81 protein-coding genes and 4 pseudogenes (2 of these 85 only partly in view) are annotated in these 115343 nt (G+C 41.3%); 55 read left to right on the top strand and 30 right to left on the bottom strand.

The genetic code is table 11. From position 1 onward, the window contains the following. From K6V26_RS18640 to K6V26_RS18590, 11 genes are all read left to right on the top strand, one after another. A protein-coding gene (locus tag K6V26_RS18640; RefSeq protein WP_224263535.1) for an MBG domain-containing protein crosses the window boundary here: on the top strand, positions 1-485 show its 3' end. Its footprint begins 7351 nt before the window's first position; only the last 485 of its 7836 coding nucleotides appear in the window; its start codon lies off the left edge, out of view; it ends in the stop codon at positions 483-485. 23 nt (positions 486-508) lie between these two features. Next, positions 509-4231, top strand: coding sequence for an MBG domain-containing protein (locus K6V26_RS18635; RefSeq protein WP_224263534.1), 3723 nt, complete (start codon positions 509-511; stop codon positions 4229-4231). Between the two features lie 133 nt (positions 4232-4364). Next, complete coding sequence (locus K6V26_RS18630) at positions 4365-4649, top strand: HU family DNA-binding protein (RefSeq protein ID WP_046145432.1); 285 nt, start codon at positions 4365-4367, stop codon at positions 4647-4649. 10 nt (positions 4650-4659) lie between these two features. Beyond that, on the top strand, positions 4660-5634 hold the full coding sequence (locus K6V26_RS18625) for a T9SS type A sorting domain-containing protein (RefSeq protein WP_046145431.1): 975 nt from the start codon (positions 4660-4662) through the stop codon (positions 5632-5634). Between the two features lie 186 nt (positions 5635-5820). Beyond that, positions 5821-6717 carry a diaminopimelate dehydrogenase gene (locus tag K6V26_RS18620; protein ID WP_048315177.1) on the top strand — a complete coding sequence of 299 codons (897 nt, stop codon included), beginning with the start codon at positions 5821-5823 and terminating at the stop codon, positions 6715-6717. Between the two features lie 10 nt (positions 6718-6727). Next, positions 6728-7576 (top strand): prolipoprotein diacylglyceryl transferase, encoded by an 849-nt coding sequence (gene lgt / locus K6V26_RS18615; RefSeq protein ID WP_010801874.1) that lies wholly within the window; start codon positions 6728-6730, stop codon positions 7574-7576. A gap of 10 nt (positions 7577-7586) precedes the next feature. Further along, entirely contained in the window at positions 7587-8783 is a 1197-nt protein-coding gene (locus K6V26_RS18610) for an FprA family A-type flavoprotein (RefSeq protein WP_010801875.1), read from the top strand. 145 nt (positions 8784-8928) lie between these two features. Further along, complete coding sequence (nagB, locus tag K6V26_RS18605) at positions 8929-9741, top strand: glucosamine-6-phosphate deaminase (RefSeq protein WP_048315180.1); 813 nt, start codon at positions 8929-8931, stop codon at positions 9739-9741. A gap of 179 nt (positions 9742-9920) precedes the next feature. Beyond that, positions 9921-11525: a PQQ-binding-like beta-propeller repeat protein gene (locus K6V26_RS18600; RefSeq protein ID WP_046145427.1), complete on the top strand. Its 1605-nt coding sequence runs from the start codon at positions 9921-9923 to the stop codon at positions 11523-11525. A gap of 138 nt (positions 11526-11663) precedes the next feature. Further along, positions 11664-12269, top strand: coding sequence for a porin family protein (locus tag K6V26_RS18595; RefSeq protein WP_048315182.1), 606 nt, complete (start codon positions 11664-11666; stop codon positions 12267-12269). Positions 12270-12364: 95 nt separating this feature from the next. Beyond that, positions 12365-13408, top strand: a complete 1044-nt coding sequence (locus K6V26_RS18590) for an alpha-L-fucosidase (protein ID WP_048315184.1) — start codon at positions 12365-12367, stop codon at positions 13406-13408. Positions 13409-13489: 81 nt separating this feature from the next. Here K6V26_RS18590 and K6V26_RS18585 read toward each other — a convergent pair whose 3' ends face one another. Then, a complete protein-coding gene (locus K6V26_RS18585) occupies positions 13490-13753 on the bottom strand; it encodes a tetratricopeptide repeat protein (protein ID WP_007655146.1) in 264 nt (87 codons plus the stop codon). Positions 13754-13910: 157 nt separating this feature from the next. Between K6V26_RS18585 and topA the strand changes: the two genes are divergently transcribed. Then, the gene (topA, locus tag K6V26_RS18580) at positions 13911-16259 is read left to right on the top strand and encodes a type I DNA topoisomerase (protein WP_048315186.1); all 2349 of its coding nucleotides are present in this window, start codon (positions 13911-13913) and stop codon (positions 16257-16259) included. Between the two features lie 82 nt (positions 16260-16341). Here topA and argS read toward each other — a convergent pair whose 3' ends face one another. Next, complete coding sequence (gene argS / locus K6V26_RS18575) at positions 16342-18135, bottom strand: arginine--tRNA ligase (RefSeq protein WP_046145426.1); 1794 nt, start codon at positions 18133-18135, stop codon at positions 16342-16344. Between the two features lie 519 nt (positions 18136-18654). Between argS and K6V26_RS18570 the strand changes: the two genes are divergently transcribed. From K6V26_RS18570 to K6V26_RS18550, 5 genes are read left to right on the top strand one after another with little or no spacing between them, the layout of a single operon-like run. Beyond that, a complete protein-coding gene (locus tag K6V26_RS18570; protein WP_224263533.1) occupies positions 18655-21627 on the top strand; it encodes a hypothetical protein in 2973 nt (990 codons plus the stop codon). A 5-nt stretch (positions 21628-21632) separates the two neighbouring features. Then, on the top strand, positions 21633-23489 hold the full coding sequence (locus K6V26_RS18565) for a BACON domain-containing protein (protein WP_224263532.1): 1857 nt from the start codon (positions 21633-21635) through the stop codon (positions 23487-23489). A gap of 11 nt (positions 23490-23500) precedes the next feature. Next, complete coding sequence (locus K6V26_RS18560) at positions 23501-24067, top strand: DUF3575 domain-containing protein (RefSeq protein WP_007655137.1); 567 nt, start codon at positions 23501-23503, stop codon at positions 24065-24067. Between the two features lie 7 nt (positions 24068-24074). Beyond that, a complete protein-coding gene (locus K6V26_RS18555) occupies positions 24075-25583 on the top strand; it encodes a DUF3868 domain-containing protein (protein ID WP_195584152.1) in 1509 nt (502 codons plus the stop codon). Positions 25584-25620: 37 nt separating this feature from the next. Next, positions 25621-27420 carry an Mfa1 family fimbria major subunit gene (locus K6V26_RS18550; RefSeq protein ID WP_195584154.1) on the top strand — a complete coding sequence of 600 codons (1800 nt, stop codon included), beginning with the start codon at positions 25621-25623 and terminating at the stop codon, positions 27418-27420. A gap of 189 nt (positions 27421-27609) precedes the next feature. Here K6V26_RS18550 and K6V26_RS18545 read toward each other — a convergent pair whose 3' ends face one another. Further along, the gene (locus K6V26_RS18545; protein WP_046145281.1) at positions 27610-28605 is read right to left on the bottom strand and encodes an IS110 family RNA-guided transposase; all 996 of its coding nucleotides are present in this window, start codon (positions 28603-28605) and stop codon (positions 27610-27612) included. A gap of 500 nt (positions 28606-29105) precedes the next feature. On the opposite strand from K6V26_RS18545, the gene K6V26_RS18540 reads away from it, so the two are divergent. Next, entirely contained in the window at positions 29106-30071 is a 966-nt protein-coding gene (locus K6V26_RS18540; RefSeq protein ID WP_195584156.1) for a FimB/Mfa2 family fimbrial subunit, read from the top strand. Between the two features lie 334 nt (positions 30072-30405). Here K6V26_RS18540 and K6V26_RS18535 read toward each other — a convergent pair whose 3' ends face one another. Together K6V26_RS18535 and K6V26_RS18530 are read right to left on the bottom strand one after the other, a co-directional pair. Beyond that, complete coding sequence (locus K6V26_RS18535; RefSeq protein ID WP_224263243.1) at positions 30406-32067, bottom strand: IS1182 family transposase; 1662 nt, start codon at positions 32065-32067, stop codon at positions 30406-30408. Between the two features lie 333 nt (positions 32068-32400). Continuing rightward, entirely contained in the window at positions 32401-32673 is a 273-nt protein-coding gene (locus K6V26_RS18530; RefSeq protein ID WP_007655130.1) for an HU family DNA-binding protein, read from the bottom strand. Positions 32674-32858: 185 nt separating this feature from the next. Here K6V26_RS18530 and K6V26_RS18525 point away from each other — a divergent pair, with 185 nt between their 5' ends. Genes K6V26_RS18525 through K6V26_RS18515 form a run of 3 tightly spaced genes read left to right on the top strand, consistent with a single transcriptional unit; the run spans position 32859 to position 35540 of the window. Continuing rightward, on the top strand, positions 32859-33569 hold the full coding sequence (locus K6V26_RS18525) for a rhomboid family intramembrane serine protease (protein ID WP_224263531.1): 711 nt from the start codon (positions 32859-32861) through the stop codon (positions 33567-33569). After that, complete coding sequence (locus K6V26_RS18520) at positions 33550-34428, top strand: rhomboid family intramembrane serine protease (RefSeq protein ID WP_044245943.1); 879 nt, start codon at positions 33550-33552, stop codon at positions 34426-34428. The genes K6V26_RS18525 and K6V26_RS18520 overlap by 20 nt, the downstream gene beginning before the upstream one ends. After that, on the top strand, positions 34425-35540 hold the full coding sequence (locus K6V26_RS18515) for an endonuclease/exonuclease/phosphatase family protein (RefSeq protein WP_317197497.1): 1116 nt from the start codon (positions 34425-34427) through the stop codon (positions 35538-35540). The genes K6V26_RS18520 and K6V26_RS18515 overlap by 4 nt, the downstream gene beginning before the upstream one ends. Before the next feature lie 58 nt (positions 35541-35598). Here K6V26_RS18515 and K6V26_RS18510 read toward each other — a convergent pair whose 3' ends face one another. Both K6V26_RS18510 and K6V26_RS18505 read right to left on the bottom strand, forming a co-directional pair. Next, positions 35599-36171, bottom strand: a complete 573-nt coding sequence (locus K6V26_RS18510) for a DUF4468 domain-containing protein (protein ID WP_010801889.1) — start codon at positions 36169-36171, stop codon at positions 35599-35601. Then, on the bottom strand, positions 36159-37196 hold the full coding sequence (locus tag K6V26_RS18505) for a DUF4468 domain-containing protein (protein ID WP_046145422.1): 1038 nt from the start codon (positions 37194-37196) through the stop codon (positions 36159-36161). The genes K6V26_RS18510 and K6V26_RS18505 overlap by 13 nt, the downstream gene beginning before the upstream one ends. Positions 37197-37365: 169 nt before the next feature. On the opposite strand from K6V26_RS18505, the gene secDF reads away from it, so the two are divergent. The 17 genes from secDF to lepB all read left to right on the top strand — a co-directional run bounded on the left by secDF (position 37366) and on the right by lepB (position 64742). Continuing rightward, the gene (gene secDF / locus K6V26_RS18500) at positions 37366-40389 is read left to right on the top strand and encodes a protein translocase subunit SecDF (RefSeq protein WP_122328155.1); all 3024 of its coding nucleotides are present in this window, start codon (positions 37366-37368) and stop codon (positions 40387-40389) included. A gap of 184 nt (positions 40390-40573) precedes the next feature. Beyond that, entirely contained in the window at positions 40574-42571 is a 1998-nt protein-coding gene (locus K6V26_RS18495; RefSeq protein WP_048315194.1) for a urocanate hydratase, read from the top strand. Positions 42572-42575: 4 nt separating this feature from the next. Beyond that, on the top strand, positions 42576-43481 hold the full coding sequence (gene ftcD / locus K6V26_RS18490) for a glutamate formimidoyltransferase (RefSeq protein ID WP_048315196.1): 906 nt from the start codon (positions 42576-42578) through the stop codon (positions 43479-43481). 3 nt (positions 43482-43484) lie between these two features. Then, the gene (gene hutI / locus K6V26_RS18485; RefSeq protein ID WP_007655114.1) at positions 43485-44735 is read left to right on the top strand and encodes an imidazolonepropionase; all 1251 of its coding nucleotides are present in this window, start codon (positions 43485-43487) and stop codon (positions 44733-44735) included. 42 nt (positions 44736-44777) lie between these two features. Next, a complete protein-coding gene (locus tag K6V26_RS18480) occupies positions 44778-45401 on the top strand; it encodes a cyclodeaminase/cyclohydrolase family protein (RefSeq protein ID WP_224263528.1) in 624 nt (207 codons plus the stop codon). Position 45402: 1 nt separating this feature from the next. Next, positions 45403-46893: a histidine ammonia-lyase gene (hutH, locus tag K6V26_RS18475; protein WP_010801892.1), complete on the top strand. Its 1491-nt coding sequence runs from the start codon at positions 45403-45405 to the stop codon at positions 46891-46893. 474 nt (positions 46894-47367) lie between these two features. Beyond that, the gene (locus K6V26_RS18470) at positions 47368-47922 is read left to right on the top strand and encodes an RNA polymerase sigma-70 factor (RefSeq protein ID WP_224263527.1); all 555 of its coding nucleotides are present in this window, start codon (positions 47368-47370) and stop codon (positions 47920-47922) included. 144 nt (positions 47923-48066) lie between these two features. Then, positions 48067-49197 (top strand): FecR family protein, encoded by a 1131-nt coding sequence (locus K6V26_RS18465; RefSeq protein WP_224263526.1) that lies wholly within the window; start codon positions 48067-48069, stop codon positions 49195-49197. A gap of 55 nt (positions 49198-49252) precedes the next feature. Next, positions 49253-52783: a SusC/RagA family TonB-linked outer membrane protein gene (locus tag K6V26_RS18460; RefSeq protein ID WP_135033551.1), complete on the top strand. Its 3531-nt coding sequence runs from the start codon at positions 49253-49255 to the stop codon at positions 52781-52783. A 17-nt stretch (positions 52784-52800) separates the two neighbouring features. Then, a complete protein-coding gene (locus K6V26_RS18455) occupies positions 52801-54684 on the top strand; it encodes a RagB/SusD family nutrient uptake outer membrane protein (protein WP_007655107.1) in 1884 nt (627 codons plus the stop codon). A gap of 137 nt (positions 54685-54821) precedes the next feature. After that, positions 54822-58427, top strand: coding sequence for a glycoside hydrolase family 38 N-terminal domain-containing protein (locus tag K6V26_RS18450; RefSeq protein WP_224263525.1), 3606 nt, complete (start codon positions 54822-54824; stop codon positions 58425-58427). Between the two features lie 733 nt (positions 58428-59160). After that, positions 59161-60450: a hypothetical protein gene (locus K6V26_RS18445; RefSeq protein WP_224263524.1), complete on the top strand. Its 1290-nt coding sequence runs from the start codon at positions 59161-59163 to the stop codon at positions 60448-60450. Between the two features lie 17 nt (positions 60451-60467). Further along, entirely contained in the window at positions 60468-60899 is a 432-nt protein-coding gene (locus K6V26_RS18440) for a hypothetical protein (RefSeq protein WP_224263523.1), read from the top strand. Positions 60900-60999: 100 nt separating this feature from the next. Next, positions 61000-62199, top strand: a complete 1200-nt coding sequence (locus K6V26_RS18435; protein WP_224263522.1) for a 6-bladed beta-propeller — start codon at positions 61000-61002, stop codon at positions 62197-62199. A 4-nt stretch (positions 62200-62203) separates the two neighbouring features. Then, the gene (locus tag K6V26_RS18430) at positions 62204-62809 is read left to right on the top strand and encodes a hypothetical protein (RefSeq protein ID WP_224263521.1); all 606 of its coding nucleotides are present in this window, start codon (positions 62204-62206) and stop codon (positions 62807-62809) included. 27 nt (positions 62810-62836) lie between these two features. Then, positions 62837-64039: a 6-bladed beta-propeller gene (locus tag K6V26_RS18425; protein ID WP_224263520.1), complete on the top strand. Its 1203-nt coding sequence runs from the start codon at positions 62837-62839 to the stop codon at positions 64037-64039. A gap of 4 nt (positions 64040-64043) precedes the next feature. Then, the gene (lepB, locus tag K6V26_RS18420) at positions 64044-64742 is read left to right on the top strand and encodes a signal peptidase I (RefSeq protein WP_224263519.1); all 699 of its coding nucleotides are present in this window, start codon (positions 64044-64046) and stop codon (positions 64740-64742) included. A 61-nt stretch (positions 64743-64803) separates the two neighbouring features. Here the strand turns inward: lepB and K6V26_RS18415 are convergent. Then, positions 64804-65175 (bottom strand): annotated as a pseudogene (locus K6V26_RS18415) (DUF302 domain-containing protein); the annotation flags it as partial. A 277-nt stretch (positions 65176-65452) separates the two neighbouring features. On the opposite strand from K6V26_RS18415, the gene K6V26_RS18410 reads away from it, so the two are divergent. Together K6V26_RS18410 and K6V26_RS18405 are read left to right on the top strand one after the other, a co-directional pair. Continuing rightward, the gene (locus K6V26_RS18410; RefSeq protein ID WP_007655089.1) at positions 65453-66004 is read left to right on the top strand and encodes an RNA polymerase sigma factor; all 552 of its coding nucleotides are present in this window, start codon (positions 65453-65455) and stop codon (positions 66002-66004) included. Then, positions 66001-67299: an outer membrane beta-barrel protein gene (locus K6V26_RS18405; protein WP_224263518.1), complete on the top strand. Its 1299-nt coding sequence runs from the start codon at positions 66001-66003 to the stop codon at positions 67297-67299. Before K6V26_RS18410 ends, K6V26_RS18405 begins: the two co-directional genes overlap by 4 nt. A gap of 106 nt (positions 67300-67405) precedes the next feature. Here K6V26_RS18405 and K6V26_RS18400 read toward each other — a convergent pair whose 3' ends face one another. From K6V26_RS18400 to K6V26_RS18335, 14 genes are all read right to left on the bottom strand, one after another. After that, on the bottom strand, positions 67406-68008 hold the full coding sequence (locus K6V26_RS18400; RefSeq protein WP_224263517.1) for an RNA polymerase sigma-70 factor: 603 nt from the start codon (positions 68006-68008) through the stop codon (positions 67406-67408). Positions 68009-68377: 369 nt separating this feature from the next. Then, positions 68378-69607, bottom strand: coding sequence for a 6-bladed beta-propeller (locus K6V26_RS18395; RefSeq protein WP_224263516.1), 1230 nt, complete (start codon positions 69605-69607; stop codon positions 68378-68380). A 75-nt stretch (positions 69608-69682) separates the two neighbouring features. Then, positions 69683-70009 carry a hypothetical protein gene (locus K6V26_RS18390; RefSeq protein ID WP_224263515.1) on the bottom strand — a complete coding sequence of 109 codons (327 nt, stop codon included), beginning with the start codon at positions 70007-70009 and terminating at the stop codon, positions 69683-69685. Between the two features lie 12 nt (positions 70010-70021). Then, complete coding sequence (locus K6V26_RS18385; RefSeq protein ID WP_224263514.1) at positions 70022-71326, bottom strand: hypothetical protein; 1305 nt, start codon at positions 71324-71326, stop codon at positions 70022-70024. 277 nt (positions 71327-71603) lie between these two features. Continuing rightward, positions 71604-72713: an Mrp/NBP35 family ATP-binding protein gene (locus K6V26_RS18380; RefSeq protein WP_224263513.1), complete on the bottom strand. Its 1110-nt coding sequence runs from the start codon at positions 72711-72713 to the stop codon at positions 71604-71606. A gap of 24 nt (positions 72714-72737) precedes the next feature. After that, positions 72738-73496 carry a tRNA (guanosine(46)-N7)-methyltransferase TrmB gene (gene trmB / locus K6V26_RS18375; protein ID WP_046145407.1) on the bottom strand — a complete coding sequence of 253 codons (759 nt, stop codon included), beginning with the start codon at positions 73494-73496 and terminating at the stop codon, positions 72738-72740. Between the two features lie 17 nt (positions 73497-73513). After that, complete coding sequence (locus K6V26_RS18370; protein ID WP_224263512.1) at positions 73514-75598, bottom strand: right-handed parallel beta-helix repeat-containing protein; 2085 nt, start codon at positions 75596-75598, stop codon at positions 73514-73516. A gap of 287 nt (positions 75599-75885) precedes the next feature. Continuing rightward, positions 75886-76194, bottom strand: a complete 309-nt coding sequence (locus tag K6V26_RS18365) for a hypothetical protein (RefSeq protein ID WP_007657317.1) — start codon at positions 76192-76194, stop codon at positions 75886-75888. Next, positions 76191-77144 carry an IS110 family RNA-guided transposase gene (locus tag K6V26_RS18360; RefSeq protein ID WP_010800681.1) on the bottom strand — a complete coding sequence of 318 codons (954 nt, stop codon included), beginning with the start codon at positions 77142-77144 and terminating at the stop codon, positions 76191-76193. The genes K6V26_RS18365 and K6V26_RS18360 overlap by 4 nt, the downstream gene beginning before the upstream one ends. A 159-nt stretch (positions 77145-77303) precedes the next feature. Continuing rightward, on the bottom strand, positions 77304-78017 hold the full coding sequence (locus K6V26_RS18355) for a LytR/AlgR family response regulator transcription factor (protein ID WP_224263511.1): 714 nt from the start codon (positions 78015-78017) through the stop codon (positions 77304-77306). After that, on the bottom strand, positions 78014-79081 hold the full coding sequence (locus K6V26_RS18350) for a sensor histidine kinase (RefSeq protein WP_224263510.1): 1068 nt from the start codon (positions 79079-79081) through the stop codon (positions 78014-78016). The genes K6V26_RS18355 and K6V26_RS18350 overlap by 4 nt, the downstream gene beginning before the upstream one ends. Beyond that, positions 79071-80153, bottom strand: a complete 1083-nt coding sequence (locus K6V26_RS18345; protein WP_224263509.1) for a sensor histidine kinase — start codon at positions 80151-80153, stop codon at positions 79071-79073. The genes K6V26_RS18350 and K6V26_RS18345 overlap by 11 nt, the downstream gene beginning before the upstream one ends. A gap of 64 nt (positions 80154-80217) precedes the next feature. Further along, positions 80218-82587, bottom strand: a complete 2370-nt coding sequence (locus tag K6V26_RS18340; RefSeq protein WP_224263508.1) for a TonB-dependent receptor — start codon at positions 82585-82587, stop codon at positions 80218-80220. Positions 82588-82617: 30 nt separating this feature from the next. Then, entirely contained in the window at positions 82618-82824 is a 207-nt protein-coding gene (locus K6V26_RS18335) for an HU family DNA-binding protein (RefSeq protein WP_046145401.1), read from the bottom strand. Between the two features lie 549 nt (positions 82825-83373). Here K6V26_RS18335 and K6V26_RS18330 point away from each other — a divergent pair. From K6V26_RS18330 to K6V26_RS18275, 12 genes and pseudogenes are all read left to right on the top strand, one after another. Then, complete coding sequence (locus K6V26_RS18330) at positions 83374-83535, top strand: hypothetical protein (protein WP_007655063.1); 162 nt, start codon at positions 83374-83376, stop codon at positions 83533-83535. Between the two features lie 69 nt (positions 83536-83604). Further along, positions 83605-84252, top strand: a complete 648-nt coding sequence (locus K6V26_RS18325) for a DUF4136 domain-containing protein (RefSeq protein ID WP_007655062.1) — start codon at positions 83605-83607, stop codon at positions 84250-84252. A gap of 15 nt (positions 84253-84267) precedes the next feature. Beyond that, complete coding sequence (locus tag K6V26_RS18320; protein WP_195439250.1) at positions 84268-84900, top strand: outer membrane beta-barrel protein; 633 nt, start codon at positions 84268-84270, stop codon at positions 84898-84900. A 15-nt stretch (positions 84901-84915) separates the two neighbouring features. After that, on the top strand, positions 84916-85953 hold the full coding sequence (locus tag K6V26_RS18315; protein WP_048315380.1) for a sensor histidine kinase: 1038 nt from the start codon (positions 84916-84918) through the stop codon (positions 85951-85953). After that, complete coding sequence (locus K6V26_RS18310; RefSeq protein ID WP_224263507.1) at positions 85946-86725, top strand: LytR/AlgR family response regulator transcription factor; 780 nt, start codon at positions 85946-85948, stop codon at positions 86723-86725. The genes K6V26_RS18315 and K6V26_RS18310 overlap by 8 nt, the downstream gene beginning before the upstream one ends. Positions 86726-86831: 106 nt before the next feature. Beyond that, positions 86832-87389, top strand: a complete 558-nt coding sequence (locus K6V26_RS18305; RefSeq protein ID WP_224263506.1) for an RNA polymerase sigma-70 factor — start codon at positions 86832-86834, stop codon at positions 87387-87389. Between the two features lie 69 nt (positions 87390-87458). Next, the gene (locus K6V26_RS18300) at positions 87459-88433 is read left to right on the top strand and encodes a FecR family protein (protein ID WP_224263505.1); all 975 of its coding nucleotides are present in this window, start codon (positions 87459-87461) and stop codon (positions 88431-88433) included. A 165-nt stretch (positions 88434-88598) separates the two neighbouring features. Next, positions 88599-91907 carry a TonB-dependent receptor gene (locus K6V26_RS18295; RefSeq protein ID WP_224263504.1) on the top strand — a complete coding sequence of 1103 codons (3309 nt, stop codon included), beginning with the start codon at positions 88599-88601 and terminating at the stop codon, positions 91905-91907. 12 nt (positions 91908-91919) lie between these two features. Next, a complete protein-coding gene (locus K6V26_RS18290; protein WP_224263503.1) occupies positions 91920-93545 on the top strand; it encodes a RagB/SusD family nutrient uptake outer membrane protein in 1626 nt (541 codons plus the stop codon). 122 nt (positions 93546-93667) lie between these two features. Beyond that, a complete protein-coding gene (locus K6V26_RS18285; RefSeq protein WP_224263502.1) occupies positions 93668-95353 on the top strand; it encodes a hypothetical protein in 1686 nt (561 codons plus the stop codon). Positions 95354-95473: 120 nt separating this feature from the next. Then, positions 95474-96337: pseudogene (locus tag K6V26_RS18280) on the top strand (alpha/beta hydrolase); the annotation flags it as partial. A 153-nt stretch (positions 96338-96490) separates the two neighbouring features. Further along, the gene (locus K6V26_RS18275; RefSeq protein WP_224263501.1) at positions 96491-99127 is read left to right on the top strand and encodes a glycoside hydrolase family 78 protein; all 2637 of its coding nucleotides are present in this window, start codon (positions 96491-96493) and stop codon (positions 99125-99127) included. 396 nt (positions 99128-99523) lie between these two features. Here the strand turns inward: K6V26_RS18275 and K6V26_RS18270 are convergent, their stop codons facing one another. The 3 genes and pseudogenes from K6V26_RS18270 to K6V26_RS28780 form a co-directional block, all read right to left on the bottom strand. Continuing rightward, complete coding sequence (locus K6V26_RS18270; RefSeq protein WP_046145281.1) at positions 99524-100519, bottom strand: IS110 family RNA-guided transposase; 996 nt, start codon at positions 100517-100519, stop codon at positions 99524-99526. A 271-nt stretch (positions 100520-100790) separates the two neighbouring features. After that, positions 100791-100979 carry a hypothetical protein gene (locus K6V26_RS18265; RefSeq protein WP_046145380.1) on the bottom strand — a complete coding sequence of 63 codons (189 nt, stop codon included), beginning with the start codon at positions 100977-100979 and terminating at the stop codon, positions 100791-100793. 50 nt (positions 100980-101029) lie between these two features. Then, positions 101030-101371 (bottom strand): annotated as a pseudogene (locus K6V26_RS28780) (IS1634 family transposase); the annotation flags it as partial. Positions 101372-101469: 98 nt separating this feature from the next. Here K6V26_RS28780 and K6V26_RS18255 point away from each other — a divergent pair. The 3 genes and pseudogenes from K6V26_RS18255 to K6V26_RS28745 form a co-directional block, all read left to right on the top strand. Beyond that, positions 101470-101678: pseudogene (locus K6V26_RS18255) on the top strand (DUF6808 domain-containing protein); the annotation flags it as partial. Positions 101679-101853: 175 nt separating this feature from the next. Next, positions 101854-102615 carry a hypothetical protein gene (locus tag K6V26_RS18250; RefSeq protein ID WP_046145381.1) on the top strand — a complete coding sequence of 254 codons (762 nt, stop codon included), beginning with the start codon at positions 101854-101856 and terminating at the stop codon, positions 102613-102615. 54 nt (positions 102616-102669) lie between these two features. Further along, positions 102670-102780 carry a RagB/SusD family nutrient uptake outer membrane protein gene (locus K6V26_RS28745; protein ID WP_224265855.1) on the top strand — a complete coding sequence of 37 codons (111 nt, stop codon included), beginning with the start codon at positions 102670-102672 and terminating at the stop codon, positions 102778-102780. 210 nt (positions 102781-102990) lie between these two features. Here the strand turns inward: K6V26_RS28745 and K6V26_RS18240 are convergent, their stop codons facing one another. From K6V26_RS18240 to lacZ4, 5 genes are all read right to left on the bottom strand, one after another. After that, positions 102991-104895, bottom strand: coding sequence for a RagB/SusD family nutrient uptake outer membrane protein (locus K6V26_RS18240; protein ID WP_046145382.1), 1905 nt, complete (start codon positions 104893-104895; stop codon positions 102991-102993). A gap of 16 nt (positions 104896-104911) precedes the next feature. Next, positions 104912-108343 carry a SusC/RagA family TonB-linked outer membrane protein gene (locus K6V26_RS18235; protein WP_224263500.1) on the bottom strand — a complete coding sequence of 1144 codons (3432 nt, stop codon included), beginning with the start codon at positions 108341-108343 and terminating at the stop codon, positions 104912-104914. 688 nt (positions 108344-109031) lie between these two features. Beyond that, entirely contained in the window at positions 109032-110825 is a 1794-nt protein-coding gene (locus K6V26_RS18230; RefSeq protein ID WP_224263499.1) for a RagB/SusD family nutrient uptake outer membrane protein, read from the bottom strand. Between the two features lie 15 nt (positions 110826-110840). Continuing rightward, positions 110841-114191, bottom strand: a complete 3351-nt coding sequence (locus tag K6V26_RS18225; RefSeq protein ID WP_046145384.1) for a SusC/RagA family TonB-linked outer membrane protein — start codon at positions 114189-114191, stop codon at positions 110841-110843. Between the two features lie 698 nt (positions 114192-114889). Continuing rightward, positions 114890-115343: the 3' end of a beta-glucuronidase LacZ4 gene (gene lacZ4 / locus K6V26_RS18220; protein WP_224263498.1), read on the bottom strand. The gene runs 1583 nt beyond the window's last position; 454 of the gene's 2037 nt are visible here — the last part of the coding sequence; the start codon falls outside the window, past its right edge; its stop codon occupies positions 114890-114892.

Below are 115343 nucleotides of genomic sequence, written 5' to 3'. Positions count from 1 at the left end.
AGGTGGAACAGCGTAACATTCCGTTGACGGCAGTGGCATCAAGTAAGTTACCGGTTTCTTATGTATCCGACAATGACGCGGTAGCTTATGTGAACCAGATAGGCGATAATTGGATCCTGACATTGGTATCTGACGGTTTGGTGAAAGTGAAAGCTATTCAGAACGGGAATACGAATTATTGGGGTGCAGAACCTGTGGAAGTAACATTTGCCATAGGAAATGCTTATGAAAGTGTGGATAATGAGACGATAGTCGTATCCGATCATATCGAAGTTTATCCGACCGTATTCACGACCAATGTAACGGTAACCGCTCCTTCTGCCATCAAACGTGTAGAATTGGTGTCTTATGCAGGTGTATTGTTGAAAGTCTTCAATAAACCTGAGTCTGTAATCAATTTGTCAAACTTCGGAAGTGGCTTCTATCTGCTGAACGTAACGTTGGAAGATGGCACTTTCAAGAGCGTGAAGTTGATTAAGAAGTAAGTAACCTGTAAAATAAATTTAGTATGATAAAGAATATTAAATCAATAATAACATCAGGAAAGCAGCTCATGCTGCTTTCCCTGATACTTGTTTCAGGAGGTAGTGTGGTACATGCACAAGAGGCAACTGGTGTTCCGGATACGGTGTATGTGAGCTTTACGAATTCAGGGGCATTGCCTTCGATGGTTTATGGAACGGCATTCGAGGATTACATGGCGGTAAGCACATTTAATGAAACATCTTTGAAGTACATGTGGGCACTGGCTGGGAATACCGGTAGTCATCAGTTGATGAAGAATTACCAAAATAAATTTAAGAGTGGCAAATCTTTTAAGGATATTATGAAATTTTCCGCCACTCCGACTGTTAAGGATGGAGTGAAATTACAATTGGTAGAAACTGCTCTGCAAGATGCTTTGGATTGTTATCTGTCGGTTACGGAGCTTTATGGATCTCCTGTTGTATATAAGTTAAGCAAAGAGGCTACGGCTACTTTGGAACGTACTATTCCGGTAACACGGGCTGAATTGACTATCACCCCGCGTGATACTGTTCGTTTCTACGGAGATCCCAATCCTGTTTATTCATTGGCAGACTTTACGATTGAAGGTTTAGCTGCCGGTGATGATGCTGCTACTATTTTCGCAGGTGAAAACGAGTTGGCTGTTACATTTGGAGGTGACGTGAATACTGCTGCCGGTCAGGAAGTTTATGTAACATTGGCAGCCGGTACTGTAGACAATTATTCTTGGGAACAAAAGCAGGCGAAGATGGCAATCAAGAAAGCTCTGCTGTCATTGGCATTGCCGGATAGCAGTCGTTTGTATGACGATAAGAATATCGCTAAAATCAAAGGTGAAGAACTGTTGGTTACCTCCGGGACATTGAAGAATGATCAAACATTAAGTGATTTGTTTTTCTCTGATGAATTGAATGTTATTCATACCGCAGTTTCTGCCGGACTAGGAAAAGTAAAGAGTGATGTCGGTACATACAGCTATCAATTGGCAACCCAAGCTGATACTGCCAAGGTTTATTGGCGTTTGGCTAACTATGACGTGCAAGCGATAGCCCCCGCCAACTATGTAGTCGAAAAGGATACGATTACCGTAACTGTATTCCCTTCTGATGCTCAGGTTGAAATAGAAGGAAAGAAAGTGAGCGTAATGCAAAAAGTTTATGGTGAGAAGAATCCTGATGGTTACTTTTGGTTGACAAAACGTAAAGAATCAGCTGGTTCTTCTTCTCCTTCTTACACATTCACCACGGCTGCACCTGTTGCAAAAGATTATATTTCTGCTGAAAATGAGGCTGACAAAGGTTTCACGGTTGCTCCGGTTGTATCCTATCTGGATTATGAAGGCAATGCTGTAACGGAAAAGACCGATGTGAACCTGAAACGTGAAAAACCGAATCAGATAGAGGACAGTCTGTATGTTGCCAAGGTCGGTAATGCAGATAAGATTTCTTCCAAAAACTATGCCTTTAAGGTCGTTGACGGCACATTGAAGATCAATCAGCGTCCGTTGGACTTCCAGAAAGTGGTAGTAGATCGCATTTACGGAGAAACAAAGCAAGACACAACCTGGACTTTTGAAGCAAACAATGCTGAAAAGCAACGTGGTTTGGCTAGTTTCGATGCTGCATATCAGATATCGACCAATAAGAAAGCTTTCGAGCTGATTGATGTAATGCCACAGTTGGTTATCAAAAAACAGGCTGCCGACAGTACATTGTGTGCTGGTAGTTATATCGATACGTTACAGATTAAGCTGGTGACTGTGGATAACACCGTTACTCCGAAGTTTAAAGCAATGGATCGTAATTACAGTCTTAAGTATTCGTTATTGACTGATAATGCTAAAACGAACGACAGTATTCGTCTGGAAGTGGCCAAGGCTGACTTGAAGATCAAACTGGGTACAATTCAACGTACGTTCGGTGCGGCAGTGCCTGACTTTAATGATGTGGAAATTCAGAAAGAGTTTATCACTTATACCGGTTTCAAACTGGATGAGTCAGCTAAGAACTTGGATTTGGTTGCGACCGTTGCTGAAGGCAATCGTATCAAGAATCTGGAAATAGCCGATCAGCCGAGCGTATTGCCGGTAGGCATTTACGAATTGACAGGCATCCGTGATATCAATAAGGAAAATACCAACTATGCGATCACAATTGAAGGAAAAGCTTTATATCAAGTAATTCCGGATAATTCTTTGGTCTTGGAATGGAACCCGTTGACCGTCGACCTGATTGTAGGCGATAAAATCAAGCTGGATGCAAAAGTGAAGAAGGATCAGAATATAATAGCTGAGGGTGCTCAGATAGATTTTGTATCATCCGATCCGGCAAAGATTCAAATTGAGAAAGTGGGTGATTATTGCTATCTGTTTGCCAAAGCATTAACAGATAATGACGGCGTAACGATTACTGCCAGCTATCATGGTCTTGCCGGTTATGACGAAGTAACGAAATCTGTGGTTTACAAGGTCATTCGTCTGAAAAATGAAGCTGATTACAATGTGGTATTGGGTGACATGAGCTTCGTTTATGACGGAACGGCCAAGGAAGCTGATGTAAAAATAACTGATCTGAAAGGTCTGAATGAATATCCTCATTATGTATTGTATAATGGTGATACCGATCTGCCGGTAAAAGCCGGTACATACAATGTGTCGATCTATCTGGAAGAAGGAAAGGGAGAAAGCAACTTGTTCATTCGTAAAGAAACAATGAAGATTAGTGCCGGCGAAGTGGTTGTAACACCGGTAGATGAAACAATCGCTTATGGTGAAGCAATTCCTGAATCGTTTGCTTATACGGTTAGCGGATTTATCGGAAACGACGGCTTCAAGGCAGGCAAAGAACCGAAGGTAAAAGTGGCTAGCGACATAACCGGCGCAGGAGAATATACCTTATATGTAGAAGGTGGTGATCCGGGTGAGAATTATACGCTTGTAACGAAAACTGGTTTACTAAAGGTTACTAAGTCCGGATTAACTATTAAGGCTGATACGATCCATACGGTTTATGGAGAAGAAATACCGCCGTTCACCCTGACAATAACCGGCCCGAATGGAGCGGTAGATCCTGAAACATTGAATGATATCTACACCGTGAAAGCAAAGGTAGATCCGGAGGATGCCGGCGAATACGATTTGATCGTCGATTGTGTCGGAGTAGGAGAAGGCGACTATTCTGTAACCTTGGTTCCGGGTAAACTTTATATAGCTAAGGCCGATGCCGGTCTGGCATGGGATATAGCCGGAACAACCCTTGCTGGTGGCGACAGTATTTTGTTGACTGCCGAAGCTGTTTCGCCTGCAACAATCGCTTACACAATGCAGCATGATACGGTAGCAGCCGTGAAGGTTGTAGAAGAAGGTGTTTGGATTACCGGTAAGCATCAAGGTGTAACAAAATTGTACATCTCGATACCGGAAGAGAAGAACTATCTGGCTGCTAACGATTCTGTAACATTCAACGTAACATCGACTGTCGCCAACGAAAGCATCGCTCTGCAAAGTGTAGGATTGTATCCGACATTTGTTGAAAACGAAACGTCTGTAACATCCGACAGTCCGGTGGCTATGATCCGTGTATTCGATGCTTCCGGCCGTTTGGTTAAGTCGATCGAAAAACCGGAATCGTTGATCAACCTGAGCGAATTGAGCAAAGGTTACCATCTGGTACAGATCGTACTTGAAAGCGGTGAAGCGAAAACAGTACGTATTATGAAAAAGTAAATAATCCGATTATTCTGTAATTAAGGAATATATTTAGAGGTTAATTAATGGAAGAGATGTTCTGTGGAGATAGCGATCTTTTGTAGAACATCTCTTTTGAAAAATAGAGTCTATAATAAAATATACGGAAAATATGGTAAAGAGAGAGTTTGTTAAAGAAATATCCGAACGTATGTCTATAACCCAGGTAGAGGCAAAACAATTTGTAAAAGTATTTCAAGATATTTTGACGGAAGAGTTACAACAGAATAGACCGTTGGAGTTACAGGGATTTGGAACATTTAGTTCTTGGAAACAAATCGGGCGTGCTGCCCGCAATCCGAAAACGGGTGTACCTTGTTGGATAGAGCCTCGTGTGAGTGCAAAATTCAGGCCTGGAAAATTTTTACTGGAAGCTTTGAATGAAGCGGATAAATAGAATTAAAATAATGAGAAAGAATCTACTTAAATTTATTTGCTTCCTTTTGATTGTCAATGACTATGTGTTTTGCGGTTCTCTTGGTGCCCAATCCATTCCCAATGGAGATTTTTCGGCAGAGTGGGTAACTGGTTATAACGGAGTCGGTAAACAGCCTGCCGGATGGAAAGCCTCGAATGTCAATCAGCTGGGAGTAAAAAAAGAGTTGGTAACTTGTAATCCGGATGGTTCCGTGTTATTGACCAATCGTTTTGTAGGTCTGTTGGGTATAGGTTCGAATGCACCGGCTTATATATCTTTGGGAACTCCGTGGGTCTATGCGAATGTATCGAATATATCTCAAAGTGACGGAGGTACGACCGGAGGCCTTGAATTCACGCACCGTCCGGATTCTCTCGTGGGCGTGTTCAAACGTAAAGTAGTAGCGGAGGAAACCGGTTGGATTATCTTTTATCTTTGGAAAGGGACAAGTGTGTCCTATGGTCCGGATAACAAAGAGTTGATAGATAATGACCGGGATATATTGGCTGAACATGGTTCTGTAACGCTGATCGGGAGGGCTGAATATGAAATAAAGGGTACTTTATCCGATTGGACGCGTATTTCCATACCGATTGATTATTTATCGGATGAAACACCTGAAAAGATGAATGTTATTCTTTCTGCAGCTGATTATCGTGGCGACCGAAAGAAGATAAAGGAGTATAATACTTTGTCGGTACAAAGTGTGGAACTGGTGTATAAAGATCCGGTATCGACAGAAAAGATTAATCTGTTATCCGATCGTTTTTCCGTTATCGACAAAATACTGTATCTTGATGGGAGTTATAGGAATCTAGCTGTCTATACAATGGATGGAAGGCTGGTTTGTAGTTCTGTCCGACCGGAAAAAACAACTACTTTCTCTTTTCTCTCCGCAGGGGTTTATCTGTTGAGAATTGAAGGGGAACAAGGAGTAGAAACGCAAAAGTTTCAGATTCGTTAAAAATGTAATCTGTTTTTTTCATATCATTATAAAAAGGTTGTAGCTCGGGTTTCGTGGATTGTATGTAAATACATCTATGAGATTCGAGCTTGATTTGTTTGTAATAAGGATTTCTTAATAGTGTACGGATGGATTTTCGCCATAAATAATTAACTTTGCGGTTGGTTGAAAAGTAAAAACTAAAGTATGAAGAAAATTAGAGCCGCCATCGTTGGTTATGGCAACATTGGAAAGTATGTGTTAGAGGCCCTGGAAGTCGCTCCTGATTTTGAAGTGGCAGGTGTTGTACGTCGTAATCCGAATGACGTACCGGACGAACTGAAAGCTTATACTGTGACTGACAGTATCACTAAGTTAGATAAAGTAGACGTTGCTGTTCTTGCAACTCCTACCCGTAGTGTAGAGACATACGCAAAAGAAATTCTTTCATTAGGCATCAATACGGTAGATAGCTTTGATATCCATGGAGGTATCGTAGACCTGCGCCGTTCGCTGGATGCTGTAGCCAAAGCACATAATACGGTTGCCGTTATTTCTGCCGGATGGGATCCGGGAAGCGACTCTGTTGTTCGCGCCCTGCTGGAAGCAATGGTGCCGAAAGGTATCACTTATACAAACTTCGGCCCGGGGATGAGTATGGGACATACGGTTGCCGTGAAAGCGATCGAAGGTGTCAAGGCTGCTTTGTCCATGACAATTCCGATGGGAACAGGCGTTCACCGCCGTATGGTTTATATCGAAGTAAAAGACGGTTACGATTTCAAGCAGGTAGCTGCCGCAATCAAGGCTGACGATTATTTCGCACACGACGAAACACACGTAATGCAGGTGGAATGTGTCGACAACCTGCTGGATATGGGACACGGTGTGAACCTGGTCCGCAAAGGTGTATCAGGCAAGACCCAGAACCAGTTAGTTGAATTCGACATGAAGATCAACAACCCGGCTCTTACTGCCCAGATCCTGGTAGCCGTTGCCCGTGCAAGCTTCAAACAGCAGCCGGGTGCTTACACTATGATCGAATTGCCGGTGATCGATATGATCTGCGGCGATAGAGAAGACTTGATTAAACGACTTGTTTAATACATAAATTATGCTCGATTTTATTACCTGGACGGCTGACCCCGCCATCTTTTCCATAGGTTCACGCGAAATTCGCTGGTACGGACTTGCTTTTGCTATCGGTTTCTGGATTGGTTATTCCATTGTAAGCCGTATGTGGAAAAATGAAAAACTTCCTCCTGCATGGATCGATTCCCTGCTGATTTATACCATGGTGGGTACTGTGGTCGGCGCCCGTCTGGGACATTGCCTCTTTTATGATCCCGGATATTACCTGGCTAATCCAATAGAGATTTTCAAGGTCTGGGAAGGCGGACTGGCGAGCCATGGCGGTACGCTGGGTATCGTCATCGCGATCTATTTTTATTCCAGGCGTATCACGCATAAAAGCATGCTTTGGACATTCGATAAACTGGTTGTTCCGACCGGACTGGTGGCAGCTATGATCCGTTTGGGAAACCTGATGAACCATGAGATATACGGTCATCCGACCGATCTTCCGTGGGGTTTCCGTTTCATCGAGAACCTGCATGCCTGGAAAATGGGGGCAGAGCCTGTCTTTACCGTTCCCAGCCATCCGACACAGCTGTACGAGGCATTATGCTACCTGGTTACATTCGGTATATGCATGTGGCTTTACTTTATCAAAAAGGAGTGGAAGCGGGAAGGTCTTATTTTCGGGGTCTTTATGATTTGTATATTCGGCTCGCGTATCTTTATCGAATTCCTGAAAAATAATCAGGAAGCGTTTGAAGATAACATGGTCCTGAATATGGGCCAGTGGCTCAGTATTCCGTTCGTGCTGGCAGGTTGCTGGTTTGTCTGGAGGGCGCTCACAAGGAAGCCGAATAACTATGAAGAGCTAAAAATAAAAAAGTAAAAAGTATAAAATGTACAAATTAAAAGAAATAGCAGATAAGGTATATTATGTAGGAGTAAACGACCGTCAGAAGGCCCTCTTCGAAAATATGTGGCCGCTTCCGTACGGCGTTTCTTATAATTCGTATTTGATCGTAGACGAAAAGACTGTATTGATCGATACAGTAGACGTTTGCTATTCTGATATCTTTTTGAAAAAAATAGCGGATGCGCTGGACGGACGTACGCTCGATTATCTGGTCGTGAACCATATGGAACCCGACCATGCCGGTAGTATCCGCCTGTTGCGCCAGCAATATCCTGATGTGCAGATTATCGGTAACAAGCAGACATTCGGTATGCTGGACGGCTATCATAATATAACGACCGGGCTTTACGAAGTGAAAGAAGGCGATACGCTGAATATCGGCCGCCACCAGCTTTCTTTCTACATGGCTCCGATGGTGCACTGGCCGGAAGTAATGGTGACTTACGATTCAACGGATAAGTTGCTGTTCTCTGCCGATGCTTTCGGAACGTACGGAACGTTGGACGGTGGGGTGATCGATGAGGAGATGAATGTGGATCATTACTGGGAAGAGATGATCCGTTATTATTCCAATATCGTCGGCAAATACGGTAATCCGGTACAGCGTGCTTTGCAGAAACTGTCGGCCCTGGAGATCAACACGATCTGTTCGACACATGGTCCGGTATGGCGCAAATATGCTCACAAGGCAATTGAAATATATGACCGTCTGAGCCGTTATGAAGGGGAGGATGGTGTTGTCGTTATTTATGGCAGCATGTATGGAAATACGGAGCAGATGGCGGAAGCGATCGCTTCCTCTTTGTCGGCAAACGGTGTAAAGAACATTGTGTTGCATAATGTCAGCAAGAGTCCGGCTTCGTATATCCTGAAAGATGTATTCAAATACAAAGGCGTCATTATCGGCAGTCCGACCTATTCAAACAGTCTGTTTCCAGAAGTGGAAGCCATCCTGAGCAAGATCGAGATGCGCGAAGTGAAAAACCGCCTGTATGGCTATTTTGGTTCGTTCACCTGGGCTGGTGCGGCTGTAAAACGCCTAACCGCTTTCGGAGAAAAGATGAAATGGGAAACTGTTGGTACTCCTGTGGAGCAAAAACAAGGTCTGAAAGCCGATAAGTATGAAGAATGCTGGGCTTTGGGAGAAGCTATGGCTAACAAATTGAAAATTGAGAACTGAAAATTTGAAAGGACCGGTTTTCGTCATGTAGAGAATATTATTAACGAAAGATCTAATTAATAAACACAGAAGATTGTCTGTTGATATTGGAAGTTCCTGTAATTTTCAATTTTCAATTTTCAATTTTCAATTAAAAACACTTGTTATGAGACTAATTATTGAACCAGATTACGAGCAACTCTCGAAGTGGGCTGCCAACTATGTAGCTGCGAAGATTAAGAAAGCGAATCCGACAGCTGAAAAGCCATTTGTTCTGGGCCTTCCTACCGGATCATCTCCGCTGGGTATGTACAAGAACCTGATTGAACTGAACAAGCAAGGTGTCATCTCCTTCCAGAATATCATCACTTTCAATATGGATGAATATGTAGGATTGCCGAAAGATCATCCTGAAAGCTATCATTCATTCATGTGGAATAACTTCTTCAGCCATGTAGACATCAAGCCGGAGAATGTAAATATCCTGAACGGTAACGCTCCTGATCTGGAAGCTGAATGTGCTGCCTATGAAGCCAAAATGAAAGCTGTAGGCGGTGTAGACCTGTTCCTGGGTGGTATCGGCCCTGACGGCCATATCGCATTCAACGAACCGGGCTCGTCATTGGCTTCACGTACACGTGTTAAGTCACTGACTACAGATACGATCATCGCTAACTCACGTTTCTTCGACAACGATGTAAACAAGGTTCCGAAGACTTCTGTAACAGTAGGTGTCGGTACGGTATTGGATGCGAAAGAAGTGCTGATCATGGTAAACGGTCACAACAAGGCTCGCGCTTTGCAACAGGCTGTTGAAGGCTCGATCAACCAGATGTGGACAATTACTGCTTTGCAGATGCATCCGAAAGGTATCATCGTAGCTGACGAAGCAGCTTGTGCTGAAATAAAAGTAGGTACATATAACTACTTTAAAGATATCGAAAAAGATAATCTTTGTCCTTGCAGCTTGCTGAAGTAATTGTTGAGTTTTATTTTGCTAAGAAAAACAAAAACCGGAAGGGAATTCTTTCCGGTTTTTTTGTTTTTGTATGTGTTAATTCTCCTTTGATTAGCAATAGTTTTGGAATAAATGCGTTTATATAATTGTTTTGTTCGGAGAACCGACTGGTATTTATTAATTAAACTTAGGAGTGTATCATGAAAAGGATGTTGTATTTATTCGTTTGTTTGTTGATTCTTGCTCTGCCAATTTCTGCTCAGAATCAGGTTGTGGTGGGATTAACAACGGAAGGAAAGGAGCTGAAGGCCCGTAGTTTTGAATTTGACGGAAGGATACGGGATTATAAGATGGATACAACCGGTACTTTTTTTATGGTGAAAATAGGGTATCTGACCAAAAACGAACAATCTTATAAGAACAAAGGTGAACTGGTTGTTATTGATTTTCCAGCAGGAAAGGAGTTGTGGAAAAGAAAGATGAATTATATGACAGATCAGTTTGCATTGCTTCCCGAAGGTGTTTTATTCAATTCGAAAGGAGTGAAAAGTTCTTTGCTGGATTTGCAGACAGGGGGATCGAAATGGAATAAAAAAATCCTACCTTATATATTGGATCGTGAGGACAATAAATTGTGGGCTTACAAAAACGGGGCTTCGAAAAAACTGGAATGTTATGAGATGAATTCCGGAGAACTTTTGTGGACTCGGGAAGTTCCCCATACATATGGCTGGAATTATCACGGACTGGTTGATGATTCGACAAGGCTGATCGTTTCTGACGGGATGCACCTGGTTAATATTAATAATGGATCGGGAGAGAGTTATCCGATGATAACCGGAACAACGAATTATACGGGAGCGGTGGCATTGGGTGCTTTGGGTGTACTGACCGGCGTTTTAACCGGCTTTAGTGCAGTCCCGATTGGTGCTGGAGTTAATGCGGTCGTGGAACTGACTTCGAATGTGTTGAGAGATGATACCTTGTTTTATTTTGCCAATCGCACACAATTACTATGTCTGGATAACCAGCTGAAAATGAAATGGGGATATCCCCTTCCGGAAGATCTGACATCCCACTCGCAACTGTTTGATTATGGTGAGAGGTTGTACATGATCAATTATGGATCAGGCTATCGTACTAACTTGCGGGATTTACCTTCTGTATATGAAAAAAAGATGATGGAAGTCAATATCGGAAGGCCTTTCATTGCCTGCTTCGATAAAAATACCGGGAAAAATATATATCTGAATCAACTGACAAAGAAAAAAGACAGGATTGAAGACGCTTGTCTGAAAGGGGAGCGGAATACATTATATTTATTGTTTGATGATGGAATCTCCTTTTGCCAGTTATCAGATAGTTCGGAAATAGAAGTTTCGTCTTGGGATGAGAAAAACAACGGAAAATTACAGGGGTTTGTGTATAATTCATTTTATATGGAAAATGCAGATAGTATTTCTTTTAACCGGATCACACCGTCCGATTCTGCATCATGCTTCGTTTATAATGATCGGTATGAGATTTTAGAGATCGATGAGCAGATGGAGGTTATTCGCACTTATCAGCCTGAAAGTTTGTTTTTTTCGGATCTGAACTGGGATGGTTATTCTATTATCAGCCGGGGAAGAGCTCAATATCTGATTGATTTCAATAGAAAGAAAATAGCGGAATTATATATTCCGTTCGATTTGTTTGTGATAAAGGATAGAGTGTTTACGTTGAATGAAGAAAGAACTAAACTTTTGGAAATAAGCTTGAAAGAGTTATTCCCCGAGCGGATTATTGAAGATCCGGTAATATAATAAGTGAAAATGTTTGTAATTTAATTTTAGTATTTATCTTTGGTCCGTGTTTATGAGTGAAAACAGACATTGCAGGAGTAGAATCGTTTATGTTTATTGAGATAGAATTTGTGTTTAATATCTAAAACAATTTGTAGTATGAAAAAGATTGCATGTTTATTACTTCTTTTCGTGGCATTTCAGGTGAGTGCACAAGAATTTCATTTTATCCCGAAGATCGGTTTGAATTTTGCCAATATGACAAACTCTGATGGTAGTATGAAACCCGGTTTGAATATCGGGGTAGCCGGCGAAGTGATGATGACTAATAATTTTGCTATTGAACCGGGTATATTTTATTCGATGCAGGGTGCAAAAGGGAAAGGTGAATCTTCTGGTTTAAAGATAAAGAATGATTATTTGAATATTCCTGTTTTATTTAAAGGTTATGTTTATGAAGGTTTTAATTTATTTGCCGGGCCACAATTAGGTTTCAAGGTATCGTCAAAATTAAAGTATTCTAAATCGGGTACTTCTGTTTCTACCAGTGAAGGGAGTGATTTATTTAAATCCGTTGATTTTGCAATCATAATAGGAGCAGGCTATCAATCTTCTATGGGCTTACTGTTTTCATTAAGTTATAATATTGGGTTGGCGAATACTATCAATGCAGATAAGTTCGCCGCATTACCCGGAGGTAGTGGCATGGAAGGTGAAAAGAGCCGTAACGGTGTCCTCCAGTTTAACCTTGGCTGGCGCTTCTAACTAATTTATGCCGGATTTTGCAAACTTTAGGTCGAAATCCGGCTATTATTATATGTAAAAGATCTATTATTTTTGTGGTAATAAATACTATTGCCATGAAATATTCTTTTGTAACGATTTTATTTTTAGCCTTGTCCTTACAATTAGGCTATGGGCAGGATCTGATTTTACCTGTCCCGTCTAACCAGCCCAGTTCGGCACAACAGAAACAGATTGCCCGGAAGTATGGGATGTTTATTCATTTTGGTATTAATACATTCCATGATCAGGAATGGACGGATGGCTCAAAGCCGGCTTCTTCTTATCGCCCTACAGCTATCGATGCCGATCAATGGATCAAAACAGCCAAAGATGCCGGCATGAAATATGTCATATTGGTAGCCAAACATCATGAAGGCTTCTGTCTTTGGGATAGCAAATACACCGAATATGATGTGGCTAATTCGGGGAATAAAACGAATGTGATAGAAGAGGTAGCCAAGGCTTGCAAAAAATATGATATAGGCCTGGGCTTGTATTATTCATTGTGGGACCGTAAGGTGAATGCAGATGTAAAGGATAAAACTCTGGATGCAGCCTACAACGAATATATGATTAAACAACTGAATGAGCTGATCGATATCGTACAGCCATATACTCATATCGTCGAGTTCTGGTTTGACGGGGGATGGGAGAAAGAACATGAGCGCTGGCCTGCAAGAGAGATATATCAGACAATCAAATCAAGGGAACCGGAATGCCAGATCGGTATAAACTGGACAATCGGCCTGCCCGAAAATCCGGATGCTCATCCCGTATTACCGGAAAATCAGAAAGAAGGTTATCCGATCCGTTATTTCCCGAGTGACTTCCGTTTGGGTGATCCGTACCTGCCCGCCGATAATGATCCGAAACTCTTCTCGCATGACGGCAAATTATATTATATGCCCTGGGAATCTACTATCTGTATAAGTGAACGTTGGTTCTACAATACAACTGATAAAAAGTATAAGACGGTAGAAGAGTTAACCGGTCTGTACCACCAGTGCACAAAGAACGACAATATCCTGATCCTGAACTGCCCGCCAAACCGGGAAGGAAAGATACGGGATGCCGATGTTACATTGTTAAAGGAACTACGGAAAAAGATTCAGATGTAGAAATAATAGCACCGACCGGTTTCTGTGAAACAAAAGAAACACAGTTGTGATATGCATTACTTTGCACTTATAAATTGTCTCTTAGTGATTATACATATCTTTGTTATAAAAATCTAATATTTTGATCTGGGCATTATAGGCGGTTTGTGCCGGGCTGTCGGGGTTTAATTCGATAGCCATGAGGTAGTTGTTGAGTGCCTGGCGAATATCGCCCATCTTGCGGTATACGTTTCCGCGCAGATAATACGCTTCATCGTCTGAATCATTTTTTTTGATGTACTCGTCCAACAAATGGAGTGCTTCGTCTGTTTTATTATCGTTGATAAGTTGTCTGATAGTTTCCATATTAAAATAATGTGATATTTTACGGACAAAGATAATTCTGAAGAGGTTACATACATAATAATCACGGTTTAAAAAACTGTTTTTTTGTTACTGATGTACGGTTACGTTAATTATTTGTGTATGTTTGCACTCGATTTCTAAAAAGTGAAAAGTGATTATGCAAAAGAATCTGGTAATAGTGGAGTCACCCGCCAAGGCAAAAACCATTGAGAAATTCCTCGGAAAAGATTTCAAGGTTATGTCGAGTTACGGGCACATCCGCGATTTGAAGACAAAAGAATTTAGTATAGACGTAGAACACGATTATGCTCCGCAGTACGTGATCCCGGCAGATAAGAAGAAGCTGGTTTCCGAATTGAAATCCGAGGCGAAGTCTGCCGAACAGGTATGGCTCGCATCCGATGAGGACCGCGAGGGAGAAGCTATATCCTGGCATCTGTACGAAGTTTTGGGATTAAAACCGGAAAATACAAAACGTATTGTTTTCCATGAAATTACCAAGAATGCTATTTTGCATGCGATTGAAACGCCGCGCGATATTAATATCGACCTGGTAAATGCCCAGCAGGCACGTCGTGTATTAGACCGTATCGTGGGGTTTGAACTGTCTCCTATCTTATGGAGAAAGGTAAAACCGGCTTTATCTGCCGGACGTGTGCAGTCGGTAGCTGTCCGCCTGATCGTGGAACGTGAACGCGAGATCAACGAATTTGTGTCGGAAGCCGCTTACCGTGTCATTGCCAATTTCATACTTCCTGACGGAACAACGATCCTGAAAGCGGAATTGAGCAAGCGTCTGAAGGATAAAAAAGAGGTGATGGAGTTTTTGGAATCCTGCAAAGCAGCCTCTTTCTCTATTGACGAGATCACTAAGAAACCGGTAAAGAAATCACCTGCACCTCCTTTTACTACGTCTACTTTGCAACAGGAAGCCGCCCGCAAACTGGGTTATTCCGTTTCTCAAACCATGATGATTGCACAGCGTTTGTATGAATCGGGATTGATCACTTATATGCGTACCGACTCGGTCAACCTGAGTGACCTGGCATTGGGTACGGCTAAGGAAGCTATTCTGGATATTTATGGGGAGAAATATTATAAATTCCGCCAGTATCATACAAAGAGTAAAGGTGCACAGGAAGCGCACGAAGCGATCCGTCCTACTTATATAAGTAATACGGAAATCAGCGGATCGGCGCAGGAAAAGAAATTATATGAATTGATCCGTAAACGGACGATCGCGTCACAGATGGCTGATGCTGAACTGGAACGTACGACAATCTCTGTTTGCATCAATAATAAGAAAGAAAAATTCGTGGCTGTCGGTGAAGTAATCACTTTCGACGGTTTCCTTCAGGTATATCGTGAAAGTTACGATGACGAAAACGAAAAGGAACAGGAAAACGGTTTATTGCCGCCGGTTGAGCTGCATGAAGTGTTGACACTGAACGATATTGTGGCTACGGAACGTTTTACGCAACGTCCTCCGCGTTATACGGAAGCCAGTCTGGTTCGCCGCCTGGAAGAATTAGGTATCGGACGTCCTTCTACCTATGCTCCGACTATTCAGACGATACAGAATCGTGAGTATGTGATTAAAGGAGATAAGGAAGGGGTAGAACGTATTTATAGCGTGATCACACTTGCTAAAGATAAGATAAAGGAAGTTGACAAGAAAGAGATCGTAGGTGCCGACCGTAATAAGTTGATGCCGACCGATATCGGTACTGTCGTGAACGACTTTTTGATGGCTTATTTCCCGGATGTGTTGGATTATAATTTTACAGCCAGTGTGGAAAAAGAATTCGATGCTGTTGCTGAAGGAGAAATGGTCTGGACGGAAGCGATCGATAAGTTTTATAAGCTATTTCATCCGATCGTAGAAGAAACGGCTGCCATAAAGACTGAACATAAAGTGGGAGAACGCCAGTTAGGTGTGGACCCGAAGACTGGAAATCCTGTATTTGTAAAGATCGGTCGTTATGGTCCGGTCGTGCAGATCGGACAGGCCCATCCGGATGATAAGGAAGCACCGAAACCTCAGTTCGCTACATTGATGAAGGGACAGTCTATTGAAACGATTACACTGGAAGAGGCACTGAAGTTATTCGATCTTCCCCGTACCATCGGTGAATATGAAGGAAAAGATATGGTTGCAGCCGTAGGCCGGTTCGGACCGTTCATCCGTCATGACGGCAAGTTTATCTCTATCCCGAAAGATCTGAATCCGCTTTCCATCACCGCGGAAGAAGCGATCGAACTGATTGATGAAAAACGGAAAAAAGATGAACAGCGTTATTTGAAGAAGTTTGACGAGGATCCAGAATTGGAGATCCTGAATGGACGTTATGGCCCTTACATTACGTATAAGAAAGCCAATTACCGGATACCGAAGACGGTTACCCAGCCGGAAAAACTGACTTATGAAGAATGTATGAAGATCATAACCGAAGCAGCGGAGAAGCCTGCTACACCGAAGAAGCGGACAACCAAGAAAAAAGCGTAAAAGTAAATATCCTTTGGGATAACAAAATAAAAAACCTCCTGGTGATCATTCAGCAGGAGGTTTTTCGTATTATACTTGGTTGTTACATTCTTTCCGGAACCTCGATGCCCAGTAACGACATGCCTGATTTTACGACTTTGGCGACATTTTCAGATAATACCAGACGGAATTGTTTGATTTCCGGATTCTCTTCACGGAGGATAGAGAAGTCGTGGTAGAACTGGTTGTATTCTTTTACCAGGTCGTAAATGTAATTGGCAATATAAGCCGGGCTGTATTCTTTCCCTGCTTCTTTAACTGTTACAGCGTAATCGGCAATCATCTGGACTAACCCTTCTTCTTTTTCAGAGATGGGAGTATTGGCCGGCAATTGTTTCGGTAATACGATGCCTTGTTCAGCAGCTTTTCGTAAAACAGAACGGATACGTGCATATGTATATTGTATGAATGGTCCTGTATTTCCGTTAAAATCAATAGACTCTTTCGGGTTGAAGGTCATATTTTTGCGCGGATCGACTTTTAAGATGAAGTATTTCAGAGAACCTAATCCGACAATGCGGGAAATATTGGCAGCTTCTTCCGGAGTCATTTCATCCAGTTTACCCAGTTCCTGCGAAATTTCATGAGCAGTACCGATCATTTCTTCCATCAGGTCGTCTGCATCGACAACCGTACCTTCACGGCTCTTCATCTTACCTTCCGGAAGTTCTACCATTCCGTAAGAGAAGTGTACCAGACCTTTTCCGAATTCAAAGCCCAGTTTATCCAGTAAGATGGAAAGAACCTGGAAATGATAGTTCTGTTCGTTTCCGACTACATAGATCATTTTATTGATGGGATAATCGTCGAAGCGCAACTTCGCGGTACCGATATCCTGTGTCATATATACGGAAGTTCCATCGGCACGGAGCAGCAGTTTCTCATCCAGTCCGTCCTTGGTCAGATCAGCCCATACGGAACCGTCTTCGCGGCGGTAAAAGATACCTTTTTCAAGACCTTCCATCACTTTTCCTTTCCCTTCCAGATAAGTTTGTGATTCGTAATAGATCTTGTCGAAGTCTACGCCCATCATCTTATAGGTTTCATCAAAACCTGCATATACCCAACTGTTCATCTTTTCCCACAAGGCACGGACTTCTGCGTCGCCGGCTTCCCATTTGCGGAGCATTTCGCGGGCTTCGGCCATCAAGGTCGACTGCGCTTCTGCTTCTTCTTTGGTAAGGCCTTTTTCTTCCAGTTCTTTTAACTCCTGTTTGTAATGTTTGTCAAACAATACATAAAAATCACCGATCAGGTGGTCACCTTTCTTTCCGGATGATTCGGGAGTAACGCCCTCGCCCCATTTCTGCCAGGCAAGCATAGACTTACAGATATGGATACCGCGGTCGTTTACGATATTGGTCTTAACCACTTTGTTACCATTGGCTTTCAAGATCTCAGACAAGCTATAGCCCAACAGGTTGTTACGTACGTGACCCAGGTGTAACGGTTTGTTTGTATTAGGTGAAGAATATTCGATCATCACCAGCGGAGATTGTTCCGTAACGGGAACTATTCCGTATGAAGGTTGCTCATTGATCGTGTTCAGCAAGTCGATCCAGCACGGGCCGGCAACAGTCAGGTTCAGAAATCCTTTGATTACATTGAACTCAGATACGGCCGGTTCGTTTTTCTGCAAATATTCGCCGATTTCCTGTGCTGTTTGTTCCGGTGATTTCTTCGACGCACGGAGGAATGGGAATACAACCAGGGTAAGATGTCCTTTAAACTCTTTTTTTGTCTTCTGTAACTGTATCTGGGCGGCAGGAACTTCTGCTCCGTACAGTTCTTTTATGCCGGCAATGATCGCACCGGTAATCTGCTGTTCAATAACCATATTCTTACTTCTATATATTCGGATTTTATTTTGCCTGCAAAGGTACATGATTATTTTCTAAAAACCTGCGTATGGATATTTTGAATTAGCAGTTTGTCTATCCTTTGCTATATCCTCCAAAAGAGAGGGAACCGAGTTTACATATTTGTTGGTAATATTTACAAATCGTGCAGTATGTATGCTTATTTTTTCATTTTTTGAAAATGAAGTGAAAATAATCATCATTATTTTCAAAAAAGTGGAATCGTATTTGGATTTACTCTTGAAATGAGTCGTAAAGGGGAGTGTTAACGCATAATATCAGAAACAACAATAGAATAGTAATTTGTTTGATAACAACGATCTTTGTAATTGAAGGGAAGAGTGCTATTAGGATTCTTTTTCTTTGAGATAATAATGGATGCTTGAGTTTTGCTGATTTGGTAGCAAGATTTTGGGATACTACCGAAAGTCGGATAAGCACGAAATGTTATGACTTGGGATAGTTTGTATATGCTGATTTAGAAAGTAATGTTATTAATGATTGTAAGCGAATATAAAATATATAGAGTATTAATTTATTGTTTATTGCTGGTTACCTTTTTCGCTTGCGCGGATGAAAGTTTTGTCGGCGAAAACAATAATGGGGAGTTCTTGTCAATTACTGGTATCGGTCCTCTGAATGTGACACATGACGGGACTGCCGAAGATCATATTGTGAGTACCCTTCGTATTATAGAATTTGATCCTGCAACCGGTATTTGTCTGTCAAATGTTCTGTACACGAAAGAGCAGTGGACCAATAACATAATAAAGCACTCAATAAAACAGGGAACTTATGATTTTGTATTTCTCGCCAATGAGGCTACTAGTACATCTGTCCTTAATCAGTTAAACGGAGTTTTAAAATATGGGGATTTAAATAAAATAGCTTATCCTGCAAGTGCTTTTTCTTCTGATCTTGACATTCCTATGATACAGGAAATCAAGAAGGTTACTGTTTTGCCAAAAGGAGGAGGTATTGAATTGAGTGATGGAACGCAACAATCTTTTTTGAAGCTGGCATTGAACAGATTGGGAGTACGAGTCGATGTCGTATTGGAAGCCGAAGATGATTTTGAAGCCGTTTTTACCGGTGTTGTATTCAGCAATATACCTGATTTAGTCCCTTTGACAGCTAATTATAGCGGAAGTATCGGAAGGAGTATCATACGTAAATTTACATTAAGTGAAAATGGAAGTTATTTTTCAGACGGAACTCCTTCTGCTGTGGGAATAACCTGGGCAAAGAATATAAATCGGATTATTTTACCTTCAAGTGAGCCTGTGGATAAATCAGAGAAATCGGAAGCTGTCGTTTTTACTGTTAATATGGGGACTAATTATAATCCTTCCTGTGAGTTGGAGATAAATTCGAATCCGGTAGATTATAGTCTTCCGATGAATAGTAAGCTTGATTTGACGGGTATTATCCGGGATGCTTTGCATGTAAATGTAAAAGCTTCGGATTGGAGTGAATATGATGGAAACTGGATTATATCCGGCAATAAAAAGCTGAATGTTTCACATACACAAGTCAGTATAACCGATTTTAATGGGGCACGGATTTCATTTTGGTCGAATATGCCTGAAGTGAAGGTGTTGCCTGAAGTCTTTATAGGAACGAGTACAGTTACGGCAGAAACAGAAAGTATTTTTAATGATTTGGTGTTGAAAGATATAGATGTAACGGATAATGGAACGACAGTTACTTATGCAACTTCCCGGTTTTCTTATACTTATGATAAAGTTTCCGAATCAGGTTCCGGTTATATGGATATCCTGCTTGATGAGCAGAATGCCGCCGGGCAAAATATATACCGGATCATTTTGTCGGCTGAAGATGAATACGGAGGAAAATTGCAAAAAGAGATAGAAGTGAAAACCAGTCAGTATGGCGGACGTTATGCTTTTACAGAAGGAACAAGGTATGTCGGAGCTTTTTACCGGAAAAATGAAACCGGAGAAAGGGTTGTTACCGGACAGCAGGAAAGGAATAATGACTTGCCGGAATATGACGGACTTACAACATGGAAAGCAACCGTTATCGACGGAGATTTTGTTGTACTAAGTACAACTCCCAGCTTCGATCCGGGCATAGGAACATACAGTCCCGGAAACCCGGAGAAATATCCGGTTACTCCAAATGAATATAAGGGAGAAAGTGGGCGTATGGTAGAAGGTAGAGGACGTATTTATTTCCGTATCGGCCTTAATTCGACGCATAGCGGGGACAAGCCGAGATATGCCCTGGTTTTGGTGGAACGGTATGGAGGTATCTGGGGAGGTGGATATTGGACGTATAAAGATTCCGTCTTTATTTGGCAGGGAGAAGATCCGGATTATATTTTAAGGCCAGGCACTGAGGATGCGATAACCTCGGGGCAGTTGCAAGACCAGCCGCGCAATGCGGCCAGAATGTTTTCACCGTTTAACTTGACCGCTCCTGAATTTAAAAATGGTGGTGAGGCTGCTAATTATCAGGTCGGTCATAAAAATGGAGTTTTTGTTAAATATCCCAGTCAGGCTGGTGCCTTCTTTCAGTGGGGGCTTCCTGACAGTACGCATTTGGAACCGTATTTTCGCCAGGCTTATCATCCGGTTAATCCGGTGATTGCGTCTTACTGGAACAAGACGTTACAGTTTTTAACGACCAACAGTAGACTATTTTTACCAGTATGGAATACTGCAACAGGAACAGCTGATCCGATATATGACTATGGTTATAAAGATATTTTTGAGATTTGTCCGGAGGGGTATCATCGCCCCAGTGATGGATATACTGACCGGATTTCCTGGAATGGTCTGTATCCTAATATGGTTAAGTATGTGAATGGGGTGAAGGTCGGTACTGCATATGTTGATGTGTTTGAAAAACAAAAGGATACAATCGCAGTAGACCACGGGGAGAATATTGCTTATTCTGAATGGAGGCAGTCGCTTTTCAAAAATCCATTGGCCGGTGATGCTGCGCGATTGGAAAATATAGGAGGATGGGACGGATCATCGGAAAAAAATGGTATTAAAATAGATCGAGAACCTAATTTTTGGCAGGATCCGAATGATACGGAAGAAGCGAAAAGGCACATCACTTTTGCTTTCGGTTTTTATGCAGACGGCTATTTTGACCGCCTTCCGGTTATAAAAAAAAGTGAGTATTCTTTTGGGGTATCTGTTGATAATGCACAGGTTGCTTATCGTGGTATTTTAGTTTATAATAAAGATAATGAGAATGCTTCGGTTTTCTTCCCTTCAGCGGGGAGACGGGCTTCTGTTTCCGGACAGGTTGAATTTTCAGGTTCGACAGGTTATTACCAGTCATCGTCTATCGGTCCTTATTCTGCGAATACACCTCAGAGTGTGTGGAGTATTAGTTTGGGGAAGTGGCCTAATCCGGGGCTCTATTACCAACTACCGACTTTTGCAGAATCAGCCCGTTGTGTCAGGGATGAAACTCTTTCCCCAAATCGTTGACGACTATGTTTTTTGAAGGTAATAAAATGAGGAAAATTATAATACATATAAACTATCTGTTTCTTTTAGCTATTCTGCTATTTGTGACCAGTTGTGAACATGAGGTTTTGATATCGGAAGATCCAGAAGAAATAGTAGATGATAAAGTAAGAATTGAGATTTTTACCCGTGCAGATTCATATAAGCTTCCTGTTACCAAAGGTTTGAATGATGAAAACACGGTAGGTATTACTCCTTGGATACTAGTGTTTAAAGGAAATAATGAAGCTTCTGCAACTTTTGTAGAAGCTGTCCAGGCTTTTGAACTTATAGGGAAGAGATATGTTTTGCTTACTAGGCAACCTTCTGGTACGAAGTATCATTTATTAATATTGGCGAATCCGCAGAGTGAATTTTATTATGGAGATGCCGATTCGGGATATGAATTTGAAATTGAGAGTTTTACAGCTAATCTGAAAGTTGGTGTAACGACTTTGTCAGAGGCATGTTCCAACTTATTAACTGAGCCGTTGGCTATTCCTGCACAGTCGGTTGTTCCTTATAGTGGCGAAGGCGAGACAATTCCTATGAGTTACCTGTTAGAGGTTGATGAGATAAATAATTCGACAAGAATAGAGAATACAGATGGCAGTTCTTTGTTATTGAGCCGGGTTGTGTCTAAAATAGCCATAGTCAATGCTGCATCTAATTTCGATTTCACAGGCATTACGGCGATTGTGAATGTTCCGCGTCAAGGACAGTTACATAAATCCGATGGTGCTGTTTACAATACCTCAGGTTTAACTGAATTACGTTATGATGCGAGCTATTCGTCTCCTTTAATCGCAACCTCTGCTGTTTCCGGCGGTCAAAGTACGGCGGACAAGCCGATTTATTTATATGAATCGCCTGTATCTAATAATACTTATTTTATTATTCAGGGTACTTATGAAGGGCGTAATTATTTTTATAAAATAGCGATCGTGGATGATAATCTGACTTTGATGAATCTGGTGCGTAATAAGTTATATACGTTTACTATAAACAAAGTTCATGGGCCGGGATTTGATACGGTTGCCGATGCTAAAGTTTCCAAGCCATCGAATACGGCACTTGATTATAGCGTACTGGTCGATGATAGTAATACATATGAGATAATAGCCAATAATGATTATTATTTGGGCGTAAGTAACTCCGTCTTTTTTGCTTATACGAATGAAACTGCCGAATATGAGGCTTTTAGGATAATAACCGATTGTAAGACTATTTTTCCAAATTCGAATAAGATAAGTGATGAAAGAAGTTTGGCTGATTATGCATATAGATTGGTTTCTCCTTTTGGGATTTTTATTGCGGGGGCTGGTTCTTCGGACCCTAATGTAACTCCCGTAAATGTGGAAGTAAAAAATTATTTACAGTTTTATGATGAATTTCAGTTTAATCAGGAGGGTACAGCACTTAGACAAAATGCTTACATCACACTTAAGCTAGGAAATCTGGAGAAGCAGATCCATATTAATCAGAGAAAGGCTATTAATGCCGGAGGGGAGACGATACAATATATGCCGACGACAAACAGGGACCCTCAGTATAGAAAGGTAAACTATACTTGCTTGTCTGGCTATGTGGAAGATAATGCGGTATATAGTCCTAAAAACTGGATAAAGTTGCGTCCTTCTTCCGGTGAAGAACGAAATGATACGGATAATATCACAGTAGATGACGGAGCAATATTTATAGAAGTTTTGCCTAATCCGGGCACAGATACGCGAAACGGAATTGTGTATTTGACAACTATTGATAATAATTCATCATCCGGCATGGCGACACAGCGTATTAAAATAGATATAACTCAGTTAGGAAACAGTATTTCCGTAAATTAAAAGTAATATAGATGAAAAGAGCCTTTATACTCCTGTTCTTCATGCTCGGATGCCTGGTCATCGAGAGTAAAGCGCAGAAAATTGCAGTCAAAAGCAATCTATTATATGATGCAACGACGACGGTGAACTTGGGATTGGAATTTGGACTGGCCCGTAAATGGACATTAGATATTCCTGTCAACTATAACCCGTGGAAACCGGATAATGGCCGCCGCTTGCGTCACTGGGGCGTACAACCGGAGGTGCGTTACTGGTTTTGCGAAAGTTTCAACCGTACGTTCGTAGGGTTGCATGGACATTATGCCGACTTCAATGTCGGTGGCTTGCCGGGTATTTTCAGCAAAAATATGCAAAAGAACCGGTATCAGGGACATCTGTATGGAGGCGGTATTTCGGTCGGGCATTCCTGGATATTGAAAAAACGTTGGAGTATAGAAGCGTCTGTCGGTCTGGGATATGCACGTATAGAATATGAAAAATATCCTTGTGCGGAGTGCGGCTCTAAACTGAAAGATACCGGACGAAATTATTTCGGCCCGACGAAAGCAGCTTTGTCAATTATTTATCTGATTAAATAAAAGAAGAATGATGAAAAGAAATATACAATTCATTATATGCCTGCTGGCTTTTACCTGTCTGAATGTTCTTCAGGTAAAGGCACAGTCGCGCTCTTTTGAAGGAAGTATTACGGTAAATCCCGTACGGCTGGAACAGGTGGGAGACTCTCTTTATATAGATATGGACATCGTCCTGAATGGAGTGAAAGTCAAATCGACTCGTGGTGTGGACCTTATCCCGCAGCTGGTTTCTTCAGAAAAGAGTTGTAATCTGCCTGAAGTAACAATGAAAGGGAGAGATGAATATCGGGTTTACGAACGTTCGCTTTCTCTGATGAATGCGGCGGAGAAAGCCGGTTATGAAAAACCTTATATTGTTAAGCGAGTGCATAGGCCGACAAGCGAAACGATTCAATATCGTTATATCCTTCCTTATGAATCATGGATGGCTGATGCCCATCTGGATATTCAACGAGATGAATGCGGTTGTGGTGAGACATTATTGATGAAAGTGGAACCGGTTGTAGACAGAGTAACACTGGAATATATACCGGAACCCTACGCTATTGTACCGCATATGGCTTTTATTAAACCGGTAGTCGAAGAAATTAAACGCCGTGATATACAGGTGGAAAGTTTTCTGGATTTTGAGGTGAATAAAGTAGATATTCGTCCTGAATATATGAATAATCCCCAGGAACTGGCTAAGATACGGACGATGATCGATGAGTTGAAGTCGGATCCGAGTGTTGAAGTTAAAAGTCTGGATATTGTAGGATATGCTTCTCCGGAAGGCTCGCTGGCTAACAATAAGCGTTTGTCCGAAGGACGTGCGATGGCATTACGTGACTATCTGGGTTCCCGTTATGACTTCCGCAGGAATCAGTATCAAACCATTTTCGGGGGTGAAAACTGGGACGGTCTGGTGAAAGCACTGGAAGCCGGAGATATGGATTATAAGGAGGAGGTGCTGGCTATCATTGATAACTATCCGCTTGAAACAGAAAGAAAAGCGAAGTTGAAACAGCTTCAGAGCGGTATGCCTTATCAATATTTGCTGAGAAATGTATATCCGCGTCTGCGTGTTGCTGTTTGTAAAGTCAACTTTAACGTAAAGAACTTTGATGTGGAAGAAGCGAAGGAAGTTATTAAAACGCGTCCGCAGAACCTGAGCCTGAATGAAATGTTCATGGTTGCCAATAGTTATCCGGCCGGCTCACATGAGTTTGTCGATGTATTCGAAGTGGCTGTACGGATGTACCCGGAAAATGAGATAGCCAATATGAATGCGGCAGCGGCAGCTATCTTGCGTAAAGATCTGGTTGCGGCCGAGCGTTATCTGAATAAGGTGGATTCAAAAGAACCTGAATATATTAATTCACGCGGTGTAGTAGCTTTATTGAAAGGAGACTATAAACAAGCTGAAAAATATTTGAAAGCAGCCGCAGGTTCAGGACTGGAAGCAGCCAAAGATAATCTGGATGAATTGGCAAAGAAAAAGGCGAATATTGCTGAGATTGAGAAGACAATTAGATAAATAAATGAGTGAAAATTACTAATTAAAATTGAGTGAAATGAAAAAGAAGAATCTTTTTATGTTTGCGCTTGCATCCTTTATGTTTGCAGCGTGTAGTGAAAATCTGCCGGATGGTGGAGATGACGGCGGCGGTACTGGAGCAGGAGGTGATGCTTGGGTTTCTCTGAATGTTGTGACAACGACAACTACCAAGGCTTTGCATAATCCTGATCAGGAAAATGGTACGGCTGATGAATCGAAAGTCAATACAATGATGGCTCTTTTCTTTGATAGCCATCTTACAGGATCGAATAATCCGGCATTGTTGACTAAATTGTCATGGGGGACGGGAGAGCCTGAAATAGGAACTCCGGGACAGCCTGACGGAACCCCGACAAAGGCTTTTAAAGTGGATAAGAATTCGAAAGCTTTTATGATCATATTAAATCCATCTACTGAATTTACAACAAATGTGGCTTCTGCCAGTACATTCGATGATGTAAATAAAATTATTGCTAAGACTAGTGTAGGTGCAGTTATCGGCGGTACAAATCAGAATAACTTTATGATGACCAATGCCAAAGGCAAGCTAGAACCGACAACGGTTACAGATGCAGGTGGTTCGGTTACTGTAACAGATAATGATCTGGTAACTTATGCGACTGCAGGTGAGGCGGAAGGCAAACCTTATAAAGTTACCGTAGACCGTGTAGCTGCAAAAGTTCGTTTGTTTGCGGATGTTAATTATCCGCAATCCACCTTGGATATTAATACTGTCGGATGGACATTAAATGTGACGAATAAAAAATATTACCCGATGTCTGAGAGAACTAAGACGTGGTTGGAAACAACGGCTCGTGGTTGTATCACTCCGTTTGATAAATGGCATTTCGGTTCTTACAGGGTAGACCCGAACTATGATGGGCAGAAAACGTCTATGGCGGATATAACAACCACTCCATATACGGAGAATTATGATTATTATACGCATGCTACTGTATTGCCATCGACTTGGGTCGCTGCAACAGCTGACTCTACAGGTCCCAATGCCTCTAAGATCCCGGCTTTGTATTGCCTGGAGAATACGCAGGAAGAAGCTGACAACTATCAAGCCTACACTACACATGTTTTGTTGAAGGTGGAAAGTCAGCCTAAAGGGTTGTTGCTTCCGGATAATGACGATAATTATACTGGCGGATCCTATGATGGAGATGCTAACAGCGATGACGATGTGGATGCTTCAGGAAATGTTAAACCTGGAAGTGACTGGATTCAGATTGGTACTAATGGGTATTATTCTTACAAATTGGTTCAGAAGTACATTGAGGCGGAATTAACGTCAAAATATAAGGATAAAGACCCGGATAATTACCTTCAGACTACGGTTACCAATTCATTTGGTGCTTACATTGATTCTTTAGTGAAATATAATGTATCAGGTGTGGATCCTGTTACTCTTCCTACCAAAGTTCAGTTTGATGCTAAAATTTCTGATGGAACTTATGCTTCTGTGGAGGATGGAGCGAAGAAAATTGCAGCAGAATTCTATCAAACTGAAATTATAGCACATGGAGCAGCCGCTTATGGAAATGTATATTATTACAAAGGAGGAGAAGGCTATCATGTTATTATGATTAAGCATGATAATGATACGGATAACACGAACAATAAACTCGGAGAGTTTGGCGTGGTGCGTAATTCTGTATATGACATTGCTATCAAGGATATAAAGACTCCGGGTTATCCGACTATTCCTGAACCGGATCCAGGCAAGAAAGATGAAGAAGAAGAAAGTTTCATCTCTGTTGAAATTGGCATCAATCCTTGGACTTGGTATAGACAAGAGATAGATTTATAATTACGAAATCTTTTTAATATAAAAGGAGGTGAATTCTAAGTCCTCTCCAAACAATATCTATAAAATCTTACCCAAGTTTACGAACATTAACGTATCCTTGGGTAAGTTCGTATATAGACATAATTACTCTTCAGAAGTGTATAGCTACTTCCTAAACCTAAGATGTTTTCGAAATTAAGGGCCTTTTTATTATACGACTAATGTTACAAATGGAGTCTGTCTTCGTATCACAGCAAAAGACCTTGCTATGATTTTGGCTCTTACAGCATTGATTACAGATGCTTTATGTTTCCCCTCCGCTATTTTCCTTTTATAATATGCTTTCATCTGCGGATCCCAAGAGATGGCAGTAATAGCTGCCCGGGTAAGGTACACTTTTACTTCTTTGTTAGCCAATGGAGAAGTCTGCGTTTTTCCCCGTATGGAAATACCTGAAGTATGTTCAAAGGGAGCAACCCCGCAATAACAAGCAAACTTCCTTGGGTTGTCAAATCTTTGAAAATTGTTAGTAACACACAGTAATACAATGGCATTGATTATCCCTACACCTTTTATACTTCTTAATAACAAGTAGTTTGTGCAAAGAGAACAACTAGCGGCTATTAGTTGCTCCATAGCCTCTTCCACCTGCAGGATCTTTTCTTTTATCGACTTGAGCTGCTCTTCCAAAAAAGAAATGGAGTCTGTCACATCAGCCAACTTGGCCATCTGGGAGAATGTTTCCAATAACTTTATGCTTGATACTTTTTGCTTGACCAAATTGTCACGTATAATAATCCATCCCCGCAGTCTCACCAAGTCTTTGTCAGGCAATTTGTATAACTCTAGTTTTCGATAGTGTAATACCGCATAGTTCGCTATTCTTTTAGCGTCAATGCGGTCATTTTTGCCTCGTTGCAAGCCTATGGACTTCTTGATGGTCAACGGGCAAACCAAAGCTAGGGAAAAACCCATAGAGGCACTGGAAACAGATAACTCTGTGACATAACTTCCCATGTTTTCAGCACAGAACAAGAGTTTGGATAAAGAGAGATGATAACCTGCTATCCAATCTAATAAAGATTGGATCCCTTCTGAAGTGTTATCAAAAGACTTGTGAGACAACTCTTTTTCGTCCGCAGACATTAAGGATGCATCGAAAGTTTTTTTCCCTACATCAAGACCTACAAAATGAGAATAATTCATAACTTTGTATTTACAGTATTAAACATGAAGGAGAAACAGCTAATACATTTATTAGGTCGTGAGCCTACAATTCTAACTGGCTAGGTTCTCCAATTAAGAGAGTTGCAGTCTGATTCAGCCCATAGTCATTTAAGACTAGTGTCAAAGTTAGTTCACTGCAACTCTTCTTTTCAAATATACACTTATATTTTTATTGGGATATTTAATACTGCAAATGTAAATGTGTCAAAAGTCACTATCCTGTCATCCCGGGCTTGTCCCGGGATCGCATATTAATAATGTATTTAATCTAGTATGAGTTGGCGGATCAAGTCCGCCATGACAAAACAGACTTTTGTGACACCCCCCTTTATTTTTAGCAAAAGAGTTGCCGGAGACTTGATAAAACTCTGGGATTTATATTTGACGGAACAGACAGTTCTGTCCACTGAATTGGAAATAACGAGAAAAGAAGAAATATCTTTTCCTCTATATATAGAATAATTAGAAAACTGAAAAATATGAAGCTAAAAAGCCTATTACGTCACATAGCCATGTGGTTTGTCCTTATCGGCCCCCTGATAATGACTTCATGCGATAGCTTTAACGAAGATCTGCTGGAGTGCCGTTTGTTTGTTAAGTTTAAGTATGATTACAATATGGAATTTGCTGATGCATTCCATTCGCAGGTGGATAAAGTGGAGCTTTATGTATTTGATAAAGACGGCAAGTTCCTGTTTAAACAAGCAGAGGAAGGGAGTACATTGGGAACAGGCTGTTATTTGATGGAAGTTAAGTTACCTGTCGGACAATACCAGTTTATGGCATGGGCAGGTGCACATGATTCATATGATATAACATCGTTGCAGGCAGGTGTTTCCTCCATCGCTGACCTGAAGCTGCAATTGAAACGTGAGGAAACACTTATCATCGATAAAGAACTCGAGCCGCTTTGGTATGGTGAGATTAATAACGTGGACTTTACCGGTACCACCGATCAGACGGAGGTCATCAACCTGATAAAAGATACCAATAAAGTACGGTTTGTTTTTCAGGGAAGCAATGAAGACTCCTGGGGGGTAGATGTGAATGCCTATACCTATGAAATAATCGAATCCAACGGTTATCTGGCACACGATAATTCGCTGCTTGGAGATGATAATCTTAGTTTCCGTCCTTATCATATCGAACAAAAGAATCTGGCAGCAGGTATTGTCGAACTGAATACGATGCGGTTTCTTGCGAACCGTAACGCCCGTTTTGTGGTAACAGAGAAGGCTACAGGTAAAAAGGTATTCAATATCAATCTGACCGATTTTCTGGTGATGACAAAAATCGAAGGGCATAATATGAGCGCTCAGGAATATCTCGACCGGGAGAGTGAATATAAGATCGTCTTTTTCTTTGCCGACAACGATCCCTGGCTGGTCCTTCAGATTAATATTAACGGATGGACCTGGTATTTCCAGCATGAGGGTGGTCTTTGATCGCATAATTCATTTGATTTACTCTATTCGTGCTGTGCGGAGCGGATGGTCTGCAAATTGAGAGTATATATGTTTGACGTATTCTCGTTGTTGCGGAAAATGAAATTAAGATAACAGCAGTTGCTTACAAAGAGGCTTTCTGGAGTCGCCTGGTGCGGCATGAGAACCATAAATGCAATGATAATTGATTGAAAAGCAGGATCTTTGTAATGTGATAGATGAAACGGGACCGAAGTCCCGTAATCATGTTTTGTTCGGAATAACAATGTAAATGTGTCAAAACTAAGGCACATCTCCTTTTTTATCTTAAAAATAGTCGTTCCTCTTTTTTTGTCTATGCGACTATTTTTTCAGTAATTAGGTAATAAGGCTTAATATTCGTCGTATGTTGAGCCACACGTGGTCTGATAAAGATAAATATAGTGTGTGTACTCCTTCTCTTTCCTGCTTTTAGTAGTTTTGTACACATCTTTTTGATATTAAAAGCTATAGCAAAGAAGGCAAAGTCCATTGTAACCTTGTCTTCTCCCACATGCCGGAACCTTTTGTATGCCATGTTGTGTTTCATTTGTCCAAAAACTGCTTCCGGTTCTATACATCGCCTTCCCCTATGCCTGATGCCTTCTTTCGAGAGTAACCTTTCCCGTGCCTGCCGTTTGTATTGGTTTAACCGGTGGTTGACTTCTATAATACGGTTCCCCCGGGCTTTAAAGCAACTGCCACGTAAAGGACACCCTTCACATCTTTGTGCTTTATACCGGGCACTTTCGGTGATGTATCCGCTAGCTGTTTTGTCACGCCTGGTTCCTATACGGTTCATGTGCTGCCCCATAGGACAAACGTAATAATCCTCTTCCGCATTGTAATAGAGACTCTCCGCATGGAATGGATTGGGGGTATAACGGGGACGCTGTTCTTTATGGAAGTAGTTGTACTTAACAAAGGCTCCTATCCCATTATCTTGCATGAACCGGTAATTTTCTTCCGAGCCGTAACCGGAGTCTGCCACACCGACAGTCGGTAAGCGGTTATAGCGTTGCTCAAAGGAGTGGAAGAAAGGTATGAGGGTCAGTGTATCGGTTGGGTTGGGAAACAGTCGGAAGTCTATGAGGAATTGGTTCTGGGTACCTATTTGCAGATTATATCCGGGCTTGGTCTGTCCGTTTCTCATGGCGTCCTCTTTCATGCGCATGAAGGTGGCATCAGGATCGGTCTTGGAATAGGAGTTGCGTTCTCCAAGAGTGTCAAGATGGTTGTCGTATTCCATCAACTTGTCACGGTACTCCTCAAGTTCCCGGACCTGTTTCTTCTTTTCCCGGATGACTTTCTTTTGTTCCTTGTCCTTTGTTACAGGCTGGTGTTCCAGCACCTCTTTAAGTTCATTCACTATATCTGAGAGCATGGCGGGAGTGAACTCTACGGGTGTGTCTTTGGCGGAGTTCTCTTGGGCTATGGCTTCATCCACCTGCTCCAGGAGAATGCGGATCTTATCCATCAGCTTTGTACGGTTCTTTTCGACTGTCTTGCGCCAGACAAAAGTATATTTGTTGGCTCTGGACTCAATCTTGGTACCGTCAATATACTCTACGTCAAGGCTGATGAAACCTTTGTCGACAAGGACAAGAACCAACTGCGTGAATACATTATTTATCTCTTCTTTTACACGATTACGGAAACGGTTGATGGTTATAAAATCCGGATGTTCATTACCGGAAAGCCAGATATAATGAATGTCACGTAGGAGAAGCTTCTCTATTTTGCGGCACGAATAGATATTGTTCATGTAGGCGTAGATAATCACCTTAAGCATCATTTTAGGATGATAAGGACAACGACCGGTTGCTTTATAAAGCTTCTTGAAATTGTCAAGATTGAGATTATCAACAACAGTATTAACTATGCGAACCGGATCGTTCGCTGCTATGTTTTCATCAATTCTTCCGGGAAAAAGAACTGTTTGGTTGGGAATGTAAGGACGAAAATGTAACTTTGCCATAATGAAAAACTTTATGCCTAAAGATACAAAAACTTTGGGTAATAACAAAGCCCGGGCTTGTGAAAGTCTGGGCTTTGTGCATAAAAAAAGGTTGTGCCAGCGTTTTGACACAACCTCTTAATATTAATACTAGTGTGGGTTCCAGGGGGCAGTGATGTTCTCTGGAATTATTTTATCATATATTATGCGAAAAGAATATCATAATATATGCGAATACTGTATCACAATATATGATAAAACAACATTCCAACAATGAAAGAATAAAGAAGGTGTTGTAAAACTGACAAATGACACTTTTGCAACACCTCTTCGAATATGAAAATATTCCGTTTCTTACTGAACCTTGTCGTTTAACTCTGCGCCGGGTTTAAATTTGATGGCTTTGCGAGCTGCGATTTCAATGGGTTGTTTTGTCTTTGGGTTAACGCCTTTGCGGGCTGCTTTTTCAGTTACGGAGAATGAACCGAAACCTAGAAGAGCAATTTTTCCTCCTGCTTTCATTTCGTCGGATACTGTTTCAACAAAAGCATCTACTGCTTTCTTGGCATCAGCCTTACTTAAACCGGATTTTTCCGCTACAGCTGTGATAAATTCTGTTTTGTTCATGATGGATTGATAATTAATATATTAAACAAATCTGTGATAGCCTAAAAGTCGGTTCAAATGTAGTTTTAATTTGATATTCTGCAAAGAAAAAATCTGTTTTTTTTATTGATTTACTATGTTTTTAGTACTATTTGAAGGAAAAACAATCAAAATATATTTACCTTTGCCCGCAAATTGATATATGTATGATGAATCAAAATGGCTCCGGGTTCTTGAATAGTATACCGCCCGTTACAAAAAACCTTATCATTATCAACCTGCTATTCTGGGTAGCCAGTCTGGTGTTGCCGAAAGTAGGGATTGATTTGGTGCAACTATTGGGATTGCACTTTCCGGGTGTGAAAGATTTCTACCCGTTTCAGTTTGTTACTTATATGTTCATGCACGATACGCACTCTTTTGCACATGTCTTTTTTAATATGTTCGGGGTGTATATGTTTGGACGTGTACTAGAAAATGTGTGGGGACCGAAACGTTTCCTTACCTTTTATCTCGTGACAGGTATCGGTGCCGGTATCGTACAGGAACTGGTATGGGCCTATTCGGTGCAATCTTTTGCCAGTGCGAATGGTCTGACGCTGTTTGAACTGGTTCGTATGGATACTTCATTGAATATGATGATCACGATAGGGGCTTCCGGTTCAGTGTTTGGTATCTTGTTGGCATTTGCCATGCTGTTCCCGAATGTGCCGTTGTTCCTGATGTTTATTCCGATACCTATTAAAGCTAAATATTTTGTTGTGTTTTACGGTCTGGCAGAACTATTTATGGGTGTTTCCAGTTTTGGTGGAGATACGGTCGCACACTTCGCCCATTTAGGCGGTATGTTGTTCGGCTTCTTTATGGTTCGCTACTGGAAAAAGAAAGATGCAGACAATGGAAAGTATTTTTACTAATCTGAAGAATACGTTCCGGGCAGGAAATATACTGGCAAAGCTTATATATATTAATGTAGGGCTTTTCATCCTGATCCGGTTGATGGGGGTGATATTTCTCCTTTTTAATATCCCCGGAATATCCTTTTTGCAATATTTGCAGATGCCTTCTTCGCCGGAGTTGCTGATGTACCGGCCGTGGACGGTCATTACTTATATGTTCACCCATTTCGACTTCCTGCATATCCTTTTTAATATGCTTTGGTTGTACTGGTTTGGTGGATTGTTTCTGACATTTTTCAGTGAACGGCAGTTGGGGGGATTGTATCTGCTGGGAGGTATTGCCGGTGCAATACTGTTTATGCTTGCTTATAATATCTTTCCGTATTTTCAGACGGTGGCTTCTTCAAGCTATCTGATGGGGGCTTCGGCTTCGGTGATGGCAATAGTTTTTGCCGTATCGTTCTACCGGAAAGATCTGGAGATAAATCTGTTCCTGATAGGGCGGATCAAATTGATCTATCTGGCGCTCTTCACTTTTGTGATCGACCTGTTGGCTATTACTTCCGAGAATGCCGGTGGGCATATAGCCCATATTGGGGGTGCCTTATTCGGTATCTGGTTTGCCATGCGGATTAAGGAAGGGAAAGACCTGACGGCACCGATGAATCGCTTGTTGGATTGGGTGGTGAATCTCGGAAAGAGAAAACCTAAAATGAAGGTGACGCACAAACGTGCAGAAACCGATTATGAATATAATGCCCGTAAACACCGGGAATCGGCAGACCTTGATGCTATTCTGGATAAATTGAAACGTTCCGGATATGAGAGTCTTTCAGCCGATGAAAAAAGGCAATTATTTGACGCAAGTAAAAAATGAGTGAAGGATTGAAAACACTGAAGCTTTTATTCAAATCATTGTTCGTTCTTGCCAATGTTTTGATTGTCGTGCTGTTTGTTATTTCAGCTTATTCAGATCGTGTTTCTCCTGATACTATCCTAAGTTTTTCTTATCTGGGATTGGTTTTCCCTATTTTATGTGTCCTGAACCTTTGTTTTATCCTCTATTGGCTGTTTTTGTGGGAATGGCGTTTCCTGCTGATCGGATTATGTTCTATCCTGATCTGCTGGGGACCGGTGAAAAAGTATTTCCCTTATCATAGCCGGACGAAAGATATTCCAAAAGAAAATGTATTGAAGGTGCTGACTTATAATGTAATGGCTTTTGCTTACCTGAACCATACGACGGAATCTCCTAATAAGATTCTCGAATATATTGCCGGTTCGGGGGCCGATATTGTCTGTTTGCAGGAGTACGCCGTGAGTAAATCCGACAAGTACCTGACATCTTCGAAGGTATATAAGGCACTTGATATGTATCCGTATCGTTCTGTTTTTCCTATAAATAAGACTAGTTATGCAGATTATGGGATAGCAGTCTTTTCTAAATATCCGATCTCGAACAGCCGGAAGATAAAATATAAAAGCGATAGCAATGCTTCTTCTATTCATGAGTTGAATGTGAATGGGAAGAAACTGACTTTGATCAATAATCATTTGGAATCTTTTAAATTGACGATGGAGGACCGGAGCCGCTATACTGCTTTTATAAAAAATATCGGCACGGATACTTTCGATGGGATTAAAGGTGCGCTTGAACAAAAACTGGGCCCGGCCTTTAAGATACGTGCCCGGCAGGCAGATGCCGTCGCAGAAGAAATCTCAAAGGCAAAAGGTGATTACATCCTGGTTTGCGGTGACTTTAATGATACGCCGATTTCATATGCACATCGTACGGTACAGGGACCTTTAGTCGATTCGTTTGCCGAATCCGGACAGGGGATGGGAATAACCTATAATCAGAATATGTTCTGGTTTCGCATCGATAATATATTGCATTCAAAGAATATGAAATCCATGAACTGCACTATTGATAAGGTACGGTATTCCGACCACTATCCGTTATGGTGCTATCTGAGCCTGGAAGAATAAAATAAGGGAACCCCTTGCCGGAATCCCCTTACATTAATATATATAGTCTGTTTATTTTTTACTCGTCATTATCTGCTGCACTAAACACATCGGCAAATAAATTTTCTGCAAAAAAGAAGGTCGCATTACAGAAAAGTAATGGGTCTTTGATCAATGCGATCGTATTGCTTTTCCCATTGTTGGCAATAACGTTTTCGGCCGGATAGGTCTTATATTTCTTTTCGTTGTTCGGATCGTATTGATATGAAATATCCGTCAGCTCTACATTATATTTCTCGTCGTGGCAATAGATTCTCATCTTGTACTTGACGATTGTTTTATCCGTATCGTTCAGAAGTAGTTCGACCTTGGAGTTGATAAATATCGTTCCTTTCGATTTGTTGGAATTGACACTCGACAGGAAAACATCTTTCCCATAATTCTTCTTGGCCCATTTGTCGATCGCTTTAAACAATTCGCCTTTCTTTACGCCTTCAACGTCTACTTCGTCGCTGTAGCAAACCTTCCCCTCTTTCATCGGGGCACACGACTCTACACTGCCTTTATGTCCCTGTGCCATAGCAAGCACGGGACATATCAGCAATAGCAGTAATATTGTTTTCTTTATCATCTTTGTATTTATCTGATCCATACGTTAAGTATCTCTCCAATAACGATTTTCTGTTGTCCTTCGCTTGACTCGCCTTGCTTAACGCACTGAATCATGAACCAGGTTTCCGTATCATCCTTTTTGGTGAAAGTGATCGTGTAGATGTCGTTATCTTTGACTGCTTTGTAGACTTCACTTTCCGGGCTGATAGAAATAGAAGCGATATTCTTTCCGAACATCTTGCCCATTTCTTTCCAGGTGGCATATCTCTCGATCAGATTCTCTTTATCTGCCGGTGTTACCTGCATTCTGCTATCCGGCAGCATATTCAATAGGGTAGACGGGATTTTATCCGGTTCGAAAGCGGATAAACCCTGGCATACCTCTGTATTGTTGCCGACGGGAGCCTGTGCGATTTGCTGGGCAGGAGCTGCCGGTCTGACTGTTTGTTGCTGCTGTTGTACCGGAGTTGCAGGGGTAAGGGCATAAGCAGGTGTTACCGTACCGGCCGGCTGGATACCGAATGCGGCATCGGCACTCTGGAACATATTTTCCGCAAAATCAACTGTTTTACGACGGAACTTGCCGTTACCGCGATTCAGTTTATCTTTCTTTTTGTTCAGTGCATATTTGTCTGTGATCCATTCTTCTGCTGTGTACTTTTCAGGTTCACGCTGATAGGATACATTGTATTCGTAGCGGATGCCGGCCAGTTTAATTTTAGCTGCATTGTCTTCGCATTCGATGGTTACGCGGTAATCCATCAGTGTGCGGTCCAATGATAAAGCTGTGCTTTGGAATACCAGGTATTCTTCACCTACTGCTGCAATATCGCCTTTGTCCTTGTCAGAATAGACCAGTCGGCGTCCTTCTTCGCTGAAGAACTTTTCGGCCCATTGGTACATGATATCGTAAATCTGCCCTTTCGAAAGCAACGGCATATTTATCTCTTTGGTAAATACGACTTTGCCTCCTTCTTCAGGGATAGCACCGGCTAAATACTTTTGATCTTCCTGTGCCATAAGCAGGGAAGGAATAAATAAAAGGAATAATAATAGCTGTTTCATGGTCAATCTGTGTTTTTTTACTGGCAAAGATATATATTTGTACTTGAAATTAACTAAGAGAGTGACAAATAATTAATCTAATTACTATTTGACAAAGAAAAAAAGCCTATATTTGCACCCTGTGAAAAAACGAAAATAAATAATGTAATAACATAAACTCAAGATTCAAATGCAAAACAAAGGATTTGTAAGGGTCTTCGCGGTGTTACTTACGCTTGTATGTTTGTTCTATCTATCGTTCTCATTTGTAACAAGATATTACAACAATAAAGCCGCTGAGTATGCGGGAGGGGATCCGTCGAAAGAGAGTCTTTATTTGGACTCATTATCTACTCAGAAGGTGTGGCTGGGCTATACGCTTAAGCAATGCCGTGAAATGGAAATTAGTTTAGGACTTGACCTGAAAGGCGGTATGAACGTCGTTCTGGAATTGAATGTGGCAGATGTAATCCGTTCGCTTTCAAATAATAACCAGGATGAGAACTTCAACAAGGCTTTGGATTTAGCTTATGCTCGCCAGGCAACCAGTCAGAAAGACTTTATTGACTTGTTTGCAGAAGAGTACAAGAACCTGGATAATGGCGCACGTTTGTCTGCTATTTTCAGTACATTTGAGTTGAAAGATAAAATTACTCCGCAGAGCACAGATGCTCAGGTCGTTTCAGTATTAAAAGACGAACTGAAGAGTGCTATCGATAATTCATTCAACGTATTGCGTACCCGTATCGACCGTTTCGGTGTGGTATCTCCTAACATCCAGCGTTTGGAAACAGCAGGACGTATCCTGGTGGAACTTCCGGGTGTAAAAGAACCTGAACGTGTTCGTAAATTGTTACAGGGCAGTGCAAACCTGGAATTTTGGGAAACTTATCAGTTGCCGGAAGTTTACCAGCAGTTGGTTGCTGCCGACAATGTACTGGCTACTGTTTTGAAAGAACATAACGACGAAGTAGCCGTAACTGAAACAGAAACTGTTTCTGCCGAAGGTACTGAAACAACTGCTACGGAAACTGTTACAGATAATGCTGCCGCTACTAGCGAAGCTGATTCTCTGTTACAGCAGATCGCTCAGGATAAACCGGAAGCTCAGGCTAACCAGTCGATGGAAGAATTTGCAAAACAGCATCCGTTGTTTGCCTTGTTACAGATCAATCAGTATAACGGCCAGTTAGGTCGTGGTGCTGCCGTTGGTGTGGCTAACGTAAGAGACATTCCTAAGATTAACGAATACCTGGCAATGAAACAGGTGAAAGACGTGTTACCTCGTAACCTGTCTTTGAAATGGGGTGTTAAGGCTATCGACGAAAAAGAACAATTTTTCGAATTATATGCTATCAAGGTTACTAACCGTGACGGAACGCCTGCTTTAGGTGGTGACGTAGTAACTGATGCTAATGCAGACTTCGTACAGCAGGCTGGCCGTTCAGAACAGCAGGTTAGTATGGCCATGAACGCAGAAGGTGCTAAGGCATGGGCTCGTTTGACAAAAGAGAATATCGGTAAAGCTATCGCTATCGTTCTGGATGATATGGTTTATTCCGCTCCAAACGTAAATGACGAAATTACCGGAGGACGTTCTCAGATTACAGGTCACTTCACTCCGGAAGAAGCGAAGGACTTAGCTAACGTATTGAAATCAGGTAAGATGGCTGCATCTGTACATATCGTACAGGAAGACGTTGTCGGTCCGTCACTGGGTCAGGAAGCTATCAGCTCAGGTGTTATCTCCTTTGCTTTGGCATTGATCCTGTTGATGATCTATATGTGTGCATTCTACGGAATTATCCCGGGTCTGATCGCAGACGGTGCATTGGTATTGAACATCTTCTTCACGATGGGTATCCTTGCTTCTTTCCAGGCTGTACTTACTTTGCCGGGTATCGCCGGTATGGTGTTGACACTGGGTATGGCAGTCGATGCTAACGTGTTGATCTATGAACGTACAAAAGAAGAGCTTCGAGCCGGTAAGTCGTTGAGCAAAGCTATTGCCGATGGTTACAGTAACGCGTTCTCTGCTATCTTCGACTCCAACTTGACATCTATCATTACAGGTGTTGTATTGTTCTACTTCGGTACAGGTCCTATCCGTGGTTTCGCTACTACAATGATTATCGGTCTGTTTGCTTCTTTCCTTACTGCGGTCTTCCTGACTCGTATGGTTTATGAAGCATTATTGGCTAAGGATAAACTGAAGAATGTAACATTTGTAACATCTATCACGAAAGACCTGTTGACTAATCCGAAGATCAACTTCCTGGGTGCCCGTAAGACTGGTTATCTGATTCCTGCCGGTATCGTTCTTTTGGGAGCGATCTCCATGATGACGATCGGTTTGAATAACGGTATCGACTTCACCGGTGGACGTAACTATATCGTTCGTTTTGCACAGGATGTAAAAACGGATGAAGTTCGTAATATGCTGGACGAAAAACTGGATGGTGCTGTAAGTGTTATCACGATCGGTACACCGGATCAGGTTCGTGTTTCTACCAACTATAAGATCGACGATGCCGATCCTGCTGTAGACCAGGAAATCGAATCATTATTGTTCGAAGGCGTTAAACCGCTGCTTCCGGAAGGAACAACATTGGATCAGTTCACAACAACTTACATCCAGAGTTCTCAGAAAGTGGGACCGAGTATGGCCGACGACATCAAGAACAGCGCTATCATGGCGGTTATCTTCGCGATGTTCTGTATGGCAGCTTATATCCTGCTTCGTTTCCGTGACTGGTCGTTCTCAGTAGGTGCATTTGCCTCAGTAGCAGTGACAACATTGTGTATCATCTCTTTCTATACTTTATTATGGAAAGTGTTACCGTTCTCTATGGAAGTCGACCAGACATTTATCGCGGCTATCCTGACGATTATCGGTTACTCTATCAATGATACCGTGGTTGTATTCGACCGTATCCGTGAAACAATCGGTCTGTATCCGAAACGCGATCGTTACCAGGTGATCAATGACGCTTTGAACTCAACGTTGTCTCGTACATTCAATACATCATTGACAACATTGGTTGTAGTACTTTGTATCTTTATCCTGGGTGGTAGCACAATCCGTAGCTTTACGTTCGCTATCTTGCTGGGTATCATCGTAGGTACATATTCTACACTGTTCGTTGCAACTCCGATTGCATACGAAATACAGAAAAGAAAGATCAACAAAAAAGCTGCCGAAGCTGCTAAGTAACAGACAGTTTTTATGAAATAATGAAAAGGCCATCTCATTGCGGGATGGCCTTTTTTCTTGTTTACAATATGCTTCTAAACATATAGCCGAAATTGTCCGGTTGCACGGAAATATCTACCTTGTAGGCCACTTGCAATTGTTTTATTCTGACAAATTGTAAGTTTATTTTAAAACGTCATCAGTTATGGATATACATCTAGGTAGCCAATTGCCGGCATATCCTTCTTTTGTTGCCGGTATCCGCCGCGCCCCCGATCGCGGTTATTCCCTTACGTCTGCACAAACTGAAACAGCATTGAAAAATGCCTTAAGGTACATTCCGAAAGAACTTCATGAGACATTAGCACCTGAATTTATGGAAGAGCTTCGTACCCGTGGAAGAATATACGGGTATCGTTATCGTCCGGAGGGTGATCTGAAAGCACGTCCCATTGATGATTATCGAGGAAACTGCCTGGAAGGAAAAGCTTTCCAGGTAATGATTGACAATAACCTCTGTTTCGACATTGCCCTTTATCCTTATGAGTTGGTGACGTATGGAGAGACAGGTCAGGTCTGTCAGAACTGGATGCAATACCGGTTGATCAAACAATATCTGGAGATCATGACACAGGAGCAGACCCTGGTGATTGAATCGGGCCATCCGCTCGGTCTGTTTCGTTCCAGGCCGGATGCTCCCCGGGTAATTATCACCAATTCGATGATGGTCGGTATGTTCGATAATCAGAAGGACTGGCATGTGGCAGCCCAGATGGGGGTTGCCAACTATGGTCAGATGACAGCCGGAGGGTGGATGTATATCGGACCGCAGGGTATTGTGCATGGAACCTTCAATACGCTCCTGAATGCCGGTCGCCTTAAACTTGGCATACCGCAGGACAAGGACTTGCGAGGACATCTTTTCGTCTCGTCCGGATTAGGAGGAATGAGCGGGGCACAACCGAAAGCGGCTGTTATTGCCGGTGCTGCCTGCATTGTGGCGGAAGTGGATCGATCGCGAATAGAAACACGCCATTCGCAGGGATGGGTCCAGTTGGTTACAGATAACGAGGCCGAGGCTTTTCGCCTGGCTACGGATGCTTGCCGTGCCAAAGAGCCTCTTTCGGTTGCTTATCATGGGAATATTGTAGACCTGTTGGAATATGCCGCATCGGAATCTATTCCTATCGACTTGCTGAGCGACCAGACTTCGTGCCATGCTGTTTATGAGGGTGGATACTGTCCCGCAGGAATCTCTTTCGAAGAACGTACGCGTTTGCTTTCGGAAGACCAGGAAACGTTTTGTGCCCTGGTGGACCGTTCTTTGCGCAGACATTATGAAGTGATAAAACGGCTGGTCGAGGGCGGAGCCTATTTCTTCGATTACGGCAATTCATTCCTGAAAGCGATTTATGATGCCGGTGTAAAAGATATATCCAGGAATGGTATCGATGAGAAAGATGGTTTTATCTGGCCGTCTTATGTGGAAGATATAATGGGACCGGAATTATTTGATTACGGCTACGGTCCTTTTCGCTGGGTTTGTCTGAGCGGGAAAAAAGAAGACCTGGTCAAAACCGACCATGCCGCCATGGATTGTATCGATCCGGACCGGCGGGGACAGGACCGTGATAACTACAACTGGATACGCGATGCCGAAAAGAACAATCTGGTAGTAGGCACACAGGCCCGTATCCTTTATCAGGATGCCGAAGGCAGGCTGAAGATTGCGCTCCGTTTCAATCAGATGGTTCGTGACGGAGAGATCGGGCCGGTGATGCTGGGACGTGACCACCATGATGTCAGCGGGACAGACTCGCCTTTCCGGGAGACGTCCAATATCTACGACGGTAGTAACGTCATGGCCGATATGGCTGTACAGTGCTTTGCCGGAAATGCAGCCCGCGGAATGAGTCTGGTAGCCCTTCATAACGGTGGTGGTGTCGGTATCGGTAAAGCGATAAACGGAGGATTCGGTATGGTTCTCGACGGAAGTAACCGTGTTGATGAAATATTACGTTCCGCCATGTTATGGGATGTAATGGGCGGTGTGGCGCGCCGTGCCTGGGCACGTAACCGGCATGCTCTGGAAACAAGTGAAACATTTAATAAGAATAATGAGAATCAGTATCATATCACTCTTCCTTATATTCCGGAGGAAGAATTGATACGAAAAACAATAAAGACCTCTTTAAATACCTGAATTTATGAGTAGTTGGAATAAAATTATGGAGTGTGTCCCCAATTTTAGTGAAGGTAGGGACTTAGGGAAGATAGAAAAGATTATTGAGCCGTTCAGAGCCAGGCAAGGAGTAAAACTGTTGGATTATAGCAATGATGAAGATCATAACCGCCTGGTCGTTACTGTAGTCGGTGAACCTGAGGCGTTGAAAGCCGCCCTGTTGGAGGCTGTAGGACAGGCAGTCGCTTTGATAGACCTGAACCGGCATAGCGGACAACATCCGCGGATGGGAGCTGTCGATGTGATCCCGTTCATCCCGATCAAAGGATGTACAATGGATGAAGCGATTGCTTTATCCAAAGAAGTTGGTGAACAGATTGCAACCTTATACCAGGTCCCTGTGTTTTTATATGAGAAGTCGGCAACCGCCCCTCACCGGGAGAATCTGGCAGCAGTCAGGAAAGGTGAGTTCGAAGGGATGGCTGAGAAGATTAAACTTGCAGAATGGCAGCCGGATTTCGGACCGTCGGAGCGCCATCCGACAGCCGGTACGGTTGCCGTTGGTGCCCGCATGCCGCTTGTTGCTTATAATGTCAATCTGGGTACGGCCGATCTGAATATTGCCAGCGATATTGCCCGTAAGATCCGTTTTATCGGCGGCGGTCTTCGTTATTGTAAAGCAATGGGAGTCGAACTGAAAGAACGGGGTATCGTGCAGGTCTCGATTAATATGACCGACTATACTCGTACGGCCTTGTACCGCGCTTTTGAACTGGTGAAGATAGAGGCTCGCCGTTATGGTGTTGCGGTTGTAGGTAGTGAGATTATCGGATTGGTTCCGATGGAAGCATTGATTGATACAGCTTCTTTCTATTTAGGGTTGGAAAACTTTTCCATGAACCAGGTGTTAGAAGCTAGAATAATGGAATAAAACATGAAAGGAGATAAATTACTGATAAGGAACGCATCGCAAGTTGTAACCTGTTCCGGTTTTGAAGCAAAAAGAGGGACGGCAATGTCTGATCTCCATATTATAGAAGATGGAGCAGTGGTTGTTTCCGAAGGTGTTATAACGCATGTCGGTCCGACAAAAGAAATAGTACGTCAGGTAGATCCGGACGAATACCTGGAAATCGATGCCAGTGGAAGGGCATTGCTTCCCGGGTTTGTGGATAGTCATACCCATTTTATTTTCGGTGGTTATCGTGAAGAAGAGTTTTCCTGGCGGTTGAAAGGCGACAGCTATATGTCGATCATGGAGCGTGGCGGCGGTATAGTCAATACGGTCAATGCCACCCGTGAACGTGATTTCGAGCAACTGTGGAGTATCGGTTATGAACGGCTCGACGAAATGTTGGACATGGGCGTAACGACGGTGGAAGGGAAGAGTGGATATGGTCTTGATTTCGAAACCGAACTGATGCAGTTGCGTGTAATGGCAGACCTCAACGAGGAACATCCGGTCGATGTCGTGTCCACTTATTTGGGAGCTCATGCCGTTCCCCCTGAATATACCCACCAGACGGATGATTACATTACTTATATGATCGAACAGGTCCTGCCGGAACTTCGTCTGGAGAGAACGGTTACTTTCTGTGATGTTTTTTGTGAACAGGGAGTATTCTCGGTAAAACAGAGCGAACGTTTGTTACGTGCCGCCCGAAGCCAGCGGTTTAAGTTGAAGATGCATGCCGATGAGATCGTATCTATTGGAGGTACGGAACTGGCGGCCCGTCTGAAGGTTGTCAGTGCCGATCATTTGCTGCACGCTTCGGATGAAGGCATCCAACGGTTGGCACGCAGCGGGGTGATTGCCACCTTGCTTCCGCTCACGGCCTTTTCGTTGAACGAACCTTATGCCCGTGGTCGTGAGATGATTGACGCCGGTTGTGCAGTTGCGCTGGCTACCGATTATAATCCCGGCAGTTGTTTTTCCTGTTCTATCCCGATGCTTTTCGCTTTGGCGTGTATCCAGATGAAACTGACTCCGGAAGAAGCGGTTACCGCTTTGACGATTAACGGAGCTGCGGCTTTGGGGCGTGCCAATAAGATCGGCAGCATAGATGTTGGAAAGAAGGCCGACCTGATCCTGCTGAAATATCCGTCCTATAAATTCCTTCCTTATAATGTGGGAATGAATATCGTGGATACGGTGATTAAGGACGGAATCATTTATATGATTTGAGAAACAGTTTATTCATTGTTTAATACCTTAAATATAAATACCATGCTTGTAGACTTGACAATTAAAGAATTTCTGGCGGAAACAGCCAGTAACGCACCGGTTCCGGGCGGCGGAAGTATTTCAGCCTTAAACGGTGCTATCGCTACTGCATTGACGGAGATGGTCGCCAACCTGACCATCGGGAAAAAGAAGTATGCCGATGTGGAAGGGCAGATGAAAACGATAGCTACGGAAGCGGCCCTGATCCGTGAGCGCCTGATCCGCGACATCGACCGTGACAGTGAAGCCTACGATCGTGTGTTTGCCGCCTTTAAACTTCCTAAAGAAACGGAAGAGCAAATCGCCGAACGTGCCCGGGCCATTGAAGATGCCACGAAAGAGGCGGCTATTGTTCCTATGCAGGTTGCCGAAGAGATCGCGTCTGTGATGGAAACCGTCATTTATGTGGCACATAAAGGAAACCGGAATGCTGTTACCGATGCTTGTGTTGCCATGATGACTGCCCGTACCTGTGTCCTGGGAGCCCTGCTGAACGTACGTATCAACCTGGCTTCCATCAAAGACGAAGCTTTTGTGAAGCAGATGAAAGTGAAAGCCGACCATATGGAATCGGAAGCGATCCGTATTGAAACGAAGTTACTGGATTGGGTTAAAACAATAGTATAACATGAGCAATGTCTATTATGTAGGTTCTGAACCGCTGACATTCGACAGCATTGAGTTGATCCTGACTCAGAACATGAAGCTCGAGTTAAGCCAGGAAGTGCGCGAACGCATCCAGCGTTGCCGCGATTACCTGGACCGGAAAATCGAACAACAGGATGGTCCGCTTTATGGCATTACAACCGGCTTCGGCTCGTTATGCAATAAAAATATCTCGCCCGACGAACTGAGTACCTTACAGGAAAACCTGGTGAAAAGTCATGCCTGTAGTGTCGGTGACGAGGTGAGTCCCGTTATTGTCCGGTTGATGATGCTGCTGAAAGCACACGCTTTGTCTTTGGGCCATAGCGGTGTACAGGTTATTACCGTACAACGTATCCTCGATTTCTTCAATAATGATGTCCTGCCGATCGTTTATGACCGGGGGTCCCTGGGAGCTTCCGGCGATCTGGCTCCGTTGGCGAATCTCTTCCTGCCGCTGATCGGAGTGGGAGATGTCTATTATAAAGGAAAGAAGCGCGAAGCGATCAGTGTATTGGATGAGTTTGCCTGGAAACCCGTACGTCTGAAAAGTAAAGAGGGACTGGCTTTACTGAACGGAACACAGTTTATGAGTGCAAATGGCGTTTTTGCCCTGATGCGTGCTTTTCGTCTTTCCCAAAAGGCGGATACGATAGCGGCCTTGTCTTTGGAAGCCTTCGACGGTCGTATCGATCCTTTCATGGATTGTATCCAGCAGATGCGTCCTCATCCGGGACAGATTGAAACGGGAGCAGCTTTCCGCCGGTTGTTGGAGGGAAGCGAACTGATCAACAGGAAAAAGGAACATGTGCAGGACCCTTATTCTTTCCGTTGCATCCCGCAGGTTCACGGAGCGACAAAGGATGCGATCAATTACGTTTCCGGCGTATTGCTCACGGAGATTAATTCGGTGACGGATAATCCGACCATCTTCCCGGAAGAAGACAAGATCATCTCGGGTGGTAATTTCCATGGTCAGCCGCTGGCTATATCTTTCGACTTTCTGGCCATCGCTTTGGCTGAATTAGGAAATATATCCGAACGCCGTGTCGCCCAATTGATCATGGGACTTCGCGGTTTACCGGAATTTCTTGTTGCCAATCCCGGGTTGAACTCCGGTTTTATGATCCCGCAATATGCCGCCGCAAGCATGGTCAGCCAGAATAAGATGTATTGTTATGCCGCCAGCAGCGATTCGATCGTATCCAGCAATGGTCAGGAAGATCATGTCAGCATGGGAGCCAATGCTGCAACCAAACTGTTTAAGGTAATGGATAACCTCGATCATATCCTGGCGATTGAATTAATGAATGCGGCACAGGGAATGGAGTTCCGCCGTCCGGCCAGGACTTCACCTGTCCTTGAAAAATTCCTGAGAGACTTCCGGAAGGAGGTCCCTTTCATAGAGGATGATATTGTAATGTACACGGAGATCCATCGTACGGTGGCTTTCCTGCGGAGGTATCCGTTGTAGTTACGCTGATCGTAGATAGTTCAGCTATATGTTTTGAGAGACCTTTGTTTCTGAATTATCCGTGTGGATATGGCCTGATTGTAGAGCCGAAGCTTTTGAATATAAAGCTTCGGCTCTAATTTTTTATGAGAATTTAACTGACTAAAAAAAACGATCGTTTTTTTTAGTCACCGCGAAGGTACTCACATTTTTTTATTTATAGATGTTTATAAAAAGAAAAAACGACTGATTCATTGCATTTTATACTTAGAAATACACTCATAAATCAGGTGTCTTCTTTTACTCAAAAACAGCTAAAATCGTGACTAGAAAAAACGATCGTTTTTTCTAGTCATTCAATATTTTCATATAAAGAAAATCCACTGTTACAGAGGTTTGTATTTATATTTTTGGCTTTGATTGTGTAATAGAATTCTAAGTAGACGCTTTCTGATGGATATAAGCATACGGCAATTAAGAAATAGTAATGAGCAAATGTTTAAAAGTATTGTAGAATCTTATTGGCCCCGTTTACATAAGTTCGCCCAGATTTATGTATTGGATAGAGAGGTGGCCAAAGAGATTGTGCAGGATACTTTCCTTGTTTTGTGGAAACAACGGGAAAAATTGGACAAAGAGACCTGTCTGATAACTTATTTAATGGTGATATGCCGGAATAAATGTTTTAATTATTTGAAAGGTTTACAATTGGAGCAGGTCGAGATTAATGATTTAAATGAGTTTGCTATTTATCAAAGAAGTAATGTTTACGTTTTGGAAAATGATTCGTTGGAAATACTGATGACAAAAGAGTTGGCATCGGCTATAGAAGCTTCATTATCGAAATTATCTGCACGTACAAGAGATATTTTTATGATGAGCCGTTATGACGGTTTCAAAAACAAAGAGATAGCCGAAAGTCAGTGTATAACGGTTAAAGCTGTCGAGTTTCATATCAACAAGGCCCTAAGTCATTTGAGAGATGATCTGTCCAAAGAATATCTCATTCCTATTATTTTTTTGATTTTGTATATAGGATTGAAAAAATAATTGTATTGTTTGTGTGTCTGATTATCAAAGTTTTATGGCGTGGCTATGAAAAAACTTACCAAAAAGTGAAAAAAATCTCCATTTTCTACTAGGGTAAAATTAAAAAAAGTTGTTCCTCCTCTGTCTGGTATCAAAAGATAGATTATGAACAACGATTTAGTTATACGATTTATAGAAAGAGAATGCACAATAGAAGAAGCGCGTGAAGTTCTGCGCTGGATTGAGGCAACTGAAGAGAACAAGGCTGTTTTCTGTCAAATGCAGGCTGTACATGCTTCTATTGGAATTGATCATTCAGACCGTACAGAAAAAGTAAGCCCGGAAGATGTCCGGAAGATAATGAAAGAAATAAGCCGCAAACGGTATCGGCTATTACCTTATGCCGCTGCGGTTGTTTGTGCTGTTGTGGCTGTCCTGTTATTTATTATCTCCCCTTTGAATGAAAGAAATCTTAGTGAATATGAAAAAGTCCTGGCCGGAATTGAAGATAAAAAAGAGATTACTCTGACTGTCAACAATGATAAGGAGATAGAATTGTCTGATACTTCGATTGTTGTTACGTATGATAAAAAAGGACAAATCCTGATTAATGATACAGTGGCTGTTCCCGGGGAGAAGGAGAATCTTGATCATTTGAATACGATCCGTGTTCCTTACGGGAAGCGTTCCACTTTGATTCTGGCTGATGGTTCCAAAGTGTATCTCAATTCTGGCTCGTCATTAGTCTATCCGGCTGTGTTTGCCAAAGATAAACGTGAAGTTTACCTGGATGGTGAGGCCTATTTTGAAGTATCGAAAGAAGCACGGCGGAAATTTGTTGTGCAAACGGCTTATAAAGCAGTGGAAGTATTGGGAACGAAGTTTAATGTATCGGTCGATAAAAGGCAAAGCCTGTTTGAAGCGGTATTGGTGACTGGTAAAATCGGTTTGGAAAGTAATACCGGCAAAATAGAACTTATCCCGAACCAATATTATGGTTATGATCCGGATTCCGGACAGGATGAACTGAAAACAGTAGATGCCAGGGATTACATCTCCTGGATTGAGGGGAGGCTCAGATTTAATCGTGAGCCTTTGGATAAAGTAATCCATCGGTTAGAGAAATCTTATAATATAAAAATAGAAATTCTTGATTCTAAATACCTCAAATATCAAATATCGGGTAATCTGGATTTGAAAAGTACGCCGGAAGAGACAATGAATGTTCTGATGAGGATTCTTATTCCGGGTTATAATTCTCAAAAACAAAAGTTATACCAAATAAAAGAGAAATGATTATGAAAGCCTATGTAATTAAAAAATTATTGTTTAACAAAAAGAATCTATCATTATGAGAAAGAAGACAAGCACTAGTAAAGCTGGTCCATGTGGACGAGCATCCTGGAGAAGGTTCCTGGTTGTAGGTTTGTGTAGTTGTGTTTCATTGACAATGTATGCCAATGTATTAAAGTCACAGGTAAGTTTATCCTTCAATAATACTACATTGAAGGATGCTCTGGAACAACTTCAGGAACAAGCGGGAGTGAGTATTATTTATTCGAACAATGTGTTGAATGATGAGGCGGTTGTAAATCTTAATTCCAAAAAAATTTCATTGGAAGATGCTTTACATATTTTGCTTCTTAATCAGAATTGCTCGTATAAAGTGGAAAATGGGCAGGTTATATTGTACCCTGTGGAGAAAGTACAACCGGCAGTCACTGTAGTCGCTCAAGAAGGTTTTAAGGTAAAAGGTAGTGTTTCTGATGTTACAGGTCCTTTGGCTGGTGTAAATATTATGGTAAAAGGAACTATGACAGGTGTTATATCTGACATGGATGGTAATTTTGAAATTACTGCCCCTTATTCAGGAGCTAGTTTGATTTTTTCTTATATCGGTTATCAACCTCAGGAGGTACAGATAAATGGACGAAATACTCTAAAAATTACACTGGTGGAAGATACTAAAGCTTTGGAAGAAGTTGTTGTCATAGGTTATACTACTCAGAAAAAAGCAACAATTACTGGGTCTATATCGACCATAACTACCAAAGATTTAAAGCAAAGCCCGACCGCAAACCTGAATAATGCCCTGGCGGGTAGAATGCCTGGTTTGATGGCTAATCAGTTTGGTGGTGGTGAACCAGGTGTGGATGGAGCAGAGATACGTATCCGTGGTATGGGTACATATGGAGACAAATCTCCGATTGTCATTGTAGATGGTGTTGAACGCGACATGAGTTATCTGGCTCCTGAAGAAATCGAGACTTTTACAATTTTGAAGGATGCTTCTGCAACTGCTCCTTATGGTGTTCGTGGTGCTAACGGTGTTATCATTGTTACGACTAAACGTGGTAAAGCTTCTGAAAAGCCTAGTGTGAATTTTAAGGCATCGGTAGGGACAAATGCTCCGGTTAAATTTCCTACTTATTTAGGATCTGCGGATTATGCAACCTTATATAATGAAGCTATGATAAATAGTAATCCCGGAACAGATCCTTCAAAACTTGAGTTGTTTACGCAGGATGCTATTAACAATTACAGAATGGCTAAAGGAGATAATTCCGACGGTTTAGGCTATAACTGGGACTATTTTGATTATGCGTTTAAACCGGGAATTCAACAGGATTATAGTTTGTCTATCCGAGGAGGTTCTGAGCGTGCGCGTTATTATGTGATGGCTAATTATTATTCTCAGGATGGAAACTATGAGCATACAGATTTGACGGAACACGATACTCAGGCTAGGTTTAAGCGTTATAACTTCCGTGCAAATGTCGATGTCGATATTACAAAAGATTTTTATGTGCGGGTAGATTTAGGCGCTCGTATTACGGATCGTCATGCTCCGGGAACAACAGCATCTACAGTTGTTAGTTTATGTAATACGTTGCCTCCTTATTTGCCGATAACAGTACCTGAAAATGATAATCCTGACAATGAAGATTATGTATTGAATAATCCATACGGCATGTTGTATGGGGATTATAGGCATCGTAAAAATATTTTAGGAGAGTTATCAAGAACCGGATATCTGATTGAGAAGAAAACTTATCTGAACGGATCATTTGCAATCGGACATAAACTTGATTTTATAACAAAAGGATTGAAAATTGAAGGAGTTTTCTCTTATGATGCCTCTGAAGGTAACTGGGTCAATCGGAAACTAGGTGTCAATAAAGATGGTTATATGGAGTTTACTAAATATGCTACATTCCAGCCAGCAGAAGGTAGTTACGGTTCATTTTATATGAATAATCCGAATTATACGGGTAAATATATATTAGGAAATCCTTGGTATGACAAAGATGAGACAATAGAGAATACATTTAGCCATAATGCAGCTGAAAGTAAGACCTATTATCAGTTAAAACTAGATTACGCACGTACATTTAATGATCATGATATTACGGCTATGGTTTTGTTAAATCGTTCAAACCGGAGTTATGATAACCGTGTTGCTTATCGTTATCAGGGGCTGACAGCAAGAGCGACATACGCTTTTCAGAATAAATATTTGGCAGAGTTCAATATTGGATATAACGGTTCTGAAAACTTTGCACCGGGTAAACGATACGGAACATTTCCTGCCGGATCTATCGGATGGGTTATTTCCCGGGAAAAATTTATGAAGGGAACTGATAAATGGTTGAGCAATCTTAAATTGAGAGCTTCTTATGGTTTAGTTGGTAGTGATAAAATTTCTGATAATAATGATGACCGTTTTGCTTATTTGCAATTTTTTCAGGGAGGAGACGGTTATTCGTATGGTGTGAATGAATTCGGAAATGGATACAACGGGTTGAAAGAGGGGAATTTTGCGAATCCGAATTTAACTTGGGAAAAAGCACGTAAGTTGAATATCGGTATTGACGCTTCTTTCTTTAATGAACGTCTGACTTTCTCAGCTGATTATTTTTATGAACATCGTTTTGATATTATAACTAACTTAAGTAATTCCGGAAAATTGGGATATCCAGGAATAGTCGGAAAGGATGCACCATTTGTTAACTCAGGTATTGTGGATAATAGAGGTATAGACTTTGAGATCGGCTGGAATGGTAGTATAGGAGATGATTTCCGTTATTATATCAAGCCAAATTTCACATTTGCACGAAATAAGATCAAATTCATGAATGAAGTATCGTATGATAATGACTGGCGTGCAAATACCGGAAAACGTATTGATGAATATTTTGTTTATGAAGTAGACCATTTCGTGTATGACCAGGCGGAAGCTGATCGTTTGAACTCTATGAATAACGGGGAAGGTTTCCAACCTTGGGGAACGTTATATCCAGGTGATGTAGTTTATAAAGATTTGAATGGAGACGGAAAAATAGATGACGAACATGACCGTCGTGCGATGGGAAATCCTCGTACACCGGAAATTCAATTTGGTATTCCTCTTGGTCTCCAGTATAAAGGTTTTGACTTGAGTCTGTTATTTCAGGGAGCTGCCAACTCAAGCATTTTGTTGAACGGTGCAGGTGTATGGGATTTCCCACAGTATGATAATGACCAGATTGGTAAGGTAAAACCGATGCACATGAACCGGTGGACTGAAGAAAGCAAAGATTTTGCAACTTATCCTCGTTTGACAATTGGAAAGAATGACAATAATAAGAATGAGAACAGTAGCTTATTCTTATATAATGCTTCTTATTTGCGTTTGAAGAATGTTGAGATTGGATATACTTTACCCAAAAGTGCTATTCGCTTTGCCGGGTTGCAGAATGTTCGTTTTTATGTACAAGGCATGAACCTGCTTACTTTTGACGGGTTGGATCATGTGGATGTTGATCCTGAAACAAATAATGGAAACGGTGCTTGGTATCCTATCCAGCGCATATTCAATTTTGGTGTTGATATTACTTATTAATTTAATAACAAACGACAATGAAGAAATTATATATATTAGCCGGCTTGGTTGTAGGATTATTATGTGTGACATCCTGTGATGATTATTTAGACCGTACTCCGGATGACAAAACGACAGAACAGCAAGTTTTCACACGTTATGATAAAGTCGAGTCATTGGTTACCGACTTATATGCACATGCAAAATATGCACAGCATCCATTGATTTACTTTAATCATTTCGGTTTGTCGAGTATTTCGGATGAATGTAGTGCAAGTAGCCATGAAGGGGCAATTCCACATCAATTTCATACAGGTAATTATGGTCCTTCTCAAGGAATGCCCTCTGGCAGTAGCGCAGGACAATACTGGGATGATTTGTATTCTACTATTCGCTCTTCTAATATAATATTGGAAGGTATTGCAAAATACAATACACCGGATAATCCGCAGGATGGACGAACGGGAGATTTAAAAAGGCGTATTGGTGAAGTTTATTTTTTGAGAGGTTATTTGCATTTACTTTTGATCCGTTCTTATGGTGAAGCTGTTTATGTCAATCGTGTAATAAATCCGGGGGATGATATGACTTTTGAGAAAGAATCGTTCCATTCGATGGTTGAAAAAATCTGTGCAGATGCTGATTCGGCTTATAATCGTGTTGATAGCTGGAATGGAGGACAATACTTCGGTCGTGTCGATAAAGGAGCATGTTTGGGCTTGAAAGCTATGGCTCGTTGGCTTGCAGCTACACCTCTTTGGAATGGTGGTAATTTACCGAATGATAATCGTATCTTCAAGTCCGAATACGGTTATGACCAGAAACGTTGGGAATTGGCAAGAGATGCAGCTAAGGCTGTATTGGAGTGCACAAAAGAGGACGGCTCTTTACGTTATAAATTATACGAAACCTATACAAAGGATGACTTCAGAGATGTTGATGGTAAAACTGATACGAATAATAAAAAAGTCCAGCAACGTTTGTGGCAGATGATGTATGATATGAATGCTATCCAGGATGAATGGGTTTGGTTCGTAACAAGAGATAAAGATACGGGCTGGTCCGGCGACGTATTGCCTCCGTCACAAGGAGGTCATGCCCGTCAACGACCTTTGCAGGAACAGGTTGATGAATATGAATATATTGCTCCGGATGGATATGGTTATCCTATCTATTGCAATCATGCAGAAAAAGATGGATACGATGATGGCAATCCTTATGAGGGCATTCAACGTGATCCTCGTTTGTATCGTGATATTCGTTATCATGGTTCCTGGTATGGAGGTAACCAGTTGAATACAGCTGAAGGTAATGATGCGGTCGGGGGGAGTTATTTGGATCAGGCTTCTCATACGGGGTATTATTTGAGAAAGTTCTATAAAGATGGTTGGGATCGTGGTCATGGTGGCCATACTATTAACGGACCGGCTATTTGGCGCTTACCGGAATTCATTTATATCTATTGTGAGGCCGTTAATAATCTGACAGGTCCTAATGATGAAATTTATAATTTGATTAACAAGGTTCGTGACCGTTCTTTTATGGCGCCAATGCCACCGGCTGCAAAATCGGATAAAGAATTGATGGAAGAATATATTCAACGTGAACGTCGCGTAGAGTTATTTTATGAAAATAATCGTTATTGGGTTGCCCGTCTTTATCTCCAACCTGGAGATTATAACACGACCTCCAATGTAAAAGCTTCGGAATGGCCATATCCGAAAGATCAGCGTCAGTCTCATGGGATGAAACCGGTAGAAGATCCTAATGGAAAAATAGAGGTTAATGGAAAAAAATATCGTATGGAGCGTTTTGTTGTAGAAGATAACCGTGTGTTTAGTGCTCCCAAATCGTATTTATGGCCGATTTTACAGGAAGAACTGAAGCGTTGTCCTTCCCTGGTACAGAACCCCGGCTGGTAAGATAAGCCGGAACTCCTTTGTGTTTTTAATTTGATGAAAAGCCTGCTGTTTCAATTGAGCGGCAGGCTTTTTTTATCAATAGATCCGTTGAAGTTAAATAATTCATTATACATTTGTAAACTTAATTTTTTAGACAAATGAAATTATCAGTAGCAATCCTTTCGCTCGCAATCCTATCGGGCGGGAATGCCTCGTTTGCCCAAACCGACAAACAAGACAAAAAGGCGAAGGCCTATATGGTAGCCGACGCCCATCTGGACACCCAATGGAACTGGGATATCCAGACAACGATCAAAGAGTATGTATGGAATACGCTCAGTCAGAATCTGTTCCTGTTGAAACGCTATCCCGACTATGTATTCAATTTTGAAGGTGGTGTGAAATATGCCTGGATGAAGGAATATTATCCGGCGCAGTATGAGGAAATGAAAGAGTATATCAAGAACGGCCGCTGGCATATCTCCGGCAGTAGCTGGGATGCAACGGATGTGCTGGTGCCTTCTACCGAGTCGTTTATCCGCAACATTCTGCTCGGACAAGAGTATTACCGGAAAGAGTTCGGAGTGGAGAGCACGGATATCTTCCTGCCAGATTGTTTTGGTTTTGGCTGGACATTGCCGACGATCGCTGCCCATTGCGGTCTGATCGGCTTCTCCTCCCAGAAACTAGACTGGCGTAACCATCCCTTTTACGGAAAAAGCAAACATCCTTTCATGATCGGTTTGTGGAAGGGAGTGGACGGTGCTTCCATCATGCTGGCTCATGGTTATGATTATGGCAGAAGATGGAAAGATGAAGATCTGTCCGAAAGTAACTATTTGCTGGAACTCAGCAAACGTAATCCCTTCAATATCGTCTATCGTTATTATGGAACAGGAGATACGGGCGGTTCACCAAATCTCGCCTCTGTCCGTTCCGTTGAAAAAGGTATTAAAGGCGATGGCCCGGTGGAAGTGATCAGCGCCACCAGCGACCAAATGTTCAAGGACTTTATGCCTTATGACAAACATCCTGAACTGCCGGTTTTTGACGGCGAATTGTTGATGGACGTGCACGGTACGGGTTGCTATACCTCGGAAGCTGCCATGAAATTGTATAACCGTCAGAACGAAGTACTGGCAAATGCCGCCGAGAATGCTGCCGTTGCCGCAGATTGGTTGGGAACTGCCGCTTATCCGTTGAATACATTGACTGATGCCTGGAAACGCTTTATCGTTCACCAGTTTCATGACGACCTGACGGGTACAAGTATTCCCCGAGCCTATGAATTTTCATGGAACGACGAACTAATCTCTCTCAAACAGTTTGCCGGTGTACTGACTTCTTCTGTGAGTGCGGTTGCCGGTCAGTTGGATACCCGTGTAAAAGGTATTCCGGTTATACTTTACAATGCCCATTCTTTTCCGGTAACCGACCTGGCGGAAGTTGTGCTGGATATGCCGAAGTCACCGAAAGGATTTACCGTTTATGACGATAAAGGAAAGAAAGTTGCGGCCCAGATGCTTTCTTATGAAAATGGGAAAGCCCGTTTGCTGATCGCAGCTTCCGTTCCGGCAAGTGGTTATGCCGTTTACGATGTTCGTGAAGGTGGACCGGCAACCCGTATGGTTTCAGCTGAAGCGAACGCATTGGAAAACTCCATGTATAAGATCCGTCTGGACGGAAAAGGAGATATCGTCTCTCTTCTCGATAAAAAGAACAATAAAGAACTGGTGAAAGAAGGTAAGGCGATCCGTCTGGCTCTTTTTACAGAAAACAAATCGTATAACTGGCCTGCCTGGGAGATTATGAAAGAGACGATAGACAAAGAACCAGTCTCTATTACCGAAGATGTAAAGATCTCTCAGATCGAGAACGGAGAGTTGAGGAAATCCCTTTGTATAGAGAAACGTCACGGACAGTCCGTATTCAAACAATATATCCGTTTGTATGAAGGTAGCCGTGCCGACCGTATTGATTTCTACAATGAAATAGACTGGCAGTCGACCAATGCTCTGCTGAAAGCTGAGTTCCCGTTGAGTGTCTCAAATCCCGAAGCAACCTATGACTTGGGTATCGGAAGTGTTAAAAGAGGAAATAATACGCAAACAGCCTATGAAGTATATGCACAGTATTGGGCAGACCTGACGGATGCAAACGGTTCCTATGGTGTATCTGTCCTGAATGACAGTAAGTACGGTTGGGATAAACCGAATGATCATACAATCCGGTTGACTTTGCTTCATACGCCGGAAACCAAAGGCGGTTATGCTTATCAGGATCGTCAGGACTTCGGTTATCATACATTTACTTATAGTCTGTTGCCTCATTCGGGAGGATTCGGGAAAGCACAAACAGGTGTCTGTGCCGATAAGTTGAACCAACCGATCATGGCATTTGCCGCCAACAAACATGCCGGTCGTCTGGGTAAATCTTTCTCTTTTGTCAATTCGGATAACACAAGTGTCGTTATCAAGACATTAAAGAAAGCCCAGGTATCCGACGAATTGGTGGTTCGTGTCTATGAAATCGGTGGAGTAAAGGAACAGACTGCCGAAATTTCTTTTGCCGATGCCATTGTCAGTGCAAGCGAAGCGGACGGAACGGAGAAGACGATTGGTAAAGCTAGTTTCACTGGTAATAAGTTACAGGTATCTGTTAAACCCAATTCGGTGAAGACGTTCAAGGTTAAGCTCAAACCATCGGATGTTTCGGTCGACAAACTGCAATATGCGAGTCTGCCTTTGAATTATAACAAGAAATGTGTCAGTTGGAATGAATTCCGTCGTGAAGCCGATTTTGCTTCCGGTTACTCTTATGCCGCAGAATTACTTCCTGATTCGATCGTTGTCAGCTCCATTCCTTTCAGGTTGGGTGAAAAAGAGGCTGTAAACGGTTTGACTTGTAAAGGAGACACGATAGAACTACCGGCAGGTGACAGCTATAACCGCATTTACTTCCTGGCTGCATCGAGGGAAGGTGATAGCGAAGGAACTTTCAGACTGGGAAAAACGGAACATGCGATAACAGTTCCCGAATATACCGGCTTTATCGGTCAATGGGGACATCTGGGGCATACGGAAGGTTTCCTGAAAGAGGCAGAAATTGCTTATGTCGGAACTCACCGCCATGCTCCGGAAGGAGACGAAGCATACGAATATACCTATATGTTTAAATTTGGTATGGATATTCCCAAAGGGGCGACCCAACTGGTTTTACCGGATAATAAAGATATCGTGCTATTTGCGGCAACAGTGGTGAAAGAAGAGAATCCGCAGGTGACTCCTGCCTCCGGGTTATTCCGTACGGCATTGAAACCTCAGCAGGGCGATAAGGCAAATGCTCCGAAAGTCAATCTGATGAAAGGGGCGAAAGTGATTGCCTGTTCCGGTTTCGTCAATGAGGAAGAATCTCCCGAATGCATGATCGACGGTGATACGCAGACGAAATGGTGTGATATTACCGGCGTGCCTAATTATGCAGACTTCGATCTGGGTGAAACAAAAAATGTCAGCGGTTGGAAGCTGGTGAATGCCGGACAGGAAAGCCATTCTTATGTGACCCGTACTTGTTTCCTTCAGGGAAAGAACAGTTTGTCGGAAGAATGGAAAACATTAGGACGCCTGGATGACAACCGTAAGAATGAAGTAACCGGTTTGCTTACAAAACCGGAATCAGTCCGTTATATCCGTTTGTTGATCGCCCAGCCGTCGCAGGATACAGGTAGTCGTGACGCCCGTATTTATGAGTTGGAGGTTTATTGACGAATTGTCTGACAAAACATATTAATTTATTAAACTAAAGCGTCTGAATCGGATTTTATTCTGATTCAGACGCTTTTTTTGCTCTCCGAAAAAGTTTGTACACTTCTCCTTTCAGGTTTCATTCGCATGGCAGCCTTGAATAATAAAGAACTGAAATGAAGGGTTGTATGTTTAGGCTTTTAAAATGCCGATGGCTGGTTATTCGTTCGTCTACCAATAGTTATCCATTCATCTACGGATAGTAGTCCGCTGGTAAAGCATAGGTGTTTCGAAATGTTAAGTCAGGACTTTTGATAACGAAACATATATGTTTTGAAGACAAAAGTCCTATGTTTTGCCAGTCGTTATTTTACCTTGAATTTTCGTATACATTTTTTTACAGTTTCATCCCTTCAGCCGGATACTTTGAAAAACACTCCATTCGTAGCTGACTGAAAGCTGAAAGCAATAGCATGCAATAACATAGAGAGGTGGAGCCAACTAACAAACGGATTCATGCTATATTCAATTTAACTCAGAAAACAGTTGTTTTTGATTTCAAATACTTAAGTATTTAGTTACAAATACAATTGTATTTGAATCCGGAAATAATAGTGTTTTTTCTACTATCCTTTGCTCTGATATGGGCGTGCTTATATTTTATTCATGTAATACTCATTTTTTCGTTTTTTCAGCTAGGGTAAATTGAGAAAAAGTTGTTCTTCTTTAAATTCATATAATTAAAAAATCTGTTATGAAAAGAAGAATAGCCTTTTGTCTTTTACTGTTAGTCTGTGTACTTGTTTATTTTAAAGTTCTTCAAGCCGATTTCCTTTATTATTGGGATGATCAGGTTATCGTAATGAATCAGTATACTGTCGGAGGTTGGAGTTGGAATAATCTGTGGCATATTTGTACTGATTTCCATGCAGGACAGTATGCTCCTGTCATGGAGATGAATTTCCTCACGTTATATACTTTCTTCGGTTATAATCCTTTTTGGTTTCATTTGGCGAATCTGTGTTGGCATTTAGGGTGTGTTTGTCTGACCGGACTGTTTATTGTAGAGTTATTAAAAACACATGGCCGTTTTTCAAATAAAGAGATTCATCTGATTGCCTTTTTGACTGCGTTTATTTTTTCTATTCATCCGTTTAATGTAGAGTCTGTAGCATGGGTCAGTGCTGTGAAGATTTTGATATATAGTTTTTTCTATTTATTGGCTACCATTTGCTATCTACGGTATATTAAAACGATGAAGGAAAAGGATTATCTGCTGACTCTTTTTTTATTTGCCGTTTCGTTTCTGGCGAAGGAGCAGGCTGTTACACTTCCTTTGTTATTGATACTCATAGACTGGTTTTGCCATCGGAATTTGAAAGAAAAGGCATTATGGGTTGAGAAACTCCCATTTTTCATATTGTCTTTGTTTTTTGGAATAATTACGATCCTCTCTCAGGCTGGGGGAGGAGATGCTCCTGTTTTTCCATTCGGACAACGTATTGTTTTGGCCTGTTATACACTCTTTGAATATTTAACAAAGTCGTTATTCCCCATCGGGTTAAATTATTTATATCCGTTTCCGATTCTTCCCGGAGAGAGTTTGCCTGTAAGGTTCTGGATTTATCCATTGTTGGTGATCTGTATAATTTCCTGGTTATGGGTTAATAGGAAAAATAAGTTATTACTTTTTGGTGCATGTTTCTTTGTCATTCACCTATTGGTTGCCTTAAATATTATTTCCACATCCAGACAAGCCATAGTGGCAGACCGATATTCGTATATGAGTAATATTGGAATAATCTTTTTAGTTGTGGTCATGCTCGTCTGGTTAAAAAGTAAATGGAGAAATAAGTATAAATGGAAGGGGATACTTGTTGCTTTCTTAATGTATAGTTTCTATTTGGGAGGATATACATATATCTACTCAACACGTTGGGAAAATACAGAGACTGTTAAGCTGCATATCAATGAGTTGTTGAAAGAGAGAGAAACAGAAGAGAAAAATCAGGCTCAGTCAGAATCGGTTGAGTCGAATTATTAATATAAATATTTTACATTATGAAAAAGAAAAACATTATTTCTTTAGCTGGTGTGGTAGCTCTGTTAATGGGGCTGGGTTTGAATCTTGAATACGCACTGGATGATTATGGATTAAAGAGTAACTCATTGAATTTATTTGTGTTGGCACAAGCGAGTAATTCGGGAGGAGATCAATCTTATGGGCGTCAAGGAGAATCGACTGCTCACTGTGTAAAAACAACAACAACGGTTACAACTACGACTTCTGGAAATTCTTCTTCTGTAAGTGGAGGTGTTTCAGCAGGATGTGGAGGTATTTCTGGTGGAGTATCCGGTAGTACAGGTAGTTCTAGTGGAAATACGACAACTACAACGGTAACTACAACTGAAGAGTATGATGCCAAAAAGCTATATTGTGAAGATGCTACTAACATGGTAGAAGTCTGTGTAAACTTTAATCCTTGTAGATAATAGAGATTATCTTGGACAAGTGTTTTTTGAGTTGATAATTAGCTTAAAAAATACTTGTCCGATGTAATTTGAATTATTATATTTATAATACGAATTGGACATGAAAAGAAATATCTTATTATTTTTATTTACTTTAATTGTACTTTTTTCATCTTGTAGGAAAAGTTCCCCCAATTTTTCTGATAATAAGGAGGAGATTTCTCTTTTAAGAAATATAGAAAAGCCAATAGAAGTTCATATTGATTTGAACAATGATTGCTTGCCTTTTGATAGCTTGATGAATAAAGTCAACTATGTAAAGTTGGAAACTACAGGTGATAATCTTATAGGAGAAATTTCTCAACTTTTGTTTGTAGATGACAAAATCATAATAGTAGATGCTGGACAATCTAAAACAATTACAGTTTATAATGAAAAAGGCCATTATTTATATAAAATAGGAGCCTTTGGACAAGGACCAATGGAGTATGGAGCGTTGAATCATGTAGCTTTTACTCCGGGGAAAGAAATGCTTGTCATAACAGATTTGAAGAGTGGACGTCTAAAATATTATAGTATAGATGGGCGTTATGTGAAATCGGTGAAACTACCTTATTGGTTTAGTCGTTGTGAATTTATTACAGATAATCTGATTGCAGGATTTAGTTTAGCAGGAAATGTTATATCAGAAAGAAATAAAAAATATAAGCCTCTGCTGATAGTTACGGATTTGTGGGGGAATATTTCATGTTCTAATTTTCAAAGTTATTATAAGAAGGAATTTACGAGTAGTATCTTAGAACCGCTCCGGAAATTTGAGGATCGAGTATTGTACAATAATCCAAATACAGATTCTATTTTTCTGTTGACACCCAATGGTATTGAACTTGCTTATCATCTGAATATAAAGGGGGCTAAGCCTATAGTGCAAAATGAAGATATTACAAATAAACTGTTGGATGAACAGCATCAGAATAATCCTTTTTTTTACGGTGATTTTATAGAATTAAAAGATGGTGCTATTTTTTATATTTATGAATTAGGTCTGAAATGGTATCGTTTCGGTATTTATTCTAATACCAAACAGCGTACTTTTAGTTGTAATGGACTTCTCCAAAATCCTTTCTTCTATTTCTTTACATTGGAGTCTAAAGCCCGCTATAAAGATAATACAGTAGTTGTAGATATGCGTCCGGATATTATTTTAGCCTATAGAGATGAATTATACAGACTAGGGAAGAAGGAGGAGATTGATGAGTTTTACAAAGACTTGACAGAAGATAGTAATCCTGTCTTATTTTTTTATGAATTAAAATTTTAGTTTTATGTATAAAGTGAAAGTAATAATTGCTATTTTACTTTTGGTTGACATATTGTTGAGTGTGATATGTTTGAACCTGTTCAAAGATAAAGCTTCGTTGACTGCCGAAAAACAATCTGTAAAGGATGATAGATTAATAGAAGTACTGGAAAATAATTTTAAAATAGGTGTTTATAATGATAATTCTATTTTAGATACAACTACTGTGGTTTATGATTTGAATAAGAATGAAGTTGGTCTGCCTGAAATTTTAACAGATAAGCCTTGTTTGATTATTCGATTTGCGGAAACAAATTGTGAAGAATGTGTTCGCTTTCTGCTGATTAAAGTAATGAGATTGTATAATAGTGATCTTTTCAACAAAAGAATTCTGTTATTCGCTTCTTATCCAAATCGGCAAGCACTTAAAATATTGGTAGATCGTTTGAATATTAAATATCCAGTTTATCTAGTCGATAAACTGCCGATATCCTGTGAGCGGATAAATTTTCCTTATTGCTTTATGTTGGATAGTACAATGCGGACAAGTCATGTTTTTGTCCCAGACAAATATGAACCTCAGATTGCAAATACTTATTTCGAACTAATAGAAAATAGATATTTTAAATAGAAGTTGTATCAAATAACTATATAACAGATGAATAAAATTATATTAGGAATTGCTTTGGTCTTTATTTCTTTTTGGTCATGTCATAAATCTTCTCAGAAACTTCAGGAAAAGATTGATAACTCTGTTCCAGTAGCTTCTATGATAAGTCACCAGAAGTCTGTAGAGGTGAATATTGACTTAAATAAAGATTGCTTACCATTCGATAGTTTAATGACTAAAGTCAGCTATGTAAAGTTGGAAACTACAGGTGATAATCTAGTTGGAGGTATTTCTCAAATTTTGTTTGTTGATGACAAAATTATTATAGTGGATGCTGAGAAATCTAAAACAATAACAGTCTATGATGGGAAGGGACATTTTTTATACAAAATAGGTACATTGGTACAAGGACTAATGGAGTATGGATCGTTGGATCATGTCGCTTTCACCCCGGGGAAAGAAATGCTTGTCATAACAGATTTGAAGAGTGGATGTCTAAAATATTATAGTATAGGTGGAATCTACGTAAAATCAGTAAAACTTCCTTACTGGTTCAGTGAGAGTGAGTTTTTAACAGATAATTTGATTGCAGGTTTTTGGTCAGGAGGAACAGTTATACCTGGAGAAAATAAAAATTATAAGCCTCTCTTGGTTATCACAGACTTGTTTGGTAATGTCTCTAATTCAGCATTTCAAAGTTATTATAAAAAAGAATATACGAGTACTATATTAGAACCTATTCGACAATTTAATGATCGTGTATTGTACAATAATCCAAATACAGATTCTATCTTTTTGTTGACTCCTAATGGTATTGAGTTAGCTTATCATCTGAATATAAAAGGAGCTAAACCAATGATATTAAATGAAGATATAACAAATGATCTATTGAGAGAACAACGCCGGAATAACCCATTTTTCAATGGAGATTTTGTCGAATTGAAGGATGGCGCTATATTTCATATTTTTGAATCAGGATTTCCCGGTTATCGTTTTGGTATTTATTCTAATGCTAAACAGCGCACTTTTTGTTGTGATGGCTTTCGTTATAGTCCTTTTTTCTGCTTTTTTGATGCGCCGAAGGCTCGTTATGGTGATAATACGGTAGTTGTTGATGCTCGTTCGGATATTGCTCTTGCTTGTAAAGATGAACTATACAAACTTGGGAAAAAAGAGGAAATAGATGAATTTTACAAAGGCTTGACAGAAGACAGTAATCCGATCTTGTTCTTTTATGAATTAAAATTTTAGTTGTATGTCCTCTGAAAATGAAAGAATGAAAAAAATATCTGTTATAGGTCTACTATTTATAATTTTATGTGTATTCTTCAGAGTTTTTTGGGGAGAGATCTGTCTTGTGCCGTCTTCGAGTATGGAGCCTACAATTCTTATCGGAGATTGGTTGTGGATAGATAAATTGACTTATGGTGCTCGTTTGCCTGTTCGTTGGAGTGATATTCCATTAATAAATGTGTTTACATGGAACAGGACTTTACGGGAAAAAGATAGAGGAACAAATTGGGGGTATCGTAGAATAAAAGGTTTTAGAAGTCCCTGCATCTCTGATATCATTGTTTTTAATAGTCCTGAAAGACCTGATATTTTGTTGGTGAAAAGGGTTGCAGGAGTTATTTCTGCCGGAGATACTATTACTTTTAATAGGGAGAATTATTCGAGTTTGAAGAAAATACTTGATAATGAGTATGTCTCTTCCTTTATGAGGAAAAATAACATCTATATAAATGGTAGAAGTGATTCCTGTTACCGGGTAAAGCAGAATTACTATTTTGTGTTAGGGGATAATTCCTCCGAATCTTACGACAGTAGATCGTTTGGTTATATTCCGGAGAGTTCTGTGGTTGGAAAGGTCGACCGTGTGCTGTTTTCGATCGATTGTGATCAGAAGGAATTTTGCAGATTTCGCTTTTTCAGATTGTTTCATTGTTTGCATTGAGATATTTGTCCGTACTTGACATTACAACAGTCAAGTACGGGAGAGAAGATCTTTTTGTTCGTTACTTATTGTTATCGGTTGATTGATTGACAATCTTTTCCAGTAATTCCTGCATCTTTCCGATAACCGGTTCTTTTTCCAGCCCATATTCCGATGCCAAGCGTTCCATTTGAGGGAAAGAAGTCCATACTTTACCGTTCTTATCTTCCCAAACAGAAATTTTAAGAGGTAACTCAATAGAGATGGCCGGGTTTTCCTGCATCAGCTTTGTTCCTACCTTCGGAGATCCGAAGACAATAACCTGGTTCGGGTGTAAATCTAACCCTACTTCTTTTGCGTTTTTCTGATGATCGAATTTGGCGAATACCGGGATATCCATTTTCTGAAGGATTTGTTCGATCCGTCCCATCGTTTCGTCTACACTGAATTTGCTTGCCTGATTATTCATATTATTTGCTCCTTTTTGTGCCAGCACCACTCCTGCAAACAGGAGCCCTGCCAGAATAGATAAATACTTTCTCATGTTATACCTTTTATTATATATCATTATTTTACAAAAATAGCGGAATGAGATGCTTTGTAAGATAACAGTTTTGCCTGTTGATTTGTCAATTTTCCGTATTATTTTACTACTTTGGCAGAAAATTTTTGAAATCGCATGCAGTATTCCCGCAGTCATTACATTTATATAATAAACACGCGCGGCGTTGATGGGTGAAGCAGAACTGATAAAGCAGTGTATGCGGGGTGTGAATGCAGCCCGTAAAGAACTCTACGATACTTATGCGGAACAAATGTTAAGCATTTGCTTCCGGTACACAGGAGGTATGGACGTAGCTTACGATCTGTTGCATGACGGATTCTTGAAAGTATTCTCCTCTTGCTCAAGTTTTTCGTATCGCGGAGAAGGGAGTTTGAAAGCGTGGATGAGCCGTATATTTGTAAATACGGCGTTGGAGTACCTTCGGAAAAAGGATGTCCTCAAACAAGTAGTCCCCCTTGATATTATTGCTGAAACAGAAGAAGAGCCTCCGGAGGAGATCGAACAGATCCCGACGTCGGTCCTGATGCAATTCGTCCAGGAGTTACCAACGGGATATCGCACCGTGTTTAACTTATATACATTTGAAGAACGAAGTCATAAAGAGATTGCCGAGCTTCTGCATATAAACGAACGATCATCATCGTCACAACTATGCCGGGCAAAAGCAATGCTGGTAAAGAAAGTAAACGATTACATTCAGAAACAAGCCGGAAGATGAAAATGGAAGATAAATTAATAGAGGAATACCGGAATCGGTCGGTTGAATACCGTCTGCCGTTGCCGGAGGATGGCTGGGAGAGGCTGGAAGCTGCGTTCGCTCCGGCTCCTGCTGAAGTTCGTCGCTTCCCTTATCGTTGGTTGGCGGCAGCAGTGTCTTTTTTGGCAGTTTTAGGTTCTGCTCTTTACTTTATGGGGATAGATAAAGAGATAGAGCCGGTCTTGTCGGATATCGTTCTTCCTGCGGAAAAAGTGGAGAGTCCGTCTGCTCCGGTTGTGCCAGTAGAGCCGATCAAACCGCAACCGGTAGTGAAAAAACTGGCGGCTACAGTGAAAACGGCTGAACCGCAGTTGCCAGACTTGTCGCAGGTAGTATCGGAGGTTTACATGTCTATTTCCGCTTATTTTCATGCGGAGATAGGAGAAGAGCATGCGACGGAAAGTAATTCGTACAATAACCGTTCCGTAGTGGAAAGCGGGCAGTACGAATATGTTCCGGAGAAGAGTTACGAGCCGTTACCGGTGAAACCGGCTCCTTCTGCTAAAGGATGGAGTTTTAGTTTGTATGCCGGGAATATGTTTGACCGCTATTCCTCTGCCACAGGAGGATTGCAGATGTTTAACGCGGCACCCCGTTCGGATGTAAGTGTGAATAATAACCCGGGTTCAGGGACATTTGACGACTACATGAAAGATGTGGCGTCGAATGCTCCTAACTTCCGGGATCCGGCAGACTTTACAATGTTTGAGAAGATTGCTGCTGCGAATTATCAGAAATCGACCGGAACGAAGATGAAGCACAGATATCCTTTGTCTGCCGGCCTTTCGGTTAAGAAGCGGATAAGCGACCGGTTGTCTTTGGAGAGCGGATTGATTTATACTTTCCTTTCTTCGGAGTTGACTGCCGGTGAAGGTGATTTCTATAAACAGGAACAACGCCTGCATTATCTGGGAATACCTTTGAAGGTGAATTATACGATCTGGAAGAAAGACCGTTTGTCATTCTACGCTTCTGCCGGTGCTATGGCGGAGATGTGTGTGGATGGCAGTCTGAATACGGATTATTATCTGAATAACGTCCGTCAGCGTAAAAGTAAGACAGACCTTGATGTTGATAAAGTACAGTTTTCTGCTTTAGCAGCGCTTGGCGTACAATATGATATAGCAAAACCCGTTAGTATCTATGCCGAACCCGGTATCGCCTATTATTTTGATGATAAGAGTGTGGTTGAGACGATCCGGAAAGAGCAGCCACTCTGTGCATCGGTACAGTTCGGCGTGAGATTTGCTTTTTGATGACTAGGTGATGTTGATTTCCTGTACAGGAAAAAAGATGAGCAGAGTTTCCGACGGGAGGCTCTGCTCTTTCTTTTATATGTGTATATTTAATCTTAAGTTACGTTTATTTTTTCATCCAAATAAATTGGAGAATGCAGATGGCAACAGTAAAATAGTCCTTCATAAGATCACATTTCAGTTGTTTTAAAGCGTTGTTGATATGGTATTCAACATTTTTTGTTGAAATTTCCAGTTGATCTGCAATTTCTTTATTTCTAAGACCGCTGTATCGGCTTAGCATAAAAATCTCTCTGGTCCGCATTGGCAATTTTTCTAACGAGATTGCTATTGCCTGGTTCAGTTCCTTTGTAATAAGTATTTCCAGTGAATCATCTTCAAGGACATATATATTGCTCCTTTGATAAACGGTATATTCATTCAGATCATCTATCGGTATTGTATTTAGTTGCAGGCTTTTTAGATAGTTTAGGCATTTATTACGGCTGACAACCATCAGATAAGTGATCAGGCAGGTATTATCATCCAGAATCTTTCTTTGATCCCAAAGGACCAGAAAGGTATCCTGTACAATTTCTTTTGCTGCCTCTTTGTTTATCACATAAATATTGGTAAATGCATATAAACGAGGCCAGTAAGATTTAACTATCTGTTCAAAGGCTTTTTCATTGCCATTCTTTAGTTGCTGTATCAGAAAAGATCGGCCCATAGTCCAATGGAGTTTTATCCATCAGTTCCCGAAGTGGATGGTTTATATAAAGGAAGCGTGAGAACTGTTGATATATCTGCATCTGAGGCTCTCGACTGCCCATCTTCATGATATAAACAACAGACTCACGCTCTTTATCCTGAATACACAAGTACATAATATACCTGTCAGTGTATAACAAGGAAAAGAACATGAGCGTTTTGTTGTCTATTATCCATGAAGATTGAAATTGTCGAGATTTCAGATACAGGATAATATCTTTAAACGCTTATGTTTTGCTAATAAGTTGCATCCGGCAACGCTTTGCCTGTCTGCATATCATTTGCAAATATAAACAGAAGATATGAATTTCTTTAGTTTCTGCTCAATTTATTGTATTTTCGTTTTCATGTGATAAAATAATAAGATCGGATTATCATCTTCCGTAAGACCATCTAATAATAATTCAGCTAACTTTGAATCGCATTTTTTGAGTATATCATTTCTAGCTCCCACAATCTTGCTGGCACTAACCGGAACAACGATTGTATTATCTCCATAATAAAACCAAGGAATATGAAAAAAGCTAAATAGTGGATTTTTGCATTTTCCATTGTTTTCATAGGTTCTATCCTCTGATTTTACATATACTCCCCATGTTAAATAATCGACATTACTCATGTAATGAAAAACAGCGACATCTTTTAAATCAATAAAATGACTATTGAAATAATCGATGTTTCTCATTTGTTCTCTAAAATCGTCATCAGTTGTTGTCTCATCGATATGTAAATGGTTACCCCCTGCTATATTAAATGCATATTTTGCTTTAAAACTATTTTTGTTAACTTCAAATATAGTATCATTGAAAGGAGGATTAAAATAAATATTTGAGCCAAATCGATGAAGGGGATACCCTGTGGAATAGTGGAATTTATTACTATAATAACTTTTGTATTGTGAATAATATACTTTTCCATTCAAATCCGTTATTATAAATGTCGGTTTATCCGGTGTGCCTGGAATTTCATTTCCTGCATCATAATATCCAATCACAAGCTGATCCGTTATAAATTCCATATTAGAGAATGTATAGGGACGATGTTCTGTTTTTGCTAAAGAAGAGCCTGTTAATTGCCCTCCATTGTCATTAAGATAAAAATATTTCAGAGTCATATTCCCTGTATCCATGATTACCACTTGAGAACTATCAGGAGTTAAGGTCACATAGCTTAAAAATGCATATTCGTCCGGGGCTTGTCCCAAGCGTGAAATTTTGTTCAAAAACCGTCCTTGTTTATCATAAACAGTGACTGTCTTTGAGTTTCCTCTGTCCACCGCAATAATATTATCTTTTGTAAATAATAAATAGTTTATATGACCAATCAGGTTCTCATCCGTAGTCTCCAGTTTTACGAAAGAAACACTATCTATCAATTCATCATAGAAATAACCTTTTCCATGAGGATTCAATTTTATTTCTTTTACATTTTCCAGTGATGGAGCAAGCAGAGATACTTCAGACTGATCTTTCTCCGTAACCACAGATTTCTCTTTTTCTTTTTTGCAAGAAAATAAGAATGGTATTATAATACAAAATAGAATAAATCGTTCATTCATAATTTTTTATCTAAATGATTTGACATTTACAAAGTTTGCCGATGGGAATAGCCCATCGGCAGATACTATTCATTTTCAATAAAATCCATCGCATGGGTTATAATTTACACATCTCTCAACCAAATTAGTGTCATCACACCAATAATGTTCCCCTGTAGTCGTTTTTATAGTAGTAGTACTACCATAAACAGTTTCGATACTACACTTTATCCCTTCTTGATGTTGATGTCCATAATCATTCGAACTGGTACTACCACCACTTCCTCCGGATTGAGCTAATACCATAATCGGTAAAGAATTTGTTTCAATACCGTAATCAGCTAGTGCATACTGAACATTCATTACTAAACCTAACATTAGAACTATTGCTCCTAATGTTACAAATACTTTTTTCTTTTTCATAACAATTATTTATTAGTTATTATTGAATGGTTCTCCATGCTTTTTTAAAGGAGAACTGTTTTCTCTATTTTTAATTAGTTTTCTAACATGACTTTTTAATGTATCTGTGTCTTTCCAGTCTTTTGTGTAGGAGAAACAGTAAGTACCTAAATAAATTAGATATAAAGCAAAACAAGCCGAAATAAGTAACCTTTTCCATTTCTCTGATAAGGCTTGAATTAAATGAAAAAAAATCCAAACTGTTAAAAAAGAAGTTCCTATGCATCCTAAATAAAGATAGCGGTCAGCTACTATGGTAAAACGGGATATTGAAATTAGATGTAAGGCTACTGCAACATGTAGAACCAGAAATAAAATGGAAAACATTACAATTTTATTTTTCCTGTAAACAAATAACATTCCAGATCCTGTCAACACTATAATAGGATAAAACCATAAACGTAAAGGAATAGACTCTTCCGGTAATACAGGGAATGGATATATGTATGATAAATTTACAGGTAAAAATGATTTAACCATATATTCGAATGTTGTATAGCAGGCAAATAGAATTCGGTAATCCAACGAATAAATAAGTTCCTCTCCTTCGCTTCCTTGTGAAAGGATTGTTAGAATCCCTCCTAATAAAGACAAAGAGAAAAAAGAGATTTTTTCTACCCATAGTTCTCTATTATGAAAATCTCTGCCGACAAAATAATCTATGAGAAGTAAACAAACCGGTAATGTGACAGCCTGTTCTTTTCCTAAGAACGAACAGATAAAGAAAAACAGAGTTAACAGAAAATATGTGTTTCGTCGATTTTGCACATATTTTAGATAACAAAGTAAAGACAGCAAATAAAAAAACGTATATATTAAAACTTTGGAGGCACTAAGCCATGCTACAGATTCTACATTGACCGGGTGAATTCCCCATAGTAATGCGGTGAAAAAGGCTATAATTCTAATATTATACTCAATGTAGACATTACTCTTACTCAATAGCATAATAAAGAATCGATAAACTAAACAAACATTAGCTAAATGCCAGCATAGACTGGTAAGATGAAAAAATGAAGAATCATAACCAAATAAAGTATGTAACAACAAATAATTCAATTCATTAAAAGGAGCATATTGGCCATGGTAAAAATCAGTTAGTATATACCATAAGTTATTAATATTTATTCCTCCTGTGGTGTAATGATTCATCACAACCCATTGATCATCCCATTGATACAGAAAATTATGGTTTATTACTGGGCAATATACCAATATAACTATTGGTATGAGCATCAGATAAGGCCAAACAGTGTCGAATGTAGTGTTTTTTTTCATACAATATTTAAAGTTTACAAGGATTGCTTTTACAAGAGGAACAACTTTTTTGGATTTTACCCTAGCTAAAAAATGAAATATTTTTACTTTTTCATCAAAATAAATTGGAGGATGCAAATGGTTACAATGAAATAGCCTTTCAGAAGATCATTTTAATTAGTTGTAATTCGTAAAGGTCATCTATCGGTGTGAGGGGATTTTAGATAAGGTTGAGGTGTTGATTTTCTATACAGGCAAAAAGAAGAGCAGGACCTCCTGTCGGAAATCCTGCTCTTTTTTACTTTTTACTAACATGTACCCGTTGAGTGGGTGCCATATTGTCGTTGCGGTAGTTGATCTGTTCGACTACGTTTTCTGCCAGTTCGCGGAAAGCTGCTCCGGTGATCGTGTCGGGATTCAAAGCGACAGGTGTTCCGTTGTCGCCTCCTTCGCAGATACTCTGTACGATGGGGATTTGTCCTAACAGGGGAATATTCAGTTCTTCTGCCAGACGTTTGGCTCCTTCTTTTCCGAACAAGTAATATTTGTTCTCTGGAAGTTCGGCAGGAGTGAACCAGGCCATGTTTTCAACCAGTCCCAATACCGGTACGTTTATCTTTTCGCCGGTAAACATGCTGATACCTTTGCGGGCATCGGCTAAGGCAACTTCCTGAGGGGTGCTGACAACGATAGCGCCTGTGATAGCCAATGTCTGTACCAGAGTCAGGTGGATGTCGCTTGTTCCCGGCGGCAGGTCGATCAGGAAATAGTCGAGATCGCCCCAGTTGGCGTCGCCGATCAGTTGCTTCAAAGCATTGCTAGCCATAGCTCCGCGCCATAAAACTGCATCTTCCTTGTTTACAAAGAAACCGATTGAGAGTAGCTTTACTCCGTAGTTTTCTGCCGGTTGTATCAATTCGCGGCCGTCTACCTCTTCCATATAGGGACGGGCGTCTTCTACATTAAACATCTTAGGCTGGGAAGGACCAAAGATATCGGCATCCAGCAAACCTACCTTATAGCCGAGTCCTGCCAGGGCTACAGCCAGGTTAGCGGCAACCGTACTTTTACCTACGCCTCCTTTACCGGAAGATACGGCGATGATATTTTTAACCTGCGGAAGCAGTTTGTCCGGTTCGGGGCGTGCGGCCTGGCGTGCCAGAACTTCGATGTTTCCTTTGATGTCGACATCTTCGCCGACATAAATCAGGATAGCTGTCTCGGCTGCCTTTACGACTGATTTGATAAACGGGTCGTTGGGTTTCTCGAAAAGGAGGGAGAAGCTCACTTTATTGCCTTCGATCCGTATGTTGTCTTCTACCATGCCCATTTCGACAAGGTCTTTTCCTGTACCCGGATAGCGCACTTTTGCAAGTGCGTCCATGATAAGTTTAGGATATATAGCCATAATATGATTGTATAATTGGTTGTCTTATTTGCCTGAAGCCAGTGCGCTGCGCTTGCTTCGGTTGAAACTGCGGTAAGGATCGAGCTCGATCTCTACGTCCGGTTCTACCAGTTCGTCTCTTTCTTCACAAACAAACTTGATGTATTTGATGTTCAGTCCGCGGTCGAGCCATTGTTGTTCGTAATAGGTTTTGATAGACAGAATATCGTCTACCAACCCTGAATGATACAGGTCGTTGTTGCTGAACAGGACTGGATAGTTGTTGGCTTTTACCATTTCACAGGTGTAAGTGTACATAAAGTTACTGTCGGTTTTGAGGTGGATGATGCCATCACCTGACAGTATTTCGCGGTACATCTTCATGAAACGGGTGGAAGTCAGTCGTTTGTTTACCTTTTTCATTTGCGGGTCAGGGAAGGTAAGCCATATCTCGGCTACTTCGCCGGCTGCAAAGAAATGTGAGATCAGTTCGATACTGGTACGCAGGAAAGCTACGTTGGTCATTCCCGAGTCATAGGAATCCTTGGCTCCGGTCCACATACGGGCTCCTTTGATATCTACGCCGATAAAGTTCTTGTCGGGGAACAGGCGTGCCAGTCCCACCGTATATTCACCTTTGCCGCAACCCAATTCGAGTACGATCGGGTTGTCATTTTTGAAAAACTCCTTATGCCAGTGTCCTTTCAATTCAAATCCTTTCTCTTGCAGAACGGCAAACGGATACTGGAAAACATGCGGATATCCCGCCATATCGTCAAACTTTGCTAACTTATTTTTTCCCATGCTGCAAAGATAATACTTTATTCAAACAATGCCGATACCGATTTTTCCCTTTCCCGTACGATCCTGTCGAATTCGTCTTCCCGTTCTTTCGGTAACCGGGCTTTTTGTATCCATTCATCACTTCCGTAGACACCGGCTTTTTCGTAATCGAACGGTTTGAATCTGATTTTCCGGATCGCTTTTTGATTATTGAAATGGAAATCCAAGCGGTAAGGATCTTTGAATGCAGGGTCTTGTATGATAGAATGTTTGTCTTTGATGCCTTTCCAGGTATTCCAGTCGTTATCCAGGAACTTGGGAGGCATATTGTTACGCAGGTCCCAATAGCAATTGTAGTCCATATCTATGTTTGCTTTGTCCCAGGGACCTGACAGATATACTCCGTGATCCATTAGTATGATATTGGAAGTAAAGCTGAACGACTGATGTTCTTCGACCCGCGTAAATTGCAGTTGCTGATGATGATTGAAGGCGAAAATATTGTTTCGTATGCTATTCTTTTCTCCGTAATGCTGATGGAAACCTCCGCTTTTACAACCGTATACCAGATTGTTTTCCATAACGACACCGGTACTTCCCTCATCAGTATAAAGTCCCCAGCCGCCATAATCATAAGAATAAATATGATGGATTACATTATTGTGGATACGGGTTCCGAGAGAGATACCCAATGTGTAAACGGCTCCCATATCGGACAATTCTCCCCAACCGATATGATGAATATTATTGTAAGCGATCTCATTATTAACGGCGTAGCTTTTCCCATATCCCCAGACCCAGCCGACGGAAACTCCTGAATACAACAAATCGGATATTTCGTTATGAGTAACTTTGTTGTCGGAAGAATTGAAAATGGCGACACCGACCCCGCATGGAAAAACAAATCCGGTTTTCTGTATGATATTGTTATCGACTGTAATCTTTTTGGTGAGAAGGTTCGGATCGGGAGTTTCATATTCTCCGATCTTTACAGCCCCGGCTCCCAGGTCAGTCAGATAAGAATGTTCCAGATTACAGTTCGTACAGGCTTTTCTGAACCATATAGCGTAGTTTCCTGTATGTTTGATTTCACAGTTTTCAAAACGGATATTATCCGCAAAGTCGAGATGGATTGCGGCATCGATAGGGGAAGCGGCCTGGGCCGGATTATTACCGGTCTTCGGCATGACATACCCTGAATGTTCAAAAGAGAGGTTACGGAATGTGATGTTTTTGACCGGATAGCCTTTTTCTCCCTTTATTGTGAGTAGCCTGTTTAAAACCGGGGCATGGGCGGTGCTTGTTTCCATGATCTCTCCTTTACAGGGAATATAATATAAGTCGCCGGAAGGCTCCATAAACCATTCCCCTTCGGCCGTCATGGCCTGTTTGTAGTTTTCGAGGATGAAACGGCTTCCTTTTTGTATGGGGTTCCAGGGTTTCATCCCTTGTCCGTTCAGGAAAAAATAACCGGAGTCAGGTATTGCCATGGAGAGATATTTACGGGTATTATCCCATTTATGATAGCACATAACCATTACTTCGTTCAACTCTTCTTCGGAGAGACCTTGCAGGGATACCATATCTTCCGGCTTTGCCTGAATACGTTGTGTGGCATATTCCGGGGAACGCCCCGTCCCTTTATAATGAATGGTCTCATCTGCTTTTTCCACAAAGAACCATCCGGTATCGGGAGTCCGGGCCCGGGTGGCTCTGTTTCCATTGACGTACAGTTGCTCGATCTTTAATCCATAACGGGCAACTTCATCGACGTGCGTTTTCCACCATCCTTCGGGAGTTTTCTCCCAGGAAGTGAGAGTTATTGCCCCGCTGATTACCGGCTTGTCTTTCCCTTCTCCTTCAATAACAACCGGTACGGAAGGAGATTTATCTATCCGTAATGTTTGGTTCAATGGATAAAAACCGGATTGGATGCGGATATGAACCGTATCGTTGCCGGTAGTATTAAGTCCTTGTTTCAGGGCTTCTTCAATTGTCCCATAAGGAGATTCAGAAGTCCCTTTTTGAATGCCGGTCGTTCCGGGAGATACATAAATCGTATTCTGTGCAATGATTGCAGATGAACAGACGGATAAAAGATATAAGAATAAATGCCTTTTCATATGTAAATAAATTGCGCTCCCTATCTCAAGAGAGCCGTTTAAACCATTAATAAATTGATTTTTTTAGAGTTCAGACAAAACAAAAGAGAGCACTTGTATAGATACAAATGCGGTTGGCTATTATCTTTGGGCATTTTATAATTTTACAACAGCTAAGAAAAAAAATTTCATACACGCGTTAAAGGACTCGCAGTCTTGACCGCTTAGCAGTTGAGATCAGTTTCATGAGCGACCTCTTGCTGTTTCTTACGACAACAAGCCAGTAAAAATCGACCTTCTCTATGTTTTTAACCTACTTCTGGGATTGGACCATCATCACGGCTGATTTTAACTTTATAGCCAAGTGCTTCCAGCTCTTTCTTCAAGTAATTTTTCCGTTTCTGCTCCATCCTTTGGTTGAGATATTCCGCACCGAGTTCCTTATACTCACAAGCCTCTTTCAGTACATGCCATACCGATTTCAGGATCGAGTGTCCTACTGCTACTAAAGCCCTCTTTTTCCCTCGACGGGCGGCTAAACGGTGATAACGTGCACTGTAAAAGGTGTTCTTGGTACGGGTGGCTGCCCACGCAGCCTCCGTGATTACGGCTTTCAACTGTTTGTTGCCATGGGTGGTTCTACCACTTTTTTTTTACCTGCGCTCTCGTTATTGCCAGGACAGACACCGGCCCACGAAGCCAGGTGCTTTTCGGTTGGAAAGGCTTCCATATCCACACCTATCTCTGCTATCAGGTCTTCAACCGTTTTCCGGCTAAGTCCGGGGATCTTCTGCAAGAGTTCCATCACATTCTCATAAGGAGATAAAACCTCTTTTATACGGCAGGTAAGGTCAGCTATGATGGCTTTCGTCTGTTCCATATCTTTACGGATGGTCTGCAACATATAGATGTGATGCGGTTCTATAAAGCCTTCACAAGCCTGATAAAGAAGTTCCGGACTGGCTTCAAGTTTTTTATGATAGATGCAAGTTATGTCATCCATTGTTACATGACCCTTATCGATCAACATATCTATCAGCTTGTTCGCCACGACTCCGTCCAGGCTGCACACCACGCTGGAAAGTTTGATGTTACAATCTTCCAGGATACGAACAATACGGTTTTTCTCAGAAGATACATGCTGGATCAACTTGTTACGGTAACGGGTTAAATCACGAAGCTCACGTTGTTCACGCTCCGGGATATAACTCGGTTTCAACAAACCTGCTAAAAGCAGTTTGCAAATCCAGGCACTATCCTTTTTATCCGTTTTGTGCCCGGGAACATACTTGATGTGCCGTGCGTTCACGATCCAGACTTTCATATCAGGACATTCAAGAATCTTATAGACCGGCTTCCAGTAAACACCGGTACTTTCCATGGCTACATGCGTAATGCCACTGGATAATAACCATTCTTTTAATTCTGTCAAAGAACTACTGAAGGTCTTGTAACTGCGGGTTTCAGTTTTGAGACCTTCGCCACTTATCGTAGCAACTACCATGTCCTTGTGGACATCTATTCCACAACCCCGGAGGATGACTTGTTCAAAAGGTACTGTTTTCATTGCATTCGTTTTTTCGAGTGAATGACACTAAAGTAAACAATACCCCCCTATTTACATGCTCTTGGACGAAATTTATTTCATGGATGTTTCATGATTAATAGAGCTTGTCGTTAAACCTAACAAAAATAGCATTTTATTTTAGCTTTATCCGTCAGCGGGTTACATTCTTCCCATCTTGGCAACAAATTCGTCGAAGAAGATATCCCGGTAGTTGTTTCCGATGGCTATTTCGTATTTGTCAATATAGATATCATTATTATCGAATGAGGTAATCTGCCGGGTATTGACAATATAGGAGCGATTTACCCGCAGGAATATTTTAGGGAGCAGTTCATGGATTGCTTTCATACTGGTCTTGGTGATGATACGCTGGTCGGGAAGCTGGATAATGACATAATCTTTAAGCCCTTCGATAAAAAGTATATCTTTGAAATTCACTTTGAAGAAGCGGCGTTCGGACTTGACGAACATAAATTCGCTTTCTACATTTTCAATGTTTTCCTTTTCTCCGGTCAGCAGAAGGGCATGGTAAGCCATTACCTTTTCAACTGCTTTTTGAAATCTTTCGGGAATGATCGGTTTGACCAGATAGTCGACGGCATCCACTTCGTAACTGTCGATGGCATATTCGGCATAGGCTGTTGTAAATATGACCAAAGTGCTTTTCGGGATGGTACGGGCAAATTCCAGTCCGGTAACCTTAGGCATGCGGATATCCAGAAAGATTAGGTCGACTGGGTGCTCATGGATAAATTTGGCTGCTGAGGCGGCATTGTTGAAAGAGCCGGCCAGCGTCAGTTGTCCGGTCTCATTTATCAGCATCTCCACAGCTTCACGGGCCAGCGGTTCGTCGTCTACGATTATGCAATTCATAGTTCCAATTGTAAATTAACGGTGTAACTTTGTTTCATTTCAATGATTTCCAGTGAGTGACGACCCGGGTATAATAACTCCAGGCGTCTTTTGATATTCTTCAGTCCCAGGCCACCGATACGTGGCTCTTTTACTTCCTCTTCCGGGAGCGGTATGGAGTTTTCGCATCGGAATAGCAACCGGTTGTCCTGTACGATGAAAGAAAGATGTACGAACGAAGCATTCTCGCTGTCCGTATTATGCTTTACTGCATTTTCAACGAAAGGGATAAACAGGAGCGGAGGAAGCCATACCTTATTTATATCACCTTCTTTCGATATGATATAGTTGAAATTATCCCGGCGTATCTTTTCCAGATTCAGGAAATCATTCATAAAATGAATATCCGAATTGAGCTGTATCTTTTCTTGCGAACTGTCGTTAAGCTGGTAACGCAGCAGGTCTTCCAGCTTGAATAAAACTTCTGCCGCTTCGTCGCGTCCTTTTTTAATCAATACGTAGACGTTGTTTAGCATATTGAAAAGGAAATGCGGATTGATCTGGCTTTTCAGGAATTTCAGTTCTGATTGCAGGGTGGCGGCTTCCAGTTCGTCTATGCGCTGGTTGTTGCTGATCCAGTGTTTAAAAATGACGAGCGCGGATGAGGCGGCAACCAGTAATCCGCAGGAGACTGTCGAAGAAATGATATTCAGCCACATCACCGAAGGACTGGGTGGAATGCTTTCGAAGCGGGTATCTTCGAAAAGGGTTTGAAGTGTACCGAGTATGATGATACATAACAGGACCAGGGTCGTTGAGCTGAGCAGGTAACGGAGAAACCGACCTTTGAGCAGGAATCGCGGTACCAGTACATAGGCATTGACATAGATAAGCATGTCGATCATCAGGAAATAACCGATCCAGGAGCGGATTCTGGGCGGGGTGATAATCAGTTCATCCGGTGTATCCCAGAATACATTGATCGTAATAAAGAAGACGATCAGTTGCAGCAGGAGATGCCTGTAAACCCTTTTCTGAGGACTTAGCAGAAAGTCGGGTACTATATGGTCTGTCTTAGTTGCCATGTGTATTCATTTTTAATGTAATGGTACTTGTACCTGTCGTCTTTTCCCGCGTGACGGATAAGGAATAATTCTCCGGATAAAGAAGATCGAGGCGGGCCTTTAAGCTGTCCAGTTCTTTCATCTCCGGTTCTGTCGGATCGTCGAATCGGCAGGTGATATGTATTTCTTCTCCTTCCCGGTCGGCTTGTAACAGGATAGAAGGGCGTTTTTCCTGTTTCACCGTTCTTTTCAAGGCATACTGGATGATCGGAACAAGCAGCAGGGGGGGAATCAGGACACCTGTCAATGCTTTGTCGGAAACGATCTGATAGTCGAAAGTGTCCGAATAAAACTTCTCCAGAGCCAGGTAATGAGTCAGGAAGTTGATCTCGGAATTAAGCAGAACCTTATCACGTGCCCCGTCATACAGTTGATAGCGGAGTAGCTGGCTTAGCCGGAGCACCATATCGGCAGCCTTTTGCGGTTCGCTTTTGGATAGTACCCCTGTGCGGTTCAGCGTGTTGAACAACAGGGAGGGATTCACCTGCTCTTTCAGGTTGTCCACTTCCGATTGTATCTGTTTTCTTTCCAATTGGTTTACACGCTGGTTTTCTGTCATCCAGTGTTTTAACAGGACAGTCATGGATATACCGGTAATACAGATCATGTTCAGCATATAATCCGATAAACTATCCAGGATGCTTACCATATTAAAGTAAGAACCTCTGACGGGAGGAATACCGGATGAGGTGAATATCCAGTATTCCTGTACATAGCGTAGCAAGATGAGCAATAAGACGGACACGGAAGAGCAAAGGATATAGACCAGATACTTTTTCTTTAGCAGCAACCTGGGAACCAACAGATAAAGATGCAGATAGCCTACAATGAAATAGGAGATCAGGGTACATACCCCGGCCAGGTAGACCTGATTTCCCAGTTGCTCTAGTCTGGCCCCAAAGGTATAGACGTTCTGGTTGAGCGATACAACTGTTACAGCCGCGAGCAACAAAATATGACGGGCTATCCTGTATCTGGGTTCAATCAGGAACTGGTATAAGAAAGTTTGTTTATTCATTTTGTTGTCGACCATACAGCGGCTTACTCTTTAGACTGTCCGAATTTACTATTTTATTTGGTATCTGTTTGCATACCGGTTAGAATTCTAGTTTGTAACTGATATTGCTGATAGGAATGCTGTTCCCGTTCCGTTCCATCACACCGCTTTTCAGATTGTAGTGATAACCGTAATATTCTTCCGTTCCGGTCACATTCAATGCCTTGATGGCGAACTCGTGTGCTACTTTCTTTCTGTTTATTTTGTAGCTGACCGTAAAGTTTGCGATAAACATGACCGGATACTGTTCGGAATAAGCCCTTGTTTCGTCATATAGTGCTTCCTTGTCGGGATGTGCCAGGCTTGCTGCATGGTCGAGGGGAGAATAACGCTCTCCTCCTTGCAGGGTGAATTTGGCGTTGGCACTTAATATGTTCTGTCTTTTGGAACCTACCATCCACTCTTTGCCGATCAACGTATTAAGGATAAATCGGCGGTTAAACCGTGTGTTGTGCCAGACGCCGTCTCCTCCTTTGTATTTCGAATCGAAAACAGAGGCTGTGACCAGGTAATAGAATCCGCGGTTCAGATATTGTTCCAGTGTGATGTCTACCCCGATATTACGTCCCTTTCCTTTGTTTACGAGAGCCTCTTCCACATAAAACTCTCTTCGGTTCAATACGGAATAGGAGCTGTCTGCAATAACCGGAACGTCGTACAGGAATTGTGCATAAGGTTCGACTTTAAGAAGCAGATTGTCGGATAATTTATAGCCGAATGTCAGCATCAGATGGTGAGCCTTGGTAAAGTCGAGGTCTTTGTTTACGGATTCTTTTCCGGTACTTTTGGAATTGACGAAGTAGACATCCATCTTTTCCATCCGGCTGTGCAAGCCATATGCCAGGGCAAACGAAGACTTAGTGGTCGGCGCCCATTTAATTCCCAACCGGGGTTCGAGAGTCCAACTGTTATTAAGCGTCAGAACCTGGCTGTTCAAGCCGGCATTTACCGAAAGCCGGTCTGTGATACCGAAAGAGGAACTGGTGTAGGCTGAGATCAGGTCGGTCTGTCCTTTTCCTTTTGAGAGAGTGTTTAGCGGGGCCGTTTCAAAAGGAGCCAGGTTTAGACGCATATTATAGAACAAACGGGTATAGGTGAAACCGGTCTGGTTGGTATGGCGTGCACTGAATTTCCTGTTGTAGGAAGATGTCAGGATCAGGTTCGTCGTGTTGTTCTTCTGATAGGTGAACGGGCTGACGGTGTGATCGGCTGCATGGGCATCTTCTGTCGCATTCATACCGGAATAGGTGGCTGCTAAAGTTGTTTTCAACATTGCATTGTTCGGAAAGAAGTACCGGTGGCTTATCCCTCCGGCAGCCATATATTGTTTGGCTGTCGACTGAAAATTATCCCGGGTATGTTCCCATTCCAACGGATCGTCCTCGAAATCATTTTCGTATTTGTCGATCAGGCTGGTTCCCCACACGGCAAAAGTCCCGGCTTTACGTGTCGGAATGTTGAATTTGAAATTCAGGTCCTGATAATTAAGCGTACCGCCCATGTCGAGGCCGGGATAAATGCTGTTGAGAAGTCCGGTGGTAGAATAGCGGTAGTTGAAGATATAGGAAGCCTGGTGATTCTTGCTTAAAGGACCCTCCGAAGCGACATCTATCCCCAATATACCTACCTGAAAGGTATTCTCCATTTTCCGGTTGTTCCCGTTACGCAGCTTCATGTCGAATACGCCGGAAACGGCATTCCCGTATTCGGAGGGAAAGGCACCCGTGAAGAAGTCGGAATTACCCAGAACCTGGCTGCTGAGAGATGATAAGATACCGCCGCCCAGTATGGATATATCGGCAAAGTGATTCGGGTTCGGTATTTCCACATCTTCCATTCTCCATTGCAGCAGGTGCGGGGCATTCCCGTGGATGGATATTCCGTTGCTGGACAGGTTGGCTGCTACTCCGGCAAACGAACTCACCAGGCGGGCGGGGTCATCCAGTCCTCCGGCATAACGGCAGGCTTCTTCCACACTAAGCATCCGGGCACCGGTAGCCGCCATTTTGTTGAGAGGCTGCTCCTTGTTAATCTGTGGGCGGACAACGACTTCGCTTAATTCGTTGACGTTTTCTTTCAGTGAGATGTCCAGATATACTTCCTTCGCGGATGTTACCAGTATTTCGCTGAAGATTCCAGGTTCGTATCCAAGAAAAGAAGCCTGTACATTATGTCGTCCTACCGGAATCTCCGGCAAAACGAATTGTCCGCGTTCATCGGTTGTAGTGCCTGTGCCCGGCATATCTGAAAGCATGATGGTGACATCAGGCATCGGATGACCGGATGCTTTGTCGATAACTGTTCCGCGGATAGTCTGCGACGGCTGGTTGCCGGTTGTTTTCTGGCTATACGCTTTGCCCTGCGATAACAGGCTGATAAAAAGGAGTAAAAAGATTATTGTACGATACATATATTAGTTGTCTGATAGGTTTGTTATTTACTATGAAAGGTTGCTTTGTTTATTGTTTTTCTTTTCTTTGATAAGACTCAACAGGCCGTATATCTGTTCAAAGACGGCATTTTTCCATTTGCTTCCGGTTATCTCTTCCGTGAAAACATCTTCAAACGAGTCTAATACCCTGGCGCAATCCTCCGGGTTGACTCCCGACCTCTCTGCTACTGTTGCAATAACTTCTCTTTTGTTCATCTCTTTTTGTTTTTATGATTATGCCACGAAGGTAGCCTGCAATGGAAAGTGCTTTTTAATTTGTAGACGGAAGTGCTTTTCCAGTATACGGAATCCTTCTTATCGTCGACCAGACCGGTTTGCATTATTATACATCTTGCTATTAGCTACCATTATCTTAGGTACTTATTAAACCAAAGGTTATGACAAACTAATTGTTAACACCTTATTTAGTATAATTACCCTGTACAGGATAATCAGATACGCTGTACACCCTGGTTAATTATCCTGTACACCTTGTCCGACTACCCTGTACACCCTGGCAATAAGGAGTCCTGACTTTTCAATTAATTAGTAGGGAGGAACCGGTTAGTTTCCGGTGTCCGCGGGTTAGTTTGTAATTACCCTGATGCGGTTACCCCGGGCAGGAATAACGGTTTCATTTCAGTAACAAAAAAATACAGTTCAGTAAATACAGATTACAGTTCAGTAAAATAATCCCGGCCTCTTATACCTATATATAATAAGTTTGTTTCAGAATTAATGTAAGATGATTAAAATTATAGAGAGATGGGAAATACTTTTTTATTAGCTTTGTTGGCATCGTTTACGTGTGCAGATTATCGTTTGGATCAAATAACACATGAACCGGTTCCGGAAGGAGAAAAAGTGGCTCCGGAGATGCCGGATAGATTTCCTTTTGATGAGTGCGGACGAACGATCGATGAATAAGCCGGATGTCTTTTGCTGACATTCGTTGTGTGTATTGAATTAATTCTGTTACTTAAAATTTAAAGACGTATGAAGAAGTTATTTTTATTTGCTTTGGCTGTTACGGCTTTATTCTCTTCTTGCGAAAAAGATCCCGATCTGAATAAGCTCGACAGCGATTATGCTGTTTATACGAATTATGATAACGGCATTCAGTTTAACAAATTCAGTTCTTATTATCTTCCTGACAGTATTCTGGTCGCCGGTGGCGGTATGAAAGCCCAATACTGGAAAGACGAGAATGCTCAAAAGATCATCAGCGAGGTGGTTGCCGAGATGGACGACCGGGGATATACCCGTGTGGATGACAAAGAAAAAGCCGATATCGGCTTACAACTGTCCTATGCACAGCAGACTACGCAGATCATAACTCCGGGTTACGGTTACGGCTATGGTTGGTGGGGTGCCGGTTTCTGGGGCCCGTTCTGGAATGACTGGTATTATCCTTATCCGGTTTCCTACAGTTATGACACCGGGACGTTTGTTGCGGAAATGGTTGACCTGACAGCTAAATCTGCCGATCAGAACAAGAAAGTCGATCTGCCGGTTATCTGGCATGCTTATGCTTCGGGGTTGGTCTATAACAATTCGCGTATCGACATGCAGCTGACACTTCGTGCTGTGGAGCAGGCCTTTGAACAATCTCCTTACCTTAATATACTGTATACTGATAAATAATAAATCCGGAAGATTATGAAAACGATAAGATACATTTTTAAGAAACAATTCATATTGTTGATGATACTGTCCGTTTTCTGTTTGAAAGGACAGGCACAGGTGGAAGATAACCTTCATTTTAATGTGGACTGGCAGATGAACGCACCTATCAGTACCGACTTTGCAGATAAGATCAGTGGCTGGGGGATGAATTTCGAAGCCGGTTATTATGTGACGCCGCGCTGGTCGTTGGGAGCATTCCTGAGTTTCCATACCAATCATAAATATGTGGACCGCCAGACATTGCAATTGTCGCCGACCCAATCGCTGACTACCGACCAGCAATTGTCGGCTTTCCAGCTTCCTTTCGGTCTTTCCACTTCCTACCGTCTCGGACATAATGATTATCTGAAGCCGTATGTCGGAGTGAAATTGGGAGCGATGTATGCGGAGAACTCCAGTTACATGACGACTGTCCGTTATTATTCAAATCCCTGGGGCTTCTATATTTCTCCGGAGGTCGGAATGAATATTTATCCCGTACCGGATAAGCGTTTTGGCTTCCATGTGGCTCTGTATTACAGCTATGCCACCAACCAGACAGATTTGCTGACCTATTCGATGAACGGGCAGAACAATCTGGGGTTCCGTGTCGGTTTATGCTTCTAATCAATCCAACAAATAATGCAAAACAAATACAACCATTTTTTCAACTTTTTCCTGTTCTCGGGATTAGCCTGTTTCTCACATTTGTTTCTGGTGCTTTATTCGGACCTTTCACCGCAGCATCAGAACGTGTTGATTTCTTTCTGGGCTTTCCTGTTGGTTGTATTTGTTTTTAATGTGATCGGGTTCAGTATTGTTCTTATCAGTGAATGGCAGCGGAAAAGCTATCAGGTCCTGATGAAAAGGAATAATCAGTTACTGATCAATTGCCTGTTGATGGCGGGACTTTTGTTTTTGATAAACTATCTGCTGTCTTCTGTCGTAAAAGTCTTGTTGGAGATACCTTCGCCGTTTGTGTTGAAGGGGGCCGGCTTCCGGATGATGTTTGTGGTATGGCTGGTTGAGATGGTGATTGTTTGTCTTACGATGGTGGCTAACTTCTACAGGCAGTTGATCGTTCTCCATGAAAAAGCGAATAAGCTGGAAGAGAGTGCGATAAAGTCACAGTATATCGCTTTGCAGAATCAGTTGAATCCCCATTTTCTTTTTAATAACCTGAATACGCTGATTTCGGAAATAGAATATAATCCAAAGAATGCAGTTGTGTTCACCCAGCGTCTGTCGGACGTTTACCGTTATATTCTGCAAAGCCAGCAGGAGGGGCAGGTCACTTTACGTTCGGAACTGACTTTCCTGAAATCTTTTATCTTCCTTCATCAAGTGAGGCTGGGGGATTGTATCCATGTGGATAACCGGATCGACCCTTCCTTGCTGGAAAAGAAAATACCGTCTTTCACATTGCAGCTACTGACTGAAAATGTGATTAAACACAATACAATCAATTCGGATAACCCGATGACGATTTATCTGAGTACTTCGGATGATAAAAAGAAATTAGTGGTAAGCAATGAAATAAGGCTCAAGCAGAATGTTGTCAAGTCGGGTACCGGACTGAAGAATTTATCTACCCGTTGTAAACTGGTTAGCGATCAGGATATATCGATAGAGAATGATTCTAAATGTTTTACCGTTAAAATCCCATTATTAAATGAATAAGATAAAAGCAGCCATCATAGAAGATGAAATCCCGGCGGCACGTTTGCTAAACAAAATGTTGACGGAGTTGCGCCCTGAATGGGAGATCCAGGTCTTGCCGGGCAATGTGGAAGGTGCCGTAAAGTGGTATCAGGATAATCCCCATCCGGATATCCTCTTTTTGGATATCCAGCTGACCGATGGCGTTTCTTTTTCTTTTATCGAACAGGCGAATCCGGAGAGCATGATCGTATTTACTACGGCTTACGATGAATATGCGATCCGTGCCTTTAAAGCGAACAGTATCGATTACCTGTTGAAACCGATCGATAAGGAACGGCTGGGCGAAGCTTTGGAGAAATATGAAAAGCTTACTTCCAAATTCTATAAAGAGTTTAATAAGCAAGGAGATATCCTGGAGATACTTCAGAATATAACCAATCCGGCAAAGAAATACAGAACCCGTTTCCTTATTTCGGGGGAGGACAAATTATTTACGTTGCAGGTGGATGATATTGCTTATTTCTATTCTGAAAATAAAATAACCTTTGCCGTAACTAATCAGAATAAAGAACATATTATAGATTTGTCTCTGGATAAGTTGTGCGAGCAGCTGGACCCGGACCGCTTCTTCCGGACAAACCGGCAAACGATAGTTAGTGTACAGGCCATCCAAAAGATAGAATCTTATTTCCTGGGTAAAGTTATCGTGAAAGTTATTCCTCCTTTTAAAGATAAGATTATCGTCAGCCGTGAAAAGATCAGTGCTTTCAAGCTGTGGCTGAACTATTGAAAGAATCTGTTTTAGCTCTAAATAATTGACTGATTTGTTTTTTCAGCGAATATAATATACTTTTGATGCAATAATTGCAGGAGTAATATTGTAAGCAATTGAAAGAATGGAGAAGGAGTTAGAGGTAAAATATCTTGAAGCATTGGGAGAAGGAGACCACGAGGCATTCAATATGCTTTTTATGTCTTATCATTCTTTGGTAAAACGATTTCTTTTCGGGTTTATCAAAGAGGAAGATGAGGTGTTGGATCTGGCCCAGGAGGTTTTCATTAAGGTCTGGACCCATCGGAAATCGGCTGCATCGGCTGATTCTTTCAAAGCCTATTTGTTTAGAATGGCCCGTAATGAGCTTTACAATTATTACAAACTAAATGCAATTCATGAGAACCACCTGGAGAAATATTATCAACAATCCGTCTGGGTAGATGATTTGATGGAAGAACGTATTTTAGCGGAAGAACTGGGACTTTTACTGGACATCGCTGTAGAGAATATGCCTCCCCAGCGAAAACAGATTTTTAAAATGAGCCGGAAAGAAGGCCTTTCGAACGAAGAAATCTCTCTTAAACTGAATATAAACAAAAGAACTGTTGAGAACCATATAACTCAAGCCCTGGCGGACTTGCGGAAAGTCCTGAAAATAGTATTACCTTTTTTTATTTAAAAAAAATCACTTTTAGACTGTGTGTGTTTCTTTTTCTGTTTGTCTTAATTATATAAGACTAAAAATAGAATGGAGAAACGACATCTACATACTTTGTTTTCGCGCTTCTTTGGAAATGATTTTCCCAAAGAGGTACGTAATCGGTTTGCCACCTGGTTTATCCGTGAAGAACAGGCCGATGAGAAGGAAGAGGTATTAGAAGATATATGGAACTCATTGCCGGAGACGATAGATTTTACATCTTACGCAGAGTTGAAAAAGGTGAACAAGCGTATTCATCCTGAAAAGAACTCTTTCTACCGGCGATTGGCTGTTATTGCTGCAATTATTGTATTACCCTTATTGGGGATTGTCACTACTACATGGTATTATAAATATGCCGGCATATCATCTGATATGCATATGGTAGAATGCTTTGTTCCGAATGGGGAAAGAAAGCAGATCGTTTTACCGGATGGTTCTATTGTATGGTTGAATGCAAATTCTGTTTTAATCTATCCCGAGAAATTCGGAAAAACACGAACGTTGTTCCTGAGTGGAGAGGGGCATTTTACAGTCACTAAAGATAAGGAAAGGCCTTTTATCGTAAAAACGAATTATTTGAATGTCGAAGCATTGGGAACAGTCTTTGATGTGCATTCTTATCCGGAAGAGAGTGAAACCACAACCATCCTGGAATCAGGCTGTGTCAGGGTTGACGATAAAATAGGTTCATCGGGTTCTGTCATTCTGCACCCAAACGAACAACTGACCTATAACCATGCAGATGCTTCTTTTCTTAAAAGCTATGTGGATGCTTCCCGGTTAAGCACCTGGACGAAAGGGTATCTGATTTTCCAGCAGGAAACGTTAGCGAATATTTTCCGTGCGTTGGAAAGACAATATAAGGTAAAGATCAATTACAATGATACCAAATATGCAAGCATGACATTTACTGTTCGCTTCCATGCCCGGGAATCCCTGGAAGAGGCATTGGATGTTTTAAAAAGAATAGGAGTTAACTTTAAATATAAAATTGTAGACAATGATGTATATATTCAGTAGCAACTAAAAAAAACAACAATATCATGAAAAAAAGGTATCCGGGAAGCTGACGGCCAATCACTTCTTCCCGGACTGAAATCGAAAATCATCCCGATTTTTGGGGCGTTATATATGCCCTTAAATCAAAAAGATAGTATTCAATTTAATTCTTAAATATACAAAGTTATGAAAATATATAACAAATCACGAAGATGTGTGGTAAATACTTTTTATAAATCTATTTACATTGCATTATTCTTGTGCAGTTCTTTTATAGTAAAAGCTCAAAATCAATTAATTACACTCTCGAAACAAATGACCTTAAAAGAGGCTTTTGTTGAGATAGAAAAGCAAACAAATCTTTCAGTAGACTATAATGACCAATTAATAAATGCGAATGAACGTATTAAAAAGGCATATAATAATACGCAGTTGAATGAAGTTTTAAATGCTATATTGAAAGACGCCAGTTGTTCATATTCAATTCAGGGAAGCCATATCTTAATTACACCTAAGACTGCTCAGCAGGTGAAAAATCAGACTATAACCGGTACGGTTACTGATGAGTTGGGCGATCCGATTATTGGTGCCAATGTAATTGAAGAAGGTACAACTAACGGAATTATGACTGATATTGATGGTAAATTTTCATTGTCAGTATCAGCCGGTTCTAAAATTCAGGTTTCATATATAGGATATATAACTCAGGATATAAAAGTCGGAAATAAGAAAACTTTCGCGGTCGTATTAAAAGAAGATTCTCAGGCTTTGGAAGAAATTGTAGTTGTGGGTTACGGTACACAGAAGAAAGGTGTCGTAACAGGATCTATCGCAACTGCAAAGGGGGATGATATCATCAAGAGTCCGACTCAGAACTTAGGACAGGCTTTGGCCGGTCGTTTGCCGGGCCTTATCGTGACTAACGGTAGTGGTGAACCGGGTGCTGACGGGGTAACGATCAATATTCGTGGTAAGAGTACAACCGGAAATAATGATCCGTTGATTCTGATCGACGGTATTGCCGGTCGTGGTTCTTTGGACAGACTTAATCCAAATGATATTGAGAGTATTACAGTTTTGAAAGATGCTTCTGCTGCTATCTATGGTTCGCGTTCTGCCAATGGTGTTATTCTGGTAACAACCAAGAGAGGTAAAACAGGAAAACCGTCCATTAGTTATTCTTTCAATGTAGGTTTACAGCAACCGACACGTGTGCCGGATCTGGCAGATGCTGCTACTTTTGCTGAAGTGACGAACGAGTTGGAATCATATGACGGACGTGTTCCCCGGTATACCGCTGATGAAATAGAATTATTCAGAAACGGATCGGATCCGATACATTATCCGAATACAAACTGGGCAGATGAGGTACTAAAGAAAGCTGCTTTTCAACAGAGACATAATGTATCTGTTTCCGGAGGTACGGATGCTGTTAGTTATTATGTAGGTGGTGGTTATTCCAGTCAGGACGGTATCTTTAAAAATGGATCGACAAAGTATGAACAGTATGATATACGTTCAAATATCGATGCTAAAATTACTAAAGACCTGAAAGTGTCGGTGGATATCTCGTCTCGTTTGGAAGATGCAAATTTCCCCAGCATGAGTGCCGGTGATATATTCTGGCGTATTACCAGATCATATCCTACAGTTTTAGCCCAGTATCCGAATGGATTACCGACAAATGGTTTGGATAGTAACCCAATCGTGATGGCTACAGATAAAACTGGTTATGAATATGATAAGAAGGCAGTATTTAATGGAACTATTACTGCAGACTGGAATTTATCGTGGCTGTTGGATGGTTTGGCAGCAGATGCTTATATGGCTTATGACCGTATCGGTAAAGATCATAAAAAGTGGCAGACACCCTGGTCTTTTTATACATGGGATGAGGCTACCGATACTTATACGGAACACATGAACACACTTGTTCAGCAGACCTCATTGAGACAAGAGCATTTAGCTGATTGGTCGCTGACATTGAATGCCAAATTGAAGTATAAGAAAACATTTGGCAGTCACGGGATAGATGCTATCCTCGGTTTTGAACAAAACAGCTATAGAAAGGATAATTTCTGGGCATCTCGTGGTAGTTTTATGTCTACAGCTATCGACCAGTTATTTGCCGGTACATCCAACAAAGATTATTATGATAACTCTGGTGACGCTTCAGAAAGCGCACGTCGTAGTTATTTCGGACGTGTCGCGTATGATTTTGCAGGTAAGTATATGGCTCAGTTTAATTTCCGTTATGATGGTTCATATATTTTCCAGGCAGGACAGCGTTGGGGCTTTTTCCCGGGTGTGTCTGCCGGTTGGAGAATGTCGGAAGAGAGCTTTATCAAAGATAATATCGACTGGATCAATAATTTGAAGATACGCGGATCATTCGGTAAGCAAGGTAACGATAATATCGATCCTTTCCAGTATTTGCTTAAATATAATCTGGGTCGTAATTACGTGTTTGGCGGAACTGATATGGTTGGTTTATATCAGAAAGGTTTCCCGAATAATAATGTAACATGGGAAGTTGCCGATACCTGGAACATCGGTACTGAAGGAACATTCTGGAATGGACTTTTAGGTTTTGAAGTTGAATATTTCAAAACAAAACGTTCTAATATTCTGGCAAAGCGTAATGCTTCTATTCCTAAGTATACAGGTTTGATCGATTTGCCGAATGAAAATATCGGACGGGTTCAGAACCAGGGGCTGGAAATACAGTTAAGTCACTTTAATAAGATCGGCGAAGTGAACTTCCGTGCAAATGGAAACTTTATGTTTGCCAGAAATAAAGTGTTGTTCATAGATGAAACCCCATGGGGAGAAGGACATGAATATATGAATGAAACAGGAGGTCCAATGGGAGCAGGTTTACAGTATCGTGCTATAGGTATTTTCAGAGATCAGGCAGCATTGGATAGCTATCCTCACTTGGAAGCAGCTCGTCCTGGTGACTTGATTTTTGAAGATGTTGATGGTGACGGTAAAATTACCTCACTGGATCGTGTTCGTCAGAATTTGACCGGTTTCCCGGAAATTATCTTTGGTTTGAACTTGTCTGCAGACTGGAAAAATTTTGATATTAGTGTTCTGTTCCAGGGACAGGCTCGTGCTGTAAAAGATATCATCTGTCGTATGGATGCTACTTCAAACTTCTATAAATGGAGAGCTGAAGATCGTTGGACAGAAGATAATATAGACGGAACTATGCCCCGTGCCGGTGGTAGCATCAATTATGGTGTTGAAAATCCATCTAGTTTCTGGACAAAAGATGCTTCTTTTGTACGTCTGAAAAACCTGGAAATAGGATATACCTTACCTAATTTGTGGTTTAATAAACTGCGTATATCAAATTGTAGAGTTTATTTGAGCGGACAGAACCTGTTTACTTTGGATCATATAAAATATGTGGATCCGGAAGGAAGCGGAGAAGGTGGCTATTATCCTCACATGAGAATCTTTAATCTAGGATGTAATTTAACTTTTTAAAAAGGGAAAAAGATGAAAAAGATAATATATTGGGCAGTTTCCGCACTGTTAAGCTTTAGCTCTTGTAGCGATTTTTTGGATAAAAAACCGTTGGATTCACTTACTGAGGATGCTGTATTTAATGATGATGCTTTACTCACAGCTTATGTAACAGCTTGTTATAATGCCTATCCAAACGGCTTTGATGAAGCAATGTCATCCTCGGCTACAGATGAATCATATACTCGTCATGGAGATGGTAGTTCTAATATTGTAGCAAGGGGAGAAATGAACCCGGATAATGTTGAAAACTTTGACTCCGGTCGATTTTCCAACTTTAATTACTGGAATACAGCTTATGAGTATTTGCGTAACATCAACACGTTCTTTGCAAAATATGAAGAAGCGCAGGTTACGGAAGAATTAAAGAGCCGTTTATATGGTGAGATGAAATTTATTCGTGCTTTTGTGTATTCTAATCTGATATGGCGTTTTGGTGGTGTTCCTATTATTACGAAAGCGTATACATTGGAAGATACGGATTATTCTATCACACGAAATACGTATGAGGAATGTGTAGATTTTATCTTAAAAGACCTGGATGAGGCTATTGAGCATTTACCAGCAAAAATGGAAGGTGGAAATAAAGGTCTCGCCTCTGCGGATGCTTGTAAAGCGTTGAAATCGAGATTGTTATTGTATGCTGCAAGTCCTTTGGTAAATACTTCTAATGATCTGAAAAAATGGGAATTGGCACGTGATGCGGCTAAAGCTGTAATTGATCTGCCAGGTTATAGCCTGGCTTCGGATTATAGAACTCTTTTCCTAGAAGACAATGACGAAATTATTTTCAGACGTTATTATACGAAAGCGAATGCTAACAGAGTGAATTTATTTAATTCTCCTAATGGTTACGGCGGTTGGGGAGGTAACTGTCCTATTCAGAATTTGGTGGATGATTATGAAATGAAAGCAACGGGTAAAAAACCGGCAGAAGCTGGTTCCGGTTATGATCCGGCAAATCCGTATGAAGGTCGTGATCCTCGTTTTTATGCAACGGTTCTTCATAATGGTGCAATGTTCAGAGGACGTGCGGTTGAAACATTTATTCCTAACGGACAAGATAGCGAACAAGGAGCTATTGGAAGCTGGAACTGTTCGAAGACTGGTTACTATTTGCATAAATTTCATGATGAAAATCAGGTTATTAATGAATCGGAAGCAACAACTGTTCCATGGACTTTCTTCAGACTGGCAGAATTTTATCTGAATTATGCTGAAGCTCAGTACTATTTGGGAAATGAAGAAGAATGCCGTAAAGCTATCAATGTGATACGTTCCCGTGAAGGAGTTGAAATGCCTCCGGTAACAGCCTCCGGCACGGAACTGCTTGAAAAACTTCGTAATGAGCGCAGAATAGAATTAAGTTTTGAGAACCAACGCTATTTCGATTTGAGAAGATGGAAAATTGCTGATGAGTATGAAAACAAGAATTCTATTGGCATAAAAATTGAAAAGGATGAAAATGGTAATTTTAAATATACTGAAATCACTGTTTTGGAACGTAATTTCCTTCCGCAGCATTATTGGTTGCCAATTCCTCGCTCAGAAATTATAAAGAGTAATTATACTTTGGAACAGAATCCTTATTATAATTAATTCGAGTATAAGTAATTGATTAAAAAAGCGCATAAATGACACAAATTTGTCAAATAACAAACATGCTATTATCATTTTTGTTCCTTAATTTGTGTTATTATGTGCTATTTAAATAGAAAAAGATGAACTCAAAAGTTTTTATATTCATACTTTTAAGTGTATTGCTGCTTCCGACAAGTTGTGTTGAGGCAAGTAAGGCAAAAGAGGAGAAGAAAAATACCGCTCCGCGAATAATCAATATTGTCAATTTTATCCGCCAGACAGACTATCGTCTGGAAAACTCGGATGCACTGATGTTTGAAACGGTGGAGAAACAAATCGACCTGGTTAATCAGTATAACTTTCCGGCAACATTCCTGTTTCAGTATGATGCCCTGATCAATCCGGAGTATCAGAAATTGATGAAAACCAAGCTTAATCCTACATGTGAACTTGGTGCATGGTGGGAAATTACCCAGCCTCATGTGGAAGCGGCCGGATTGAAATGGCGCGGAGAACATTCATGGGTATCGACAGCCAATATCGCTTTTACTCCGGGATATACTCTGGAAGAAAGGGAAAAACTGGTAGATGTCTATATGGCGAAATTTAAGGAGATTTATGGTAAATATCCTAAGTCTGTAGGTTCTTGGTATGTTGATTCACATACGTTGGAGTATATGTATAAAAAATATGGTATTGTCGCTTCCTGTAACTGCAAGGATCAGGTTGGTACTGATGGCTATACATTGTGGGGAGGGTATTGGAACCAAGCCTATTATCCCAGTAAGCTGAATGCATATATGCCGGCCCAGACAGACGAATACCAGATCCCGGTACCTGTATTCCGTATGTTAGGTAGCGATCCGATGTACCAATATGATGCTGGGATAGGCTCTAACCATCAGGGTGTTATAACACTTGAACCCGTATATACCGAAGGGGGGAAAAGTAAAAAGTGGGTGGACTATTTCCTTAAAACGATTGTTGATGAACCCTGTCTGGCATTCAATTATGCACAGGCCGGTCAGGAAAACTCATTTACCTGGTCAGGAATGGGAGAAGGTCTGATTATGCAATTTCCTCTATTCGACTCATTGAGTAAAGCCGGGAAGATCCGGGTAGAGACACTGGAAGAATCCGGTCGCTGGTTTAAGGAACAATTCCCAAAAACTCCGGCTACTGCGATAACTACTTTAGCTGATGTCCGTAATGAAGGAAACAAATCCGTATGGTATAACAGCCGTTTCTACCGTTCTAATTTGTATTGGGAAAAAGATGGTTTCTGTTTCCGGGATATTCATTTGTTTGATGAAAAAATGAAGTCTGAATATCTGGATACTCCGGGTACGGGCGGACAATTTTTCTATTATACCTTACCGGTTATCGACAGATTCTACTGGAGTACGCCGGACGATAAGATCGGACTTCGGGTTGTGAAGCTGGATAAGAATGGAAAAGGGACGGAACTTGTTTTGGCCGACCCCGTAGTCAGCGAACCGTCAAAGAGTGTTTTACATGTCGAGTCTAAAGATAAGAGCGGGAATAATTTTATTTTCACGTTTAACGAGGACAAGATCGATATTTCATGTAATGCAGCAGAAAGTGATTTGGATTGGGCGCTTGAGTTGAGGGTTCCGCAGGACAGACTCGACCGCCTGCCATTTAAAGACTTTGAAAAATCGTCCGTAAAGTCTGAGTTCAGAGGATTCAATTATAATGTAGCATGTGAAAAAGGTTGTATAGTCAAAGGCAATAATACGGATTATGTGTTGAGATTTGTACCGTCTGGTAACAAGTTGGTCATTGATTGCACAACCGGTCAATGAAAATAAAACTTTTTTAATCGGACGGTTGCAGGGCCCGGTTTCGAGTTCTGTAGAGAAAAGAAACCGGACTCTTGTTTTTTGAAGGAAACAGACAATAGAAGTATAATTTAATCTAAGTTTATCATGAGAACAATAACATCTTTATTTATTCTTTGGGCATTTCTTGTCATCTGCAACCCTGTTGCTGCTCAGGTTACCGAAAAAGAGTTTAATCTTGACTTATGGGAGAACGGACTTCCGAATACTAATGGTATAGACCGTACTCCTTTCGATGATAATATTCAGAACTATAAACCTTCGTTGCGCATTTTTCTGCCTCCAAAAGAAATAGCTACCGGACGCGCTATAATAGCTTGCCCGGGAGGTGCTTATGGCGGACTGGCTTATAATCACGAAGGTTATGACTGGGCTCCTTTTTTTAACAAGTTAGGGATTGCCTATGTTGTTTTGAAATATCGGATGCCGAGAGGAAATAGAGAGGTTCCCTTCTCTGATGCGGAAGAGGCGATACGGCTGGTAAAAGAGAAGGCGAAAGATTGGAATATTAATCCGGCTGATATAGGGATCATGGGGTCTTCGGCCGGTGGACATCTGGCTTCCACTATGGCAACACATGTAAAATCAAGTGTGCGACCGGCTTTTCAGGTGCTGTTTTATCCTGTGATCACAATGGACAAATCATTTACACATCTCGGCTCTCATGATAATCTATTGGGAAAGGATGCTTCCCAAGAACTGGAAGATCTGTATTCCAATGAAAAGCAGGTAACTAAAGAAACCCCGAGAGCTTATATCGCTTTTTCGGACGACGATGATGCAGTTCCTACTAAAAACGGTGCACTTTACTATCTGGCATTAAAGGAAAATAAGGTACCGGCTTCTTTCTTTATCTATCCTTCCGGAGGACATGGATGGGGCAGCAGAAAAGATTTCAAATACAATAAGGAGATGTTACAAGATTTGGAAGCCTGGCTTTTGAGTTTTTAAAAAACAGGTATCATTTAGATACTATCAAATATATTACATCAAAAATCATTTTTATAACCAATATTTTTCTTAGAATATAGAGCTTTGGAACGGCTAATGTTTTGACTAAGATAATTCATATAAATGATTTTACTATAAAATAACAAGCGGATGAAAAAGCTTATATTGTTTATTACTGTTACTACTTTCTTTAGTTATTCCGGGGTTAGCGGGCAGTCTGTTCGTTTGACCGGCTTACAGAGTGATCACCTTGAAACCCCGATAGGTGTCGATAATCCGACTCCTCGTCTTTCATGGAGGATGGATGACAGTAGGCAAGGAGCGAAACAGACTTCATATCGTGTGCTGGTAGATAAAGACTCGATGAAAGTTGTTAACGGGAAAGCTGATATATGGGATACCGGAAAAATAAACACCGGAGATATGTTGATCACTTATGCGGGTAAACAACTCGAACCTTTTACTAAATATTACTGGAAGGTGATAGGTGGCGATCTGGAATATAAAGAAGTATTTTCGCCTGTCAGTTCCTTTGAAACTGGAATGATGGACATCAAGAACTGGCAGGGATCCTGGATTGGTGACGGGCAAGATATCAATTATGAACCGGCTCCTTATTTCCGGAAAAAATTCACGACAGGCAAAAAAATAAAATCGGCACGTGCCTATATCGCTGTCGGCGGATTATATGAATTATATATCAATGGTGAAAAGATCGGTAACCACCGTCTGGATCCGTTGTATACCCGTTTCGACAGACGTAACCTGTATGTCACTTATGATGTTACCGGACAACTCCGGAATGGCGACAATGCCATAGGAGTCTTGCTTGGAAACGGATGGTATAACCATCAATCGAAAGCAGTGTGGGATTTTGACCGTGCTCCCTGGCGGAACAGGCCGGCTTTCTGCCTGGATCTTCGTATCACTTACAGTGACGGCAGTGTAGAGACCATCCCGACGGACCTTAGTTGGAAAACATCTTCGGGGGCGTTGATATTCAACAGTATTTATACCGGTGAACATTATGATGCCCGGCTCGAACAGAAAGGCTGGAATACTCCGGACTTCGATGATTCCAAGTGGAGAGGCGTCGGACTTAGAGGCGTTCCTTCTCAAAATGTCGTGGCACAGCAGGTCCGTCCGATCCGTAATGTGCTGACTATTCCGGCTAAGTCGGTCAATAAGATAAATGACAAGACATATGTTTTTGATTTCGGTCAGAATATGGCAGGTGTAACCAATATCAAGGTATCGGGCGAAGAAGGTACCGAAGTCAGAATTATGCATGGAGAACGGCTTTTTGATAACGGACGCATTGACATGTCCAATATTGATGTGTATTACAGGGGGGATAAGGAAAAAGATCCTTTCCAGACCGATATTTTAATTCTTAGCGGTGGCGAGGATGAGTTTATGGCAAAGTTTAATTATAAAGGTTTCCGTTATGTGGAAGTAACCAGTGACAAACCGATTGAATTAAACCAGAACAGCCTGACCGCTTTCTTTATGCACAGCGATGTGCCTGCTTCCGGAGAGATCAGGACATCGAGTGAGCTGGTAAATAAATTGTGGTGGGCTACCAATAATGCTTATCTGTCGAATCTGATGGGATATCCGACCGATTGTCCGCAACGCGAAAAGAACGGATGGACGGGTGACGGTCATTTTGCGATCGAAACAGCTTTGTATAATTTCGATGGGATTACCGTATATGAAAAATGGCTGGCTGACCACCGGGATGAGCAACAACCCAATGGGGTACTTCCCGATATTATACCTACCGGAGGCTGGGGGTATGGTACGGATAACGGACTGGACTGGACGAGTACAATAGCTATTATCCCCTGGAACCTGTATATGTTTTATGGAGATAGCAAGCCTTTGGCTGATTGTTATGAGAATATCAAGCGTTATGTCAATTATGTGGATCGTACGAGTCCGAATCATCTGACATCCTGGGGACGTGGAGACTGGGTTCCGGTTAAGTCCCGTTCCAATAAAGAGTTTACATCATCCGTTTATTTTTATGTAGACACTAAAATATTGGCGACTGCCGCCAAGCTGTTTAACAAGCAGGATGATTATACATATTATACGGCATTAGCCGAAAAGATCAAAGAGGCTGTTAATAATAAATATCTGAATAAGGAGACCGGAATATATGCCGGTGGTTCCCAGACGGAATTAAGTGTTCCTCTGCAATGGAAGATCGTACCGGAAGATATGATCGCTAAAGTTGCGAAGAATCTGGCAAAGAAAGTGGAAGAAGCCGGATTCCATCTGGATGTCGGTGTATTGGGGGCAAAAGCAATCCTGAATGCATTGAGCGAAAACGGATATCCGGAGACAGCTTATAAGGTAGCTGCACAGGATACCTATCCGTCATGGGGTTGGTGGATCGTCAATGGGGCTACGACTTTATTGGAAAACTGGGATTTGAAGGCTGAACGTGATATTTCGGATAATCATATGATGTTCGGAGAGATAGGCGGATGGTTCTATAAAGGTCTGGGAGGTATTTTTCCCGATCCGGAACAGCCTGGTTTCAAACATATTATATTGCGTCCGAATTTTGTAAAGGAATTGAAGCATTTCGAAGCAAAACATGATTCTCCTTACGGACAGATCATCTCTAAATGGGAGTGGAACAGAAAGAAGATCAATTATGAAGTGGTTGTCCCGGCAAATAGTACGGCTACGCTTTATTTACCGGACTATGTAAAAGAGAATAAAGTGATCAAACTGGAGGCTGGTAAGCACAATCTTAATTTCTTTATTTTATAGGGGGCAGCAAAAAGTTTGTCATAGCTGATTATTAATGCGTTATAGCAAATATGGCTTACAACCGGGGTAAAAAAGTACCTACTTTTGACCTTGAGTTTGTCACGATTAACATTTGAAAACATATTGTTTAATAGATGTTCGCTTTTGTATCTGTTTGGTTTATTTATAGAAAGATTTGAGCTATCTGTTTATAGTGGCGGGAGTAACCAATTCCCCTCTTGAGAGGGGATAAGGGGTGAATTCTAAGTCCTCTCCAAACAATATCTATAAAATCTTACCCAAGTTTACGAACATTAACGTATCCTTGGGTAAGTTCGTATATAGACATAATTACTCTTCAGAAGTGTATAGCTACTTCCTAAATCTAAGATGTTTTCGAAATTAAGGGCCTTTTTATTATACGACTAATGTTACAAATGGAGTCTGTCTTCGTATCACAGCAAAAGACCTTGCTATGATTTTGGCTCTTACAGCATTGATTACAGATGCTTTATGTTTCCCCTCCGCTATTTTCCTTTTATAATATGCTTTCATCTGCGGATCCCAAGAGATGGCAGTAATAGCTGCCCGGGTAAGGTACACTTTTACTTCTTTGTTAGCCAATGGAGAAGTCTGCGTTTTTCCCCGTATGGAAATACCTGAAGTATGTTCAAAGGGAGCAACCCCGCAATAACAAGCAAACTTCCTTGGGTTGTCAAATCTTTGAAAATTGTTAGTAACACACAGTAATACAATGGCATTGATTATCCCTACACCTTTTATACTTCTTAATAACAAGTAGTTTGTGCAAAGAGAACAACTAGCGGCTATTAGTTGCTCCATAGCCTCTTCCACCTGCAGGATCTTTTCTTTTATCGACTTGAGCTGCTCTTCCAAAAAAGAAATGGAGTCTGTCACATCAGCCAACTTGGCCATCTGGGAGAATGTTTCCAATAACTTTATGCTTGATACTTTTTGCTTGACCAAATTGTCACGTATAATAATCCATCCCCGCAGTCTCACCAAGTCTTTGTCAGGCAATTTGTATAACTCTAGTTTTCGATAGTGTAATACCGCATAGTTCGCTATTCTTTTAGCGTCAATGCGGTCATTTTTGCCTCGTTGCAAGCCTATGGACTTCTTGATGGTCAACGGGCAAACCAAAGCTAGGGAAAAACCCATAGAGGCACTGGAAACAGATAACTCTGTGACATAACTTCCCATGTTTTCAGCACAGAACAAGAGTTTGGATAAAGAGAGATGATAACCTGCTATCCAATCTAATAAAGATTGGATCCCTTCTGAAGTGTTATCAAAAGACTTGTGAGACAACTCTTTTTCGTCCGCAGACATTAAGGATGCATCGAAAGTTTTTTTCCCTACATCAAGACCTACAAAATGAGAATAATTCATAACTTTGTATTTACAGTATTAAACATGAAGGAGAAACAGCTAATACATTTATTAGGTCGTGAGCCTACAATTCTAACTGGCTAGGTTCTCCAATTAAGAGAGTTGCAGTCTGATTCAGCCCATAGTCATTTAAGACTAGTGTCAAAGTTAGTTCACTGCAACTCTTCTTTTCAAATATACACTTATATTTTTATTGGGATATTTAATACTGCAAATGTAAATGTGTCAAAACTCTCCTCTTTTTCCTGACTTCGTCAATGCGCCACCCAAATCATTTCGGTTCATCGGCGAAGTCTAATAGTGAGCGTATCGCCCGATGTTTATCAGTCAGGAATAGGGTCTTAGTATAAATTTCTACATTTTCAGGCATCTTCACTCTGATGGTAGTAATAGTTTTGACGGCATCAAGTACCTTTCCTACGCTCAGGTCAATGTTCTTTTCTTTGATAATTCGCTCCAATTCCTTATATATTTTATAGGCGACAAAGCAAATGCAAACATGTGTGCTTCTATTCTTCGCGCAGGCTGAGATACACGTGCGATCACAAGATGTCGCAAGATCTCGTCCGGTATGCGATTGAAGCCAATATTATCATAGATACAATCAAGCAGCAACTGAGTTCCGTTGATCAATACAGCATCCATATTGCCGACTACTCGCTTGGTCTCTTCGAGTTCTCGCTGACCTGCATAGCTGTTAATCCATCTTTAGGCGGCATCACACAAATTTTCCGTGTCTTCTATTGAGTCCGCGGTGCCAAAGCTCTTTATTTCCTCATACTTACCGGAGGATTTGCTTACTACAACGACACTGATAGTGCCAGAGCGGTTCTTTTTCTTGCGCACATACATGCCGCAAAATTACGTTTTTTAGCTTGCGCCACCTAAAACAAAACATAACTCGTTGATAATCAATTCACGCCGTGGTAGCGCAGAAAAGTGATGAAGTCAGGAAAGAGTACGTCACACAAAATTACAGGGCGTGGGTGAGCAGATATAATGTCGCCCTGGATAGTATAGATGTTTTTCCGAAGACCGTCTATATAACAAAGAAAATACCTGCCCGCCTTTGGGGATTAGGCTGTCTGTCGGTTATGGGGCAGGACGATCCGGACTGTCGCCATATGTCGAAGTGGGGGTGTATTACAGGATTTGGTAATTTGATTTGATATTAATACTAAAGTTAGCCGTCTTGCTTGTGAGAGTAGGGTGTTTTTTGTGTTTAATAACATAATATTTAGCTTTGTGGTATGTAGATAAAATAATAAATTCAAAGCATTTATTAACTCTTTGTAGTTCTATAATCCATTTGTTTAACTTATTAAATTATTATTATGAAAAATCTATTATTTGCATCAGTGGCTTTTATGTTGTTTTTTGCGTGTAGCAACGAAACAGTATTTGAAGAAAAGGATGATTCTACCATAGATGTCGTTACAAAAAGCATTAACGATAACGGCCCCTTTAATTTACATGATTGGAGAATAGAGGTTATTGGGGCTATTATGTATCATGGCTTTGATATGGGTCCATATTGGTCGGATTATGAGAGTAAAGGGAAAACTACATTCTTGACCGGACCTCTAACAATCGAAGAAACAATAGCACAATTTGGAGGATGTGTAGGATATAATATTTTAGGTCTTACGGATATTTCAAACTGGCTATATTCTTATAATATGCGTTATAATATTATATCTTTTCCTGGTCCACCTGATGATTCTAACACAGAATCTGATGGCTCTAAAAAGGAAGAAAAGACTGCGTGGGAGAAGCTTAAGGATAGGTATGAAGGAGCAGCATTTATAGAAGAGAACAATTGTCCTCCAGGATCTTCTTTTACTTATGCACAAGCTGCAGCTATTATGGCTCGAATGGATAAGCAAAAAGACGATGAGTTTCTGCCTTTTGTTTATATTAAAGCATATCCCTCCACCTCTAGTTTCAGTATTATATGCTGGAGTCTTTACGGGGCAGTAAACAACAAGACGACAGGACTTATTTATAGCAATCCTTATACTAGGATAGCTAGTGGCATTTTAGAAGCTTACAATAATCATATATATTCTGGGGTTACGTGTAGCGACCTTAATTAAGAAAGAGGCAGTCTCAAGATTTGAGCAAATTATGGGTTTAAAGGTGCAAATGAAATACCAAACAGAAGTTATTCGCCAATTGATATACCATTAATTCGTTATGCGGATGTAGTCCTTTCTTTAGCTGAATGTTTGAATGAACAGGGAAAAACAGATTTGGGGTGAACCTCAATATTCTTATACTTGGGGAGGTAACCATTTATACAACTGGGCTATTCCTAGGTCTGAAATTCTGATGAATGAAAACCTAAAACAAAATGAGGGTTGGATAGACTAATCCATTCTTATAAATTTCTATTTCATGAGGGTGTCAGATTACTTTGACACCCTCTTTCTATTATTCTATACAATCAACAAAGTGCGTGCTCGTATCGATTAGTATTCCCAACCCGGTGTAGGTGTCAAATTCGTATTAAGCTCTGTTTCACTCTTGGGGACAGGCCAAGTGTACCACTGGTCGCCAATCCAATCATAAACAGTACCTCCGGTACTCTCTGTTCCGCCCCATGCATGCTGGGCAACCTTTTCACTGAATTTTGTTTCTTTCAACGTACGCCAACGCATTTCATCAAAAAAGTTTATACCTTCGTTCACAAACTCACGACGACGTTCGTCACGCACATAGTTACGTGCAGTTGTCTGATCTAAGAAGCTGGAAGCCATAGTCGGTATACCGGCACGGTCACGGACCTCTTTCACCTTGGCCATAGCACCTGCCAAGTCATTCTTTTCAACAAGTGCTTCGGCCCACATCAACAATACATCTGCATAACGAATGATAGGTTCATCTACCGGATTCTGCTCACGACGCAGGTATTCCAACCCCTCACCGATAAATTTACGATGAATATATTTAAATTCAGCCTGTGCATTCATAAAACCGGAAGCATAATAATCGTTCGGTAACTCCGGATTGGCATTCGGTTCGGCATTTGCCTGATCTGCATAATATTTACCAGCAACAGGCCAACGGAACGTGTACCACGCTTCTGCCGTAGAATTACTATTTACCCCCAAATAATTGGCATAAGGTGTCACAACATTGTAAGCCAAGCGCGGGTCACGATTGGCATATGCTGTTTTTAAACGAGCCTCATTACCTTCCGGCAAATAAATAGCCTGAATTTCTGCGGGCAATTTGGCCAGTTCCGTATCAACTGCCTTCGTAACCGTAGAATGGATTTCCTTTCCATTCACGAACTTATCGCGAATAAAGAATACTTTGCGATATTTCGTGTGTCCTTCGGCTGTCTCCATGTCAGTCACTTTCTTCCAATCAGACAAATAGTCCTCCCAAGCAAACTTTTTAACAGTCTGCCCATTCACCTCTTCATAAAGGTTTACCAACGCAGGAGTCACCTGCAAGTCACCCCAACAGCCACGGCTATCTTTAGCTCCCTGGGTAAATGCCGCACAATACTTTTGTATTCCCGTACCATAACCCGTAGGATCTTCTATATACTGCACAGCCAAAATAATCTCTTCACAACGCTCGTTAGCAACCTTAAACAGCTGTTTGTAGTCCGGGAACAATTTGTAACCACACTCACCTACCTTAGCAAAGTCTGCTATTGCTTTATCATACTCCTTTGTCAACAGATATGCTTTACCACGCAAAGCATAAGCAGCCCCTTTACTTACTCGTCCTTCTCCTTGGATTTGATTGTCAGGTAAATTCGGCTCAGCTATAGCATCGCTTAAATCCTTAATAACTTGAGCCCATACCTCCTGTTCCGAACTTTGAGGCTTGTCACATTCAGACGGGTTCACCGGTTCCGTATACAAAGGTACCCCTAATCCGCCATTACCGAAAAGAATGTTCAAACGATCGTAAAAGAATGCACGAAGTACTTTACACTCAGCAATCAAACGAGCTTTTTTAGCTTCATTGATAGGAGCATTTTCAATACCAGCTATAGCGGCATTAGCCCGATGCACACCGTCATACATCCATTGCCATGTTTTTAAGAAAAACCCGTTACTGGGATTGACCGATTTAGTAAACAAGTTTTGCATGCCATACTCTCCCTGTCCGGTCATACCAAACGCATCATACCCATAATAACCAATCATGGCATCGGCACCAATAATTTGATTTCCATGGAAAGGTCTCTGCAAGGAGTAATACACGCCAATAACGCCCTGGTCAACGCTTTCTTCGGTAGTCCACATAGTACCACTGGAAAGCTTATCATTAGGTGCCGTATCCAAAATATCCGTACAGGATGTTGCGACTCCGAAAACAGCCGCCAATGTTAACAAATTAAATATCTTTTTCATCTTTATGTGCTTTTAATTAAAAGGTTACAGACAGACCTCCTGAGAACATACGTGCAATCGGGTATGCGGCAAGCGAGCCACCCAATTCAGGGTCTACGCCTGGGAATCTATCGGATTTGAAAGTCAACAAATTCTCTCCGGATACAAATACTCTCAAATTATTGATCTTTGCAGGTGCAACCCACTTCTTAGGCAATGTATATCCGATTTGTAATGATTTCAGCTTAACAAACGACGTATTATACAAATAGAATGTATTTGAAGGGGTAGTACCACCGGAAGTAAGCAGACGAGGATACTCGTTAGAGATTCGGGCATTCGGGTCAGCTGCAGGATCGTAGGAAGAACCGATGACAACGCCCTGCTCATTTTTAATGATGCCAGCATGTGAAGCTTCCGAATCGTAGAAATAATATCTGTTCCAAGCATCGCCAGGCAAAGCATCACCGGTATTAGTAATCATAGATCCATTTGCTCCTTTCGAATTAATGTAATGATAACCGCCAAAGCGTCCTGACCACATCATATTCAAATCAAAACCACGCCAAGAGGCATTGATATTAAAGCCCAAAGTAACCTTCGGAGTCGAGCTCTTACCGGTAAATTCGCGGTCATCATCATTTCCATATTTACCATCACCATTCAAGTCGGCCATGATCAAGTCGCCATACCATAAATTGGAACCATTCGAATTAATTTGTTTCAAATTATTATTGAAAGTATATCCGGCAGCCAACATCGCAGCCACCCAATCCAAATCGGCCTTCGTACGAATCATACCGTCACGAGGTCCTCCATTCGGATTAACACTACCGTCGGCCAACTTATAAGAACCGTCACCGGAATAAGGACGACGCAAGAAAAACTCATCTATCATGTGTCCTTCTACACGACGGGTATCACCTCCGGTAGAAACATCTGCCAAATTAGTATAACGCATTGTCGGATTACCCCAGATATCTTTGACATCTTCATCTAACTCATACCACAATTCGCCTTTAAAATCGGTTACTCTATTCTTATTGAAAGCCAAGTTGATCCCTACGCCATAACGGAAATCTTTAATCTGATCGTTCCAACCCAAGTTCAGTTCAAGACCACGGTTAGACAAACTGGCTGTGTTTGACATAGGAGCACTGATACTACCCATTGTTTTATACATAATGGAATTAGTAAGAATATCCGAAGTCTTTCGCAAATAGAAATCAGCTTCCAAACTTAAACGTTGGTTAAGGAAAGAGGCATCCAAACCGATGTTATAAGTGGTCACTTTTTCCCAAGAAAGTGCCAGGTTTTGAATAGAAGATTGTATCAAACCATTTTGTACTCTTTCGTCAAACACATTGTTCACTTTCTTATACAAAGCTTGCCAGTCATAATTACCCCCTACGGTGTTACCCAACGAACCATAAGAAGCACGAAGTTTCAAATTGTTAACTGCATTTTTGACGGGTTCGAAGAAAGATTCTTCACTGATACGCCAAGCAGCAGACCCGGATGGGAAAAAACTGCTACGATGTCCGGGAGCAAACTTGGAAGAAGCATCTGACCGGAAACTGAATTCAAACAAATAACGGTTATCATAAGCATAGTTTGCACGTCCGAAATAAGATAATATAGCATTCACCGACTTGGCACTACCACCAATGGATTGCATTTCCGCACCAGATGTTATATCAGTAATACTCCAATCTATCAAACCTTTCTTTGTTGCACTGAATCCTGTAGTTTCACCACGATACTGCTCATAACCGAACAAACCTGCCACATCGTGTTTCCCGAATGTATTGTTATAGCGTAACATCAAGTCAGCCGTATAACTGGTCGATTCATACGAATAACGATAAGTCGTAGCCTGGTCCAAGACACCCAATCCTTCTTTCGGTGTTTCAAAACTCTCGCGAAAACTATAACGAGGCAGGTTTTGAGAGTAATGTTCGTCTTGGCGGCTGTACTGGCTCCAGTTGAATTTGGCTTCGGCTACCAAACCTTTCAAAGGTAACTCGACGTTGGCATACCATGTCGTATTGAGGCGTGTATATGTATTCTGTCCTCCATTGGCTGCCACTCCTTGCAAAATATTATCCTTCTGGGTTACTTCCGGATGTTCGCTACATCCATACTTGCCATCATAGATAGGAGTCTGCCCGGGCCATGCCTGAAGCAAATAAGTCATAGACGTACTTCCCGGATCCTTGAACTCTTTGGTTCCATAGGTTTGTGTTCCGAAAGTAATGATATCTGCTATTTTTGTTTCTATATTGGCACGGATATTGAAACGTTCCATGCTTGTATTATCCAATGTACCCGGATTATTCTGATAACCCAGCGAAAGCAGATAAGTGGTATTCTTGCTACCTCCCGACACATTGACACCATATTTCTGATAAAAGGCGGGTTCAAACAAAATTTGTGCCCAGTCTGTATTCGGGTATGCCAACCAGTTTGGAATCTGTTGCCCTGTAACAGGATTCGTATAGATTCCGTTCGGATTCAAATCAGCTTGACGCCATTCTTCAATACTTTCAAGGCTATAGTCTGGTGTATTGGCAGTCGGGTTGGCATTCAGCTTAGCAATATTGTGCAACTCCATGAAATCTGCCGTACTTGACATCAATTTAAAATCGGTAATCGGCTTTTCCTGTGCAAACATAGCATTGAAAGTCACTCTTGGGCTTTCGTCTTTTTTCCCTTTTTTGGTTGTTACCAAAATAACACCGTTGGCTGCACGTGAACCATAGATTGCCGCCGCACTGGCATCTTTCAAGATTGAGATGCTTTCAACGTCATCCGTATTCAGCGGAGCCATATCAGCAGCAACACCATCGACCAATACCAATGGGCTACTATTGTTGAATGAACCTTGGCCACGCACCTGGATACCGATACTTTCGTCACCAGGGTTACCACTTCCTTGAGTAACGCGTACACCTGGAGCCGCGCCCACCAAAGCCTGTCCGAGGTTCATCACCGGGCGGTTGGCTATTTTTTCCGCACTAACGGATGCTACCGAACCTGTCAGGTTCACTTTCTTCTGCGTACCATAACCAACTACTACCACTTCTTCCAACGCTTGCGAGTCTTCTTTTAGGTTAATAGAAAATGACGTTTGGTTTCCTACAGGGATCTGTTGTTCCACGTACCCGATAAAAGTTATAACCAAAACAGCATTAGGAGAAACTTCCAGATTGAATTTACCGTCCATATCGGTGATCGTTCCGTTAGTTGTGCCCTTTTCGACAACATTGGCTCCGGCAATCGGTCCTAAAGCGTCCTCAACTGTTCCTGTTACTTTCTTCTTCGCTTGTTGAGGAGAAGCAACAAGCGCATCGGAAACGGGAATCTCTATTCCCGGATTGGCTGAAGCCAACCCCACAGATGTCAAAAGCATAGTTGCTCCTAAAAACATCCGTTTTGATAAATAAAAACGATTAAAATCCTTCGTCATAATAACACCAGATTTAGTTAATGAATAAATTGTGTTTGCGCACACCAAATCACTGCAACTTGTTGTGCAAGAATTTTAGCCCGTTCGTTTCACATAAAAAGGAAATAGTCCTAGCTGGACTGTGTCCATTTATTCATTAACTAATTATTAGATTTTGGCTCATCAGTAATTTTTTACAAATAAGAAAACAACTGAGAATAAAGCTCTTTCTCTTTTTGTTTTTCAATAGCAGAACAAAAGTAGTTTAGAAAAGTCGTTGGAATTCTATTACTTAATATTAATAGAAAAACAGTAATTGATATAACCTAATTTTGAGAAATGAATGTTCTATTTCTACCTGTCAGAACTTCAATAGTTAGTGCAAATTGACCATAATCTATGCACTATATTCATATACAGCCCATTACTATTGTGTTAATTTTTTATTTTTGGACAATAAATGCACCAATATTAGACAAAAATGTATGTTAACAGATCATACGATGTGTTACTTTTGTGCCGTACTGTTTTGTTTCATGATATGGACACAGTCCAGCTAGAACTATACTCTCCACAAAAAAAAGGATAAGGCATTAATCAATAACACCTTATCCCATAAACATTTCCTCATCAAAAGAACTTCTTACAATTCCTGTTTAAGGATTATTCTTTTAACAGAGTAACTATTCGGTAGAACAGATCTCGATAATTAGTTTATCCAACCATCATTCTGAACCAGATTGCTATTTCTTTCACATTCCGTGCTTGGAATAGCCCAGGTATAAAGATAATCTCCACCCCATGAGAACGGATTTACGACAGTACCCCAGATTTCTTTGGAACCATCACCAGTTTTACACCAGTCACCGATCGTTCTCCAACGAATTTCGTCATACAGGTTAACACCTTCCAAAGATAATTCCCAACGACGTTCGTTACGGATACGGGTACGCATATTTTCCTGGCCACTTACATAAGTAGGTTTACCGGCATCTGTTGTCTGCAATAATGCAGCACCGGCTCTCTCACGTACAGAGTTTACCAAATCAACAGCTTCCTGCTTAAAGCCTTGTTCATTGATAGCTTCAGCCAACATTAAGACTACGTCTGCATAACGGATCAACGGATAATCCCAGGGGCAATATTCACGATTAGGAGTTTCAGACGATCCTTCCGCAACAAATTTGCGATACAGATAGTAGAACAAAGTCTGGCTATCCGTTCTCAGGTCATACGGTTCGACTTCATCCGAGTTGGTTGCCGGCCAACGCAAGGTATAAGTATATTCTTTTGAACCGATTGCCCCGTTATATTCAGCATACGGAGTAATGACAGTCGCTTCCAGACGAGGATCGCGATTTTCGTAGGCTTTACGCAAACGGGCTTCATTTCCGGAAGGTAGATATTTGGACATATCAGCTCCATTTTTCACGGCCAGTTCAAAACCTGCACGCAGTTTTGATTTTATATCTTCCGAATAAGTATCCCACTCACCGACAGTATCGCGGAGGAAGAAAACCACACGTTCTTTAGGAGTCATCTCATTATATCCCGGTAGGAAGTCATTCCAGTTAAACGGCTTACCGTCTGCACATTCAAATGATTCCACCCAGTTTACACTCGGCAGATAACTATTCCAGCAAGAACCAAAAGAAACACGTGAACCTAACCAGAATTGTGTTTTGGAACCATAATCTTTGATACCAATATTCTGTTCCGAGAAAATCATCTCATCACATTGTTCATTATCTGTTTTGAAGAGTTGTTTGTAATCCCCCTGAAACAATGCAAAACCGACATCTCCGACTTTACGCAAAGCAGCTTCCGCTTTTGCATAATCTTTCATCCACATATATGTCTGTCCCAGCAAAGCATATGCCGCACCTTTCGTTGCACGACCATAATTGGCATCACCTTTCGCATACTTATTCGGCAAATTAGCACTGTTGATGCAGTCGTTCAAGTCGGAGATAATAACTTCCCATACTTTGTCAACCGTTTCACGTCCATTGGTACACTCGCTGTCTTCCACCGGTTCCAGATAAACAGGAACACCCTGGAATACACGGTTCAGACGGAAATAATAGTAAGCACGCAAGAATTTGGATTCAGCGATCAAACGATCTTTCTTTGCATCATCCAATGGAGCTTCCGGTAAATGGGCTATGGCATCATTTGCACGGTGAATTCCTTCATACAACTGTTTCCAGGTATCAGAGAACAAACTATTGCCGGCAGTAATTGTTCCATTCAACAAATCCTGAGGATCACGGGCCTGACCGGCAAATCCCATAGCGTCTTGTGTAAACATTTCATGTGCAACCTTTGCCTCGCGCAATGTGGCATAGATACCATTCACACCCATATCACACATCGTTTCATTTCCCCACATGGCTCCGGAACCTACCTTATCGTATGGATTCGTATCCAACAAATCAGGTTTACAAGCTGTCATAACCGAAGCAACAGCTGTAACAACTAATATTTTATTTACTAATTTCATTGTCTTTTCTCTTTTTTAGAATGTAACACTAATACCCGCAGCAAACTGGCGTAAAGACGGATAGTTTGTAGTTGCCCCCATTTCAGGATCCTGACCGGGGAATGATGTTATGGTAAACAAGTTTTCACCAGACAGATATACACGAACCCTTTCTGCAGAAATTTTTTCTGTCAGAGTTACAGGCAATGTATAGCCGATTGTCAGATTCTTCAATTTCATATAAGTACCGTTGTACAAATAATAATTGCTGGTTTGACGGCTCTGTTTCGAGTTTTCTACCAAACGGGGAATATAACCATTCAGATTGGTTCTCGAATCAGTCGGATTTTCAGGATCGTAGAAGTAATGATCATTCGCAACCCGCTCAGATGTTGCAAAACCATTTCTGATTGCTACACTATTATACGGATCTTCTTCCCAATACAGTTTGAAACCACCGTTGCCAGCCCACAACATACTTAAATCGAAGTTTTTCCAACTGGCGCTGATATTGATACCATAACCGAACTTAGGCATAGCTGAAGATCCTTGGAAGTCATAATCATAAGAACTACCGTAAATACCGTCGCCATTCAAATCCGCATAAATCAAATCACCGTAATAGATATTATTCCGACCGACACTCTGGTTTGGCATAAATTTGTAACCAGCATCAATCATGGCATTCAACCATTTCATATCACCTTCCGTACGGATCATACCATCTTTCGGGCCACCATTTATATTTACGGAACCATCGCTGTTAAAATGGGTTCCATTACCGGAATAAGTATTCAATGTATAATATTCTTTGATCGGATGTCCTTCTACGATACGTCCCTTATCTTTATCCACAGATACATCACCGATATTCGATTGCCATACTTTCTTACCGTCTTTCTCCACCCAACCGGCTTCATACTTACCCAGGTATTTTGTTACCTCATTATGATTGTAAGAGAAATTGGTAGAAACAGCATAATTGAAATCACCTACATGGTCTTTCCAGCCTACAGTCAATTCAAAACCGCGGTTCGTAACCTCAGCCGTATTCATGGTCGGAGGAGTCTTAATACCCATTGTCAAGTGAAGGTTCGGAGTTGTCAGGATACCATCCGTTACCTTATTATATACGTCCAACTCTGCTGTCAAACGGTTATTAAGAAAACCGGCATCCACACCAAAGTTCGTAACAGTCGTGCTTTCCCATTCCAGACGCGAGTTACCGATCCTGTTCTGTGCCAAAGCAGCAGCCTGAGCCCCTCCAAAAGAATAATTATAAGTCTTATAAGTAGCCTGATAACCGTAATAGTCCTGGTAACCATCCTTATCTGTAATGCGGTTGTTACCTATTTGTCCCCAGGAAGCACGGATTTTCAGGTTAGATAACCAGCCGATATTCTTCATAAATTCCTCTTCAGACAGACGCCAGGCAGCAGAGAATGACGGGAAGATACCCCAACGCGAATCGGAATTGAAACGGGAAGAACCGTCATAACGGAAGTTAGCCTCAAACAGATATTTAGACAGATAAGCATAATTCAAACGGCCGAATACAGAACGAAGTGCTTCGTCTTTCGCCGTACCGGTACTGGTCTGCATTTCTGTGGCTGCATCGGGAACACTGATACTCGGGTCTATCAAACCCTTTTTCTGTTGCTTATGCTCGTATTGTTTATAGAAATATTCGTTGTAACCAACCATTACATTCAAATCGTGACCACCTTTGAAGCTCTTGTCATAACGCAGGATATTTTCAAGCGTATATGTTTCTTCCGCATACGACTTCCAAGTTGTCGTCATCTGGTCCGGAGTCGTTGCTGTAGAAGCAATCTCACCATTACTGAAGGTATAGCGGGCCAGCGGAACTGTATGTGAGTTATATTCGTCAAAACGACGTCCGTAATTAAAGTTGAAGTCCCAGCTCAGACCTTCCATAAACTTGATCTTACTATACATCGTTGTATTAAAACGGGAAGAACGGTTTTGTCCGTCGGTCTGTTTCAGATATGCCCAAATATTATTAGCAGTAGAACTTTCTTCGGCAGCTTCCTTATATCCCATTTTTCCATCATACATACCTATCAAACCCGGGGTAGTCTGGCGGATAAAGTTCAACATACCGGTATCAGCGTAATTACCCTGATCCTTATCGTTCATAATAGCATATGTACGGGTTCCCAAGGTCAACCATTTGTTTACATTCGCTTCTACGTTGGCACGCAATGTGTAACGTTTCAAACCAGTGTTTTCCACTAAACCAGGGTTATCCATATAACCGGCAGACAATAAAAATGTAACCTTTTCACTTCCTCCGTTCACGGACACGACATGGTCCTGAACCAGATTATTTTTATACATTTCTTTGTTCCAGTCCGTATTCGGATAAGCCAGCCAGTTAGGGACACCGTTTGCATTCAGGCCATTCGGATCTGCATTGGCAGCTTCCCAGGCTTCGATTGTTGCTGCTGAAAATACATCATTGTAACCCTCATTGAATTTGGCTTCATTGATCAAACGCATATGCGTAGGATAATCCGTTACAAAATCGAGCAGGTTAGATGGCTGAGCCATAGAGAAAGTACCTGAATAAGTTACACGGATCTTTTCACGGTTACCTTTTTTCGTTGTGATCAAAATTACACCATTGGCAGCACGTGAACCGTAAATAGCAGCCGATGCAGCATCTTTCAATACGGAAATCGTCTCAATATCCTGCGGGTTGACAGCATCCATCGAGGCTTCCATTCCATCGACCAAAACCAACGGACTGGCATTGTTCAATGTACCTGTACCACGAACACGGATCGTAGCACCGTCGTCGGTCGGATTACCTTTGCTTTGCATAACCTGCAAACCGGCAGACAGACCTCCCAAGGCTGATGATACGTTTGTAATAGGACGGCTGGCAGCTTGTTCTGTAAAATCTACGGAAGAAACAGAACCTGTTAAGTTCACTTTCTTCTGCGTACCGTAACCAACAACTACTACCTCATCCAATGCCTGGGAGTCTTCCTTCATCTGGATTTTGAAGGAAGTTTGGTTACCTACTGTAATTTGCTGTTCCGTATAACCAATAAAAGAAACAACCAGAACTGCATTAGGAGAAACATTCAACGTAAATTTACCATCCATGTCAGTAATGGTTCCGTTCGTGGTTCCCTTCTCAACTACATTTGCTCCGGCAACCGGACCAAACTGATCTTCTACTACTCCACTCACCGTTTTCTGTGCTTGCTGTGGAGAAGCCATGAAAACATCTGATTCTGGAACATTCATTCCCAGAGCTGTCGGACTGGCCGATGCAACTCCCACAGATGCAAGGAACATCGTAGCTCCTATAAACATCTGTCTTGAAAAATAATAACGATTAAAATCCTTCGTCATAATAACACCAGATTTAGTTAATAAATTGATTTTGTTTGCGCACACTAAATCTTATCGACTTAAATGTGCAGTAATTTTAGTTTTGTTCGTTTCTACCAAATGAAATAGTCCTGTGTGGACTATGGACTATTATTATTCAAGAATCATTGCTTTTTTAGAGTCAAATATTAGTTTTCACAACGTAGATAGTAGTTTTGACAAATTCTATTTTTCAATTGGAGAGCAGTGATTATCATAGGAGAATGACAGGAGAAATTTTCAGCATAATATTAACGATGATAATCGCCAATAGAATAATAACAATCTTTTTTTATCTTGTATTTCTACCCCTCTTCATTCGGCTGAATTTAGAGATATCTTACTAACTGAAACAATCGGTCAAAATATACTTGGCTTATATACAAGCCATTATACATCTGTTAATTTTTCAGCTATGGACAATTTATACATATCTATTAGACAAAAATGTATGTTTATATTTTATACAATCTGCTACTTTTGTCCCGTTCTGTTTAGTTAAAATAAAAGACATAGTCCACACAGAACTATATTCACAAAAATAAAAAGGGATAAGGTATTAATCACTAACACCTTATCCCATAAAGACTTTCCTACTAAATAATTCCCAATAACCTTTATTAAATTACCATTCTTTTTGCAAGAACTACAATTCAGTAGAAAAAAACCATCTATTATGTTTACTTACAAGTCCAGTTTACTGTATCAGTTATGTTGTTTTTCTTCTGTATGCCACGCACTTCAATTGTATTTTCCCCGTCTTTCAGGTTTACACCATTCCAAACAAAAGTGGCATAATTATCCGGTCCCTGTACACCTATACTTTTTCCGTTTACGAACAATTCAACCTGGGGAAGATTAGAAAATACCATTATATCGGTCACTTTCGTATCACGGTCACGATGACGGCGGTTAGCGATATAAACAAATTTGTCATCCTTATTCCAGTTCGCCTTATAATAATAGAAAGCATCCTTCTTCACTTTACGGTCGAAAGTAACCAGACCTTTGTCATTGATTCCCGGACGATCGCCTTCCGTACGGTGAGCGGCACCAAAGTCAAACAGGTTCCAGATAAACGATCCCCACACAAACGGGCGTTCTGCAATAGCCTCCCAGTTGCCCATATGATAG

The sequence above is a fragment of the Parabacteroides goldsteinii genome, assembly GCF_020091425.1.
Lineage (GTDB): Bacteria > Bacteroidota > Bacteroidia > Bacteroidales > Tannerellaceae > Parabacteroides > Parabacteroides goldsteinii.
The sequence above is the reverse complement of the archived record's forward strand: the minus strand, read 5'-3'. Positions and strand labels throughout refer to the sequence as shown.

Excerpts from the sequence above, each read along its gene's own strand:
- K6V26_RS18635 (WP_224263534.1), top strand. The coding sequence starts at position 509 with ATGATAAAGAATATTAAATCAATAATAACATCAGGAAAGCAGCTCATG.
- K6V26_RS18630 (WP_046145432.1), top strand. The coding sequence starts at position 4,365 with ATGGTAAAGAGAGAGTTTGTTAAAGAAATATCCGAACGTATGTCTATA.
- K6V26_RS18625 (WP_046145431.1), top strand. The coding sequence starts at position 4,660 with ATGAGAAAGAATCTACTTAAATTTATTTGCTTCCTTTTGATTGTCAAT.
- K6V26_RS18620 (WP_048315177.1), top strand. The coding sequence starts at position 5,821 with ATGAAGAAAATTAGAGCCGCCATCGTTGGTTATGGCAACATTGGAAAG.
- lgt (WP_010801874.1), top strand. The coding sequence starts at position 6,728 with ATGCTCGATTTTATTACCTGGACGGCTGACCCCGCCATCTTTTCCATA.
- K6V26_RS18610 (WP_010801875.1), top strand. The coding sequence starts at position 7,587 with ATGTACAAATTAAAAGAAATAGCAGATAAGGTATATTATGTAGGAGTA.
- nagB (WP_048315180.1), top strand. The coding sequence starts at position 8,929 with ATGAGACTAATTATTGAACCAGATTACGAGCAACTCTCGAAGTGGGCT.
- K6V26_RS18600 (WP_046145427.1), top strand. The coding sequence starts at position 9,921 with ATGAAAAGGATGTTGTATTTATTCGTTTGTTTGTTGATTCTTGCTCTG.
- K6V26_RS18595 (WP_048315182.1), top strand. The coding sequence starts at position 11,664 with ATGAAAAAGATTGCATGTTTATTACTTCTTTTCGTGGCATTTCAGGTG.
- K6V26_RS18590 (WP_048315184.1), top strand. The coding sequence starts at position 12,365 with ATGAAATATTCTTTTGTAACGATTTTATTTTTAGCCTTGTCCTTACAA.
- K6V26_RS18585 (WP_007655146.1), bottom strand. The coding sequence starts at position 13,753 with ATGGAAACTATCAGACAACTTATCAACGATAATAAAACAGACGAAGCA.
- topA (WP_048315186.1), top strand. The coding sequence starts at position 13,911 with ATGCAAAAGAATCTGGTAATAGTGGAGTCACCCGCCAAGGCAAAAACC.
- argS (WP_046145426.1), bottom strand. The coding sequence starts at position 18,135 with ATGGTTATTGAACAGCAGATTACCGGTGCGATCATTGCCGGCATAAAA.
- K6V26_RS18570 (WP_224263533.1), top strand. The coding sequence starts at position 18,655 with ATGATTGTAAGCGAATATAAAATATATAGAGTATTAATTTATTGTTTA.
- K6V26_RS18565 (WP_224263532.1), top strand. The coding sequence starts at position 21,633 with ATGTTTTTTGAAGGTAATAAAATGAGGAAAATTATAATACATATAAAC.
- K6V26_RS18560 (WP_007655137.1), top strand. The coding sequence starts at position 23,501 with ATGAAAAGAGCCTTTATACTCCTGTTCTTCATGCTCGGATGCCTGGTC.
- K6V26_RS18555 (WP_195584152.1), top strand. The coding sequence starts at position 24,075 with ATGATGAAAAGAAATATACAATTCATTATATGCCTGCTGGCTTTTACC.
- K6V26_RS18550 (WP_195584154.1), top strand. The coding sequence starts at position 25,621 with ATGAAAAAGAAGAATCTTTTTATGTTTGCGCTTGCATCCTTTATGTTT.
- K6V26_RS18545 (WP_046145281.1), bottom strand. The coding sequence starts at position 28,605 with ATGAATTATTCTCATTTTGTAGGTCTTGATGTAGGGAAAAAAACTTTC.
- K6V26_RS18540 (WP_195584156.1), top strand. The coding sequence starts at position 29,106 with ATGAAGCTAAAAAGCCTATTACGTCACATAGCCATGTGGTTTGTCCTT.
- K6V26_RS18535 (WP_224263243.1), bottom strand. The coding sequence starts at position 32,067 with ATGGCAAAGTTACATTTTCGTCCTTACATTCCCAACCAAACAGTTCTT.
- K6V26_RS18530 (WP_007655130.1), bottom strand. The coding sequence starts at position 32,673 with ATGAACAAAACAGAATTTATCACAGCTGTAGCGGAAAAATCCGGTTTA.
- K6V26_RS18525 (WP_224263531.1), top strand. The coding sequence starts at position 32,859 with ATGATGAATCAAAATGGCTCCGGGTTCTTGAATAGTATACCGCCCGTT.
- K6V26_RS18520 (WP_044245943.1), top strand. The coding sequence starts at position 33,550 with ATGGAAAGTATTTTTACTAATCTGAAGAATACGTTCCGGGCAGGAAAT.
- K6V26_RS18515 (WP_317197497.1), top strand. The coding sequence starts at position 34,425 with ATGAGTGAAGGATTGAAAACACTGAAGCTTTTATTCAAATCATTGTTC.
- K6V26_RS18510 (WP_010801889.1), bottom strand. The coding sequence starts at position 36,171 with ATGGATCAGATAAATACAAAGATGATAAAGAAAACAATATTACTGCTA.
- K6V26_RS18505 (WP_046145422.1), bottom strand. The coding sequence starts at position 37,196 with ATGAAACAGCTATTATTATTCCTTTTATTTATTCCTTCCCTGCTTATG.
- secDF (WP_122328155.1), top strand. The coding sequence starts at position 37,366 with ATGCAAAACAAAGGATTTGTAAGGGTCTTCGCGGTGTTACTTACGCTT.
- K6V26_RS18495 (WP_048315194.1), top strand. The coding sequence starts at position 40,574 with ATGGATATACATCTAGGTAGCCAATTGCCGGCATATCCTTCTTTTGTT.
- ftcD (WP_048315196.1), top strand. The coding sequence starts at position 42,576 with ATGAGTAGTTGGAATAAAATTATGGAGTGTGTCCCCAATTTTAGTGAA.
- hutI (WP_007655114.1), top strand. The coding sequence starts at position 43,485 with ATGAAAGGAGATAAATTACTGATAAGGAACGCATCGCAAGTTGTAACC.
- K6V26_RS18480 (WP_224263528.1), top strand. The coding sequence starts at position 44,778 with ATGCTTGTAGACTTGACAATTAAAGAATTTCTGGCGGAAACAGCCAGT.
- hutH (WP_010801892.1), top strand. The coding sequence starts at position 45,403 with ATGAGCAATGTCTATTATGTAGGTTCTGAACCGCTGACATTCGACAGC.
- K6V26_RS18470 (WP_224263527.1), top strand. The coding sequence starts at position 47,368 with ATGTTTAAAAGTATTGTAGAATCTTATTGGCCCCGTTTACATAAGTTC.
- K6V26_RS18465 (WP_224263526.1), top strand. The coding sequence starts at position 48,067 with ATGAACAACGATTTAGTTATACGATTTATAGAAAGAGAATGCACAATA.
- K6V26_RS18460 (WP_135033551.1), top strand. The coding sequence starts at position 49,253 with ATGAGAAAGAAGACAAGCACTAGTAAAGCTGGTCCATGTGGACGAGCA.
- K6V26_RS18455 (WP_007655107.1), top strand. The coding sequence starts at position 52,801 with ATGAAGAAATTATATATATTAGCCGGCTTGGTTGTAGGATTATTATGT.
- K6V26_RS18450 (WP_224263525.1), top strand. The coding sequence starts at position 54,822 with ATGAAATTATCAGTAGCAATCCTTTCGCTCGCAATCCTATCGGGCGGG.
- K6V26_RS18445 (WP_224263524.1), top strand. The coding sequence starts at position 59,161 with ATGAAAAGAAGAATAGCCTTTTGTCTTTTACTGTTAGTCTGTGTACTT.
- K6V26_RS18440 (WP_224263523.1), top strand. The coding sequence starts at position 60,468 with ATGAAAAAGAAAAACATTATTTCTTTAGCTGGTGTGGTAGCTCTGTTA.
- K6V26_RS18435 (WP_224263522.1), top strand. The coding sequence starts at position 61,000 with ATGAAAAGAAATATCTTATTATTTTTATTTACTTTAATTGTACTTTTT.
- K6V26_RS18430 (WP_224263521.1), top strand. The coding sequence starts at position 62,204 with ATGTATAAAGTGAAAGTAATAATTGCTATTTTACTTTTGGTTGACATA.
- K6V26_RS18425 (WP_224263520.1), top strand. The coding sequence starts at position 62,837 with ATGAATAAAATTATATTAGGAATTGCTTTGGTCTTTATTTCTTTTTGG.
- lepB (WP_224263519.1), top strand. The coding sequence starts at position 64,044 with ATGTCCTCTGAAAATGAAAGAATGAAAAAAATATCTGTTATAGGTCTA.
- K6V26_RS18410 (WP_007655089.1), top strand. The coding sequence starts at position 65,453 with ATGGGTGAAGCAGAACTGATAAAGCAGTGTATGCGGGGTGTGAATGCA.
- K6V26_RS18405 (WP_224263518.1), top strand. The coding sequence starts at position 66,001 with ATGAAAATGGAAGATAAATTAATAGAGGAATACCGGAATCGGTCGGTT.
- K6V26_RS18400 (WP_224263517.1), bottom strand. The coding sequence starts at position 68,008 with ATGGGCCGATCTTTTCTGATACAGCAACTAAAGAATGGCAATGAAAAA.
- K6V26_RS18395 (WP_224263516.1), bottom strand. The coding sequence starts at position 69,607 with ATGAATGAACGATTTATTCTATTTTGTATTATAATACCATTCTTATTT.
- K6V26_RS18390 (WP_224263515.1), bottom strand. The coding sequence starts at position 70,009 with ATGAAAAAGAAAAAAGTATTTGTAACATTAGGAGCAATAGTTCTAATG.
- K6V26_RS18385 (WP_224263514.1), bottom strand. The coding sequence starts at position 71,326 with ATGAAAAAAAACACTACATTCGACACTGTTTGGCCTTATCTGATGCTC.
- K6V26_RS18380 (WP_224263513.1), bottom strand. The coding sequence starts at position 72,713 with ATGGCTATATATCCTAAACTTATCATGGACGCACTTGCAAAAGTGCGC.
- trmB (WP_046145407.1), bottom strand. The coding sequence starts at position 73,496 with ATGGGAAAAAATAAGTTAGCAAAGTTTGACGATATGGCGGGATATCCG.
- K6V26_RS18370 (WP_224263512.1), bottom strand. The coding sequence starts at position 75,598 with ATGAAAAGGCATTTATTCTTATATCTTTTATCCGTCTGTTCATCTGCA.
- K6V26_RS18360 (WP_010800681.1), bottom strand. The coding sequence starts at position 77,144 with ATGAAAACAGTACCTTTTGAACAAGTCATCCTCCGGGGTTGTGGAATA.
- K6V26_RS18355 (WP_224263511.1), bottom strand. The coding sequence starts at position 78,017 with ATGAATTGCATAATCGTAGACGACGAACCGCTGGCCCGTGAAGCTGTG.
- K6V26_RS18350 (WP_224263510.1), bottom strand. The coding sequence starts at position 79,081 with ATGGCAACTAAGACAGACCATATAGTACCCGACTTTCTGCTAAGTCCT.
- K6V26_RS18345 (WP_224263509.1), bottom strand. The coding sequence starts at position 80,153 with ATGGTCGACAACAAAATGAATAAACAAACTTTCTTATACCAGTTCCTG.
- K6V26_RS18340 (WP_224263508.1), bottom strand. The coding sequence starts at position 82,587 with ATGTATCGTACAATAATCTTTTTACTCCTTTTTATCAGCCTGTTATCG.
- K6V26_RS18335 (WP_046145401.1), bottom strand. The coding sequence starts at position 82,824 with ATGAACAAAAGAGAAGTTATTGCAACAGTAGCAGAGAGGTCGGGAGTC.
- K6V26_RS18330 (WP_007655063.1), top strand. The coding sequence starts at position 83,374 with ATGGGAAATACTTTTTTATTAGCTTTGTTGGCATCGTTTACGTGTGCA.
- K6V26_RS18325 (WP_007655062.1), top strand. The coding sequence starts at position 83,605 with ATGAAGAAGTTATTTTTATTTGCTTTGGCTGTTACGGCTTTATTCTCT.
- K6V26_RS18320 (WP_195439250.1), top strand. The coding sequence starts at position 84,268 with ATGAAAACGATAAGATACATTTTTAAGAAACAATTCATATTGTTGATG.
- K6V26_RS18315 (WP_048315380.1), top strand. The coding sequence starts at position 84,916 with ATGCAAAACAAATACAACCATTTTTTCAACTTTTTCCTGTTCTCGGGA.
- K6V26_RS18310 (WP_224263507.1), top strand. The coding sequence starts at position 85,946 with ATGAATAAGATAAAAGCAGCCATCATAGAAGATGAAATCCCGGCGGCA.
- K6V26_RS18305 (WP_224263506.1), top strand. The coding sequence starts at position 86,832 with ATGGAGAAGGAGTTAGAGGTAAAATATCTTGAAGCATTGGGAGAAGGA.
- K6V26_RS18300 (WP_224263505.1), top strand. The coding sequence starts at position 87,459 with ATGGAGAAACGACATCTACATACTTTGTTTTCGCGCTTCTTTGGAAAT.
- K6V26_RS18295 (WP_224263504.1), top strand. The coding sequence starts at position 88,599 with ATGAAAATATATAACAAATCACGAAGATGTGTGGTAAATACTTTTTAT.
- K6V26_RS18290 (WP_224263503.1), top strand. The coding sequence starts at position 91,920 with ATGAAAAAGATAATATATTGGGCAGTTTCCGCACTGTTAAGCTTTAGC.
- K6V26_RS18285 (WP_224263502.1), top strand. The coding sequence starts at position 93,668 with ATGAACTCAAAAGTTTTTATATTCATACTTTTAAGTGTATTGCTGCTT.
- K6V26_RS18275 (WP_224263501.1), top strand. The coding sequence starts at position 96,491 with ATGAAAAAGCTTATATTGTTTATTACTGTTACTACTTTCTTTAGTTAT.
- K6V26_RS18270 (WP_046145281.1), bottom strand. The coding sequence starts at position 100,519 with ATGAATTATTCTCATTTTGTAGGTCTTGATGTAGGGAAAAAAACTTTC.
- K6V26_RS18250 (WP_046145381.1), top strand. The coding sequence starts at position 101,854 with ATGAAAAATCTATTATTTGCATCAGTGGCTTTTATGTTGTTTTTTGCG.
- K6V26_RS18240 (WP_046145382.1), bottom strand. The coding sequence starts at position 104,895 with ATGAAAAAGATATTTAATTTGTTAACATTGGCGGCTGTTTTCGGAGTC.
- K6V26_RS18235 (WP_224263500.1), bottom strand. The coding sequence starts at position 108,343 with ATGACGAAGGATTTTAATCGTTTTTATTTATCAAAACGGATGTTTTTA.
- K6V26_RS18230 (WP_224263499.1), bottom strand. The coding sequence starts at position 110,825 with ATGAAATTAGTAAATAAAATATTAGTTGTTACAGCTGTTGCTTCGGTT.
- K6V26_RS18225 (WP_046145384.1), bottom strand. The coding sequence starts at position 114,191 with ATGACGAAGGATTTTAATCGTTATTATTTTTCAAGACAGATGTTTATA.